Origin of the sequence: Actinoplanes sp. NPDC049316 (assembly GCF_040677315.1) — a bacterium.
Lineage (GTDB): Bacteria > Actinomycetota > Actinomycetes > Mycobacteriales > Micromonosporaceae > Actinoplanes.
In genome coordinates this window covers 55,845-171,187 of record NZ_JBFAQM010000012.1, presented here as the reverse complement: position 1 = coordinate 171,187, position 115,343 = coordinate 55,845, and the positions used below count along the sequence as shown (strand labels likewise).

Below are 115,343 nucleotides of genomic sequence, written 5' to 3'. Positions count from 1 at the left end.
CGGGAAGCCGTCCCAGCGGGCGCTGTCCTCATCGGGGGAGCGGTAGCGCATTCCGCCGAACCTAGGTCAGCTCGCCACGCCGCGCGACCCATTTCGGTCCGCGCCGCCGATGTCGGCGGTTGGGCGCCGTCTCAACCGGCGGTTGGCTGCCGGATCATGCTTCGCTTGGGCTGTTTGCTTTCGCGGCGCTGGCCGCCGCGGGGTGCTTGGCTGTCGGCTTATGTGGTGGCTGGCCGCCACGCGGCGCTTGTGCGCCGCGGGGTGCTTGGCTGTCGGCTTACGCGGTGGCTGGCCGCCACGCGGCGCTTGTGCGCCGCGGGGTGCTTGGCTGTCAGCTCACCCGGTGCTTTGACGTCGCGCATTGCGCCATCTTCGCTTCGCGGAGAGGGGCGGGCACGACCGGGCGTTCGCCACGGGTACGGGTTTTCGTTCGCGCTCGCGTGCCTCTCCGTTCGCGCGGGCTTCGCCTCATCGTGAGTAGCCTTCACTCGTGAGTGGACGGAAACGAGCCGCGGCGATCATCGTGCGGGACGGGCGAGTGCTGATGGTGCACGAGCGGAGCCGGCGCGACGGCGGCCGCGAATGGTGGACGCTGCCGGGCGGCGGGATCGACCCGGGCGAGACCCCGGAGGACGCCGTACGGCGCGAGGTGCTGGAAGAGGTCGGCCTGGTCGTCAAGGAGGCGCGGTACCTGCAGGACGTGCCGTACCCGTCGGGCATGACGTCGGTGTTCGCCTGCACGGTGGGGGACGGGGAGCCTGAGCTGGGTCCGCACCTGGGCGGGCCGGAGCCGATCGGGCTGGCATGGGTGCCGCTGCCGGACGTGGAGCCGGGCGCGGGCGGGCTCGTCCCGATCCCGCCGATGATCATCGCCTTGCGGCTGGAGTAGGGCGCGGTGGACCCGGTTGCGGTGCACGCCGAGCCGGTCAGCGCGGCGGATCTGCGCACCTCACCACACCGGGACTCAGGAGGCCAGGGCAAGCCAGTCGTGCTCGCGGGACCTCCTTGAGCTGCGGTTGCTATGCACATATTGCGGCGCAATCCGACGCGCCTGCTACGGCGTTCGTGAGTCGGGTCGCGCTGCGCCCTTGGCGGGCGTCGCGGCCGACCGCTGCGGGAAGGCCGGGGTACGGCTGATGCTGCGGCGGCGCTGTGTGACGAAGTATGCGCTGCTGAGGGCGTACCCGAAGGTCAGAAGAAGGCCGACGGCCCGGACCCTCGGAGGTGCGACGGCCGCGAGCGCGACGCCGAGCGCGGCCACCGACCAGACGGCGAGCAGGGTCGCGTTGGCGGTGTCCTGGACCGTCCACCGCGCGGTGCGGCGGCGTGCCTGGCGATGAATTTCGGTCAGGAGAGCATGGCCCATGCCCAGCGCGAGGAAGCCGAGCAACACGGTGGCGAAGACCGAATGAGCGCCGCCGGCGACGGCTGCGATGGCCGTGCCGCCGGTGAGCAGGGCGAGACCGCTGACGGTACCGACCCGTGCGCTACGTCTCTCCTCCATACCAAATGACAGTCGGCAGGATCAGGCTCGGACTGAGCGGGGGATCGGTCTGACGATGTTGTATTGGGCTCCTGGTGCCGCTGTGGGCTCTCCCGTGCCTTGCGGGAGGACGAGGCGGAGACGCCGCGGTTCTCCGGGCTTCGCGTGCCGCGGTTCTCCGGGCCTCGCGTGCCGCGCTGGGCGGGGTTCGCGTGCCGCGCTGGGCGGGGTTCGCGTGCCGCGCTGGGCGGGGTTCGCGTGCCGCGCTGGGCGGGGTTCGGGTGCCGCGCTGGGCGGGGTTCGCGTGCCGCGCCGGGCTCTCCGGGCGCGGCTTTGGGGACTCCGGGCACCGCCGTCGGACCATCTCAATGCGCTTCGGGCTCTCCCACGCGGCTCAGACTCGGGCGCCGCTCCATGTGTGTTCGGGCGCCGCGCCGCCGGCCGGGGCGCCGCTCGCGTTCTGGGCCCGGCGCGCGAGGGGGACCTGAGTGGCTGGCCGATCGGAATCCGGGCAGGATGACGGGCGTGATGGGATCTCTGAAGCTCGAGCCTGCGATCGCTCGGCTGGACCTGCTGGCCGGGCCGGTCGCAGCGGCTCTCGAGGTGTGGCCGCCGGACGCGCCGATCGACGGCGACCAGGTGCTGGTCGCGCCGATCGACGCCGACCTGGCCGACACCGCGGCCTTCTGCGAGGCGTACGGGGTGGGGCTCGAGCAGTCCGCGAACTGTGTGATCGTGGCCGGTCGCCGCGGCGAAGTGACCCGGTACGCGGCCTGCGTAGTTCTGGCCACCACACGCGCGGACGTCAACGGCGTGGTGCGGCGGCACCTCGAGGTGCGCAAGGCGAGCTTCGCGCCGATGGACGACGCGGTACGGCTGACCGGCATGGAGTACGGGGGCATCACCCCGATCGGGCTGCCGGCGTCGTGGCCGGTGCTGGTCGACGCCCGGGTGGTCGCCATGCCGCACGTGATCATCGGATCGGGCGTACGGCACAGCAAGATCGCTATTGCCGGGCCGGCGTTGGGGGCGCTGCCGGGGGCTGAGGTGATCGAAGGGCTGGCCCGCGAGGTGTAGGCGATCGGCTCTGCCGGCTCCTGCCGGGGCGGCTGGGGGTGCGGAGGTCGCCGGGCGTGTGGAGACCGTGCGGCGTGCCGAGACCGCCGGATGTGTGCGGACGGTCGGGTATTTGGAGACGCCGGGCGTGGAGACAACCGGGGGCCCCGAGACCGTCGGACGGACCGAGACCGTCGGACGGACCGAGACCGTCGGACGGACCGAGACCGCCGGACGGACCGAGACCGCCGGGGGGTGCCGAGGCAGTCGGGGGTGCCGAGGCAGTCGGGGGTGCCGAGGCAGTCGGGGGTGCCGAGGCAGTCGGGGGTGTAGAGATCGCAGGGGGCGGAGAGCCGGCGGGCGTGCGGAGGCGGCTCGGCGTGTAGAGGCGGCCGGGCTTAGTGTCCGGCTCGGCGCCGAGGTGGCCGCCTTGGTTTCACGTGGAACATCATCGAGCGGCGTCGACGGCCTCGCGACGAGCGATCTCGTCAAGGGCCTGCCGGAGCACCGGCACCTCCTGCGCGCCCTGCACCGCGTACTTACGGTCGATCACGAACGTCGGAACGCTGGTGATTCCCAGTTCGCGCGCCTCGAGCAGGTCGGCGTTCACCGCGTCCGTCCCCGCCGGAGACGCCAGGTACGCGAGCGCGGCCTCTTCGTCGAGGCCGATCGACCCGGCGAGCCGGGCGAGCGCGGCATGGTTCCCGATGTCGATGCCGTCCTCGAAGTGCGCCCGCTGCAGCGCCTCGATCATCATCAGCTGAAGGTCCTGCCCGGCCGCCCACGCAACGAGCCGGTGAGCGTCGAACGTGTTCGCGTTGATCGCCCGGTCGAAGTCGAGCGTGATCCCGTCGGCCGCACCGATCGCGGTGACGTGCGCGAACATCTGCTCGGCGCGCTGCGCGCCGCCGAACTTCTCCGCGAGGGCCTGCTTGGTCCTGACCGGCTGCGGGACGGGACTCGGATCCAACTGGTACGCCCGGAAGGTGACAGTCACGTCCCCAGCGAACCCCTCGAGCGCTGCCTCCAGCCGGCGCTTGCCGATGTAGCACCACGGGCACACGACGTCCGACCAGACTTCGATGTTCACGCCCGTGCCTCTTCCTGCTCGCGGATCTGGCGCTTGAGCCGGGCCAGGATCGCCGTCCCGCCACGGATCCGCAACGGGCTGATCGCCGTGGCCAGGCCCATCCTGCTGTACAGGTCATCCGGCACGCTCAAGATTTCGCCGGCCGTGGCACCCTCCAGCCCTTCGGACAAGATCCCCGCGAAGGCGCGCGTGGTCGGCGCCTCCGGCGGGCAGTCGAACCACGTCCTGACCGTCTCGTCCGGCTGCACCTCGGCGCGGAGGAAGAACTGCGTCTGACACTCCGGAACCTGCTCCATGCCCTCGTGGTCCTTGAACTCGTCGGGCAGGGAAGACACCGAGTCGGAGAACTCCAGCAGCATCTCGAGCACGACCTCACGCGGCGCGGAGGAGAACTCGTCGACGATTTCGGCCAGCTTCGGCGGCATGTCGCTCACGGTTGTGACCCTACGTCGCCTGAGCACGGCCCGCCGATCCCGCCGGCCCGCCGACCGCGTGGCGATGAGCACGCCCTGCGCGGCTACGGCAAACACGGCCCGTCGACGCCTGGGCTCCGCGGCGGCCAGAGCGATAGCCGGGCAGCGCCTCACCTCGGGCGTATGCCGAAAGGGCGTAAGCCGGCGGACACTCCGGCTGTCGGCTGTCGGCTGTCGGCTGTCGGCTGTCGGGCGTCAGGCGTCAGGCGTCAGGCGTCGGGTTCGGGCGTCAGGCGTCGGGTTCGGGTCATGGGCGTTAGACCTCGCGCCTCGCCCCTAGCGCCTCGCGCCTCGCGCCTCGCGCCTCGCCCCTAGCGCCTCGCGCCTCGCGCCTCGCCCCTCGGGCCTCGCCCCTAGCCCCTCGCCCCTAGCGCCTCGCCCCTAGCGCCTCGCGCCTCGCCCCTCGCGCCTCGGGTTTCGAGCGAAGAGCGTCGGGCCACGGGCCTCGGACCCCCGGGGGACGTCAGGCCTCGAGCGTCAGGCCGGGGCCGTCGTCGGCACCAGGGCGATGTCGCTCAGGCTCAAAATTCCGACCACCTTGCGGTCGGCGTCGCACACCAGCAGCCGGCGTACGCCGCGCCCGCGCATCGCCTGGACAGCTTCCTCCACCGTGGCCGACTGCTCGACCATGATGAGTTCGACCGTGGCGATGGACGCGAGCGTGGTCGACTGTGGCGGCAGGCCTTCGGCGATGGCGCGGACCACGATGTCGCGGTCGGTGACCATGCCGGACATGGTGGGGCCGTTGGTCACGATGACATCGCCGATGCCCTGGTCGCGCATGGCCTGCGCGGCCTCGTCGAGCATGGTGTCGCCCGGCAGGTAGACGACCTTCCTGGTCATGACCTCCGCCACTGCCGTCCTTGCCATGGCTGTACCTCCCCGCGCTCGTACCCGCCCGTTACGCGAGCGGGTACCCGACCGTCTCATCGACTACACCCTGCACCCTTCCCGCGAGGGACCGCCACGGTTGCCTGCCCGCATGCGCCCGCGAGCGGATGAATCTGCTGCCGCTTCAGCACTCGACCCCGCCGCTGCTTCAGCACCCGGTCCCGGCACCGCTTCAGCGCGAAGCCCGTCAGCCGGCGACAGCATCGATGACCTCCGCGAGCGCGACGTCGCGGCGTTCACCCGTACGGCGATCGCGCAGCTCCGCGTACCCCTCGGACAGGCGGCGGCCGACCACGACGCAGCGTCGGATGCCGATGAGCTCGGCATCGGTGAACTTGACGCCGGCCGACAGTTGCGGGCGGTCGTCCACCAGCGCCCGAAGCCCGGCCGCCTGCAGTTGCGTCGCCAGTTCCAGCGCGGCCGGTATCTGCCCGTCCTTGCCGGCGCCGATGACGTGCACGTCGGCGGGCGCCACCTCGTCGGGCCAGATGATGCCGCGGTCGTCGTGGTGCTGCTCGGCGATCGACGCCACCGCGCGCGAGATGCCGATGCCGTAGGACCCCATGGTCGGGCGTACGGGACGGCCGTCGGCGCCGAGCACGTCGACGTCGAACACGTCGGTGTATCGGCGGCCGAGCTGGAAGATGTGCCCGATCTCGATGCCACGGCGGATGGTGAGCGAACCGTCGCCGCATTGCGGGCAGGGATCGCCCGCTCGGACCTCCGCCGCCTCGATCGCGCCGTCGGGCGTGAAGTCGCGTCCCGCAACCACGGAGGTGGCGTGCTTGCCGGGCTCGTTGGCGCCGGTCAGCCACGCACTGCCGGCGACGACCCGCGGGTCGGCGAGGTAGCGGACCTTGAGACCCTGCGGACCGATGTAGCCGCGGACGAGGTCGGGCCGGGAGGCGAAGTCGTCGAACATCGTGGCGGTGGCGGGGCTGAGCGCCGCCTCCAACCGCTTCATGTCCACCTCACGGTCGCCGGGAACACCGATCACCAGAAGCTTGTCGTCCCTGCCCGGGTGATGAACTGTGACGACCACATTCTTGAGCGTGTCCGCCGCTGTCCAGTCGGTGCGGCCGTCGAGCGCGCGAGCGTTCGCGAGGTCGACCAGCGATGCGATGGTCGGCGTCGCGGGAGTGTCGTGCACGGTGAGCGGTCCGTGCTCGCGGCTGTCGGCGGGCGGCGCGGGCGTCACCACAGCCTCGGTGTTCGCCGCGTAGTCGCATCGGGTGCAGCCGACGAAGGTGTCCTCCCCGACGTCCGCGGTGGCGAGGAACTCTTCGGACGCGGATCCGCCCATGGCACCGGACACCGCCGACACGATGGTGTGGTCGAGCTCGAGCCGCTCGAAGATGCGCTGATAGGCCACCCTGTGCTTCGCGTACGCCTCGCGCAGTCCTTCTTCTGACAGGTCGAAGGAGTAAGAGTCCTTCATCAGGAACTCACGCCCGCGCAGCAGCCCCGCGCGGGGGCGCGCTTCGTCGCGGAACTTCGTCTGCACCTGGAAGAGGATCAAGGGGAAGTCGCGGTAGGAACTCGTCATGTCCTGGACGAGCAGCGCGAACATCTCCTCGTGAGTGGGGGCGAGCAGGTAGTCCGCGCCGCGCCGGTCCTTCAGCCGGAAGATGTCGTCTCCGTACTCCGTCCAGCGTCCGGTGATGTCGTAGGGCTCGCGCGGCAGCAACGCCGGGAAGTGGACCTCCTGGCCGCCGATGGCGGCCATCTCTTCCCGGACGACCGCCGTGACACGGTCGAGGACCAGCTTGCCGAGGGGCAGCCACGTATATCCGCCCGGCGCCGCGCGGCGGACATAACCGGCCCGCAGGAGCAGCCGATGGCTCGGCACCTCTGCTTCCGCCGGCTCCTCGCGCAGGGTCTTGAGCAGCATCGTGGACATCCGCATGAGCATGTCCGAGAGCCTAGGGAGGCCGTCCGACAGAAACACCCCGTTATCCCGGCCGGCTCCGGTGTCGCCATCGTCACTCTGCCGTTCGTGGCCGGCCGGTGGAAAACTCGCCTTGATTCTGCAAGTGAGGAGACGTTCAGGGGGCGGGGGCATGACCTGGAAGAGCTTCGTGGCGATGGGTGACAGCTTCACCGAAGGCATGGATGACGCTTATCCCGATGGCACCTATCGTGGGTGGGCAGACCTGGTGGCGGCGCGTCTGGCCGTCGAGGCCGGCCCCGATTTCGGGTACGCGAACCTGGCCGTCCGCGGCAAACTCCTCGACCAGGTCGTCGCGGATCAGCTGGAGCCGGCCCTGGCGATGCGGCCCGACCTGGTCAGCTTCGCCGCCGGTGGCAACGACGTGCTGCGCCGCAAGGTCGATCCGTGGGGCCTGGTGCACCGGATCGATCCGGTCATCGGCCAGCTGCGGGCGGCCGGCGCCGACGTCGTCCTCTTCCGGTTCGCGGACGTCACCGCCGTCCTGCCGGGCCAGCGCATCGTCGGGCCTCGCGCGGCGGCGCTCAACGACGGCGCCCGTGAGCTGGCGCAGCGACATGGCGCGTACCTCATTGATCTGTTCGCCGACGACGCCTTCCGTAACCCGCTGATGTGGAGTGCGGACCGCCTGCATCTGTCGGCCGCCGGACATCGGCGCGTCGCCGCGCACGTGCTCAACACGCTCGGCGTCGGTGTCGACGAGGACTGGATGCTGGTCCCGCCGATGCCCGCACCGACCCCTTGGCTCCTGGCCCGTGGTGCGGACCTGCGGTGGGCCGGACAACACTTCGCCCCCTGGCTCAAGCGACGGCTCATCGGCGAGTCGTCCGGTGACGAGGTCACCGCGAAGCGGCCTGAACTGGCTCCCATCGACGCGATAGCGTGAGTGACATGTCCGTTGCGAACGACCCGGCGCCGTCCCTGCAGGCGTACGCCCATCCCGAGAAGCTGGTCACCACCGACTGGCTCGCCGCCAACCTCGACACCCCGGGCCTGGTGGTCGTCGAGTCGGACGAGGACGTCCTGCTCTATGACACCGGCCACATCCCGGGCGCCGTGAAGGTCGACTGGCACCTCGAGCTCAACGATCAGCTCACCCGGGACTACCTCGACCCGGCCCAGTTCGCGGCGCTCTGCGAGGCGAAGGGCATCGGCCGCGACGACACGATCGTGTTCTACGGCGACAACTTCAACTGGTGGGCCGCGTACGCGCTGTGGGTCTTCAGCCTCTTCGGTCACCGCGACGTACGGCTTCTGGACGGTGGCCGGCAGAAGTGGGTGGCTGAGGGACGGGAGATGACGCGCGAGAAGACGGTACGCCCACCCGCGACGTACCCGGTGCCCACGCGCGACGACAGCCAGCTCCGCGCCTTCCGGGACCAGGTCATGGCGCACATCTCCAGCGGCCGTCCGCTCGTCGACGTGCGGTCCCCACAGGAATACACGGGTGAGCTGACCCACATGGAGGCCTATCCGCAGGAGGGCGCACTGCGCGGCGGCCACATCCCGGGCGCGGTCAGCAAGCCGTGGAAGTCGGCCGCGAACGAGGACGGCACCTTCAAGCCGGCCGACGAGCTGGCCAAGATCTACCGGGACGAGCTGGGCCTGGAGACGGGCGACGACATCATCGCGTACTGCCGGATCGGCGAGCGGTCCAGCCACACGTGGTTCGTCCTGCAGCACCTGCTCGGCTATCCGCAGGTGCGCAACTACGACGGTTCGTGGACGGAGTGGGGCAACCTCGTCCGCGCGCCCATCGCCAAGGGGAATGAGCCCGGCGGGCTCTCCTGACCCGCTGTTTCTCCGCTGACGCCGTCCGGGTGACCGGGCGGCGTCTTGCTTTGTACCGCGGGCCTGGTGCGAGGGTTTTCCACAGGCCGGCGTCGCCGCGTGAACCAAATTCGGCTCGCTTCGCGATAGTCCAAGTGTGAGGCGCAGAAGGCAGACACCGGCCCGGCCGGTGACCCAGGACAGCAGCGACGCCGAGCTGCTGCGCGCCGTCGCGGCGGAGGACATGGAAGCCCTGCACCTGCTGCACGGCCGCCACGCGCCCTGGCTGAGGCTCCGGCTGACCCGTCGCTGCGCGGACCCCGATGTCGTCGACGCCGCGATCCAGGACACGTTCGTCGCCATCTGGCGTGACGCCCGCAGATACCGCGAGACCCGTGCCGATCCGGCCGCCTGGATCTGGACCATCGCGATCCGGCGGCTCGTCGGCAACCTCCGCGGGCCGGGTCATCGATGGGTGGGCGGCATCCCGGAGCAGGACATCGAGACCGTGCCGTCGGCCGAGGACCTGGTGCTGCTGCGCGTCGAGCACGGCGATCTCGGCGAGGCCCTCGACCGGCTCTCCCCGGAGCTGCGCGCGGTCATCCAGGCCACGGCGATCGACGGCCTGACGGTCAAGGAAGCGGCGCGCTGTCTCGGCGTCGCGGAAGGCACGGCGAAGACCCGGCTCATGCGGGCCCGGGCACGGCTACGGGAGTTGCTGGCATGACCTCGAAGGAAACTGCGGCTGCCTGGCACGTCGACAAGGACCTCTTCGACGCGTACGCGAACGGCCGGCTCACGCCCAGCCGGGTGATGGCGGTGGATGCGCACCTGCAGGCATGTGCGGTCTGCCGGGCGGCTGTGCCGCTCGACGCCTCCTGGCTCGACCGCAGCTGGAGCCGCGTGAACGAGGCGGTTCTCGCAGTCCGGCCGAGCCGGGTGGAACGGGCGCTGGGCAACGTCGGGATTCCGGAGCATCGGGTGCGGCTGCTGGCTGCCACACCCGCACTGCGCTGGTCGTGGCTGCTGGCGACCGCCGCCGTGCTCGCATTCGGCGTCGCTGCTGCGTACACCGGCCAGGCGGGGGCCCGCACGACACTGCTGCTGTTCCTCGTTTTCGCTCCTGTGCTGCCGGTGCTCGCCGTCGCCACCGCGTACGGACCGCCTGCGGATCCGATGCACGAGATCACCTCGGCGACTCCCACGGCCGGTCCGTCTCTCGTGCTGTGGCGGGCGGCGGCCGTTGTGGGGGTCTCGATGGCCATGGGGGCCGTCGCGGCTGTCCTGCTACCCGGGCCTGGTTGGTGGGCGGCCGCGTGGCTGCTGCCCGCCTTCCTGCTGTGCGTCAGCACGCTGGCCCTGGCCACGGTGCTACCCCTCGCCGCGGCCGCGGCCGTCTTCGGCGGGCTGTGGCTCTTCGTGGTCGGCGGGGTGGCGATCGCCGGCTCGCCCGTTCAGCCGTTGTTCGGGCCGGTCACCCAGGTCGGCTATCTCGCGGCGGCCTTCGTCGCCACCACCGTCCTGACCGTGCGCCGCCGCCGCCTCGACCCCGGGGAGACAAGATGACCACCGTCCGCATCGCAGGACTGAGCAAGCGCTACGGATCCACGACCGCCGTGGACGACCTCGACCTGGAGATCGGCACCGGCGTCACCGGCCTCCTCGGTCCCAACGGCGCCGGGAAGACCACGCTGCTGCGCTGCCTGGCGACGGCGCTCGCTCCGGATCGGGGCCGGGTGGAGGCGTACGGGCTCGATCCGGCCGTCGCCGCCCAACGGACCGAGCTGCGCCGTCGCCTCGGCTATCTGCCACAGGACCCAGGCCTCTATCCGAACTTCTCGGCCGCCGCGCTGCTCGACTATGTGGCTGTTCTCAAGGAGATGACGGACGGCCGCCGGCGGCGCGCCGAGGTGCGCCGGGTGCTGGAGGAGGTCGGACTGGCTGACCGGGCCACCGTGAGGGTGCGGAAGCTCTCCGGGGGCATGCGCCAGCGCCTCGGCCTGGCTCAGGCACTGCTCGGAGAGCCCGATCTGTTGATCCTCGACGAGCCGACGGTGGGGCTTGACCCGGAGCAGCGCATGTTGTTCCGCGCCTTGATCTCCCGGCTCGGCGAGACGCGTACGGTGTTGCTCTCCACCCACCAGACGGAGGACGTCGGCGCGCTGTGCGAGCGCGTGGTGGTGATGCGGCAGGGACGAATCGTGTACGACGGCACGCCGCGTGGGCTCGCGCATCAGGCCGAGGGCCAGGTGTGGTTGTCGGCCCAGCCACCGGAGGGCAACCTGCTGTATTGGCGCAACTCGGATGGCGAGTTCCGCACTCTGGGGACCCAGCCACCGGACGGCACACCGGTGAAGCCCTCCATCGAAGACGGCTACCTCATGCTGCTGGGGCCGGAGGTGGCGGTCCGATGACAGCCACTCTGGTCGAGCCCGTACGCGCACCCGCGCGCGTGGCAACGGCCTCGCTGGTGCTCAAGGAAGCCCGCCTGTTGCTCGGCATGTCGACCGTGTGGATCGGCGTCGTCCTGGCCGTGGCCCTGTGTACAGCCTGGGGCTGGACGACCGAGCCGCGCTGGGATGTCTTCACCGCCAACTCCGGCATGGCCTCGTTGGTGCTCGCCGGCTTCCTCGTGCTGATCGGGCATCTGGCGGCGTCCCGGGACCACAGGCACGGCTCGACGGAATTCGCGCGTACGCTGCCGAGCCCGGCGCGCCGCAGGACCGTGGGGCTCCTGGCGCTCGTGCCGGCGGCTGGACTCGTGGCCGCGTCGGCGGTGCTTGCCGAACTGATTCTCCTGCTTCCGTCCTGGCCGGTCGGCGCCTTCGATCCGTGGCTGATCGGGGTCGCCGTCGTGATCCCGATGGTCGGGGCGGCGGTGGGAGTAGCGGTGGGGCGCTGGCTGCCGTCCACGGCCACCGGCCCGCTGACCCTCTTCGGCCTCGCGGCCGTGCTGGCGATCCTTCCCGTTCTCGGTTCCAGCGCGGATGCCCTGCCGTGGCTGCTCTTCCCGGTCGTCCTCGACGAGAACGTGGCACCCACGATGCCCCGGCCGACCGGCGCGCACCTGCTCTACCTGGTCGCCCTGCTCGTGGCTGTGGTCGCCGGCGCCTTGCTTCGGCATCGGCGCCTCCTCACGTCGATCGTGATGGCGGTCGCGCTCGTGCTTGCCGTCGCCGCAGTGCAGCGACAACGGGATGAGCGGGTTCCCACCGGGCCGGAGACGGCGTTGCCCTATCTCGACGAGTCGGCGCAGCACTGCGAGCGGCGAGGACTGGTCACCTACTGCGCGCTGCACGGCTACGGACCCTGGATCTCGCTGTGGAGAGATGCCATCGATCCGGTGGTACGGGCGTTGCCTCCCGGCGTCACCGACCTGCCCCTCGTGCGGCAGGGGACCGGACCGGCCACCAGCGTGATCGCCGATCAGCACTGGGGCCGCCACGGCTCGTGGGCGCGCGACAGCCGTACCGACCTGAGATCTCAGTACATCCGCGTGCTCCTCAGGATGCCGGATCAGCTCGCCGGCCATCCGGGGCCCGGCGGTCTGGCCGAACGCAACCGGGCGGTGCTGCCGCAGGGGTCTCTGGAGCTGAGCACCGGACCGGGATGTTCCGGTTCTGGCCAGCTGCGAACGGTCATGGCGTTGTGGCTGGTGGCCCAGGCCGACCGCGACGGGCGTGCGGTGCTCAGCCATCCCGAAAACCTCCGGTTCGGCCGGGTCGACATCGGCCGGGCCGAGATCGAGGCGGCGAAACGCCTGGTGGAGGCACCGCGCGACCGGGTCGGGGCCTTGTTGGCGGACAACTGGGCCTCCGTTCGGTCCGCGGCGCCGGCCGGTGATGTCCTGGCGCCCTTCGGTGTGGCGAATCTGCCGGTCGCTGACGAGGAAAGCGCATGTCCGTGAGAGTTCGGCAGACGCTGCTGCTCGCGGCGCCGGTCATCCGCATCGTGCCGTGGGTTCCTGTCGCCGCCGCGACAGTCGTGTCCGTGCTGACCCTGCTCCCCGCCCTGACCGGAGCTCCCGCACCCGCGAGCCAGATCTGGGGCGTACGGATCGCGGCCGTCGTCCTCGGCGCCGGCGCAAGCTTCGCCCTGGTGGATCCGATGGCCCCGCTGTCGGTGACTCCGACCCCACGGTGGTTGCGGCAATGGCTGCGCGTGGCAGTCGTCCTCGTGCCGATCACCGCGGTGTGGGCAGGCCTGTATCTCGCCGCTGCCGCGAGCCTCGATTCCGCCCGGCTCCCGTCCCGGGACCTCACAGTCGAGGCAGCCGTGTGCGGTCTGACTGGTCTCGCCGGCGCGGCCGTGGCCGCCAGAAGCGGACATTCGCTGACTCTCGCCGTAGCCGGCCCTGCGGCTCAGGGAGGCCTCATGGTGGCTACGCTTTTCCTGCCAGCCGGATTCTCGGCGTGGCCGCTGCCGGACTCACCGCAGTGGGAGAGGGTGCACGACTGGTGGCTTCCGATGCTGCCCGTCCTCGTCGTCTCACTGGTCCTCGCGAACCGTGAGCTCTGGCCATGGCGCCGTAGGAAACCCGCCCTCGTGGATGCGCGCGATCTCGTGAGAGCCCGATGACGCGATCTCGTGCGGGCCTGGCAACGGGATCCGGTGAAAGCCGTCCCGTGACGGGATCTGCTGACGGCCCCGCGGCGCAACCTCGTACGGGTCTCGTGACGGGGCCGCGCCGCTACGCCGGCCACGCCGCTTGTCCGCGTCGCTACGCCGGCCACGCCGCTTGTCCGCGTCGCTACGCCGGCCACGCCGCTTGTCCGCGTCGCTACGCCGGCCACGCCGCTTGTCCGCGCTGCGTACGGTGCGGCCGTGGGCGAAGCCTGGGCAGCGGTGGGGGCAATAGCAGGAAGAGGCGCAACGGCGGCGGGTGCAGTGGCAGGAGGAGGCGCGACGGCGGCGGGTGCAGTGGCGGGAAGAGGCGCGACGGCGGCGGGTGCGGTGGGCGAGGTTTGGCGAGATTACGGCGCCACGATCGTCGGTGCATTTCTCGTGCTTCCCGCCGTGAGCTTTGTCGCGTACCGGTGGCGTCGCCGCAGGGTGGCTCGCCGGGTCGCGATCGCCGAAGTCGGACTGGTGGCCGGCTCGCTGCCGTGGGCGGTCATGCTTTTCACGCCCCAGCCCGCCCCTCGCTCCGTCGACCTCGTGCCGCTGCACGATCTGCCGTCCTGGGTGACGGGCGACCTGGGCACCGCGGCGGCTCAGATCCTCGGAAACCTGCTCGTGCTCGGTGCGCTGGGCTTCTTCCTGCCGATGCGCTTCGCTTGGTTCGCGTACCTGCCCCGGGTGGCGGCCGGGGCGGTGGTCGTCTCCGGCATGGTCGAAACCTTCCAGTGGGTGTTGGCCATCGGTCGGGTCTCGAGCGTCGACGACGTGATCATCAATACGGTCGGGGCCGTCCTGGCCGCTGTGGCGTCGCGGCGGTGGTGGGTGCGTCGCGCGCCGGCCCAGGGTGGTCGCGTGTCGGCCGGGGACAAGCCGACAGCGGCATAGCCGACAAAGCGTCCGGCCGAGAACTGCCGTCACGACGAAGCGGATTGCCTGAACGCCCGTTAAGTACTCGGCTTGACAGGGGGTTAGAGTGGCCAGGTGACGGTAGATCAGCACCAGCGTCCCGGACCGCCGGCCCCTCGCCGCCGGTCGCGCCGGGACGAGATCCTCGAGATCGCGGTCGGCCTCTTCGCCGCCCGCGGATATCACGGCGTGTCGATGGATGACATCGGTTCGGCCGCCGGGGTGACCGGTCCGGCGCTGTATCACCACTTCGCCGGCAAGGAGGCCATGCTGGTCGCCGCGCTCATCCCGGTGAGCGAGAGCCTGCTGCACGGTGGGCGGGAGCGGGTCGGGCGGCATTCCGGCGATGCGCGGGCCGTCCTGTCCGACCTGATCGAGTTCCACGTCGAGTTCGCGCTGGCCAATCCGGCAGTGATCGCGCTGCACCTGCACGAGCTGGACCGGCTGCCGGAAGAGCCGCGGCGACAGATCCGGCGGCTGCAGCGCCTGTACGTCGAGGAGTGGGTGAGGGTGCTGTCCCTGCTGCGTCCCGAGCTGGACGCCGGCGAGGCTCGAGTGCTGGCGCACTCCGCGTTCGGCCTGATGAACTCGACGCCTTTCCTGGGCGGCGAAGTCGACCGCCAGCGCCGGGCCGCCCTCCTGCGCGAGGCGACAGTGCACGCGCTGATGGGCCGCTGACTCGCCGGCACCCCGAGCCCATGATCGAAGCCGAGCCCGCCGCGAACCCTGCCGGGTGCGCATCGCCGGAGCGCGCGGGATCACCACCGCGCTCCAAGACCAGGCAGGCCATCGACGCGCGGCCTGCCACGAAGGCAGCTCGCCCGCTCCCGCCCCTCCGAGGCGACGCGCAGCGTGCCACGAACGTAGCTCGCCCGCTCCCGCCCCTCCGAGGCGACGCGCAGCGTGCCACGAAGGCAGCTCGCCCGCTCCCGCCCCTCCCAGACGACGCGCGGCCTGCCACGAAGGCCACACCCCTCCGAGGCGACGCGCGGCCTGCCACGAAAGCGGCTCGCCCGCTCCCAGACGACGTGCGGCCTGCCCAGCAAGCAGCTACCCCCGCCCCGCCCCCGCCCAGACAAGGAGCGAAATGATCGAGTCGCTGCTCATCGCCAACCGGGGCGAGATCGCCCGCCGGATCATCCGTACGGCCAGGCGGCTCAATATCCGGGCGGTCGCCGTCCACTCCGAGGCCGATGCCGGCATGCCGTTCGTCCTCGAGGCGGACGAGGCGGTGTGTGTGGGGCCCGCGAACCCCGCTCAGAGTTACCGCAACACCGACGCGATCCTCGCCGCGGCGAAGTCGACCGGGGCTGAGGCGATCCACCCCGGGTACGGCTTCCTGAGCGAGAACGCCGACTTCGCCCGTACGGTCGAAGCGAACGGCCTGGTGTGGGTCGGGCCGTCCGCCGATGCGATCAGCGCGATGGGCGACAAGATCAATGCTCGGAATCTGATGGCGGCCGCGGGCGTGCCCGTGGCGCCGGGCACGCAGGATCCCGCGGTTTCGGTGGAGGAGGCGCTCGAGGCTGCCGCCGCGATCGGGTATCCGGTGATGGTGAAGGCCGCCGCGGGTGGTGGTGGGATGGGCATGGCTGTGGCGAGCGACGAGGCCGGGTTGCGCACCGAGTTCGACAAGATCCGTGCGTTCGCCGAGCGGATGTTCGGTGACGGGTCGGTGCTGATCGAGCGGTTCTTCCCTCGGGTACGGCACGTGGAGGTGCAGATCCTCGGCCTGGCCGACGGCCGGGTGATCGCGCTCAGTGAGCGGGAGTGCTCGGTGCAGCGGCGTAACCAGAAGCTTCTCGAGGAGGCGCCGAGCCCGGCGGTGGACCCGGAGTTGCGGAAGCGCTTCCTCGCCGCCGCCGTGCTGGCCGGTGAGGCCGTGAACTACCGCAACGCCGGCACCGTCGAGTGCCTCCTCGACCCGGCGAGCGGCGAGTTCTTCTTCCTGGAGATGAACACCCGGCTGCAGGTGGAGCATCCGATCACCGAGCTGATCCACGGTATCGACCTGGTGGAGCAGCAGCTGCGGATCGCGTCCGGTGAGGCTCCGACGTTCGACGTCGACGATCTGACCACGCGGGGGCACGCGATCGAGTTGCGCGTCAACGCCGAGGACCCGAAGCGGTTCCTGCCCGGCCCCGGCAAGGTCGCCACCTGGGTGGAGCCGTCCGGCGAGGGGGTCCGGGTCGATTCCGGGTACGGGCCGGACACCACGGTGACTCCTTTCTACGACTCGCTCATGGCGAAGCTGATCGTGGTCGGCGCGGATCGGGCGGAGGCGATCGCGCGGGCGCGGGCCGCCGTGACCGGGTTCGAGATCGCCGGGCCGAAGAACAACCTGCCGTTCTTCACCGAGCTGTTGGAGAACGACGAGTTCCTCAGCGGGGACTACGACACCGGCATCGTGGCGCGGATGAGGTGATGAGCATGACGACGACGGCTGTGTCCATCCGGGAGGTCGCCCCGCGTGACGGGCTGCAGAACGAGGAGCCCATCCCGACCGGCAACAAGGTGCGGCTGATCGACGCGCTGTCGCGTACCGGGGTGAAGCGGATCGAGGCCGTCTCCTTCGTCCACCCGAAGGCGATCCCGCAGATGGCGGACGCCGACGAGGTGTGGGCGCGGGCCTGGCACAACCCGGACGTGCGTTACTCCGCGCTGATCCCCAACACGCGCGGCGCCGAGCGGGCGATCAAGGCCGGCTTCCGGGAGATCGAGGTGGTGGTCTCGGCCAGCGACACCCACAACCGGCGGAACCTGAACCGGTCGACCGAGCACTCGCTCGACGACATCGCCGGTCTCATCCCGCTGGTGCACAAGGCCGGGGCGACGCTCGAGGTCATCGTGGCGACCAGCTTCGGCTGCCCCTTCGAGGGCGACATCGCGCCGGAGCGGGTGGCGTCCATCGTGGAGCGGGTCCGCGCCGACGGCGCGGACCGGGTGGCCTTCGGCGACACCACCGGCATGGCGACCCCCCGCCGGGTCCGTGATCTTCTTTCGGCCGTACGCCCGGAGCTGCTGCACTTCCACAACACCCGGGGTACGGGGCTGGCGAACGTGCTGACCGCCCTGGAGCTGGGGGTGACGGAGTTCGACGCGAGCGTCGGCGGGATCGGCGGGTGCCCGTACGCGCCGGGCGCCTCCGGCAACATCGCGACGGAGGAACTGGTGCACATGCTCGAGGACATGGGCATCGCCACCGGAATCGATCTCGACGAGCTGATCCGGGTGGCCGAACTCGCCGAAGGTCTGCTCGGGCGCACACTCCCGTCGGGAGTTCTTCGAGCCGGACCGCGTACCAGATTGGTCGCCTCCTCCTGACTCATTCTTCCGATCGGTACGGAAAGCAGCCGATCACTTTTCTCCATTCGTCTGCGTGACCCTGACTGTGTCGCTTCGTTACCAATACCGAGCGGCCGATGTGTTCGGCCGCCGGTCACGAGCCGACGACATGAGGGGCGGATCCGATGACGGGATGGGGGGTCGAGCGCGAGTCGCGCCCGGCGTACCGTCCGTCGGTCGTTTCGCCCGCCGGTGGTCCCGCGCTCATGCCGCCTCCCAGCCAGGGGGCGGAGCGGCAGCGGCGCCGGTCCGGGCGTACCCGATCCCCCTGGGGTCTGCGCGTCCTGGTCGTCGGCGGCATCGCCGGCGCGGCGTGGCTGCTCTCCGGGGCCGCCGCACAGGCCGACGACCGTGACCCGGCGACCGGCCTGCTCGGCGCCGTGGTGCACGACATCACGGCGGCGCAGCACAGCACCGGCATCGGAAAGCCGCTCGCCGGCGTCGGAAAGCCGCTCGCCGGAACCGCCAAGCCGCTCGCCGGAACCGCCAAGCCGGAAACCGGCACGGGCACCGCCAAGCCGGAAACCGGCACGGGCACCGGCAAGCACACCACCGGCACCCAAAACGGTGCCGGTGACCAGGGGAAAGACTTGGTCCACCGGATCCTCACGACGGCCGTCCAGCCGTTGGCATCCGGTGAGCGGCACGACCTCGGCGCGGTGACCACGATCCCGAAACGGCTCGTGGGCACGGTCGGCGAGGTAGCCGGCGGCGCCGGGGACGCGGGCTCCCCCCTGGGCGGGGTCGACCGAGTGGTCCGGGATCTGACCGCCCCTGTTCGCCTCACCGGCGAGGCGGTGGACACCGGGCGTACCGCTCCGGCGGTCGAGGTGCCGCGGCAGGACCGGCCGCAGCCGGGACCCGGGACGACAGCGCCCGAGGTCAGTGAGCCGGCCGCGGCCGACATCGACGGCACGCCCGTGCCGCACGGTGGGCCTGTGGCCGACGTGCCGCCGGTCCAGGAGCCCGAGGCAGAGGTGTCGCCGGCCGGGAAGCCGGCGGCGATCATGCCGCTGGGCGGCAAGTTCATGGCCGCTGCGACGCTGGCGGAGAACAAGCCGGCGCGTGACACGGCCCGTGAGGCACCCGATGGTGAGGGACCCGTACAGGTCCACCTCGGGGCAGCGAACGGTGTCCCGGCCTCCGGGCCGGGGACTGCGACGGACGGCGGTCCTTCCGCGGCCGTCCTTCCGTCGGCGATCGCCGACAGCACGGTGGCCTGCCACCGGCTGCCGATCGCCACCGAAGTCGAGGTCCGGCGCCACGACGCCGAGGCACCGACCGTCTCACCTGACTAGTGATGGGTCCCGGGCGTGCTGCGCCCGGACGAGCGCGGCCCGATTCCTGAAACCGTTTGCGAACAAGCGGCGAATCATTTCCGTGGCCGTGGTCATCACGTCACCGCATGCGCACCGCGCCACCACGAGGGCGCACGTCGACAAGCGGGGTCAGGGCATCCGAATTGCGCCAGGGCACCGCTGCGCCCGTGAGCACCATTCAAATTGAATATGCGACTCACCATTCGACGATTGTGAAAGGCACGTTTCTTCTCATGAAGACTTGGGTTCGTAAGACTCTGAGCGCTGGTGTCCTGGCCGCCGGTGCCCTCCTGCTCGCCCCGGGTGCGGCGCACGCCGACGTCACCCAGTCCACGTCCGACAACGTCGGCATCGCCAACGGCACGCAGGTGTTCACCACGGTCGCCGTGCCGCTGAACATCGTCGGCAACTCGATCGGCGTCGCCGGCGAGTCGAACTCCGCGGGCCAGGGCATCAACTGGGTGGAGAGCGGCAAGCAGGGCAAGGGCGGCAAGCAGAACAGCTGGGACAACACCGGCGTGCTCAACGGCACGCAGGTGCTGCTGCCAATCACCGTGCCGGTGAACGTCGTCGGCAACGCGGCGTCCGTGCTGGGCGAGGCCAACGCGGCCGGCTCCGGCGTCAACAAGACCGAGAGCGCCCGTACCGAGGGTGCCAAGGTCGGCCAGGACTCGTCGGGCAACACCGGTGCGCTCAACGGCACGCAGGTGGCGGCGCCGATCAACGTGCCGGTCAACGTCTGCGGCAACTCGCTCTCGATCCTCGGCCTGGCGAACTCGCAGGCGGTGTGCGTCAACGGCGGCGGGCACAAGACCGAGAGCATCAAGCAGGACAGCTCGGACAACACCGGGATCGGCAACGGTACGCAGATCGCCGCGCCGGTCTACGTCCCGCTGAACATCACCGGCAACTCGGCGTCTGTGCTGGGCGAGGCCAACGCGGCCGGTGCCTCGGCGAACGAGTCGGGCCACCAGGGCGGCGTCAAGCAGGACAGCAACGGCAACACCGGGGTGCTGAACGGCACGCAGATCGGCGCGCCGATCACCGTTCCGGTCAACGTCTGCGGCAACGCGCTCGCCGTCCTGGGTGAGGCCGACGCGTCGGCGGCGTGCAGCAACGGCACCGGTGGCGACAACGGCGGTGACAACGGCGGCGACAACGGTGGTGACAACGGCGGCTACGACGACGGTGACGACGTCGACGGCGACGGTGGCTCCCAGGGTGGCGACGACTCGTACGGCGAGAGCCCGCGCACGCACGCCGCGAGCAAGCACGCCGCCAAGACCGAGGCGACCCCGGTCGACGGCCTCACCCAGAACCTGAGCAACGCCGGTGGCCTGAACCTCGGCGGCCTGGACGTCACGGGCCTGCTCAAGTAAGGACCGGCCCCGCCGGGGTGAGACGCGGGTCGGGCCGGTCCCGGGCCTGACCCGTACGGCGCCGCGAGGCGCCGCGCAGTGAAAAGAAAACCGGTGCTCCTCCACAGCACCGGCATCCATCGGACGGGAGTCCTCGCAGCCTGCGGGGGCTCCCGTTCGCGTTGCCCCCGGCCGGCGAAAAGGCCTCCGGCCCGGCGACGCGAAACGGCGGCGGGCCCGGCCGGCGAAAAGGCCTCCGGCCCGGCGACGCGAAACGGCGGCGGGCCTGGCCCGTGAAAGGGCCTCCGGCCCGGCCACGCGAAACGGCGGCGGGCCTGGCCCGTGAAAGGGCCTCCGGCCCGGCCACGCGAAACGGCCGCCGGCCCGACCGGCGAAACGGCCGCGGGCCCGGCCCGCGAAAGGGCAGCCGGCCCCGGTCAGCGCGCGTATGGCCCCTCGGTGCAAGATGCGCTAACCTAACGATCGTTCAGGAGCGCTCGAGGGGGGCACGTGGCAATCGACGAGGAAGCGCTGGCACAGGCACGCAAGCGCGCGGTCGCCGGCGGCGCGGAGAAGTACCACGCCGCGAACGCCGCGAAGGGCAAGCTGTTCGCGCGGGAGCGGATAGCCCTGCTCGTCGACGAGGGTTCGTTCGTGGAGGACGGGCTCTACGCCAACAGCCTCGCCGAAGGGCTCCCGGCGGACGGCGTGATCACCGGCTCGGCCCGCATCGACGGGCGCGAGGTGTGCGTCATGGCCAACGACTCGACCGTGAAGGCGGGGTCGTGGGGCGCCCGTACCGTTGAGAAGATCATCCGCATCATCGAGCGGGCGTACGCGACCGGCGTACCCATGGTCTATCTGGTCGATTCCGCGGGCGCGCGCATCACCGACCAGGTCGACCTGTTCCCGGGCCGGCGCGGAGCCGGCAAGATCTTCCACACGCAGGTACGCGCGTCGGGGTCGATCCCGCAGGTGTGCGCGCTGTTCGGGCCGTCCGCCGCCGGCGGCGCCTACATCCCGGCCTTCTGCGACGTCGTCGCGATGGTCGAGGGCAACGCCAGCATGTACCTCGGATCCGACCGCATGGTCGAGATGGTCACGGGGGAGAAGACCACGCTCGAGGCGATGGGCGGAGCCCGCGTGCACTGCGCGGAGTCCGGCGTCGGGCACTTCCTGTGCAAGACCGAGCAGGAGGCCCTGGACGTCGTCCGCTCGTACCTGTCGTACCTGCCCGCGAACTACACGCAGCAGCCTCCGTCCGCCGAGGCCGGGGAACCGGCCAATGTGGATCTCGGTGCGCTGGTGCCGGAGAGCGAGCGGCAGGCGTTCGACATGCGCCGTTACATCAAGGGCATCGTCGACACGGGATCGTTCCTGGAGATCCAGGCGCTGTGGGCCAAGGAGCTGACGGTCGGCTTCGCGCGGCTGGACGGCCAGGTCATCGGTGTGGTCGGCAACAACTCGATGTTCAAGGGCGGCGTGCTGTTCGTCGACTCCGCCGACAAGGCCAGCCGCTTCGTGCAGCTGTGCGATGCCTTCAACGTGCCGCTGCTCTTCCTCTCCGACGTGCCCGGATTCATGGTCGGCTCGGCGGTGGAGAAGCAGGGCATCATCCGGCACGGCGCCAAGATGATCACCGCGATCTCGGAGGCGACCGTACCCAAGATCTGCGTCGTGGTCCGCAAGGCGTACGGCGCCGGCCTCTACGCCATGGCCGGCCCCGGCTTCGACCCGGACGCGACGATCGCGCTGCCCACCGCCAAGATCGCGGTGATGGGCGCCGAGGCGGCGGTGAACGCCGTCTACGCGAACAAGATCGCGGCGCTGCCCGAGGAGGACCGCGCCGCCTTCATCGCCGAGCGCCGCGCCGAGTACGAACGCGACATCGACATCCTGCGCCTCGCCAGCGAGCTCGTGATCGACGCCGTGGTGGAGCCCGGCGACCTGCGCGGCGAGCTCGTCCGCCGGTTCGCCGCCGCCCGCGGCAAGGACCGCTCGTTCTCCCGCCGCCGGCACGGCGTCACGCCCGTCTAGTACACCGTCTCGAAGGGACACGCCATGGTCGACTTCCGGCTCAGCGAAGAGCAGGAGGCACTGCGGGACAGCGTGCGGGACTTCGCCCGCGAGCAGGTCGCGCCGGTCATCGCCGAGCACTACGAACACAAGACCTTTCCGTACGACCTGATCCGCCAGATGGGCAAGATGGGGCTGTTCGGCCTGCCGTTCCCCGAGGAGCACGGCGGGATGGGTGGCGACTACTTCGCCCTCTGCCTGGCCCTGGAGGAGCTGGCGCGGGTCGACAGCAGCGTCGCGATCACCCTGGAGGCGGCCGTCTCGCTGGGTGCGATGCCGATCCACTTGTTCGGTACGCCGGAACAGAAGAACCGCTGGCTCCCCCAGCTGACCAGCGGCGAGTCCCTGGCGGCCTTCGGTCTCACCGAACCGGGCACGGGCTCCGACGCGGCCGGGACGACGACCCGCGCGGTGCTCGACGAGGCCACGGGGGAGTGGGTCATCAACGGCTCCAAGGCGTTCATCACCAACTCCGGCACGGACATCACCTGCCTGGTGACCGTGATGGCGGTGACCGGCAGGAAGCCGGACGGCTCCAAGGAGCTGTCGACGATCATCGTGCCGTCCGGCACTCCGGGGTTCACCGTCGCGCCGGGCTACTCCAAGGTGGGCTGGTGCGCCTCGGACACGCACGAGCTGGCGTTCGACGACGTACGGGTACCGGCCGCGAACCTGCTCGGTGAGCGTGGCCGCGGCTTCGCCCAGTTCCTGCGCATCCTCGACGAGGGGCGCATCGCGATCGCCGCCCTGTCCACCGGACTCGCCCAGGGCTGTGTCGACGAGTCGGCGAAGTACGCCAAGGAGCGTCAGGCCTTCGGCCGCCCGATCGGGTCCAATCAGGCCGTCCAGTTCATGATCGCGGACATGGAGATGCGGGCGCACACCGCGCGGCTCGCGTACTACGACGCCGCGGCGCGGATGCTCGCCGGCGAGGACTTCAAGCACCAGGCCGCCCTCGCCAAGCTGTACGCCAGCGAGGCCGCGATGGACAACGCCCGGTACGCCACCCAGGTGCACGGCGGCTACGGCTTCATGAACGAGTCGGCGGTGGGCCGGTTCTACCGAGACGCCAAGATCCTCGAGATCGGCGAGGGCACCTCCGAGGTGCAGCGCATGATCATCGCTCGAGGGCTCGGCCTGTAGCGGGGCCGCACCGGGCCTTGCGCCTGTGGCGGGGCCGGCCCGCGCCGGGCCTTGCGCCTGTGGCGGGGCCGGCCCGCGCCGGGCCTTGCGCCTGTGGCGGGGCCGGCCCGCGCCGGGCCTTGCGCCTGTGGCGGGGGCCGCACCGGGCCTTGCGCCTGTGGGGGGGCCGGGCCCGCACCGGGCCACGACCCGTGGCGGGCCCGGCTGTAGATCTTGGACTCGCGGGCAGGTTCCGCGGCAAATCCGGCGGCGGATGCGTCGGTTAGTCGACAATCCGCCGTCTGAACTCGGCATTCATCATCATGTCTGCCTAGGTTCATTGTCATGACGTCCGATCACGGGGCGGACCAGGGGGGTCCGGGATTCGACGCCGTGCTGCGCAGCTACCGGCTGCGCGCGAAACTGACCCAGGACGAGCTCGCGGCGCGGGCGGCGGTCGGCGTCCGCACCGTACGAGACCTGGAACGCGGCCGCGCCTCCCGTCCGCAACGGACCACGGTGGAGCTGCTCGCTGCGGCGCTGGGGCTGGCGGGCGCGGACCGGCTCGCGTTCCTCGCCGCCGCCCGGGGGCAGCCCTCGCAGACCGCGGCGCCGCCACGCTTCGTACGCCTGCCCCCGCCGAGCGATCTGATCGGCCGCGACGGCGACGTCGCCGAGCTCGCCGACCGCCTGCGCGACCGGCCCGCCGAGGGCCGGGGCGTCACCCTGGTGGGCCTGGCCGGAGTGGGCAAGACCAGCCTCGCGCTGACCGTGGCGCACCGGGTCACCGACGCCTACCCCGGCGGGGTCGCGGGCATCGTCATCACCGACGGCTCCACCACCGGCGAGGTGCTCGGCGGCGTCGCCGCCGTCTTCGGCGTGGGCCGCCCCGACGACCTGGCGCCGCGCTTCTCCGGCCGGTCCGCCCTGCTGTTGATCGACGCGGTGGAGCGCGCGCCGGAGGCCGTCGCCGAGGCCCTCGGCCGGCTGCTCGCCCAGCACCCGACCCTGCGGTTCCTCGCCACCGGCCGGCATCCGGTCGGCCTGCCCACCGAACGGGTACGCCCGGTCGCACCGCTGGACGCACCGCCGGCCGACGCGGCGCCCGCGGACGTGGCCCGATACCCGGCGGCCGCACTCTTCATGGACCGGCTCGCCCGCGTCCGCGAGGCCCCCGTCGAACCGGCCGAGGTGACGGCGCTCGCCGCCCTGGTCCGCCGGCTCGGTGGGCTGCCGATCGCGCTGGAGCTGGCGGCCGCTCGCGGCCGGGTGCTCACCATCCCGGAGATCCTCGACCGGTACGGCGACCGCGTCCTCGACCTGTCCGGGCGCCCCGCCGACGGTGGGGTGCTGCCGGTGCGCGACCTGTCCGGCCGGCCCGCGGACACCGGCGTCGTGTCGGTACGCGAAGCCGTCGCAGCCAGCTACCGCCTGCTCAGCACCGACGAGCAGATGGCCCTGCACCGCCTGGCGACCTTCCGCAACCGCTGGTCGCTGGATCTCGCCGAACGGATCGTCGACCCCAGCCCCGACCTCGACGTGGTGCACCTGCTGGACCGCTTCCTCGAGCTCGGCCTGCTCAGCACGCGGGGCGCCCGGGCGTTCCGCTTCCGCCTGCTCGACGTGGTCGGCGACTACGCCCTCGAACAGGCCGCCGTTCAGGGCGACCTCCCGGCCGCCCGGCGACGGCACGCCGAGGTGATGGCCGACCTGGCCATGAGCATCGCGCCCGAGCTGACCGGCGCCCGCCTGGCCGACGCGGCCGCCCGCCTCGACGACGTCGCCGGTGACCTCGGCGCCGCCCTGGCGTACGCCGCCCGCGAGCAACCGCACACGGCGCTGCGCCTCGCCGCCTGCCTGCCCCGATGGTGGCGCTTCCGCGGGCGCGACGTGACGGGCCGGCAGTGGCTGCGCCGGTTGCTGGCCGACCCGCGTACGGCCGACGCGGACCCGGCGACCCGCGCCTGGGCCGAAGTGGGTCTGGCGCAGCTGGCGCTCGAGCACGGCGCGGGCGGCGAAGAGATCGCGTCCGCCGAGTCCGCGCTCGCCGGGTTCACCCGGCTCGGCGACGTGAACGGCCGGCTCACCGCGCACACCCAGCTGGCCGCGCTGCGGATGACGACTCGCGACTACGACCTGGCCCGCCGCCACGCCGAGGCCGCGCGGGAACTCGCCCGCGACAGCGGCCGCATCCGCGACATGGCCGTGGCCGAGAACAACCTCACCTGGCACGACGTACGCGCGGGCAACCTGGCCGCGGCCCGCGGCCGCCTCGCCGAGATCGACCGGCTGGCGAGCCGCTGCGGCGAACACCGGCTGCGCGCCGTGGCGGTCGCCAACCTCGCGGAGATCGAACGCCTGGACGGTCACCTCGGGGAGGCGGCCCGTCTCGGCCGCGACGCGATCGCCGAGCTCGAGGAGGTCGGCGATCCCGGTCACCGCCGGCGCGTCCTCGCCACGGTGGGCCTGGCGGTGGCCGAGGCCGGAGACCTGGCCGAGGCCGAGGCGGTGCTGGAGGAGCTCCGGCCACCCGGGTCGACGCTGCCGATGGACGGCCCGGCCGCCGTCGTGGCAGGCGCGGTCGCACTGCGGCGCGGCGACGTGGACCGCGCGGCGGAGGCGTTCACGGCGGCGATCGAGGCGTACGACGGCGGGCACGATCCCCGCGACACCGTGGAGGCGCTGATCGGGCTGATCCGCAGCACCCGGGACGGGGAGCGGCGGGCGAAGGCGATGCATCGGCTGACGGAGCTGTGCCGTACGGCGGGGATCACGCTGCTGCCCCGGGAGCGGGAGCTCCTCGGTTAGGCCGGCCGGCGCACCCGCTTCGTAGCGGTCGGCCGGCGGTGGGCGCAGCGGTCGGCCGGCGGTGGGCGGCGCAGTGGGGGTGGGCGCAGTGGCCGGCTGGCGGTGTCGGGGTTTGCCGGTGAGCAGCGGCCGGGGCGTGGACGACCGGCGTTTTCCGTGCCCCCCACAACGCCGGCCGTCGCAACGCCCCAGTAACGCGGCGAGAACGATGGCGCCCCCGTTTGCCCCCGCCCCGGCCTCGGCCGCGCCGCGTCCCCCTGCGGAGATCACCCTAGCGGGGGCGATCAGCTGATATGCGTAGATCGGTGGGTTTGGTACGCCGGTATCCGACGGTTCTGCCGGTAGTTCTGCCGGTTCCTCACCCGGCGGAGGTGAGAGTGCCGGGGAAGCGCTTACTCAAGGCCTGCGGGCGCTCACTCAGCGATCGCCCACGGCGACCCGGCGGCCCGGCGCGGTCCGGCGACCCGGCGGTCCGGCGCGGTCCGGCAGCCCGGCGGTCCGGCGCGGTCCGGCAGCCCGGCGGTCCGGCGCGGTCCGGCAACCCGGCGGCCCGGCGGCCCGAACTGGGCACGTCCCGAGGCGAAGGCCGCGTCGCGTGGGTCAGGAGTGGCTCGGCGCCGCCGGCTCCGGGCTCGTCTCCGCGCTCCCCGCGGTCGCGCACGGGTTGACCGCGTCTCTGATCGTTCGCAGCGCGTCGAGGAGCTGATCGAGCTGCGTCGGGCTGAGCTGGCCGATGAACCACTGCTGCATGAGCTCGAGATGGCCCGGCATGACCTCCTCGAGGCGCTGCATGCCGGCCGGGGTGACGACCGCGTACGAGCTGCGGCGGTCGCTAGGGCAGGCCTCGCGGCGGATCAGGCCCTCGCGGTCCATGCGGTCGACGACCCGGGTGACGCCGCTGGTGGACAGCGACGTCTGGCCGGCGAGGTCGGTCATCCGCAGCCGATGCCGTGGCGAGCGGGCGAGGCGGAGCAGCACCTCGAACTCGACGCTGGAGAGGCGGTGCTCCTCGAACTGGGCGGCGAAGCGGTTGGTCAGGCCCGTGTACGCCTCGGCGAACAGGCCGAAGGCGGTGAACCGGGGGTCATCGAAGTTGGTTCCCACGCCATCCATGCTAACAGCACCCTATTGACACGGGGAATATTGCGTGGCGTATAGTTGCTCCGTCAGACAAATACCGAGCCACCTCCGAGAGGACCCGTCATGACCGACACCGCCGCCACTGGTACCCGCGAGTTCCAGGGTCTCCAGATTCCGGCCGCCGGCACCTACGAGCTCGACGCCGCGCACAAGCGGGTCGGCTTCGTGGTCCGTCACCTCATGGTCAGCAAGGTGCGCGGCGACTTCGCCGAGGCCACCGCGACCGTCACCGTCGCCGAGAACCCGCTCGAGTCCTCGGTCGTCGCCTCCATCAAGACCGCCAGCGTCAGCACCGGCCAGGCCGACCGCGACAACCACCTGCGCACCGGCGACTTCTTCGAGGTCGAGAAGTACCCGACGATGGACTTCCGCAGCACCGGCGTGAAGTCCTTCGAGGGCAGCGAGCTCGTCCTCGCGGGCGAGCTCACGATCAAGGGCGTCACCCGCCCGGTCGAGCTCCTCGTCGAGTTCGAGGGCGCGACCGTCAGCCCGTACGGTCAGCAGGTCTTCGGTTTCAGCGCGACCACCGAGATCGACCGCGAGGACTGGGGTCTGACCTGGAACATGGCGCTGGAGTCCGGCGGCGTGATGGTCGGCAAGAAGGTCAAGATCGAGATCGAGGGCGAGGCCATCCGTCAGGCCTGATGCCCCCGTCGCATCACCGTACGTAAGGCGCCGCCCCACCCGGGGTGGCGCCTTCGTCGTCTGAACGCTCATCGACTACCGCTGGCGAACCCCGCCATCGTCTGTCAAGGTGGACCCTGCGCTTCCGCGTGCTCACCCAGAGCTGATGTATGACCGTTTCATCTGGTCTGAGTGAGCGTCGTACGAACGTGCCAGGAGGATCGATGGGTAAGGCCCTGTCCGGTACGACGTTCTCCACCGAGGACCGGGTCCACTATCGGCAGAAAGTCCGGCGGTGCCTGGACGTCCTGGCGCTGATGCTCGACCGCCGCGACCAGTGCGGACCCTCGTTCGACACCGACAGCCGCCGGACCGGCCTCGAGGTCGAGCTCAACCTCATGGACGCCGACGGCGAGCCGGCCATGCGCAACGCCGAGGTGCTCGCCGACCTCGCCGACCCCGCGTTCCAGACCGAGCTCGGCCGCTTCAACCTCGAGCTCAACGCCAGCCCCCGGCTGATCAGCGGTGACGGCTTCGGCGAGTACGAGGAGGACCTGCTCGAGAGCCTAGGCCGGGCCGCGGACCGGGCGGCCAAGTCCGACGCGGCCATCGTGCTCATCGGCAGCCTGCCGACGCTGACGCCGGACCACCTGGTGCTGGCCAACCTGTCGGCGAACGACCGCTACCAGGCCCTCAACGAACAGATCGCCGGCGCCCGCGGCGAACAGTTCAGTGTGGACATCCGCGGCGTCGAACGCCTGCAGACCGCCAACGACTCCATCGCCCCCGAGGCGGCGTGCACGAGTGTCCAGTTCCACCTGCAGGTTCCGCCGGAGCGGTTCGCCGCCCAGTGGAACGCCTCGCAGGCCGTCGCCGCGGTCCAGGTGGCGATCGGGGCGAACTCGCCGTACCTGCACGGGCGGCAGCTCTGGGCGGAGACCCGGATCGCCCTGTTCGAGCAGGCTACGGACACCCGGCCGGACGAGCTCAAGGCGCAGGGCGTACGGCCCCGGGTCTGGTTCGGCGAACGCTGGATCACCTCGGTCTTCGACCTCTTCGAGGAGAACGTCCGATATTTCCCGCCGCTGCTTCCGATCATCGACGACGAGGACCCGATCGCCGTGCTCGAGCAGGGTGGCGTGCCGCACCTGGGCGAGCTGCGCCTGCACAACGGCACGGTCTACCGCTGGAACCGGCCGGTCTACGACGTCATGGCCGGCCGGCCGCACCTCCGCGTCGAGAACCGGGTCCTGCCCGCCGGCCCGACGGTCGTCGACATGCTCGCCAACGCGGCTTTCTACTTCGGACTCACCCACCGGCTCGCGGACGAGGAACGCCCGGTCTGGAGCCGTCTCGCGTTCCCGGTGGCCGAGGACAATTTTCACGTTGCGGCCCGCCGAGGCATGGAAGCGACAATCCTCTGGCCGGGTACGGGGGAAAGCCCCGTCACCGACCTCGTCCGCGACACCCTGCTCCCCAAGGCCGACGAGGGCCTGGCGATGTTCGGGGTGGATCGCCGCCACCGCGACCGGCTCCTCGGCGTCATCGACGACCGCTGCCGGACCGGCCGCAACGGCGCCACCTGGCAGACCGAGGCGGTGTGGTCGGCCGAGCACCACCGCAACCTGGACCGGTCCGCCGCCCTGCACGACATGCTGCTCCGGTACAGCGCCCACCAGCAGACAAACGAGCCGGTCCACACCTGGCCGATCGACTAACCGTCCTGCCGCGGCGCCCCGTCATGCCGCGGCGCCGCCTTCTTCGCCGCACCGGTCCTCTTCGCGGGGGTCGCGCTTCTCGCCGGATCAGCCTTCTTCGCGGCCGCGCTCGCGGAGCCGGTCCTGCCGGGATTGATCTGCGCGACAGTCGGCGCCGCAGGCGGGCGCGCGACCGTCGACCGGGGCTCCGCCGCCTCGGCGGGCTCGTTCGTCTTGGCCGATTGGGGCGTCGTCGCCGGGCCGGCTGACGCGGCCGGCTCGCCAGTTCTCGCCGACCCGGATGCGGCCGGACGGGCCGAATTCATCGGTACGGCCGCCTTGGCCGGTCCGGGCCGGCCGGGACGCGCTGCCGGTGGGCGGGCCTTCGCTCTGCCGGTGGCGAACCCCTGCGGCTCGACCGCGGCCGGCTCGCTCGCGGCGTCGGCGCTTCCGCCTCGCCGCTCGGTCGTGCCCGGATTCGGCGACTCCGTCTGGTTCCCGTTTCGCGGCTTCGTCGACGTTGCGGATGCTGAGGCCGGCGTTGCGGATGTTGAGCCCGGCGTTGCGGATGGTGATCCCGGCGTCGCGGGCGCTGGATCCGGCGTTGCGGATGCTGAGGCCGACTTCGCAGACGCTGGAGCCGGCTTTGCGGAGGCCGGCCGCTGAGCCGGGACTGCGACAACCCCCGCAGGCTCTGACGGGCCGGTCGAGTCGCTGCCGTCGGCTGTGCGGCGCGCTGCCGTGCGTTGCCCGAGCGCCACGGTCGCCGCGGACCCGGCGAGACCGGCCAGGACCGCGTACGGCGCGATCAGGTAGGCCGACTCGAGCGGACCCAGCGACCGGGTGAGTTGCGGGGCGAGCACCAGGAATGCGGCCGCGACCAGCAGCGGTCCCACCGCGCCGGAGGAGGCCGTACCCACGCCGAGGTTTCCGCGGCGGGCCGACGACCAGGCGCCGAGCACGCCGATGACGAAAGCCGCGAGCAGCGTCAGGAGCGCGCTGGGCCAGTAGATCGTTCCGTACGTGCCGCCGTCGCCGGCAGCGAACTGCCAGCTCGACGGGTAGGCCGCCGACGGCCGGTGCCAGAAGACGTCCGCCGCCACGGCCGCCACCGCCAGCGCCCAGAGCCAGCCCGCGGTCACGACCAGGTTCGTCGCCACGGATCGCGAGACCACTGCCCAGTACGCGATGAATAGACCGAGCACGACACCGACGGCTGCGTACCCCGCGGCGATCGACTGCGGTGAGAAAGTGTCCGCGCGCACGGCAGCCCGCGCCGGCAGAGCGACGAGCAGCACCGTGAGCAGGGCGCCGACCGCTGCCGACACCGCCAGCGCAAAGCGCCACGGTCCACCGTGCGCCCGGCCGAACCGTCCGCCGATCACCGCGCCGAAGACCGTCGCGCTCGCGGCGATCCAGGTGGCCCAGCCGAGACTGCCGAGCCAGACGCTGTCGTCGGCCGTGCCCGCGGAGGGCCAGACCACCACGCCGAGCCCGTACCCCATGCCGAGTTGGGCAGCGCCCGTCCCCGCGGCTGCTCCGGCCGCGGCTGCCACCTGCCCTGTCCAGCCCTTCGCGGCCATGCCGGGCACTGTAGCCGGACCCGGCTATGGCTGCGAATCGATGAGCGGATGCTCCAAGATTGGTTAGGTTGACAACGAAGGCCTGAGGCGAGGGAGACGATACGGCGATGTCCGGCGACACCCGCGAGTCGTTCCCTTTCGGCGACGAACCCCCCGGCGAGGGAGGAAATCAGCCGAACGGGGGTACCCGCGCGGGTGACACCGAGGCCGACCGCACCCAGCAGATGCCGCGCCCACAGACCGATCCGGACGGTACGGCGCTCCTGCCGGCGGCCGACGATTCCGCACAAATGCCGCCGGGAGACCGTACGGAGATGATGCCGGCCGTCGAGGATGACGCGGCGGGTGACCGTACGGAGATGATGCCGGCCGTCGAGGATGACGCGGCGGGTGACCGTACGGAGATGATGCCGGCCGTCGAGGATGACCGTACGGAAATGATGCCGGGGGTTGACGAACCGGCGCCGGGCGAACCGACCGCTGTCCTTCCGCCTGCCCGCGGCACCGACGCCACGGCGGTTCATCCGCCGGCCGCGGCCGGCGCGAACTGGGCCGATGAGGACGAGATCTGGGCGGGCCGCGCCGGGGTCCGTGCGCCGAGACCGGCCGATGAGGGTACGGACTGGGCCGCGGTGCCGGCCGAGGAACCGCGCGGCCGCTGGTGGACGCCGATCGTGGTGGGCATCGTCGGCCTGATCCTGCTCGGCCTGCTGGCCTGGGGCATCTATCTGATCGTGCAGTCCACGGATGACGGCGGTACGCCGGCCCCCGCCCCGACGGCGACGCTCTCACCGGCCGCACCGCCGACCACCGAGCCGACGGCCGAGCCGACGACCACGCCGCCGACGACCACCCAGCCGACGACCACGCCGCCCACCTCGCCGAGCGACATCACGATCCCGGCGCTGCGCGGGCTGTCGCTGGAAGAGGCGCGGGCCGCGCTGAACCGCAGCGGCCTGAACTACCGCCTGCGGTACGTGCAGAGCACGGAGGCGCCCCCGGGCACGGTGATCGACAGCGATCCGCCGGAGGGTCAGCAGGTCCCGGACGACACGATCATCAACCTCATCATCGCCGCCGAACGGACGACGACCACGACGACGCCGACGACGACCGCGACGACCGAGCCGGCTGACGCGCCGGAAGGGGACTGACCAGCGGTTTCACGAGCCTGCCAACGCGCGCCGACCGGTCGCGGTGGGCGCAGCGGGCGAGCCCGGCGCGGTGGCGTGGCCGGTGAGTCGGCGCGGTGGCGGATCGTGGTGAGGCGGACGGCGCAGAGCCTGCGCCGGTGGTGCGGCTCGCGGCTCGGTGACGGACGGCCGGGACGTGCTTCCGGCCGTCCGGCTGCGGGCCTGTGCGGTCCGCCGCGGACCTGTGCGGTCCGCCGCAAGGAACCGTCGGCGGTTCGTTCCCCGCCGCAGGAACCGTCAGCGGTTGGTGCGCAGCGCGCGGGCGGGGATGGCGCCCGACGTGAGGCCGGGCTGGCGGGCGTTGCGGGTGCGTGGGTCGGGCGCCTTGCCCACCTGGCGCAGACCACTGACCTGCACGAAGATCGATCGGCGTTCCACGGCGTCGCCGGTGGTGTTGAGCTCGTAGCCGTCCAGCCAGATCCAGCCCTCGTACGTCGGCCAGTCGTGGACGCGGATGACCCGGAAAAGCATCGGCGATGCGAATTGGACGCTCGCCGCCTTCGTCACGTGGATGACATCGCCGGATCGAGGAAGCACGTCAACTCCTGTCCTGAACCCAGTCTCGGGGGGGGCAAACACCGATTTGCCGCACAGTGAACACAGATGCTCCAGTGTGCCCGGCTTAAACGCGTTGGCAAGGTTGCGAAGATGCCAATCATCACAACGGTGCCATAACGTCGCCGTCGGCCCCCGCCAGGACCCCGTGACTTGATCAGTCCACGAAGGACATTCGGTTGGAGCCGACCCCGCATCGGCGTCGCTTTTGTGCGATGGGTCGGGCCGGCCGCGCCGCTCAAGAACAGTAAGTGACGCCTGCCGTACGCAAAGATTGCACCACCCGCAGGATCGATGCAAGTTGCACGTCAGCCGAACGTGACCAAGTGATCACTGTCGACGCTTGAAGGATCAAGAGATCACCAGAGAGACTGGAACCGACAAACGCCGTACGGCGGAGCATCTCGCCGTTTCCGCCGGAGCACCGGAGGTCCGCGTGAATCCCCGCCGCAGTCCCACGATCCGCCGTCGCCGCCTCGGTGCTGAACTGCGCAGACATCGCGACGGAGCCGGCGTGACGATCGACGTGGTCGCCGATCGGCTCGGCTGTTCACCGTCCAAGGTGTCCCGGATCGAGACCGGGCACACCAGCGCGACGCCCCGCGATGTTCAAGACATGTTGGACATTTACGGCGTGCATGGGACAGAAGCTGAAGAATTAGTCCAGATTGCCAAGGAAGCGCGGCAAAAAGGATGGTGGCATCCGTTCAGCACGGTTCTCACCGGGGCCTATGTCGGGCTCGAGGCGGCGGCGAAGTCGATCCGGGCGTACGAGCAGCAGGTGGTGCCCGGACTTCTTCAGACCGACAGGTATGCAATTGCGATGATTCGTGCCGCCCGACTGGGTGACACCGACCAAGAAATAGAGCAACGGGTACGAGTCCGGATGGCTCGCCAAGCGTTATTGATTCAGGACGATCCGATCGATCTTTGGGTGGTGCTCGATGAGGCGGTGGTGAGCCGGCCGGTCGGCGGCGACGAGGTCATGCGGGACCAATTGGTCCATCTGGCCGGGATGAGCGAGCTGCCGAACGTGACCCTTCAGATCCTGCCGTTCGCGGCGGGAGCGCACGCCGGGATGGACGGCACGTTCGCGATCCTCGACTTTCCCGATGCCGAGGACCCGGACGTGGTGTTCGCCGAGAACGCCACCGGCGGGCTGTTTCTGGAGAAGACCGACGAACTCCGCAAGTACAACTCGATCTTCGAGACCATCCGGGCGACGGCCCTCTCACCCGAGGAGTCCAGGAACATGATCGCAATGCTGGCAGAGGAGCCATTGTGGAAGTCGAGACCAAGGGTTTCCGGATCGATTTGAGCCGTGCGCAGTGGTTCAAGAGCACCCGTAGCGGCCCGAACTGCGACAACTGCGTCGAGGTGGCGTTCGTCGACGAGGCGATCGCCGTACGCGACTCGAAGAACCCCACCGGGCCTGCGCTGATCTTCACCGCCGACGAATGGGACGCGTTCGTGGGTGGCGCCAAGGACGGCGAGTTCGACCTGTAGGAACGGATTCCCCGAGCCTGACGGGACCGGCCAGGCAAGCGGGAACTCCCGGCCCGCTCCCCGGCGCACCACCCGACCGACCCGCCCACTGGGCCGGATGGGGCACCCGGGTGGGCGGGTCGATCCATGTGCCGGCCCGGTGTCCTCCCCGAGGGCGGACGGCCGCTCCCGTCATCGACGACGGGCGGCGGCCGTCCCATTTTCGCCGGATTTGTACCGTCGCCCGCCGCGACCCGCATCGTTGAACGCCTTAAGCGCGGACCGGACCGCGCCGGCGAACCGCCGTCGCCCGTACGGCTGACCGTCCCCCTCGTGACGGTGCGGGCAGGGCTGACTCAACGAGCGAGGCAAGGCGAGAAGATGACGATTGGTTCCGACAACCTGAGCAACGGATCACCGAGCGCGCAGGACCGGTTCAGCGGCGGGGTGAGCGCGTACCGGCAGAACCGGCGCGAGGCTGCGCTGGCCGCCGACAACGGGGAGGGCGAGCTGGTGCCCCGCGGCGGCGGACCGAGCCTGTCCTCGTCGGGCCTGCCGACCCGTACGCCCATCGAGCCGACCAGTGCCCTGGACCGCGCGGCGAAGCTGCCGTCGCTGGACCTGCAGGGCCTGACCGAGCCGGTCTTCCCGTCCGGTGGCTGGGTCGACGCCGGCCCCTCGCAGTCCATGGCCGACCACCCGCTGCTGCGCGGCCTGCTGCTGGAACTCCCCGCGCGCGGCACGATGCCCGCGTCGGACTGGCTGGACCGCTGGTTCGAGGCGGCACGGTCGATCCTCGAACTGCTCTACGTCCAGGAAGCCAAGCGCGGGCAGTAGCCGGCAGAGCTGCGAGTTCTGAGCCGGATCAGCCGACGAGGTCGACCTCGTGAGCCGCGGTGGCCACCGGCCGGGCCTCGTCGGGCAGGGCCGCGTACGTCTCGGTGGGTCGCTGGGCCGCCGGCAGTGACCGCAGCCGCCGCCGGCCGATCGGCGCAAGCACCGCCAGGTTGAGCCGGCTGTGCCGGACCGCGTGGCGGATCGCCAGGGTCAGCACCGCGAGCCCGGCCACGGTGAGGACGATGCCGGCGACGTCGGCGCCGGGCACCTCGACGATGCCCGCCGCGATCGGGATGCCGGTCAGCGCGGCCAGGCCGGTCACCTGCAGCGGCGTCGCGACGAGCGGGTGAGCGGCCGCGGCACGCAGCGCCGGCGGCGCGGGGGTGAGTGGCGCAGTGGCGAACGCGCCGGCGCCGCGGCGGATCTGCGTCAGGCGGTGTGCGGTGACGGTCACGGCGAGCACTGCCGGCACGGCCGGGAGGAGGGCGGCCGCCGGCGCCGCCGACTCGCCGGGCAGCAGGCCGGTGATCACGGGTACGGCGATGAACACCGCGGCGCCCGCACCGACCAGCGTGGACAGCACCCCGGCACGCCGCCGGAGCTCCCGGGCCGTACGGGCGCCCGGCAGGGTGTCGGCGAGCAGTCCGGCGGTGAGCCAGACCGCGGTGAGGGCGCCGACGAGAATGAGGTCCGTCGTGGTGTTCACATCGACAGACTTCACCCGTCGCGCAACCCGCAAAACCGGGATATCACCGGAGCCCGGCCCCTAAGGGGTCCTCGCGAAACGGCACGTGACTGCCGTATCACTGTGCGCTCTCATTCCAATGGGCGAAGTGGACATTGGCCCCTGTTGCGACCGTGACCCTTGTCCTAGTGTCGGGTGCCAGACGTCCGCGATGCATCGGTGCTCTGCCCGAGAAGACGGCAGCGTTGCACGCCCGGGCGACGGGCTCGACCTGGGGAGGTCGGCCGGGATCCCCCCGCGTGGCGGCGGGGTCCCGGCGCCGCCCGGGTCCGGGGAGACACTCAGACCGCGAACGACGTGACCGGTTCGTTCGTCGGCGCCGGCGGCTTCGCCTTCCACAGGCCGGCCTTCTGCATGGCCAGCCGCGACACGTACGCCGGGTTCAGCAGCACGTAACGCTTCCACAGCCGCTTGGGCTCGAGACCCAGCCGCCACAGCCACTCGAGGGCGTACTTCTGCATCCACGCCGGCGGGTTCTTCAGCAGTCCGGCGTGGTAGTCGAACGCCGCCCCGACCGCCAGCAGCGGCATGTCCAGCAGCGGGCGCATCGCGTACGCCCAGATCTCCTGCCGGGGGCAGCCCAGGCCGACCAGCACGATGCGCGCACCCGACGCCTTGATCCGGTCGGCGATCTCCACATCCTCGCCGGGGCGGTTGCTGCGGAACTTGGAGGCTTCGACGCCGGCGAGCTTGAGCGCGGGGAACATCTGCTCCAGCGCGGGGACCAGCTTCTCGAGGGTCGGCTCGGTGGACCCGTACAGGTAGACCGGCAGGCCCTCGGCCGCGGCCTGGCGCAGGACGCGCAGGGTGAGCTCGGGGCCGTAGACGCGGTCGGCCAGGCCCGCGTGGTGCACGAGGTTGAGCGCGCCGCGGACCGGCTGGCCGTCGGGGGTCACCAGGTCGAACGAGTTCAGCCGGGCGTTGTGGGCCTTGTCCTGCACGCCGGTCATCACGCCGTGCACGGCGAGGGCGGTCACCGCGTAGTGCCGGCGCTCGCGGGCGGCCTCGATGATCTTCGCGGTGGCGGCGTCGTAGTCCACGGCGTCGACGAGGACGCCGAGCACGTTGCGCTTGCCCTGGTCGATCATGACGCGGGCACCCACTTGTCGACGTTGGCCTCGTAGATCTCCTGGAGGATCATCGGCACGTCGTAGACCTGCTTCCAGTCCGGGTAGTCGGCCTGGAAGGCGGCCATCGAGCCGATCCACCACTGGTGGTCGCCGATGCGGTTGTCGTCGACGTACTCGGTGATCATCTGCGTGCCGCTGATCTGCTCGGCCAGGGCGAACGCCTCGAGGTTCGAGCAGTTGGAGTGCCGGCCGCCGCCGAGGTTGTAGACCTTCGCCGAGCCCGGGTTGCGGAAGAACGCCTCGAACGCGCTCAGCACGTCGTGGCTGTGGATCGCGTCGCGGACCTGCTTGCCCTTGTAGCCGAAGATCCGGTACGTGCGCCGCTCCATGTTGGCGCGCATCACGTACCCGAGGAAGCCGTGCAGCTCCGTCGCGGAGTGCGCCGGTCCGGTGAGCGTGCCGCCGCGGAAGATCGCGGTCTTCATGCCGAAGTAGCGGCCGTACTCCTGAGCCATCACATCCGCGGCCACCTTCGAGGCGCCGAAGATCGAGTGCAGACAGTTGTCGATCGACATGTCCTCGGTGATGCCGTCGTAGTACGGGTGCGACGGGTCGAGCTCCCAGCGCGTGTCCTGCTCGATCAGCGGCAGCCGGTTGGGGGTGTCGCCGTACACCTTGTTGGTGGAGCAGTGGATGAACGGCGCCTCGATGCAGTGGTCACGCGTGTTCTGCAGCATGGTCAGCGTGCCGCCTGCGTTCACATCGAAGTCCGTGTACGGATCCCGCACGGCCCAGTCGTGCGACGGCTGCGCCGCGGTGTGAATCACCACAGCGATGTCCTTGCCGTACTTCTTGAAGATCCGCGCGACCGCATCCCGGTCCCGGATGTCAACGCCATGGTGCTCGTACGCGGAACCCAGATCGGCACTCAGCCGCTGCACGTTCCACGCCGTCGAAGCCTCGGCCCCGAAGAACTCCTGCCGCATGTCGTTGTCGATCCCGACCACGTCAAGACCGAGCCCGGCAAAGTGCCGAACCGCCTCCGACCCGATGAGACCACCTGATCCGGTCACCAGAGCAACGGCCACGAGCGAATCTCCAGACGCCTAGGCACCAAAAAACAGACGCGAGCATAACGCCCCACCGCCCACCCACAGCTGTCACCCGAACGAGACCAGGCCACCGAGACGAGCGAAGCGATGTCGGTCACGCAGCACTACCCGTACCCAAAGGGGGGAAGCCCGACCACCCCCACCCACCGCAACCACCGCACCGTGGGGTTTCCGGGGGCTCGGCCCCCGGAGCAGACAAAAAAGAGCGACCCCTGGTCCGCGCATTCCGCGGACAGGGGCCACCCGGTCGCTCGTGGGGATGGGGGGAGTTGAACCCCCACGTCCTTTCGGACACACGGACCTGAACCGTGCGCGTCTGCCATTCCGCCACATCCCCGTGGCACTGCGTTAGCCGGAACAGACTACGCTGTCCCTCGTTACATCGCGAGCAGGTACTGCCCTCGACGCCAGGGAAGATTAGCACGGCGCCGGGGGCCGTTATACGAGGGTCAGGAGCGACCGGCCGCTCGTCGCAGAGATGCGCAAGCGGCGGCCGGATACCATCATGTCCTCGGAACCCGAGGAGGAGCCGGTGAGCGTGCTGCAGCGCTTTGAGAAGCGGTTGGAAGGCCTGGTCGAGGGGGCCTTCGCGAAGGTGTTCAAGGGTGTCGTGCACCCGGTGGAGATTCTGAATGCCATGCAGCGGGAGGCCGAGGCGCACAAGGCTATCCTCGCTGGTGGCCGGACTCTCGTGCCGAACCGCTACGTGATCGATCTCTCGCCGTACGACCACAGCCGGCTGGCGCCGTACGCCGCCGCACTGGCCCAGGAGCTGGCCCAGTCGCAGGCGGAGTTCATCGGTGAGCAGGCCTGGACGGTGTACGGCGACGTGATCGTCGAGATCGAGCGGGGCGACGGGCTGGACACGGGCATGTTCCGGGTCACGGCCGAGGTCTACACCGGTGGCGAGGTCGCCCCGGTGCAGCAGCCTGCGTATGACGCGCAGCCCGCCTACTCGCCGTACGACCAGCAGCCGGGTGGCTACCAGCAGCACGGGCACAACGGCCGGAACGTGGGCCTGGTGTCCGGTGACGGCCGGACGTACCCGTTGCAGATGGGTTCGACGGTGATCGGCCGGGGTGACCAGGCCAATCTCCGCCTTCCCGACGTCGGTATCTCGCGTCGGCACGCCCGGCTCGACTACGACGGCAGCCAGGTGGTGCTGACCGATCTGGGTTCGACGAACGGCACGATGGTCAACGGCCAGCGCGTGTCGGCCGTGGCGCTCAACCCGGGCGACATGATCCAGCTGGGCACCACCACGTTGACGTTCCGAGTGGACGGCTAGCGACCTTGCCCGAATTCGTCCTCACCGTCGCCCGCTTCGGCTTCCTCATCCTGCTGTGGATCTTCGTGTTCACGGTGGTGGGGGTGATCCGGAAGGATCTCTTCGCCGGCGTCCGGTCCAAGAGCATCGTCGCCACGCCTCGCGGGGTGGGTGGGGTGATGGCTCCTGGCCGGCCGGCGAAGGCGAAGCGCGGCAAGACGGCGCGACAACTGGTCGTGACCGCCGGACAGCTCGCCGGCACCCGGATCACGCTCGGTGAGGCACAGATCACGATCGGGCGCGCCGAGGACTCCACGCTCGTCATCACCGATGACTTCGCGTCGGCCCGGCACGCCCGGCTCGTTCCGCGCGACGGCCAGTGGTTCGTCGAGGATCTCGGCTCGACGAACGGGACCTATCTCGATCGCGGTAAGGTCTCCGGACCTACTCCCGTCCCGCTTGGCGTGCCGATCCGGATCGGCCGCACTTCTCTCGAGTTACGGCCATGACTCTCACCCTGCGCTACGCCGCCCAGAGCGACCGCGGTCTGATCCGAGACGGAAACCAAGACTCCGTCTACGCCGGACCGCGGCTGCTTGCCGTCGCCGACGGCATGGGCGGCATGGCCGCCGGTGACGTCGCCAGCAACATCGTCATCGCCGCCATGGCGCCGCTGGACGAGGACGTGCCCGGTGACGCGCTCGTCGACGCCCTGCGGCACGCGGTCGGCACGGCCAACCAGCAGCTGCGCGACACCGTCGACGCCAACCCGCATCTCGAGGGCATGGGCACGACGCTGACCGCGGTGCTCTTCTCCGGCACGAAGATCGGCATGGTGCACATCGGCGACTCGCGCGCCTACATGCTGCGCCAGGGCGAGTTCTCGCAGATCACCAAGGACGACACGTACGTCCAGATGCTGGTCGACGAGGGCCGGATCAGCCCGGAGGAGGCGAGCAGCCACCCGCAGCGCTCGCTGCTCACGCGCGCCCTCGACGGCCGCGACATCGACCCGGAGTATTCGGTCCGCCAGGTGCTCAAGGGCGACCGCTACCTGATCTGCAGCGACGGGCTCTCGGGTGTGGTGAGCGCGGAGACCATCGGCGACGCCATGCGGGAGATCCCGGATCCGCAGGCCTGTGTGGAGCGTCTCGTGCAGCTCGCGCTGCGCGGCGGCGGTCCCGACAACATCACCGTGGTGATCGCCGACGCGACCGACCTCGACATCATGGAGCAGGCGCCGATCGTGGGGGGCGCCGCCGCCCGCGACCGGGGCAACTCGACCGTGGCCGACAGCTCCAGCGCGGCAGCCCGGGCGGCCGCTCTCCAGGCACCGCCCCGGCAGGCTCAGCCGGAGGGCGCGGCGTACGAGCGCGACGACCCGGAGCAGCCGAAGCGCCACCCCGTACGCACGAGCCTGCTGGTGTTGCTGCTCCTGGCTGTCCTCGGCGGCGGCCTGTGGATGGGCTGGCGGTACACGCAGGATCAGTACTACGTCGGCGCGACGGAGCAGGGTCAGCTGGCGATATTCCAGGGCGTGCCCGGGCAGATCGCCGGCCTGGACCTGTCCAGCGTCGCCGAGACCAGCCCGGCCCGGCTCGACGACCTCACCACCGTCGCCCAGGACCGTGTCAAGCAGGGCATCCACGCGGACAGCAGGCCCGACGCCCAGCGCCGGCTGCTCGAGCTGACCAGCGAGGACGCCTCCAACCCCAACCTGAAGCCGGTGTGCACGCCGAGCAGCGCGCCGCCGTCCGCCACGCCGTCGGTGAAGCCCTCGGGCACGCCGGCCGCCGGGAAGTCCTCGGCTCCCACTCGAAGCACCACCACCTCGGTGCCCGATCTCGCGCCCGCCACCACGCCGGACGCTCTGCCCTCGGAACCGACCCCGCCGGTCAGCAGCGACCCGGTCGGGTGCCGGCCCGTCGACTGAGCGCCGCCCGACCGACGTCTGGGGATCTCCTCTTGACCGCGCCCGCCCTCCCGGCTCCCACACCCGCGTCCACGGGTGAGATGCCGCGTGTCCCGGGCACGAAGACGAGACGCAACTCGGAGCTCGTCCTCCTGCTGCTGGCGATGGCGATCGTGGCCATCTTCGGCGCCACGGCCGAGGCCAACCAGCTCGACAAGATCAGCTCGACCTTCTGGGTGCAGGCGGCCCTGCTCGGCTTCCTCTTCCTGGGACTGCACGTGGTCGTCCGCTTCACCGCGCCGTACGCGGACCCGGTGCTGATCCCCACGGTCGCGCTGATCAACGGCCTGGGTGTGGGTTTCCTGCGGCGCATGGACATCGAACGGGCGATCGCCCGCAAGGAGCCGATTCCCGGGATGTTCGCCGGCACGGGCGGCCGCCAGCTCATGTGGACGTTGTTCGCGCTGATCCTGGCAGCGGTGCTCCTGCTGGTCATCCGGGACCACAAGGTCGTCTCGCGGTACGCGTACACGCTGGGCCTGGTCGGTATCGTGCTCGTGATGATCCCGGCGGTCCTGCCGCCGTCGATCTCCGAGGTCAACGGCGCGCGCCTGTGGATCAAGCTGGGCGCGTTCTCGATCCAGCCGGGTGAGTTCGCGAAGCTGGCGCTGGTGTCCTTCTTCGCGTACTACCTCGTGCGCAAGCGTGAAGTGCTGTCGCTGGCGAGCCGCCGGTTCCTCGGCATCGACTTCCCGCGCGGCCGCGACCTCGGTCCGGTCGTCACGGTGTGGCTGCTCTCGCTGCTCGTTCTCGTCTTCGAGAAGGACCTCGGTACGGCGCTGCTCTACTTCGGCCTGTTCGTCGTGACGCTGTACGTCGCCACCGAGCGGGCCAGCTGGCTGATCATCGGTCTGCTGATGTTCTTCGGCGGCGTCTACGTGGCCTACCTGCTGGGCGCGTCGGTCGGCGGTCCGTTCGCCAACTTCTACGACCGCGCCTCGGTGTGGCTCGACCCGTTCGCGTCGGAGTTCTACAACCGCGAGTTCGGCGGCAGCTACCAGCTCGTGCAGGGGCTGCTCGGCCTGGGCACGGGCGGCCTCTTCGGGTCCGGGGCGGGCGCCGGCTCGCCGTGGCTGGTGCCCGAGGTGCGCACCGACTTCATCTTCGCCGGCCTGGGTGAGGAGATCGGCCTGTTCGGCCTCTCCGCCCTGCTGGTCTGCTACCTGCTCATCGTCGAGCGCGGCTTGCGCGCGGCTCTGGGCGTACGCGACTCCTTCGGCAAGCTGGTCGCGGGCGGCCTGGCGTTCACGCTCGGGTTGCAGGTGTTCGTCATCCTCGGTGGCATCACGGGCCTGATCCCGCTGACCGGTCAGACCACGCCGTTCCTGTCCGCCGGTGGTTCGTCCCTGATGGCCAACTGGTTGCTCATCGCCATGCTGCTGCGCATCTCGGACGCGGCGCGCCGGCCGGTGACGGGTGGACCGGCGGCCCAGCCCGGGCCGAAACAACCACCCGCCCAGCTGCACGGCGCCATGACGGAGGTGATCAAGCCGTGAACGCACCCCTGCGCCGGGCCGGCGTGGTCATCCTCGTCCTGTTCGGCCTGCTCTTCGCCAACCTGAACTGGGTGCAGGCGTACAAGGCCGACGACTACCGCACCAGCGACTACAACGGCCGGGTCCAGGTCGCGGAGTACGAGATCCCCCGCGGCGTCATCGAGGCCGGCGGTCAGCCGCTGGCCGAGAGCAAGGCGACCGACGGCACGCTCAAGTACCTCCGGGTCTACCCCGAGAAGGAGTTGTACGCGCCCGTCATCGGCTACAAGCCCGTGAGCGGCGCCGAGGTGGGCATCGAGCGCAGCGAGAACGAGTTCCTCTCCGGGGCGAGCGACAAGCTCTTCGCCGACCGGATCAGCGCCATGTTCACCGGCGACGAGCCCGGCGGCGGCAATGTCGTGCTGTCGATCATCCCGAAGGCGCAGGAAGCCGCCTGGAAGCAGCTCACGAACAACGAGCGCGGCGCCAAGAAGGGGTCCGCGGTCGCCATCGACCCGCGCACCGGCGCGATCCAGGCGATGGTCTCGATGCCGAGCTACAACCCGAACCCGCTGGTCAGCCACGATCCCAAGGTGGCGGCGGCCGCGTACAAGGAGCTCAACGGCGACAAGGACAAGCCGCTGCTCAACCGGGCGACCTCGGAGACGTACCCGCCCGGCTCGACGATGAAGGTCATCATCTCCGCCGCGGCGCTGAAGAACGGCCTCACCCAGAGCAGCGAGATCCAGGCCGGCTCCGAGTACGTCGCACCCGGCTCCGGCGCGCCCATCCGCAACGCCGAGGCCGAGACCTGCCCGGGCGCCCGGGTCACGCTGAAGGAAGCGCTGACCGACAGCTGCAACACCGGCTTCGCCCGCCTCGGCGTCCAGCTGGGCGGCGACAAGGTCAAGAAGGAAGCTCAGGCCTGGGGCTTCGAGCAGGAAGACCTCACGATCGGCAACCTGAAGGACGGCGGCATCCCGGTCGCGCCGAGCCACACCGGCGACATCCAGAACCCGGACGGCAGCACCGACCAGGCCGGTCTGGCGCAGTCGTCGATCGGGCAGAAGGACGTCCGGATGACCACGGTCCAGGGCGCCCTGATGGCCGCCACCGTCGCGAACGGCGGCCGGCAGATGCGGCCGTACCTGGTGCGGCAGGAGCTCAGCCCGGACCGCCGGCCGATCTACAACGCCAACCCCGAGGTGCTGCGGACGCCGATCAGCAGTCAGGTCGCGGGCGACCTCCGGGAGATGATGGTCAGCGTCGTGGAGAACGGCACGGGCCGGCGCGCGCAGATCAACGGCTTCCAGGTCGGCGGCAAGACGGGTACGGCCCAGAACGCCGAGGGCGCCGACCCGCACGGGTGGTTCATCGGGTTCGCCTTCAACGACAAGGGTGAACCGGTCTCGGCGGTGTGCGTCATGCTGGAGAACGTGTCCGGCGGCCACGCGAGCGCCGAGGCTGCCCGCATCTCCGGGCTCATCATGAAGGCCGCGGCCGGCGGGGGAGGGGACTGAGATGATCAGCCCTGGGGTGACCCTCGGTGGCCGCTACCGCCTGGACGAGCGGATCGCCGGCGGCGGCATGGGCGACGTGTGGCGCGGCACCGACGAGGTGCTCGGCCGTACGGTGGCCGTGAAGATCCTGCTGCCCGCGCTGCTGGACGAGCCGGGCTTCGCCGAGCGGTTCCGCGGCGAGGCGCGGACCATGGCCACCATCAACCACCCCGGGGTCGTCGACGTCTACGACTACGGCAGCGACCAGCAGCTCGCGTTCCTGGTCATGGAGTACGTGGAGGGCGACGCGCTCTCGCGGACCCTCAGCCGGGTCGGCCGGCTCACGCCCGCACGCACGATGGCGCTGGTCGCCCAGGCCGCGGACGCGCTGCAGGCCGCGCACGCGAACGGGATCGTGCACCGCGACGTCAAGCCCGGCAACCTTCTGGTACGCCCGAACGGCACGCTGGTGCTCACCGACTTCGGCATCGCCCGCTCGGCCCTCGTCGGCCAGTTGACGGTCGCCGGCTCGGTGCTCGGCACCGCCTCCTACATCTCGCCCGAGCAGGCGTCCGGCGCGGTGGCCACGGCCGCCTCCGACGTGTACGCGCTGGGCGTGGTCGCGTACCAGTGCCTGTCCGGGCACCGCCCGTTCGACGGCGCCACGCCGATCGAGATCGCGATGAAGCACGTCCGCGACACCCCGCGCCCGCTGCCTGCCGACATCCCCCCGTCGGTGCGCGCGATCGTCGACCGCGCCATGGCCAAGGACCCGAACGCCCGGTGGCCCACCGCCTCCGCGATGGCGTCCGTGGCGCGCCAGGCCGCATCGTCGCTGACCACGCAGGTGCACCAGCCGGCCGTCAACGGCGCCGGCCCGTCGGGTCGCCCGGTGGGCAGCGCCACGCCGAACCGGCCGCACTCCGGCGGACCCGCGGTGGCCAACCACCCGCACTCCGGAGCGCCCACGTCCGGCCCGCCCGGGCACCCCAACGGCGGCCAGGCCCGGCCACCGTATCCGCCGGTGCCGCGGCCGGTCTCCGGCGGGCAGGGTGCGCGGGGCGCGGCCTCGGTGCCGCCGCTGCAGCAGCCGTACCGGCATCCGTCGGCACCGCCGATGCAGCACCCGGCGGTGGCGCCCGGCAAGCAGGCCGACAATTCCGGTGGCCGCCAGGTCCTCATCGTCCTGGCCGTGGTGCTCGCGCTGCTCGTCCTGCTCTGCGCGGGCGTGATCTCGTTCCTGCTCAAGGAGGGGAACACGACAGGCCTGGGTGCGGCTGATCTCCGCGCGGCGGCGGCGTCGTACCTTCTGACGAAACAATCCGGCGCACCGCACAGCCTCATCCCCGCGACCGAAGGACGACAGACGCTATGACGGCGCAGGCCCGCCTGCTGGGTGGCAGGTATCAGGTCGGCGAGCTGCTCGGTTACGGCGGCATGGCCGAGGTGCACCGGGGGCGCGACCTCCGGCTCGGCCGCGACGTGGCCATCAAGATGCTCCGGTCCGACCTCGCCCGCGACGCGACCTTCCAGGAGCGGTTCCGCCGGGAGGCGCAGAACTCCGCGGCCCTCAACCACCCGGCGATCGTGGCCGTCTACGACACCGGCGAGGAGACGTCGTCCACCGGTGAGCGGCAGCCGTTCATCGTCATGGAGTTCGTCAACGGGCGCACCCTCAAGGAGGTGCTCGCGGCTGAGCAGCGCCTGCAGCCGCGGCGCGCGCTCGAAATCATCGCCGACATCTGCGCCGCGCTCGAGTTCAGCCACCGGCACGGCATCATCCACCGCGACATCAAGCCCGGCAACGTGATGATCACGCAGAACGGGCAGGTCAAGGTCATGGACTTCGGCATCGCCCGGGCCCTGGCCAGCGGCGCCACGACGATGACACAGACCAGCGCGGTCATCGGTACGGCCCAGTACCTCTCCCCGGAGCAGGCCCGCGGCGAGTCGGTCGACGCCCGCTCCGACGTGTACGCGGCCGGCTGTGTCCTCTTCGAACTCCTGGTGGGTCACCCGCCCTTCGTCGGCGACAGCCCGGTGAGCGTGGCGTACCAGCACGTCCGCGAGGACCCCAAGGCGCCGAGCGACATCAACCGCGACGTGCCGCCGGACGTCGACGCGATCGTGCTCAAGGCGCTGGCGAAGAACCCGCTCAACCGCTACCAGAGCGCGCAGGAGATGCGCGCCGACGCCCTGCGCGCGGTGGCCGGCCGTCCCGTCATGGCGACCCCGGTGATGACCGAGGCCGAGACGATGGCGATGACCGGCCCGATGCGCCAGGCGCCCACCGCGATGACCCGGCCCATCCCGGCGGCGGGCACCGGCCCGCGCGGCCCGCAGCCGCCGGAGCGCAAGACCTCGTCGTGGGTGATGGCGGTCCTGGCGGCGCTCGGTGTGCTCGCGGTGGTGGCGCTGGGAATCGGCCTTGTGCTGGCCAACAGAGGCGACGACCAGACCAAGGAACCGGCGCAGGCCACGGTCCCCAAGGTGACCGGGCTTACGCAGGATGCCGCCGAGGCCCAGCTGAAGGGACTCGGCTTCACGAAGATCGAATTCGGGACGCCTAAGGAGACCTCCGACTGCCAGGACAAGGTGGAGAGCCAGTCGCCGCCGCCCAACACCACGCAGTCGGTGGACCAGCCGGTAACCCTCACCATGTGCCAGAGTCCGGAGAAGGTTCGCGTTCCGGGCGGTCTGGTCGGCGGCTCGGAGGCCAACGCCCGCCAGGCCCTCGAGAAGCAGAACCTGGTACCTGTCATCGACCGGCAGGACAGCGACAAGCCGGAAGGCCAGGTGCTCGAGGTCGAGGACGAGGGTGAGCAGGTCGAGCCCGGTACCAAGATCACTGTGAAGGTGTCCCGAGGCAACTTGAAGGAGGTGCCCAACGTGGTCGGTCAGTCCCTGGACGCCGCCACGGCGGTCCTCAACGACCGCGGGTTCACCAACGTCGTGACCGTGGACAGCGACCAGGAGGGCACGCCCGGCACGGTCGTCGAGCAGACCCCGGGCGGGAAGACCAAGCGGTCACCGTCCACGAAGATCACGCTGACGGTCATCGCGCAGCCGAACCCCGACCCGTCCACGCCGAACCCGGACGGCTCCACGCCACCCGACGGCACCGGCGGCGGCGAGGGCGACGGCACAGGTACGGGCACCGGCGTCGGCGGCATCCTCGGCAACTAGCGACAGCGAAAAGCCCGGGCCTCCCCATCGGGAGCCCGGGCTTTCGTCATGCCGCCGTTCAGCGGAAGGCCGCCGTTCAGCGGAAGGCCGCCGTTCAGCGGAAGGCCGCCGGTGAGCGGGAAGGTCGCCGGTGAGCGGGAAGGCCGCCGGTCAGCGGAAAGCCGCCGGCCGACCCGAAGAGCCGCCGCCAACGGCGACCCGCCACCGGTGGAGCGAACGGCTGTCAGGCGGTGGCGAAGGCCGACCGTCGCCGGGTCTCCACCTCGGCCGCCAGCTCCGGGGCCCGCTCCAGCGCCGACGGCAGCCCGCACGCCGCGAGCCAGTTCGCCAGCATCGTGTGGCCGCCCTCGGTCAGCACCGACTCCGGGTGGAACTGGACGCCCTCGATCGGCAGCGTACGGTGGCGCATCGCCATGACCACGCCGGACTCGGTCCAGCCGGTCACCTCGATCTCGTCCGGCAGCGTCTCCGGGACTACCGCCAGCGAGTGGTACCGGGTCGCGGTGAACGGGTCCGGCAGGCCGGCCAGCACGCCGGCGCCCTTGTGCTGCACCGACGAGGTCTTGCCGTGCAGCAGCTCGGGGGCCCGGGTGACCGTCGCGCCGAACGCCGCGCCGATCGCCTGGTGACCGAGGCAGACACCGAACATCGGGAGCTTTCCCGCGTACGCGGAGATGACGTCCATCGTGATGCCGGCGCGTTCCGGCGTACCCGGTCCGGGGGAGAGCAGGACCCCGGCGGCGCCGAAGCCGCCGACGTCGGCGACCGAGATCTCGTCGTTGCGCCGCACTTCGCAGTCGGCGCCGAGCTGGCCGAGGTACTGCACCAGGTTGAAGACGAACGAGTCGTAGTTGTCGATCACGAGGATGCGCACGGGGATCACCTGGTGCTCGTGGAGGGTTCGGGGTCGTTCGTGTGCTCGTTGTACGGGATCTCGTCCGGCCCCAGCTGCGCGTCGTCGCCGCCGGGCACCACGGCGTCCGGGTCCTGCTGCGCGGGGCCGCTCTGCTCGGTGCCCGTGCCGACCTGCACGTCGTCGAAGGGCAGCAGCGGCGTCGCCCAGGGGAACACCACGTACCAGAGCAGCGCGCCGACCGCCACGGCCAGCACGATCGAGCTCGTCAGCTTGCCCCACAGGCCGAAGGGCAGTTTGCGCCAGATCCACGCGTACACGGGCCCTCCCTACGCCTTCTTGATCTCGGCGGGGCGGCCGGCGTCGGGCAGCTTCGGGTCCCGCTTGAGGGTGTCCACCAGCTCGGCGTGCACGATGAGCCGCTGGTAGTTGTTGAACTTCGGGTTGCACGTGGTCAGCGTCAGCATCGCCTTCGTGGGCTTCTTGCCGGGCTTGCCGGGCACGGGCGCCACGACCTCCACCTGGTTCGGCCGCACGACCTCGCTGGAGCTGACCTTGTAGACGTACCAGTTGGAGCGTGTCTCCACGCCGACCACGTCACCGGGCTTCAGCTCGTCCAGCCGCCAGAAGATCTTGCGGATGCGGTGGCCTGCGACCGAGAAGTTGCCGACCTTCCCGGGCTGGGCGGTGTCCGGGTAGTGCCCGGGCGCGTACCGGATGTCCTGCGGCCGTACGCCGTTGACCACGACCCATTCCATGCCCAGCTTCGGGATGTAGAGCCGCCCGACGAGGTTCTTGCCCGGCGCGGCGGGCGCGGCCTTCGTCGGCCCGGCGCTGGGCGCGACCGTGGGATCGTTCCACTCCTGGTCGAGCTGGTCGGCCAGGGTGTCCTGCTCGTCCTGGACCTTCGCCGAGTTGCCGAACACCTCGTACCCGGCGAACAGCAGGATGATCAGCCCGAACGTGATCATCACTTCGCCGGAGAACCGGACGCCGGTGCGGATCCGCGAGCCGAGGGTCGGGCGGGTCAACTCGGAATACACGCTCTTGTAGCCCTCGCCGGTCTGCTCGGGCCGCAGCTTGACGACCTTCTCGCCCCGCTTCGGCTTCGGCTCCTCGGCCGGCTCGTCGACCGGCTCCCGCTCCGCCGCCGCGGCGGCAGCGGCCACGGAGGCCGCACCGACCACCCCGTCCTCTTTCCCGCGCGGCCGCGCCGGCTTGGCGGGTGGCTGCGGCGGGGTCTTCTTCCGTACGGCGGGCAGCAGCCCGGTCGGCGCATCGGCGGTACGGATGACAGCGGTGGCGGAGGGATCCTGCGCCTTGGCGAGCTCCGGGGCGACCGGCGCGTTCCGGCGTCCGCGGCGACCCCGGGGCGCCTCGTCGACCCCGGACTGCGGCTCGACCAGCTCCTCCCAGGCGCTGGTGCCGGTGGCCGGCTCGGCGTGGTGTTCGGCCGCGTGCCGCCTGCTCGAGGCGCGGCCGGCCTCCACGCCGGAGTTGCTCATCCACGCGCCGGTCTCCGAGTGGTCCCAGCCGGTGCTCGTCGAGCCGGTGCCGCTCTGCCAGCCGGTCCCCGTCCCGCCCTCCGGTGCCCGGCGACGCCCGCCGCGCCACCGGTCGTCCTCGTTGAGGGTGTCGAAGCCGCTGGTACCCTGCCGGACGGCCGCACCCGGCACGCTCGGCGGGGGCGTACCGACGCTGCGGCCGGTGCTGTCCGCGGGTCCGGAAGCGTGCCGGCTGAGTGGCACCCCGGCGGCGCTTGCCGGGACGCCCGGGCTTTGCGGCACCGCCGAACCGTCGGCGGCCGCCGCGAAGAAGTCGAAGTTGCCGGGGCCGTCGGGCGTCGCACCGGGACTACCCGGAGCGGCATCCGACCGAGCCCGCGCGGCAGCGGCGGCCCGGGCCACCGCCGGGTCCGTTCCGGGCATGCCGGCGGGAGAGGCCGGCCGCGCCGGCGAGCCCGGGGCGGACGGCCGGCCCGGCACGCCCGCGGGAGAGGCCGGCGAGCCCGGGACGGAAGGCTGGCCCGGCACGCCGGCTCCCGAAACCGGAAGCCCGGAAGCCGACGCCGCTGCCCCGCCGGCGACAGGCGCTGACGGCCGCCCCGGCCCTGCCGCAGCCGGCGGCACGACCTGAGACGTCGAAGGCTGGATCGGCGCGGCGGCGCGAGGGGGCGTCGAGGGCTGGATCGGCGCGGCGGCGCGGGGAGGCGTCGAGGGCTGGATGGACGCGGCGGCGCGAGGGGGCGTCGAGGGCTGGATCGGCGCGGCGGCGCGGGGAGACGTCGAAGGCTGAGCCGGCGCGGGCGGGGCCGAGGGCTGTGCGGAGGGCGGGGCCGGGGGCCGCGCGGAAGGCGGGGCCGGGACCGCTGCACCGGTCGCCGAGGGCCAAGCCGGATTGCCCAGCCCGACCGGCGGGTCGAGTGGCCCGCCCGGCACCCCGCCCGGCGTGGCGTCCGTGACGCGGGGGATGAACGCCGTCTGCGCGTCGCTGTCGGGCGCGCGGTGCCGGCCCGAGTTCGGCGTGCCGCCCGGCGTCTCCGGCGTTGCCATTACTTCGTGACCTCGGCGGATCGGAGGTCACTCGACCCGTCGTACGCCCGCACAGTCACGTTCCTCTCGACGGTTTCCGTGTAGCCGAGGCCGAAGTCGGCGACCGCTGCCCGGAATTGCTGGACTCCTTCTGCGGACTCCAACGCTCGGCGCATCGCCATGGGTTCGCCAATCGCCGTGATCTTGAATGGCGGCGAGAAAACCTGGCCGTGCAACAGCAGCGTGTTGCCGACACAGCGTACCGCGCTGGTCGAGATGACGCGGACATCCATGATCGACATTGCCTCGGCCCCACCTGCCCAGAGGGCGTTCACGACCGCCTGGACGTCACCCTGGTGGACGACGAGATCGTCGTTCTGGGGTACGTCCCCGCCGGAGTTCGCGGGCCGCCGCGAGGAGTCGTTGAGGGTGACCGTGATGCCGGGCCCGTGCAGGGCGGTGAAACCGGCCGGTTCGCGCATCGCGTCGGCTCGCTCGCGGGCCTCCTTGACCGGGCCGTCCACGTCGGCGAGGCGCGCGGCGTCCTGGTCGACCGTCGTACGCAGCCCCGCGGCCTGCTTCTCCCGCTGCTCGAGACGCTCGCGTTTGTCGGCGATGAGCTGAGCGAGCTGGGGTCGCCGGTCGTCGCGCAGCGCCGTGCCGTCAGCGGTGGTGGCGGAGGTGGTGAAGAGGAGTCCGGCGGCCAGGGCGATCAGCGGTACGCCCACCGACCAGCCCTGCTGTCGTTGTCCGCGGCGCCGGGGCCGGAGTCCGCCGAGGGCCCGGCGCATGACAAGTCGCCACGAGGGCGTCCCCGTGGTGTACTCCACGTCGGTCTTCCTCCCCGTGCTGTCCGAAAAACCCACCGGCGGGTGCCTGTGCGCGCGCCGTCTTGACTACGCTAGCTATCGAACAGTATTCGCCACGGGCAGCTTTCGGGGTCCCCGGAGCCGCTCAGGGGTGGGTTGTTCACCACTTGTTGCCCTCAGGAGAGCGCCGTGCCGAAGTCACAGGTTCGCAAGAAGAAGGTCTACACGCCGCCGACGGACATCCGTCCGGCCGCGACGGCCGCGTCCAAGAAGCCGAGTCCGGTGTGGCTGCCCGCCACGGCGGTCTTCTTGATCATCTTCGGCATCGCCTGGCTGGTCGTGTACTACCTCTCCGAGCAGCAGTACCCGGTCGAGGCGTGGCACTACTGGAACCTGCTCGTCGGCTTCGGCTGCATGGTCGCCTCGCTGGCGATCCTGTCGCGCTGGCGCTGACGGACGGCTCAGGTCCGCGCCCGGTGCTTCCGGGCGCGACCGTCAGGCCTGTGGCGGGACAGCCCGCTGAGGCTTCGCCGTACCCTTCTGCCCTGCTCGCGGCCGTAACCGATGCCCGTGGGCGCAACCGGCCGTAGAGTCTGATCCGCCGACCGCGCACCCTGCCGGCCTCCCGGCCGCGGGGTGCGCTTTCGGCTGATCGGGCCCGGTCGTCGGTGAGACGAATCCAACCGCGATCTCCCGCACGCGCACTGATTACTCGTGGGTAACATGGTCGCCACCCCGACCGAGGAGGCACAACGCAGATGGGCATCGCGCAGATCGTCGCCACCGTCCTGGCGGGCGCCGTCACGCTCGTAGCGGTCGTCCTCGCGGTGCGTGCCGTCATGACGATGACCGCGGTGATCCGTCAGGGTCAGCCGGCGCCGGAGCGGTTCGAGAACAAGGGCTCCCGGACCAGGACCATGCTGGTCGAGACCCTCGGGCACACCCGGATGCTGAAGTGGAGCACGATCGGCGCCGCGCACTGGTTCGTGATGGTCTCATTCATGATCCTGTTCCTGCTGGTCGTGGAGGCCTACTTCGAGGTCGTCGACCCCGCGGGCGGCCTGCCGATCGTCGGGCACTGGACCGTGTACGGCCTGGTCACCGAGTGGATCGCGGTCCTCGGCCTGCTCGGCATCCTGTACCTGATCTACAAGCGGCAGCGCGACCGGCGGGCGAAGCGGAGCCGGTTCCTGGGTTCGACGATGTGGCAGGGCTACTTCGTCGAGGCGGTCATCCTCGGCGTCCTGATCTGCGGCTTCCTGATCCGCGGGTTCAAGGTCGCCAACGACACGTTCGAGTTCCCGGCGTGGGCCACCCCGGTGAGCCACGGCGTCGGCGCGCTGCTCCCGGCCGCCGAGGACGGCCCGACCTGGGTCGCCCTGGTCAAGCTGCTCATCTCGATGGCCTGGCTGATCACCATCTCGCTGAACGTGACGATGGGCGTGGCCTGGCACCGCTTCCTGGCGTTCTTCAACATCTTCTTCAAGCGCAACCCGGAGAAGCCGGCCGGGTCGGGCCTGGGCCCGCTGCGGCCGATGATGAGCGACGGCAAACCGCTGGACTTCGAGGAGGCCGATCCCGAGAAGGACCAGTTCGGCGTCGCCCAGGTCGAGCAGTTCACCTGGAAGGGCCTGCTGGACTTCTCCACCTGTACGGAGTGCGGCCGCTGCCAGTCGCAGTGCCCGGCCTGGAACACGGCGAAGCCGCTGTCGCCCAAGCTCCTGGTGCTGTCGCTGCGCGATCACGCGTACGCGAAGGCGCCGTACCTGCTGGCCGGCGCTGGCAAGGACCTCACCGGTGAGGAGAAGGCGACCGAGGAGCAGCTGAAGGGCGTCGACGTCCTGGCGCTCGCGGAGGCCGACCGGCCGCTGATCGGCACCGAGGCCGAGAACGGCGTCATCGACCCGGACGTGCTCTGGAGCTGCACCACCTGCGGCGCCTGCGTCGAGCAGTGCCCGGTCGACATCGAGCACGTCGACCACATCGTCGACATGCGCCGATACCAGGTGCTCATCGAGTCGAGCTTCCCCGCCGAGGCCGGCGTCATGCTGCGCAACCTGGAGAACAAAGGCAACCCCTGGGGCGCGCCGCAGAACACCCGCGAGGACTGGACCAAGGGCCTCGACTTCGAGATCAAGCGGGTCGGCGAGGACGACTTCGAGTACCTGTTCTGGGTGGGCTGCGCCGGCGCGTTCGAGGACCGGGCGAAGAAGACCACCCGGGCGGTGGCCACGCTGCTGCACGAGGCCGGCGTCGACTTCGCGATCCTCGGCGAGGGCGAGACCTGCACCGGCGACCCGGCCCGGCGCATCGGCAACGAGTTCGTCTTCCAGATGCTCGCGCAGCAGAACGTCGAGACGCTGACCGAGGCGAACGTCAAGAAGATCGTCGCCACCTGCCCGCACTGCTTCAACACGCTCGGCAACGAGTACGAGCAGCTGGGCCTCAAGGTCGAGGTCGTGCACCACACCCAGCTGCTGCAGCACCTGGTCGCCGAGGGCAAGCTGACCCCGGTGCAGCCGATCGAGGGCGACGTCACCTACCACGACCCCTGCTACCTCGGCCGCCACAACCGGGTCTTCGAGGCCCCGCGAGAGGTGCTCGGCGCGGCCGCGAACGTCGTGGAGATGCCGCGCAACTCCGAGCGCTCCTTCTGCTGCGGCGCCGGCGGCGCGCGCATGTGGATGGAGGAGAAGATCGGCAAGCGGATCAACGTGGAACGCACCGAGGAGGCCCTCGCGACCGGCGCGAAGACCATCGCGGTCGGCTGCCCGTTCTGCTACACGATGATCGGCGACGGCGTCACCGGCAAGGGCGAGCAGGACAACGTCGAGGTCGTCGACGTGGCCAGCGTCCTGCTGCGCAGCATCAAGGGCGACAAGGCGCCGGCCTAGGACGCGGCCGCCACCGACACGGCCGCGACGAGCCGCTGCCGGGCCTCGGTCTCGGCGGCGGGCTCGACGCGCTCCGGGGCGGCGCCGCTCGTCCGCGGCGATGCGGTCTCCACCGCGCGCATGTGCCGGATGCCCGGTTCCGGCACAATGAGGGCCGAGGTGAACCGATCATGGACGGCCTGCTCCTGACCGCGGTGCTCCCGCTGGCGGCCTTCGCGTTGCTCACCGCGGGCAACGCGTTCTTCGTCGCCGCCGAGTTCGGGCTGGTCACCGTCGACCGGGCCGAGATCGACAAGCGGGCCGACGGCGGCGACCGCCGGGCCCGGACGGTGCGGCACGCCCTGCACGAGCTGTCCTTCCAGCTCTCCGGTACGCAGCTCGGCATCACGCTGACCACGCTGCTGACCGGCTACCTGGCCGAGCCTGCGCTGTCCCGGCTGTTCACGCCGATCATCGAGCCCGTCGCCGGCCGGCACACCGAGACGATGACGCATCTGCTCGCGCTCGTGCTGGCCACCGTACTGTCGATGCTGTTCGGTGAGCTCGTACCCAAGAACGCGGCCCTGGCCCGCCCGATGCGGGTCGCCCTCGCGACCGCGGCCCCGCTGCGTACCTTCTCGAAGCTGTTCGGCTGGCTCATCGGCGCGCTGAACGGCTCCGCCAACTGGCTGGTCCGCCGGCTCGGCATCGAGCCGCAGGAGGAGCTCGCCAGCGCGCGTTCCCCCGAGGAGCTGGGCCTGCTCGCCGCGATCAGCGCCCGCGCCGGCGCGCTGCCGGCCGAGACGGCGACGCTGCTGCGCCGCACGATCCGCTTCGGCGAGAAACGCGCGGCCAAGGCGATGACGCCGCGCGTCGACGTGGTCGGGCTCAAGACCACCGCGAGCGTCGCGGACCTGATCACGGTCGCGCGGGAGACCGGACACACCCGCTTCCCCGTGTACGAGTCGACGCTCGACCTCGTCATGGGCGTCGTCGGGGTGCCGGACGCGCTCGGCGTGCCACCGGACCGCCGCGCCTCCACACCGGTGTCCGCGGTGGCCCGTGAACCGATCTACGTCCCGGAGAGCCTGGGCCTCGACAAGGTCCTCGCCGCGCTGCGCGAAGCCGACGCCGACCTGGCCATCGTCGTCGACGAGTACGGCGGCACGGACGGCGTCGTCACCGTCGAGGACCTCATCGAGGAGCTGGTCGGTGAGATCGCCGACGAGTACGACCTGGACGTCACCGAGGCGGGCAGCCAGGAGCTGACGGCCCCCGACGGCGGCCGGACGTTCCTGGTCGACGGGCTGCTGCGCGAGGACGAGGTGGTGGAGCAGACCGGCTTCCGGCTGCCGGAGGGCCCGTACGAGACCCTCGCCGGGTTCCTGCTCGCCCGGCTCGGTCACATCCCGGTGCCGGGCGAGTCCCTCGAGGAGGAAGGCTGGGAGTTCACCGTCATGGAGGTCGACCGGCACCGCGTCGAACAGGTACGCGTCGTGGCACCGCCGGAGCCGGCCGATGACTGAGCTCTTCGTGACCGTGGCGCTGCTGCTCGGCAACGCGGTGTTCGTCGGCGGCGAGTTCGCGCTGATCGCGTCGCGGCGTACGGCCCTGGAACCGCTCGCCGCGACCTCGCGCCGGGCCCGCTGGGCGCTGTCCGCGATGAACCAGATCCCGCTCATGATCGCCGGGGCGCAGCTGGGCATCACGATCTGCTCCCTCGGCCTCGGCGCGATCGCCGAGCCGGCGGTGGCCCACCTGCTCGAGGGCCCGTTCGCCGCGGCCCACCTGCCCCAGGGCGCGGTCCACCCGGTCTCCTTGGTGGTCGCGCTGGGCATCGTCGTCTTCCTGCACACGGTGGTCGGCGAGATGGTCCCGAAGAACATCACGCTGGCCGGGCCCGAACGCTCCGCGCTCATCCTCGGCCCGTTCATGCTGGCTTTCTGCACGGCGACCCGCCCGGTCCTGACGGCTATGCGCTGGGCGGCGCGTACGGTCCTCGGCCTGTGGAAGGTCGAGGCGACGGACGCGGTGAAGACGGTCTTCACGGCGGAGGAACTGGCCGGCATGGTCACCCAGGCCCGCTCGGAGGGCCTGCTCGGCACCGAACAGTACGAACGCATCCACGCCGCCCTCGGCCTCAACGAGAGGACCGCGGCGGACACCCTGCGCCCCTGGTCGGGCGTGACAACCGTCGCGGACGACGCGTCCCCGGCCACCATCGAGGCGCTGTCCACCCGCAGCGGACGGTCCCGGTTCCCGGTCGTGCAACGCGAGTCGCGGCGCGTGCTGGGCTTCGTACACGTCAAAGATGTCCTGGGTTATGAAGGCGCGCAGCGCCGCCTCCCCATCCCGGCGGAGATCATCCGCCCGCTCGCCGTGGTCCCGCCGGACCGCAACCTCGCCGACCTGCTGCTGACCATGCGCCGCGACCGGCGGCACATCGTGCTGGTCAGCGAGGGCCGGCGGCCGCTGGGGGTGATCGCGCTGGACGACGTGCTGCACGCCGTCGTGGGCGAGCCGGCCGCGCGACCCGCGAGCTAGTGGACCCGTTCGACCGACCCCTTTCGGGGTGTTTTACCGCACTTTTGCGCTCTCTCGGAGTTTGAGCGGCGGAAGTCAGCGGCCCGGTCCGGACAATAGCCGCATGTTCGACACCCGCCGGTCCTGGTTCACTCCCGTCGGCGCGCTGGCGGCCACCGCCGTCCTCGGTGCCGGCCTGCTGGTCGCCGCTCACTTCGCCCAGCGCAGCGACGCCGCGCCCCGCCTCACGCCGCTGGTGCTGCCCCGCGCGTCGGGCGGCGTGCTGCCCCCCGCCGACTTCGGCTTCGAAGCGCCTCCCGAGCCCGGCCGCATCGGCGTGGCGGCCGCGCCGGTCACCGTCCGCTACACGTTCGACGGCGGGGTGACCGAGCCGATCACGGACGTCCACGGTGGCTTCGAACTGCGCGCCCTGAGCCAGAACGGCGGAACGCTCAGCCTCGTACCCCAGGGCCCGGGTCTTGCCGTCCAATACCCGGCCCGGTGCACCCTGCCGCGCGAGCGCGACTGCCCGCGGGCGATCCTCGAGGGCACCCGCGACGACAGCCTCAACCCCGGAACCCGCCCCCTGCAGTACGGCGCCTCGATCCTCATGACCCACGGTGACCTGGCGGACGGCGCGAACGTCGTCCAGAAGGGCTATTCGGTCGGCGGCGTCAGCCAGTTCAAACTCCAGGTGGACCATCGCGAGGGCCACCCCAGCTGCGTCATCGCCAGCCGTACGCGCATCTACCGCGCCGAACCCCGGGCCGACGTGGCCGACGGGGCGTGGCACGACCTGCTCTGCACGCGTACGGGCAACCGCCTGACGCTGAGCATCGACGGCACGGAACGCGCCTCCGTACCGGTGCCGGCGAACCTGTCGATCGCCAACGCCGAGCCGCTGCGGGTCGGCGGCAAGGGCGCCAACAACGGCAACGATCAGTACGCGGGCCAGATCGACAACGTCTTCCTGACCATCGGCTGAGGTGACCGGAACGGGGCAGCCGGAAAGCCGGCGCGATGGTAAGAAACGCTCATGTTTCTTCGCGCTCCCCGCGGACTGCTCCGCGGGGCACTGACCCTTGCCCTGGCGGCGTCCGCCACGGTCGTCGGATCCACGGTCGCCCAGGCCGCGGCTCCCCAGCTCGCCCTGTCCGCCCTGTCGTGGGAACAGTCCTCGGTGGACGTCACCACGGACTACGCCGCCAACAAGCTGACCTGGACGGTCACGAACACGGACCCCGATGCCGAGTCCGTGCGCGGCACCGTGACGATGCGCATGCGCAGCTCCGTGACCGGCGCGCTCGTCGGACACGACTGGGTGGCACGCTACGAATACGGCCAGACCTGCTGCAGCGACGCCGGATACGTCTCCGGTACACCGCAGGAGTCGACGTACCAGTTCCACCTCCCGGTCCGGCGGTATTCCGACGCCGCCACGACGACCTGGGAGGTCACCAAGCTGACGATGGACTCCGACGATGCGTCGGCCGCTGTCTCCGGTGCCCGGCTGAAGTCCTTCGGGTACGCGTTCAGCGCCCGTACGCTGATCGACTCGTCCGGCCCGACGGTGGACTCCATCAGCCTCGGCGGTTTGCGGAAGCCGTACCTCTATGTGGGTGACCGCTCGGCCACCGCCCTCTACGACTTCACCGTCCAGGACGGACAGTCGGGCTTCTGGAAGGGCACGATCAAGCTGGCCGGTCCCGGCGGCCAGAGTGTCACGACCCCGTTCACATGGGAGCGTGAGGACTACAGCACCGGATTCCGCTGCGGCTCCGTCAGCGGCGGCGACCGCGACGGCACGTACATGCCCTGCTCGATCGGCGTGACCCTCCCCGCGGGTGCGGCCGCCGGTAGCTGGCGCGTGGCGTCGCTCGTGCTGAAGAACAACGCCGGCGGGCAGACGACGTACAAGAACCCGACCGCGCCGTCGATCACGGTGACGTCGAACGCGGCCGTGCAGGCCGACGACTTCACGATCAGCCCCAACCCGGTGGACAACTGGCGCGACTCCGCGAAGACGGAGCTGTCCATGTCGGTGACGGGAGCTCGCAAGGGCGTCTCGGCCGTCCGCGTCGACTTCGAGTACGGCGGGTGCTACGCCTCCGGCGACCCGATCGTCAAGGACGGCCGTATCGCGGTCGCGGTCACCATGTACCGCCAGATCGAGCGGTGCAGGGTCGAGGGCATCGCGGTCGTCGACGGCGGCGGCGCCGTCGCGCTGTACGGCCCGGCGTACGCCGCGCCCGACCCGGGCCTCACCGTGAACCGCCTGCCGAGCACCACCGCCCCGGTCGTCCTCGGCGCGAGCCTCGACCCGGCGACGCTGACGGCGAGCGAGGCGAGTTATCGGTCGCCGACGCTGACCATCCGGGCCGCGGTGCAGACGGCCCCGGTCGACGGCATCAGCGTCTACCTGTACGACACCGACGGCGAGGTGGCCTCTCAGTCGTTCGGTGGCACCAGCCAGGCCGAGGACGGCACGGTGACGAGCTGGGTGTACCTGCCATGGGACATCAAGCCGGGGCGCTACACCGTGGGCTTCGGCCTGGACGACGCCGCGGGCCTGAGCAGCCACTGGGACATGGCGGACCGCTCCGACAGCCGTTCGCTGCCCGGTGGCCCACTGGTCCTGACGATCACCGAGGACTGAGCGGCTTTCGCCGGTCCGGCGACCACTCGCCGGGGGCTTCGCCGGTCCCGCGGCCACTCGCCGGGGCCTGAGCCGGCGCGCCCGGATGGTCGGTTCACGGGGCGAGTCACCTGCGTGGTGCCTCGCCCCGGCGCCCTAAGCCTTGGCGCGCTGGTTGATGCGTACCTGATTGCCTGCGGGGTCCCGGAACGCACAGTCCCGGGTCCCGTACGGCTGGTCCATCGGCTCCTGCAGCACCTCGGCGCCGGTCGCCCGGATCGACTCGAACGTCTCGTCGACGCTGTCGGTCTCCAGGACGAGCCCGGACAGCGACCCCTTGGCCAGCAGCTCGCGCAGCGCCCGGGCGTCATCGTCGGGCCGGGCCACCCCCGCCGTCTGCAGCACGATGCCGAGCTCGGGCTGCGCCGGCGGCCCGACGGTCAGCCAGCGCGCGCCCTCCATGGAGACGTCCTGGCGTACCTCGAAGCCCAGGGCGTCCCGGTAGAAGGCCAGCGCGGCCTCGTGGTCGTCCACTTCCAGAAACGTGTACTTCAGCGAAAGGTCCATGCCCGGAACGCTACGAGGCGGGGCTGACCTGCGCTTCTCGAAACCTGCTCGGCCGCGTGACGAGTTTCGCCCAGCACCCCGGGATCGGCGCGAGCTCATCGTGGTTCCGCGCCCGGTACGCGCTCGGGCTCTCCCCGACGAGCTCCGTGAACCGCGTACTGAACGACCCGAGCGACGTACAACCCACAGCCATGCACACGTCGGTGACGCTCATGTCACCCCGCCGGAGAAGCGTCTTGGCCCGCTCGATGCGCCGGGTCATGAGATAGCTGTACGGCGACTCCCCGTACGCGGCCCGGAACTGCCGAGAGAAGTGCGCCGGAGACATGTACGCGGCCCGAGCCAGCGCGGGAACGTCGAGCGGTCGCGCGTACTCCCGGTCGATCAGGTCCCGCGCCCGCCGCAGGTGCTTGAGCTCCTCGGGCTTCACCGAACCACCATAAACCCCGGCGACGGGCGCCGACGACCGTAAACGACAGTGCAGACGCCGGCCCAGGCGGCCGGCTGCTACTCGCTCAACTCGGGCAGCAACGGCGCCCTGGCCGCGCACGTCCCGGCGTACACGTAAACGGTGGTGAAGGGCAACCGCGGAGGCCTGCCGGTCCCCCTGACCTTGGGCCCCTCCTGCCTCGCCCGGGTGACCGACGTCGCGCCGGACGTCTTCCATGTCGCCCCCCGGCGACATCGTCCTGGACACGGCGCTGCTCGCCGCGGGCGGCGACGAAATCCTCGTCGGCTGGGTCGGCCTGGGCAGCTCGGGCACCGGCAGCGACCGTACGGACCGCATGCGCACGGTGTGGCGCGACGGCGTCTTCGCGGAGCGCGCGCTATGCGCCAAGGAAACGCTCCCGCCATCAGACGCGTCCACCAGCCTGCTGCCAGCGCCCCCCAGGACGGTCGTCTGCAGGCATCGCCGCCGTCGCTGCTATGGATCAATAGGGCGGCTTTGTGTATTGGTAAACGAGAAACGAGATCCAGGCCGCCTGGAGAGTCAACAGTATGGCGGGTCCGACCCAGCGGACGCGAGGTAGCAGGAGCCACCAGGCGATGCTGGGTACGGCGAGGCACGCCACGACGCATGCACAGAACAGGGCGAACCAGAGCTGCCAAGGATGATCAGAGAAAATGCCGCCGTCGTACTGCCACGACGCTGCGACGCTGGAGGCGGTGGCGAAGAACTCGCCAACCACCATCAGGAGAACTGCGATGATCGCTCGCACCAGCAGCGGTATCCGGGTAAGGCGGTTGCCGGCCGGACCTCCGTTCGTTCTTGGCACTTCAGTCACCGGTCAGTCTGGACGTCGTCCACACCCAGGCGTGACCGCAAGACCCCATGGCTTGTTTCACTCTTGCTCGTCTCTTTCGTTGTTCGGGCGGGGCTTGGATGCGATTAGCGCTTTGCCGGAACCGCCCGTGTGACCTGTCCGGCCGAGTGTCTCCGGGACGCATACCGGCGGTGGTGCACCGGCCCGTGGTGCTGGTGCGCTCGGTGAGCCTGTTCGAGCGCAGTGCCGGTGGGAGCACTAACGCAGGAAGGTGACGAATGGGGCCGCCGCCATGATCGCTATTTCAACACGCGAATGGTGTTGGCACCGATGAACGGACACAGTTGCGGCGCAGCGCGCCGTACAACGACAGGGTGGTGTCGACCCGCGGCGATCGAGGAACAGGCCGCCACGACGTTGGCGCCCGCGCCGACTCGCACCGCCCGCCTCGCGGGTCGACATCGGCCATGGATGGCCCAAGCGCCGGCCGTGGCTTAGAAAGACGAAGGCCCAGGACCGGGATCTCGTCCCTGGCCTGGGCCTTTGCGTGGAGCGGGTGACGGGAATCGAACCCGCACTGTCAGCTTGGGAAGCTGATGTTCTGCCATTGAACTACACCCGCGGGCGGCCCCACTGTACCCGATCGACGGGCGTTGTGGCGGGGCCGCCCCGCAAGTGTGCAACGGTGTCGCCTGCAGCGCGTGGCGATGTCGCCCCGCGGGGCGCGGGCGATCTGGCCCCGCAGCGCGGAGCAGTCAACCCCTCGCGAGATCCGCGGCGGTGATGCCCCGCGAGGGGCCGGCCCCCCGAAGGGGGCGTGGCGAGAAGTAGGCGCCGGCGGACGTGGCGCGGCCCAGCTCCCTCCAGGCCTGGCAGCGCCCCGCGTACGCAGGTTGCGGTGTCCGGCCGGCGCCTACGAACTGGTGGTGGCCGTGGCTAGGTCTTGGAGGCGGATGCCGAGTGGGGCGCTGCGGGGGTTGAGGTCGGCGGTGTGGGGTGGGCGCGGTGGGTTGGGGGCGGCGGTGGGGCGGTCCTGGTCGCGGTCGGGGCGTCGGGTGGGGGTGGTGAGGGTGACCGTGGCCGCTGACTCGCGGAGCGGTGCCGCTGGGGTTGGGGTGGATAAGCCCAGGGTTGGGTCGCGCCACGTGAGGGTGATGGGCGGGTAGCGGAGGCTCATGGCGAGCGGGAGGGCGCCGGCTGGGCCGTGGCGGCGGAGCATGGCCGTTTCGATGGTGAATTCGAAGAGGCGCCAGTCGACTCGGGGGGAGGCGCGGAGGGCGTCGGCGAGCTGGGCGACGACTGTCTGGTCGGTGACGAGGTGGGCGTGGCCGGTTACGTACGCCTCGTCGTCGCTTTCCTCGGGTGGGTAGGAGTGGAGGGCGTAGCGCCCGTCGCGTTCGAGGTCGCGGCGTTTGGCCGAGTCGACCACGAAGCAGTAGAGGCCCTTGTCGGTGATCACCGGCGAGACCGGGTGCACGCGCGGGCCGCCGTCGGCGCGCACGGTGGCGAGGTAGCCCATGCCAGGGCCGTACTGCTGGAGCAGTGCGCGGACGGCCGCGGCCAGGTCGGGCTCGGCGGCGGCGAATTCGGACCAGGAAGCCATGGCGACATCGTATCGAACATATGTACGAGAAGACCACTCGACGCGCCAGAAAGCACGGATCGGGTGACGTGCGGAAGGCCTGGTCACAGCGGGTGCTGAGGTGGCCACTCACTGCGCGGGGGTTCACTGAAAAGGGATTCACCGAGAGCCAGGGGAAGGCAGACGGAGGCACACGGGGCTGCCGACAGCGGGCGTGTCGGGTGGTGACCAGGCCGCAAGCGGAGATGCCCTGATCGGTATGGTGTCCCGATGCTGCTCTCCGACCGTGACCTGGTCTCCGAGATCAAGTCGGCCAACCTCGCGCTCGAGCCGTTCGAGCCCGAGCTGATGCAGCCGTCCAGCATCGATGTGCGGCTGGACCGCTTCTTCCGGGTGTTCAACAACCACCTGTACACCCACATCGACCCGGCCGAGCAGCAGGACGACCTGACCGCGCAGGTCGAGGTCGCCGACGGCGAGCCGTTCGTGCTGCACCCGGGCGAGTTCGTGCTCGCCTCGACGCTCGAGGTGATCACGCTGGGCGACCAGCTGGCCGGCCGGCTCGAAGGCAAGAGCAGCCTCGGGCGTCTCGGACTGCTCACCCACTCGACGGCGGGCTTCATCGACCCCGGGTTCTCGGGGCACGTCACGCTGGAGCTGTCCAACGTGGCCAATCTGCCGATCAAGCTGTGGCCCGGCATGAAGATCGGCCAGCTGTGCATCTTCCGGCTGTCGAGCCCGGCGGAGCACCCGTACGGTTCAGCGGTCTACGGCTCCCGCTACCAGGGCCAGCGCGGCCCCACGCCGAGCCGCAGCTCGCACAACTTCCGCACCTGGCCGACCAGCTGAGAACGCCGACGAAAGCCGGCGAAGACAGCAGGCGCGCCGGCTGAAAGGGGCGGCGAAGTCCGCCAAGGAGAGTGGGCGGGCCCGCGAGGAAAAGCGGACGCGAGCTCAGGACAGGAAGACCTGGGCGGCCGCCCGGATCTCCGCCATCGGCAGCTGCGGCGCCGGATCCGCCGACAGCACCTGCAGCGCCACGTGGTCCGCTCCGGCCGTGAAGTGTTCCTCCACGCGGGCCCGTACCGTCTCGGCGTCGCCCCACGCGACCAGCGTGTCCACCCAGCGGTCGCTGCCCTCGCCGGCGAAGTCCTCGTCCGTGAGGCCGTACCGGCGCAGGTTGTTGGTGTAGTTGGGCAGGTTGAGGTAGATGGCCGTGCCGCGCCGGCCCGCGGTGCGGGCGGTTGCCGGGTCGGTGCCGAGGAAGATCTTCTGCTCGGGGATGAGGAGCTTGTCCGGGCCGAGGATCCGGCGGGCGTCGGCCGTGTGGGCGGCCGGCACGAGGTACGGCAGTGCGCCCGCCGCCGAGGTCGACGCCAGCTCCAGCGCCTTCGGGCCCAGCGCCGCCAGCATGCGTTCGCCGGCCGGGACGTCTTCGAGTTCGGCGAGGAACGAGCGGAGCTTGCTCAGCGGGCGTACGTACTGCTGGCCGGTGGCTTCGACCGCCGGTGCGTGACCCATGCCGAGGCCCAGGTAGAACCGGCCGGGGAAGCCGTCGCGCAGGCGTGCCGTGCTGGCTGACAGGGTCTTCGGATCGCTGCGCCAGATGTCCACGATGCTCGTGCCGACGACGAGCCGCGCGGTCGCCGCGAGGGCCGCGAAGGGCAGGGCCAGGTCGTCCGCCGGGCTGCCACCGATCCAGAGCGACCCGTACCCGAGGTTCTCGATCTCAGCTGCCGCCTCGGCGACGGCCGCGGCGTCGGCCGGCCAGTGCCGGCCGCTGGTCCAGAGTCCGAAGCGCCCGATGTCGTTCATCCTTCGGATCGTACGATTGCCGCGAGCTTCCCGCCTGAGAGGAACACCACGTGTACCTGATGATCTCGACCTACCTGGCGCCGCTCGACGAGGTGGACAAGGCTCGCGACGACCACCTGGCGTTCGTCGCCGGCCTGGAGGAGCAGGGGCTCGTCGTCTCCGCCGGCCGGCAGGAGCCGCCGGTGGGCGGCGTGATCCTGTTCGATGTGGACTCCGAGCAGGAGGCCCGGGATCTGATCGCGCAGGACCCGTACGTGCAGCGCGGCCTCGCCGAGTACGCGGCGACCGGCTGGAAGCCCACCCGCGGCGTGCTGGCCACCTGGAAGCGCCCCGCCTGATCGAGTGAGCCGGTCGCCGGCTTCGGTGCTGTAGCTCCAGTCCCGGCCCTGCGAGATGTAGTCGCCGGGGTCGCCGGAGAGGGTGAAGGTGCCGGACGTGACGGGCTGGGCGTGTGCGGCTCCGGGAGCCGGGAAGGCTCCGGCGGCGGCCGCGAGGGACGCGAACGCGAGCGCGGCGCAGCGGCGTACGTGTGTGGTCCTGGCTTCGCCCCGTATTCATGAGTGCCGATCTGGCGGGACTCACTCTAGGGGAGTGGAATGACACTTTGGACGGTCACTGCAGGCGCTGCGGGCGGAGCTTTCCGGCCTGGCCGACGATCATGTTGATGAGCAGGGTGTTGAGCAGGACGCCCGCCGCCACGCTCAGCCACAGCATCGCGATGGCGAGCCAGCCGTCGCCGAGCAGGAAGACCGGCGCGAAGATCACCGAGACGGGCGCGGTGAGGCCGATCAGGTAGGCCGCCGCGGCGGACGGCTCGTGGTCGCCGGTGGCGAGGTTGCCGCCGAGCAGGATCACCGCGCTGGTCGCGACGGCGAAGGCATAGATGCGCGTTATCCAGTTACCGAAGAGGAATCTGGTCATGCGGACCATCCTTGTGAGGCTCCGCGGCGTGTTCCTGAGTAGCGCTACCTAGGCGGGGCCGGGTACTCAGCTCAGATCGGCTCCGGTGAGCAGGCCCCTGATGCCCAGCTCGGCCGCTACCTCAGCCGGACATTCGTTCACGATCACGGCCGTGCCCACGACAGCCGCGCCGAGCGTGCTCATCAGGGCGTACAGGCCGCGGGCCTGGGCGCCGGTCACGGCCCAATCGTCCACCACCAGGACGCGGTCGGCCGGACCGATCAGGCGGGTGCGTACGCCCAGCCGCTGCGCGTCCCCGCGGTGATCGGCCGGGACGTCGGCCCAGGTCATCGGCTCGGCGATGGGCCGGCGGGCACCCATCCGGTACGCCTCTGCGAACCCCGCCCGGAGCGCCCGGGCCACCAGCGGGCCCACGAGGAACCCGGTGACCTCCGGCGAGACGACGACCGTGGGCGCGGCGTCGGGGAACAGGCCGGCCAGGCCGGGCCCGAGACCGGCGAGGATCCGTGGGTCACGCCACCACCCCGAGCGGTCGCTGACGAGCAGATCGCTGCCCGGCTCCGGCTCGGTCCAGCGGAACTCGGCCCGCAGCAGGTCACGCAGATCTGATGGCACATCGACATCGTGTCACCGGCGCCATAGCACCTCCCGGCCGGCCGGTCAGAACCCGCCCGAGATTAGCGGCCAAGTTGATGCAGCCGCTGGTGTCCATCAGGCATGCTGTTCGGCGTACTCATGCCTAAGTCGCCGTCGGGCCGCGTCCCGCTCAGTCCTGGTTCCCGCGCCGGTCTCGGCGCGGCCCTCGTGCTGCTCGCGGCCGTCGCCGGGCTCGAGCTGTCCGACGGCGCCGAGGCGAACTACGTCGGGCTCTTCGCGGCCGTGCCGTTCCTCGCCGCGGTCTTCGCCTACTGGCCGACCGTGCTCGCCGTCGGGGCCCTCGCGGCCGCCGCGGGCACCGTGTTCGCGACCGGGGACCGCACCTTCGGTTCGGTCGACATGATCAACGTTCTGGGCATCGTGCTGGCCACCGGCATCGCCGCCGCGGTGGCGACGATCCGGGAGCGCCAGGCGCACCGGATCGCCGAGCTGCTGCGGCTCGCCGCGGTGGCCCAGCAGGCGGTGCTGCGCCCGCTGGGCCCGCAGGTCGGCTCGCTCGCGGTGGCCGGTCGCTACATCTCCGCGTCGGCCGCCGCGGACATCGGTGGAGACCTCTACGAGGCCCTGGACACGCCGTACGGGGTCCGCATCATCATCGGCGACGTGCGGGGCAAGGGCCTCGACGCCGTACGCCTGGCCAGCATCGTCCTCGGCTCGTACCGGCATGTCGCGTACGAGCGGTCCGACCTGCGCACGATCGTGGCCGACCTGGACCGGGCGGTGGCCCGCAGCGTGGGCGACGAGGACTTCGTGACCGCCGCTCTCGTGGAGGAGCGCGGCGGCACGCTGACGATCGTCAACTGTGGACATCCGGCCCCGCTGCTGCTGCGCCGCGGCCAGGTGATCGCCCTGGACCCGCCCGCGCCCGCGCCCCCGCTGGGGTTCATGCCGGTCGCCCGGCCCCGGGTGGAGCGGCTGGAGCCGGGGGACCGGCTCCTGCTCTTCACCGACGGGCTGGGCGAGGCCCGCCGCGACGGCGAGTTCTTCCCGACCACCGACCGCGCGTGGCGGCTGCTCGGGCACGGCACGGTCGGCGACGGCCTGGCCTCGCTGGAGACGGCCCTGGTCGACTGGGTGCACGGCCGGCTCGAGGACGACATCGCGCTGGTCCTGCTGGAGTACGCCGGACCCGACGGCGGGCCGGTCGTACCCATGCCGAGCTGGGAAGTCGGCGCGGCCGGCAGCTAGGCCTTCGTCTCGGACCTGGTCGGCTCCGGCCCGGCCGGCGTCGTCGGCGCTTGCGCAGCCGCTGCGGGCTCGGCCGTCTCGGCGTCCGGTCCCGGGGCCGGAACCGGGATCACCGGCACCGCGGCGCGGGCAGCGACGGTCTCCGGCTGCCGGTGCCGGCCTACGTAGTGGCGCGGCTGGTCCGCCTGACGCGGCTCCGGAATCAAACTCTTGATCGTCGCGAACATGAGTGACCTCCCCGGGTCTGCGTACGTCCTGCGCGTACACACGAAGCAACGAGGCGGCGCACACGTCGATACGTGCCCGCGGCGCGGCGGCTTGCAAATGTCCGAACGGCTGTGTGTTTTCCCACCCGATCGGAGGGGTTTGGCCCCCCAGACGCCGCACAAACCGGGTTTCGACTGGTGACTTGTCGGTCCCTACCGATGGGTAATACAGTGGTGGTTACTGACGGGTAACTCGCGTCCGGAGATCGGGGCCAGACTTCATGACTCACTACAAGAGCAACCTGCGCGACCTCGAGTTCAACCTCTTCGAGGTCTTCGGGGCGGATCGCGCCTTCGGCCAGGCGCCGTTCGACGGCATCGACGCCGACACGGCGCGCGACGTGCTCGCCGAGGTGAACCGGCTCGCCCGGGAGGACCTCGCGGCCAGCTACACCGACGCGGATCGCAACCCGCCGCGGTTCGACCCGGCGACGCACACCGCGCCGCTGCCCGATTCCTTCAAGAAGTCGTACGCCGCGTTCATGGCCTCCGAGTTCTGGCGTCTCGACCTGCCTGAGGCCCTCGGCGGCACGCTCGCCCCGCGGGCCATGTGGTGGGCCATCGCGGAGCAGATCCTGGGCGCCAACGCCCCGGTGTGGATGTACTCGTCCGGCCCCTCCTTCGCGCACGTCGTGCACGTCGAGGGCACCCCGGAGCAGAAGAAGTGGGCCAAGCTCTTCGTCGAGAAGCAGTGGGGCTCGACCATGGTCCTCACCGAGCCCGACGCGGGCTCCGACGTCGGCGCCGGCCGCACCCGGGCCATCCCGCAGCCCGACGGCTCCTGGCACATCGAGGGCGTCAAGCGCTTCATCACCTCGGGTGAGCACGACCTCACCGACAACATCATCCACTACGTGCTCGCGCGTCCCGTGGGCGTCGAGGGCGTGGGCGGCCCGGGCACCAAGGGCCTGTCGCTGTTCATCGTGCCGAAGTTCCACTTCGACCCGGAGACCGGCGAGCTGGGCGAGCGCAACGGCGTCTACGCCACGAACGTCGAGCACAAGATGGGCCTCAAGGTCTCCAACACCTGCGAGATGACCTTCGGCGAGCACGGCACCCCGGCCAAGGGCTGGCTGCTCGGCGACGTGCACCAGGGCATCCGGCAGATGTTCATGATCATCGAGTACGCCCGCATGATGGTCGGCACCAAGGCGATCGCCACCCTGTCGACGGGCTACCTCAACGCGCTGGAGTACGCGAAGAACCGCGTTCAGGGCGCCGACCTCGTGCAGAACTCGAACAAGGCGGCCCCGCGCGTCACCATCACCCACCACCCGGACGTACGCCGCTCGCTGATGCTGCAGAAGGCGTACGCGGAGGGTCTGCGGTCCCTGGTCATCTACACCGCCACCTGGCAGGACAAGGTGTACATCGCCGAGGCGGCCGGCGACACCGAGGCCGCGAAGACCGCGAGCAGGGTCAACGACCTCCTGCTTCCCCTGGTCAAGGGCGTCGGCTCGGAGCGGGCGTACGAACTGCTCGGCCACGAGTCGCTGCAGACCTTCGGCGGCTCGGGCTTCCTGCAGGACTACCCGCTCGAGCAGTACGTCCGCGACGCCAAGATCGACACCCTGTACGAGGGCACGACCGCGATCCAGAGCCTGGACCTGATCTTCCGCAAGATCGTGAAGGACCAGGGCGTGGGGCTGGCGACCGTGGCCTCCGAGATGCAGGGCTTCGTCGAGAGCGAGGCCGGCAACGGTCAGCTCAAGGAGGAGCGGCTCGCGCTGGGCAAGGCGCTGACCGAGCTGCAGGCCATCCTCGGCGTGCAGATGGGCTGGCTGCAGGCGGTCCAGGGCGGCGACACCCGTGAGCTGTACCGGGTCGGCCTGACCTCGCGGCGGGTGCTGCTCGCGCTCGGCGACGTCGTCGTCTCCTGGCTGCTGCTGCGCGGCGCCGAGGTGGCCCTCAAGCGGCTCGGTTCCGAGCTGAGCGCCGCCGACAAGGCGTTCTACGAGGGCAAGATCGCCGCGGCCCGGTTCTTCGCCCGCGAGGTGCTGCCCCGCATCGGCGCTGACCGCCGGATCATCGAGAACACCACGCTCGACCTGATGGACCTGCCCGAAGAGGCGTTCTGAGACTTCGTGCTCTCCTGAAGACGGAAAACCGGCGGACAAGGGCGTCCGCCGGTTTTTCGTGTCCTCAGCCGCGGGCCGTGTGCTCCGCGATCAGCGGCATCGAGCCCGGCTCCGTCGCCGACCAGTCGTCGACCTCGTGGACGGCGATGCCCGCCGTCTTCAGGCCCTCGGTCGCCGAAGCGCCCGAGTCCGGGCGCAACAGCAGCGAGACGTCCGAGATGGTCGGGTTGTGCCCGATCACCAGGACGGTCTCGACGGATTCCGGTACGGCCCGCAGCAGGTCGACGACCTCCGTACGGCCACCGTGGTAGAGGCCGTCCTCGTAGCGGACCTCGGGCGCCTCGGCCTCCGGGGCGGCCTGGGGCAGCGCCACCGCCACCCCGTGCCAGGTCTGCCTCGTACGGGTCGCGGACGAGCAGAGCACCAGGTCGGGGCTCAGGTTCTGGGCGGCCAGCCAGGCGCCGGCGGCACCGGCGTCAGCCCGGCCGCGATCGGTCAGCTGCCGCTCGAAGTCGGGCAGCTCACCGGGGGTCTCGGCTTTGGCGTGGCGGAGCAGGACGAGCTTTCGCGCGGTCATGACATGAGCATGCCTGATTGAGGATTCACGCGGCTGGGTAGACACCCTCATCGACGTATTGCCGCGGCTCGGTGCGGCAGCCACGAGCCAGGGAGGTCCTCGATGGGCATCGGCGGAAGCATCTTCCTTCTCGCGTTGGGGGCGATCCTCGCGTTCGCCGTCAACGCCGACATCAGCGGTCTGGACATCAACGTGGTGGGCTACGTGCTGATGCTGGCCGGCCTGGTCGGTCTCATCATCACGGTCTGGTTCTGGAACAGCCGCCGCCGTACCACGGTGGTCGACCAGCGCCCGGTGGTCCACGACGACGGTCAGGTGGTCCAGGAGTACCGCGAGACGACCCGGCGTCAGGCCCCGCCGCCCCCGCCGCCCGGGTACGGCGCGTAAGACACCCGCGGGCGCCGCTCCGGATTCGGAGCGGCGCCCGAGTCGTTTCTCAGGCCAGGGCGGCGCGGACCGACTCGGCCAGCGGGGTCGCGGGACGGCCGAGCAGCTTCTCCAGGTCCTCCGTGCCGGTGAAGAGGGCGCCGTTCGCGGCGGCCCGGTCCGAGTCGGCCAGCACGGCGGCAAACCCCTCGGGTACGCCCACCCCGGCCAGGAACTCCGTGTACTTCTCCGGGGTCAGGTTGGTGTACGTGACGTCGCGGCCGGACTGGCGTCCCACCTCGGCCGCCAGCTCGCTCAGCGTCACGCCTTCGCCGCCCAGCTCGTACACCTGCTGGTCGATGCCGTCCGCGGCGATGGCGGCCGCGGCAGCCTCCGCGAGCTCCGCCCGGGTCGCGATGCTGAGCTTGCCTTCGCCGGCGGCGCCGTAGAGACCGTGCTCGAGGGCGCCCTTGAGGTCGTAGTTCTCCAGGTACCAGCTGTTGCGCAGGAACACCGACGGGATGCCGGACTCGGTCAGCGCGCGCTCGGTGGCGGCGTGCTCGGTCGCCAGGATCATGTCCGAGGTGTCGGCGTGCGGGATGCTCGTGTAGACGATCTTGCCGATGCCGGCGTCCTTGGCGGCCGCTACCACGTTCTGGTGCTGCTGGATGCGCTTGCCGGGCTCGCTGGCGGAGACGAACAGGAGCTTGTCGGCGCCCGCGAACGCCGCGCGCAGCGACTCCGGCTCGTCGTACGAGGCGCGCTTGACGATCACGCCGCGGCCCGCCAGATCCTGGATCTTCTCGACGCTCCGGCCGATCGCCACGATCCGGCCGGCGGGTACCCCGCGGTTGAGCAGCGACTCGACGGCGTGACGGCCGAAGTGCCCGGTGGCGCCGGTGACGACGATGGTCATGACTGAACTCCCTGGTCTCATAGGGCGGCCGGTCGACCGCCGTACGAGCACAACCGGGCAGGTCGGCTGACACTTCCCGATGGAGAGTGAGCACCTTGAAGTGCAGTACTCACCTGAGGGATAGTGTGCAGGTGGAGACCAGTGTGTACGCCAAGAACTGCCCCAGCCGGCAGGTGCTGGACCGCATCGGCGACGCCTGGAGCGTGCTGATCGTCGGATCGCTCAAGGGCGGCCCGCTGCGCTACACCGAGCTCGCCCAGCGCATACCCGGTGTCAGTCCGAAGATGCTCACCCAGACGCTGCGCGGCCTGGAACGCGACGGTCTGGTGACGCGTACGGTGCACCCGGTCGTCCCGCCGCGCGTCGACTACGCGCTCACGACCCTCGGGCGCAGCCTGCTCGGCCTCGTCGACGCCCTGCAGCAGTGGGCGGAGACCCACATCGGCGATGTCATCGAGGCCCGCGAGGCCTACGACGCGCGTGCCACCAGCCAGTCCAGCGCCGCGTCGGCGTGATTCAGGATCGAGATGTGCCCGTCCTCCGGGCCCAGCCGTAGCTCCGCGCCGGGTATGCGGGCGGCGAGCCACTCGCTGTGCGCGCTCGGCACGACCAGGTCGCGGCCGCCGTGCACGAGCAGGGTCGGTGCGGCGATCGCCGCCGGATCACAACCCCAGGACGACACGTACGCGCGGTCGTCGGCGTCCTGTGCCTCCCGGCCACCGGCGACGGCCGGCTCGACCACCTCGGAGAACCACGACCACGGACCGTCGAACATCGCCCAGTCCGCCGGGATGAAGTCCACATCCTCGGCGTCGTACGTGCCTCCCGCCGCGGCCGCGCGCAGCGTCGCCGCCCCGGTCGGTCCCATGCCGGCGAACCAGTCGAGCCCGTCGGCGTCGAACGGGGCCAGCCCGGAGATGCTCACGACGGCGAGGACGCGGCCGGTCAGCCGGGCGGCGCAGGCGAGAGCGTGCGAGCCGCCACCGGAGTGGCCGGCCACAGCGAACCGGTCGACCCCCAAAGCGTCCGCGACCTGCGTCGCATAGCCGGCCGCGTCCCCCACCCCGCGACCCGGGTGCGCGGCTGACCCGCCGTACCCGGGACGGTCGTACGAGATCCACCGGATGCCGGACCGGCGCAGCGGGCCGGGCGGAGTCCCGATGTTGGGGGTGCCGTGATGCCACAGGACCGGAAGCCCGTCCCCGCCCGTGTCGTAGACGTGCAGCGACCCGACCGGGAACTCACGTATAGAGGGCGAAGTAGATCGCGATGTGGTGAGAGAGCGCCGCTACCAGCGTGCAGGCGTGGAAGAACTCGTGGTGGCCGAAGACCTCCGGCCACGGGTTCGGCCGGCGCAGCGCGTAGAACACCGCACCGACGCTGTAGATGACCCCGCCGGTCGCCAGCAGAACCAGGGTGGCGACGCCGCCGGTGTGCAGGACGTCCGGCAGGATCGCGACGGCGCCCCAGCCCAGCGCCAGATACAGCGGCGCACCCGCCCAGCGGGGCAGGTGCGGCCAGATGCTCTTGAGGGCGACCCCGCCCAGCGCGCCACCCCAGATCAAGCTGAGCATCAGCGTGCTCTTGCCGCCGTCGAGCAGCAGCACGCAGAACGGCGTGTACGTCCCCGCGATGAAGATGAAGATCATCGAGTGGTCCATGCGCCGCATGATCTGGTAGCCGCGTTCGCTCCAGATCCGCCGGTGATACAGCGCGCTGATGCCGAACAGCCCGCAGACCGTGAAGCTGTAGATCAGGCAACTGAAGAACGGTGACCAGCCCGGACGCGTCGCCGCGATCGAGCAGAGCACGATGCCGCAAGCGAGGGCGACAAAGAACGCGTACTGGTGCAACCGGCCGCGGAACCGCGGCTTGCCGACATCGGCAGGCTTCATCCGGAACGGGGTCGAGGTCGTCACGCCTCTCAGGTTACGACACCGTAGGTTACTAGCGAGTAGTGATCCTGATCCCTCAGGCGTCCAGCCCGCGAAGAATGAGGGGCAACCGGTTCGGCGCGCTGTCGTCGATCTCGATCGGGACGCCCCAGTCCTGGCGCGTGAGGTGGCAGGCGGCGTGTTCCACGTCCGCGTCGCACGTCGCGGCCTGCGCCACGACCTGCAGGATCCCCTTCGGTACGGCCGGGTTGAGCACAAGCCGCCGGGAGAGGTCGGTGCCGGTGCCCTCGCCCTCCAGCAGCAGCTCGGGAGGCGAGGCGGACACGACCAGGCGGGTGGACGGGCCGTACGTCGTGTCGAGCTTCTGACCCGGCGCGGGAGTGAACACCACGTCCAGCGTGACCTCGCCGGGCGCGAGCTTCGACGGCGGCCGTTCGGTGCGGTGGCGTTCGCCCTCGACGGTCTTCACCGCCCCGGGCGCGAGCCGGACCAGACGATGCGCACCCGACTCCACCACGAACACGTCGCCGCCGCGGGTGACGAGGATGTCACTCGGCTCGGCGAGCCCGGAGTCCACCGTGGACACCTCGCCGGTCGCCGGGTCGTACCGCCGGACGGCGCCGTTGTACGTGTCCGCGACCAGCACCGAACCGTCCGCGAGCGCACCCACACCCAGCGGGTGCTGCAACAGCGCCTCCGTCGCGGCGCCGTCGACGTGGCCGAAGTCGAAGAGCCCTTGGCCGACGGCGGTGTGCAATTCGCCGTCCTCGATCCAGCGGAGGGCGGACGTCTCGCTATCGGCGATCCACAGCTTCGTCCCGTACGCGGACAGGCCCGACGGCTGAGCCATCCACACGTCCGGCAGGGGGCCGTCCCGCAGCGACTCCACGGTCGTGCCCGCGTACACGCCCGTCGTCCCCTGCTCGGGGTCGAACCACCACAGCTGGTGGATGCCGGCCATCGCGATGATGACGCGGCCGTCGTACCAGGCGACGTCCCACGGCGACGACAGCGAGACGCCGTCGTCCTCGGCCGACCGCCACGGCCGGCCGGTGCCGGCGAGCGTGGAGACCTCGCCGGTCTCCAGGTCCAGGCCGCGCAGCAGATGATTGACGGTGTCGGCGACCACCACGGTCCGGCCGTCCGGCAGGAGGCAGAGGCCCTGCGGCTCCGAGAAGCTCGCCCGGTCCGCGGGACCGTCGGCGCGACCCCGCTGCCCGGTGCCGATCCGCCGGACGAGCCGCTCGCCGTCCGGGGTCAGCTCGGCCAGCGAGTGCCGGGCCGAATCGGACACCAGCAGGTTGCCGCCGGGCAGCTCGACGACCTTGCCGGGGAACCGCAGCAGGGTCTCCTCCGCCGCGGGCGCCACGTACGGCCCGTCGCCGCGCCGCAGGGTGCCCTTCGCCTCGTGCGTGGCGATGAGCTCGTCGAGCAGGCGGGAGAGGCCCTCGGCGTGTCCCTCGCCGGCCATCGAGGCGACGACGTAACCCTCGGGATCGATCACGCTGAGGGTCGGCCAGGCCTTGGCGGCGTACTGCTGCCACATGACCATGTCGGCGTCGTCCAGGACGGGGTGGTGTACGCCGTACCGCTCGACGGCGGCGGCCAGGGCCTCCGGGTCCCGCTCGTGCTCGAACTTGGGTGAGTGCACGCCGATGACGACCAGCGCGTCGCCGTACTTGTCCTCGAGCGGGCGCAGCTCGTCCAGCACGTGCAGGCAGTTGATGCAGCAGAACGTCCAGAAGTCGAGGATGACGATCCGGCCCCGGACGTCGGCGAGCTTGAGGTCCTTGCCGCCGGTGTTCAGCCAGCCCCGGCCGCGGAACTCGGGGGCCCGTACGCGCGCGCTCATGCCGCCATCGTGCCCGATCGGCCGGGCGGATCCGGCGTCAGGAGGTGTGCGACGTGGCACAGCTGACACCGGCCGGCCGGTGTCAGCTGTGCGTGCCCGTCAGCCCTCGCGGCTCGCAGCCTTCGCGGCTCGCAGCCTTCGCGGCTCGCAGCCTTCGCGGCTCGCAGCCTTCGCGGCTCGCAGCCTCGCGGGCTCAGCCTCGCGGCTTCAGGCAGAGGACCTGGGTCTTGTTGTCGCCGGTCGGGTTCAGCACGTACGGCTGCCCCGGGTCCGTGCACTGCTCCTTGGTGTCCACGATGGAGGTCACCTCGAACGTGCCCGGATCGCCGCACTTCGCGGTCACCGCCTCGTTGCCCTCACGCTTCACACAGTCGCCCGTGCTCACCGAGAAGCCACCGGAATCCGAGCCGCGCGCGATCAGCCAGGTGATGCCGAACGTCAGGCCGACCAGCAGACCGGCGCCGAGGATGACGCCGAGGAGCACGGGCAGCATCCGTACGTGCGGGGTCTCCGGCTTGGCGGCCTCCGCCGCCGGCTGGATCTCCGGCTGGAACGAGTTGAACCGGTCCTGCTCGTCCTGCCCGCCGGTGCCCGGCCAGCTCGCGGTCCGGTCCGGGTCGGGCGGCGGCGTCACCGTGGCCCGGCTGGCAGCACCGGCCCGCGCACCGAACGGCTGGCCGGCGTCCGAGTGCCCCTGCTCACCGAACTGCTGGGTCGCGTCGGCAGGTGGCCGCTCGCCGAACAGCTGACCGCCGGGCTGCCGGTCGCCGAAGGCCTGGTTACCGGGCCGATCCCCGAAGGGTGGGCGGTCGCCGAAGGACTGGCCGCCGGGCTGACGGTCACCGTACGTCTGGCCGCCGGGGGGCGGGAAGCCGTTCTCCAGCGGCGGCTGGGCGTGCAGGGTCGGCAGGGCGGGCGCGGGCACGTACGGCTGCTCCGCCGCGCCCTGCCCACGGCCGGACACGTCCGTGGTGTGCTCGCTGTAGTCCGGCGGCGTCGTACGGCTCGCCGGATTGCCGGGAACCGGACCGGGGTGCCCCGGCTGCCCGGGTCGTCCACGCCCGGCGAGGTCCGACGTGAACTCGCTGAATGCCGCCGCGTCGGGACCGTCCTGGGATGCCCCGGGCGCCGGCGAACCGGGTGCCGAAGGCGTGAACGGCTGTCCGGGCGGACTGACCCGCGCGCTCGCCGAAGCCCGTCCCGCGACTTTGGGGCCACCGGACGTGGGGGCCGGACCGCCCTCCGCAGAACCCGCACCGGATGACGGGGAGCCGTAGGTGCCGGGACGGTTCGGCGGCGGGGCGAACCGATCCGGCTGATCGTCGAAACCGCCGGCTTCCGAGGCGTCCGAGTCGGTGCGGCCGGAGGCGGGTCCGAAGCCGGGCTCGGATCCCGGGCCGCCGAAGCCGCCGCTGGTCGGACGAGGTCCGCCGGCGTCGATGCCGAAGCCGCCGGGGGCCTGGTCGCTCCCGAAGCCGCCGGGAGGCTGCTCGCTACCGAACCCGGCCTGGTCGCTTCCGAAGCCGCCGCTGGTCGGGCGCGGGCCGGGTGCGAAACCGGTGCCCGCGCCGAACGCGCCGCTCGCCGCCCGGCCGTCGTGGGCGGCCCCGAAGCCGGAGCGGTCGTCGTCGGCGGCCCCGAAGCCGGGGCGGCCGTCGTGGGCGGCCCCGAAGCCGGAGTCGCCGGACCGGTCGTCGGCGGGTGCGTGAGCCGGGCTGCCGGCGGGTGAGCCGGAGGCCGGCCTGGTGCCGAACTGTCCTCCGTCGGCAGGTGCCGCACCGTAGACACCGGCGGACCCCGACGTGGGGCGGGGCCCGAACATGCGGCCCTCGTCGGACGCGTCCGCGCCGGGCCGGGTGCCGAACGGAGCCTCCGAGCCGTCCTCGTCCTGATCGTTCTCGGACGCGGGGGCCGCGCGGCCGTACACCCGGGACTGCGGTGCCGGTGCCGGCGGCGGGATCTCGTCCGCCTCGACCGGCGCGACGCGGCTGGCCACCGGGACGGAGGCGCTGGCCGAGACCGGGCGTGCCGAACCCTTCGCGGGGCCGGACGGCTCGGACTGACCGGCGACGTCGGCCGGGTCGCGGGGCTGCGGCACCGAGGCGGCGTTGCGCGGCTCGGTGATCACGGGATCGGCGACCACGGGAGCGCCGCCCGAAGCGAGAGCCGCACCGGGCACCCGCTGCGGGTAGCCGCTGCCGCCGGCCGGTCCCGGCCGGTCGTCGGCCGGTCCGGGGGGCGCGGAGTCGGGTGCGGAAGGTCGTCCCGCGTCGGGCGCGCCGAAGGATGCGCCCGGCACGCGTTGCGGATAGCCGCCGGGCCGGTCACCCTCGTCGCGAGCCTCTCCGGTACGCCCGAAAGGCGGCTCCGCCGCGTCGCGGGAGTCGTCGGACCCCGGCCCTCCGAAGGGACCGCCGGCCTGCCGCGGGAACGGCTCGCCGGCCGGCCGCGCGAACGCGTCGTCGGCTTGGCGGGCGAAGGGGTCCTCGGCCGGCCGGCTGAACGGGTCGTCGGCCTGCCGGGCGAACGGTGACGGTTCGGCGTCCGGCCGCCGGGACGGCTCGGGCTGACCGAACGGGGTGGACGAGCCCTGATCAGCTCGCGCGAACGGCGAGCCCGGAGCGTCCGCCGCGCTTTCCCGATCCCTGAGGTGGCGGTCCGGTGCGAACGGTGAACCCTCACCCGCCGAGCTGCCACGTAGCGGGAAGCTCGCGCCCTCGGGGGCTCGGCCTCGCACGGGGAAGCCGCCGCTGTCTGACGAACCGCCGCGCCCGGGCAGGGAGGCGCCGTCCTCGGGGGACGCCGGGCCGTCCGGCAGGCCGGTCAGCGTGGCGCCGGGTACGCGTACGCGCTGGTCACCGAAGGCGGAGACGCCCGGCGGCCGGCCCGGCGACGCCTGGTCGCCACCGTCGCGGTCGAACCCGTTGTCCCGGTCCGGCGAGCCGCCGTCCCGGCCGAAGGGGAACGGCGCGCCCTGGTCGGCATTGCCGCTCTCGCGGTCGAACGGGTTGCCGGCGCGACGGGGCCCCTCGGGCTGCGGGGGAGCGGATCGGACGGGGGTGAAGCCGTTGAACTCGCCCACCGGACCCGACAGCGGACCGCCGGCGACGCCCGGGGAGCGCTGCGGAAGCTCACCGCCGCCCTGCGCCTGCCGGACCTGCTGCGGCTGGAAGGGGTTCCGCTCGTCGGCGGAGGAAGACTGTGCCGCGGCGGGCGGCGCCCACATCGAATGGGCCGGCTCGTCCTGGTCGCCGGCGCGCGGCGGCTGGGCGGGCGAGTCCATCGGCGTGGCCTGGCGGCGGGTCAGCGGTGGCTGCGCGCCGTTCCCGCGACCGTCATCCTGCTGAGCGGCGTCCCGGGGCGGCGGGAACGGAGACCCCTGACCTGCGCCGCCGGGCGGCGGGAATGCGGACCCCTGAGCGGAACCGCCGGGCGACTGGCCCTGAGCGGAACCGCCGGGCGACGGGAATGCGGATGCCTGGCCCGAAGTGGCGGGCGGCGGGAAAGGAGAGGCCTGGCCCGCGGAGGCGGGCGGGGGGAAGGCCGGCGGCTGAGCTGCGGCGGCGGGGGGCTCCGGCGGCGTGGCGGCGGCGCGTACGGGCTCGGCCGTGCCGGTCGGGCCCGGGAAGCCCGGCGGGCGGGCTGAGCCCTGCGCCTCCGGAGCCGCCGGGGACGGTACGCGCGCGGAGCCGGCGGACGCGAACTTGGCGGCGCCGGGGCCGAACGCGGGACCCTGCTGCGCGGAGACCTGCCCGGTGGGCGGTACGGCGGGGACCACGAAGGGCGAGCCGCCGTTCGGGGTCGATTGCGGCGGCGGGGCGTACGCGCTGGGGAAGGAGTCGTGCGCGTGCGGGTACGACGGGCCGTGGTCGGACGATGCCGAACCGTCCCCATCGGGCGGAAAGGCGTCCGGCGGAAAGCCGTCGGTGCCGAACGGCTCGGCTCCGCCGCCCGACGTGGCCCCCGGCTGGTGGCCGGACTGCTGGCCCTCGGACGTCATATCCGCCTCCTCCATGACTGTCGGCCGTGCCAGCTTATGCACGGACGCGGCCGACGTAGCAGAGCTGGGCATGACCCTGATCACTTCCCCGACCGGCCGAGCCGGGGCGGGTGACCGTGCCCAACCGTACCGGTCGCCGACGACACTCGGAATCCCGGTGTACGCCCCGCGGAGCGCGGGAGCGGCGCGAAAACCACTCGACGTGATCATGGTTACGCCGGACAAATCACCCGAAGCTTGGATTCGAGATCGCGCAGCGTCATCGAGGTGTTTCGGTGCGGAGTGGACTCCCGCGATCCGGAACGGCTGACGAAACGATCCGGAACGGCTGACGAAAGAAGGGCCGATAGTGCAGACCAAAGAAGCGGCCCGGAGAATGAGGTGACGCCCCGGCGAAGGGAAGGTCGACAAGGGTGGGACGCCCGGCGAGGGAGGCCCGGCAGGGGGGGTGACGCGCCTGGCTAGGGGAGGCCCCGCAGGTAAAGGCGCGCCCGGTGCAGGAAAGCCGACGGGTGGCGGATACGACGAGGTCCAGGCCGGTGAGCCGGCCTGGACCTCGGGGCCGCGTCGATCGGGAGGCGATCGGAAGACGCGGGTGATGAAACGGATTGCTCAGTCGATCCCGGCGCCGCGCGACGATCGATCATGCGCGCGCCGCGACGCAGGACGTCGGCGCGAACGGAATGTCCGTTCGCTGCCCGGATGCGTCAGGCGGGCGTGCCCGGTTGCGGCGGGATCAGAGGACGCGGTGCTGGGCGAAGATGGCGATCTCGTCGCGCATGGCCTGCGTGGGCGCGGCCTTCCAGGCGCGCTCGATGGCGCGGGCCTCGCGCTTGACCTGGCGGCGGTGGCGGATGCGCTCGATGGTGCTCATGGTGGTGCTCACTCCCCTGCGGCCTTGTGGGCCTTCGCTGTGTAGTGCCTGTGTTTCGGCGCTGTATCCATTAAACCGCGCCGAAACACAGGCAGCCAACGTTTCAGGGGGTGATCTCGCTTACCTGCCTAAGAATCGTAGGTCAGGTAAAGGTCTTACCGACGAAAGTCACGTCCAGGAGAGGAGAGTGCCCTCCGGGTCCCCGAGGAAGGTCCCGACGTCGCGCAGGAACTTGGACCCCAGTTCGCCGTCGACGATGCGGTGGTCGAACGAGAGCCCGAGGGTGGTGACCTGGCGGATCTTGATCTTTCCCTTGTGGACCCACGGCATGGGCCGGATGGCCCCGAACGCCAGGATCGCCGACTCGCCGGGCGGCAGGATCGGGGTGCCGGTGTCGACACCGAAGACCCCGACGTTCGTGATGGAGAACGTCCCGCCTGACATGTCCGACGGTGGCGTCTTGCCCGACTTCGCGACCTGGACCAGCGTGTTGAGCGCCTCGGCCAGGTCGCGCAGGCCCAGCCGGCCGGCGTCCTTGACGTTCGGCACGATGAGGCCGCGCTCGGTCGCCGCCGCGATGCCCAGGTTCACGTACTCCTTGACGACGATCTCGTTCGTCGCGCCGGACCACGTGGAGTTGATCATCGGGTGCCGCTTGATGCCGAGCAGGACCGCCTTCGCCACCAGCAGCAGCGGCGAGATGCGGACGTCACGGAACTCCGGCCGCGCCTTGAGCCGCTCCAGCGTCTTCATCGACCGCGTCACGTCGACGGTCAGGAACTCCGTGACGTGCGGGGCGGTGAACGCCGAGGCCACCATGTTCTCGGCGGTGAGCTTCCGGACCCCCTTGATCGGGATCCGCTGCTCGCGCGAGGCGTCGAACACCGCCGGCGCCGGAGCAGCCGCCGGAGCCGCCGCGGCCGGGGCCGAGCTGCCGTTGATCGACGTGGACGGTGCCGCGGCCGGTGCCACGCGAGCCGCCGCGGCCTGCTGCACGTCGTCACGGGTCACCGAACCGAGCGGACCGGTGCCGGTCAGGGACGACAGGTCGATCCCGAGATCCTTCGCCAGCTTGCGCACCGGCGGCTTGGCGAGGACGACGGCGCCGGCCCGGGCGGAAGCACCGGCCGCCGGGACGGACGGTGCCGCCGGGACGGGAGGAGCCGCCACCGCCGCCGCAACCGGGGGAGCCGCAGCGGCCACGGGCGCCGGTGCGGGAGCCGCCGCAGGCGGGGTGGCCGGTGTTGCGGTCGGTGACGCTGTGGGCGTACCGCTGCGGGGCCGGCGTTTGGCGGTGACGGTCCGCGGGCCGTAACCGACCAGCACGGCCGTGCGGCCGCCGGGGGCCGGACCACCGATCAGGCCGGGCTCGACCGCGCCCTCGGCCGGCGCGACCTCGACCGCGGCCAGCGATTCCGCCGACGGCACCGGCCCGGAGAAACCGGCCGGAGCGCCGTCGCCGGGACCGGACGGCGAGGCCGGCGAACCGGGCGGCGAGGAAGAGGACGGCAGCGGGCCCGCCGACGGGTCGGTGTCGATCGCGACGATCGGCGCACCGACCTCCACGGTGCTGCCCGCGTCGTGGAAGATACGGGTCACGACGCCGGCCCACTTCGCCGGGATCTCGACCGCCGCCTTCGCGGTCTCGACCTCGACGATCGGCTGGTTGAGCTCGATGGTGTCGCCCACCTCGACGAGCCATGCGAGGATCTCGCCCTCGGTGAGGCCCTCGCCGAGGTCGGGCAGGGTGAACTCCTTGATCCGCGACATCGGCGTCACCAGCCGAAGGAGCGGTCGACGGCGTCCAGGACCCGGTCCAGGTCCGGGAGGTACTCCTCCTCGACGCGGGCCGCCGGGTACGGGGTGTCGTAGCCCGTCACCCGCAGCACCGGCGCCTCGAGGGAGTAGAAGCACTCCTCGGTGATCCGCGCGGCGATCTCGGAGCCCATGCCCAGGTTGCCCGGCGCCTCGTGGACGATGACGGCGCGGCCGGTACGGCGCACCGAGTCGTACACCGGGCCGAGGTCGAGCGGCGACAGCGTGCGCAGGTCGATGACCTCCAGGTTGCGGCCGTCCTCCTCGGCGGCCGCGGCGGCGTCGAGCGCGACCCGGACCATCGGGCCGTACGCGATCACCGTCGCGTCGGTGCCCTGCCGCACCACCCGGGAGGCGTGCAACGGGTACGCCTCCGCGAGGCCGGCGTCGAGGTCGACCTCGCCCTTCTCCCAGTAGCGGCGCTTGGGCTCGAAGAACACGATCGGGTCGTCGGAGGCGATGGCCTGCTGGATCATGACGTACGCGTCCGCGGGGTTCGAGCACGTCACGACCTTGAGGCCGGGGGTGTGCGCGAAGTACGCCTCGGGCGACTCGGAGTGGTGCTCGACCGCGCCGATGCCGCCGCCGTACGGGATCCGGATGACGATCGGCAGCCGCACGTTGCCCAGCGAGCGGAAGTACATCTTCGCGACCTGAGCGACGATCTGGTTGTACGCCGGGAACACGAAGCCGTCGAACTGGATCTCGCACACCGGCCGGTAGCCGCGGATGGCCAGGCCGACCGCGGTGCCGACGATGCCGGCCTCGGCGAGCGGGGTGTCGATGACCCGGTCCTCGCCGAAGTCCTTCTGCAGCCCGTCGGTGATCCGGAAGACGCCGCCGAGCTTGCCGACGTCCTCGCCCATGATGACGACCTTGGAGTCGCTCTCCAGCGAGCGGCGCAGGCCGTGGTTGAGCGCCTTGCCCAGGGTGATCTTTTCGCTCATCAGTGCCCACTCCCCTCGAACGACGCCTGGTACTCGGCGAACTGCTGACGCTGCGCGTCGACCTCGGGCGAGCCGTTGGGGTAGACGTTGTCGAACATCGTGACCGGCTGCGGGTCCGGCATGGCCAGCACCCGTTCGCGCAGGTCGAGGGCCAGCTTGCGGGCGCTCTCGTCGACCTCGCCGAAGAACGTGTCGTCGGCCAGCTGCTGCTTGGTGAGGAACGCCTTGAGCCGGCTGATCGGGTCCTTGGCCTTCCAGGACTCGACCTCGCTGGCGATGCGGTAGCGGGTCGGGTCGTCGGAGCTGGTGTGCGCGCCCATGCGGTACGTGTACGCCTCGATCAGCGTGGGTCCCTGGCCGTTGCGCGCGTTGTCCAGCGCCGCCCGGGTCACCGCGAACGTGGCGAGCACGTCGTTGCCGTCGATCCGGACGCCCGGGAAGCCGTAGCCGGCGGCGCGCCGGTACAGCGGGATGCGCGTCTGCCGCTCGAGCGGCTCGGAGATCGCGTACTGGTTGTTCTGGCAGAAGAACACGATGGGCGCGTTGAACACGCCGGACCAGACGAACGACTCGTTGACCTCGCCCTGGCTGGTCGCGCCGTCGCCGAAGTACGCGATCACGGCCTCGCCCTCGGGGCTGCCGGTCTTGCCGTCCATGGTGATGCCCATGGCGTAGCCGGTGGCGTGCAGCGTCTGGGAGCCGATGACGATCGTGTACGTGTTGAACTTGAACTCGTTCGGGTCCCAGCCGCCCTGGTCGACGCCGCGGAACAGGCCGAACGGCATGATCGGGTCGATGCCGCGGGTGTAGAGCACGCCGTGCTCGCGGTAGGTGGGGAACGCCATGTCCTGCGGGCGCAGCGCCCGGCCCGAACCGACCTGCGCGGCCTCCTGCCCCAGCAGACTGGCCCAGATGCCCAGCTCACCCTGCCGTTGCAGGGCGGTCGCCTCGGCATCGAGGCGGCGGACCGTCACCAGGTCCTTGTACAGCTCGCGGTACTCGTCGTCGGTGAAGTCGACCGAGTACGTCACGCCCTCCGCCGTGGTGACGCTGTCGACGCGCTCACCGTCCGGGGTCAGCAGTTGAACGAAACCGCCCGCCGGGGCGTCTACCCCGACTTCGTTTTCGCCGTTCGCCATCCGTGTCTCCCTGCTTCATCTCTGCGCCCACGGCGGGTGTTGCCCGTCCGCGCGGCGGACCGCTGGTGCGCCGCGCCTGGCCCGGGTGAGGTTGCCGCGCGGTTGGTCGGCGAGGTCGCAGACCCCGCCGGGGAGTGACGACCCCCACCGCGCCCCGCTGGTGGGCGGAGGGCGACGGCGGCGGTGCCGTCGCCCCCATCCTCGCAGAGAACGTGAGTGTCGCCACAGGTCAGGTCGATCACAGATCCGAAATCTTGCTGAGCCATCGGTAGGCGTGTTTGTCCCAATAAGTGTTTTTCGTACCCTCACTTCCGTCTGAACGGACGATCCACACCGCTCCCCCACGCCGCGTCCGTCGTTCACCCCAGCAGCCGACGGATCCATCTGGATCTTTGACTCTGGGGAGGGTGCCGGCCGTGCCGGAGCAGCCGAACGACGACGGGCTCGTGCCACCGATCAAGGTGTTGCGCAAGCGCCTCAACGGCGTCTACAGCGCGGAGGGCTTCACCGGACCGACCCGCCGCTACGTGCTCCTCGTCGTCATGCTCGTCGGCCTGGCGTCGCTGCCGACCCTCGCGGCCATCACGGCCGGCTCCGACGAGCTCGCCGGCGGCGACACCAAGGTCACGGACGTGCCGTTCATCCCGCCCGCGTCGTCGGGCCCGGTCCGCGTGCCGCTCCCGCCGAGCGGCGCCGGGTCGCCCACCGCCGGGCCCCTGCAGGGTCAGGCCCAGAAACGCAAAATCCGGAAGTACGGGGACAGCGCATCGGACGATTCACGGCGTCCCCGGCGAACCGCCACACCGCCCCGCGCCGCCCCCACGGGCACCGGCGGCCACCCCGGAGGCGACAACCCGGTGAGCCCGACCCGCCCGGCCCGCCCGGCCCACCCGGCCCGCCCGGCTCCCGCTACCGGTGGCTGGACCGGCGTGCTGAAGCCACACCGTCCGCCCCAGCCGGACGAGGAGCCGGCCGGCCCCGGCACGGACCCGGACGAATCCGACGATCCACCCACGCCGACCGACCCGCCCGCTCCCAGCGATCCGAGTGACCCGATTGATCCGGCGGATCCGGGGAACCCCGCCGATCCCGGCAGCCCCGCCGATCCCGGCAGCCCCGCCGATCCCGGCGACCACGGCGGTCCGGGCGACGGCGGCGACCACGACGGCGACGGTGATCACGATGGCGACGGCAGCGACCACGACGGCGACAGCGGGGACCACGACGGCGGAGGCCACGACAGCGGAGGCCACGACAGCGGTGACGGCGGCGACCACGACAGCGGCGACGGCGATCACGGCGACGGCGGGGACCACGACGGCGGCGACGACCACGACGGTGGCGATCACGGCGACGGGCATGGCCACGACGGCGATCACCAGGGCGACGGCGACGGCGGCGACGAGCCCGGCCGGCCCACCGATCCCGGCCGCCCGCCGTGGTGCGCCGACCGCAAGCGCGCCGTCACCGGCCGTTCCGCCATCACGGTCCATATCGCGCGGACCCGCCTCAAGAAGATCGTCATCCATCGGCCGGCCGAGCCGGACCGGTCCGACACCAGCCGGAGGTCAGCCGTGACCGATCGCCCGCACAATCTCGGTTCCGCCGCCGCGGCGGCGCGGACGCACAATAGTCACCGCTACCGCTGGGCGCCGGACGGCGACCACGCCGCGACCCGCCCGTACCGGGGCGGTCACCGCGAGCAGGACCGTACGCCGGCCAGGGATCGCAGCTCCCGGACCGGCGGCCACCACCACCGCGACGGCACCAACCGCTGGTAGGGCGGCTCAGGAGTCGTCGGACAGCCGGTGACGGTTGGTCTCGATCCAGGCGTCGATGGCGTCCGGGTCGTTCGGGTCGACGCCCTCCGAGATCAGCTGGGCCACCGCCGCCGTCGCCGGGCTGCGCTTCTCGCCCGTGGCGTACAGGCGGGCGAACTCGGGGATCATCTCCTCGACGATCTCGTCCGTCTGCTCGGCCGCGGCCTGGGGCAGGCCCTTCTTGCGCATCGCGTACGCCGACCAGGCCCGGGTGACGCGCGGGAGCATCGCCGCGTCGTCCATGTCGAGGACCGCGCGGCGGTGGACCCAGTCGAGCAGGAAGAGGCCGGCGACCGCGGGGCTCCAGCGCAGCGGGTCGGTGTCCGGCATGCTCGCCGCATGGTCGAGCAGCAGGCTGAGGCAGAAGTGCAGGGAGGCCAACTCGTCGTCGGCCGACACGGTGTGCAGGCCGAAGCGGGCCGCCTCGGGCGACGACAGGAAGTCGCGGACGTGCTGCTCGCGGTCGGGGCCGGTCAGCTCCGGCGGCTCGGCGGGCGGCGGGACCGTCGAGCGGGGCAGCAGCGAGAGGCGGGCGACGGCGAGCGCGCGGTCGGTGGCGAAGTTGCCGTCCTGTGGGAGCTCGCCGAGGTCGTCGGTGATCTCGAGGTGCCGGTCGACCTCGGTGCGCAGGCGGGCCGGGTCCTCCTCGCGGAACCACGTCAGCTCGTCGCCGGCGCACATCTCGCGGACCTGGCCGAGGATGCGTTCCGCCGGGCCGCCCACGTACACGTCCTTGGTGATGCCGATGTTGTGGTCGACGAGGGCGACGACCGCGTGGTCCGGCCCGCCCTCCTCGGCGTCGTCGTAGGCGAAGGTGACCAGATAGGACGTCTGGTCGCCGTACACGTCGCCGTACGCGTAGCAGCCGGTCGGGCGGACCCGGCCGAGGTGGGCCGTCCAGGCCGGGGCCTGCGCTCCGGCGCGGACCTCCGCCGCGCCGTCCGCGTCCGGTACGAGCGCGGCGAACACCTCGCGGATCGTCGTGGCGGACGCCGTGCGCCGGCGCGCGGTGGCGTTGAGGAACTGGCCCACGAAGTCGCGGACCGCCGTCGCCCGGTCGGCGGTGGCCACGGCGTAGACGCTGCCGAGCAGCGCCGCGCCCAGCATCTCGGCGTCGAGGGCGCAGTCGAGCTTCGCGACGTCACGCGCCGCGTGCAGGACCGCGTCGTACGGATTCTGAGGTGCGGCCATGTCGCCGAGCCTACCGGCACAGCAGGTGGCAGACCCTATTCCGAACGGACGACAGTGAGCGCCTCACGGGCCTGTGCGTACGCGTGCAGCACCTCGCGGACCGGCGCCACGACGTATTCCCGTCCGACCTCGGTGACCGAGGCGCGCAGCCGTTGCTCGGCGCGGCGTCCGGCTCGGCGGGCTCCCGCGTTGACGATCGGGCGCAGCAGCACCGCCAGCAGCAGCCCGAGTATCAGCCCGCCGAGCAGCAACAACGTGGGCAGCGGCACCTCGCCGACCTTCGGGTTGTCGAACGCCGGCAGGCCGAGGACGCGGACCGCGTACCCGGCGAGGAGCCAGCCGAGGCCGACGACCGCGGCGATGGTCAGCAGCCACTGCAGCAGCCCGACGGCGGTCCACCAGAACGGCTTGCGGTTCATCCCGAGATCGGTCTTCGCCACGGCCCGGTCGAGCGCGTCGGGCAGGTCGCCGAGCCGGGAACGCGCGGCGGTGTTCAGCGCCGGCGCCCACACTTCCGGGATCGGCGCCGCCGCTCGCGCCGCCACCGCCCGTACGGTCAGCCCGACCGCGGACTTCTGCGCGGCGTCGGCTTCCGGCAGCGACGTACGGGAGACCGGCACGAGCTCCTGCGACGGCTCGGTGTCCTTCTTGTCAGTGGACAGATGCAGCCGCTTGAGCGGGTCCGGGCGCAGTTTGCGGACGCCACGGATCAGCGGCCAGCCGGTGCTCGCGATCGCTCGGTGCCGGTACGCGCCCTCGGTGGCGGCGGCCACGGCCGGCACCCCGGCGGAGGCGGCGAGGGCGTCGCTGAGCTGGCGTACGGTCGCGCGGTCGATCTCGTCCTCGGCGGCCGGCGGCCCGATCGTGGCGGCGAGCTGCTCGGCGACCGTGTCGACGTCCCCGGCGAGCCGGCGCAGCGAGGCCTGCCGTTCGGCGACCGTCTTCTCCAGCGCCTCCCGCAGCTCGGTGAGCATGCCGGGCTGCTTCGCCGAGGTGGCCATGGCGGGCACGCCGGTCAGCCCGTCCTCGTCGAGGAGTCGCTTGAGGTCGGTCAGCACGATCTCGGTGTCACCGGGGGAGAGCCGGTCCGCCTGGTTGAGCACCACGATCGTCACGTCGGTGTGCGACCGGAACTGCCGCAGGTACGCGTTGTGCAGGATGCGGTCGCCGTACTTCTGCGGGTCCACGACCCAGACGACCTGGTCGACGAGGCCGAGCAGGCGGTCCACCTCGAGCCGGTGCCCGCGCTCCACCGAGTCGAAGTCGGGCAGGTCGAGCAGGACGAGCCCGCGCAGGGCCGCCTCGTCGTCGCCGTCGAGCGCGCTCTCGCGGATGAAGCGCTGGCGCGGGAGCACGCCGATCCAGTCGAGCAGCCGGTTGGCCGGTTCGAGCGGTCCCCACACGCAGGCGTGCGCGACCCCGGTCGTGGGACGGCGGACGCCGACCGGCGACAGCTTGAGCCGGGCCAGCGCGTTGAACAGGCTGGACTTGCCGCTGCCGGTGCTGCCGGCGAGCGCGACGACGGTGTGGTCCTGCGACAGCGCGAGCCGGCTGCCCGCGCGCTCCACCAGGGTGTGCGCGGCCACCAGGTCGTTGTCCGGCAGGTAGGGGTCGGTGACCCGCAGGAAGCGCTGTAGCGCGTCCAGCCGCTCGACCAGCTGCTGGGCGTCCACCCGGTCGTCACCGCCGAGGGCACGCTTGACCTTCTCGACGAGGCTCATGACGGCGTCCCGGTCAAGGCGAGTTCCTCCCTGGCACGCTCCACGTCGGCCGCGGCCTGCCGCAGCGTAGCGCCCGGCTCCAGCTCGAGGCCCACCGCGGCGGTACGGTCCGTGTACCGGGCCGCCTCCGCGTCGAGCAGCACGTTGACCCGGGTCAGCAGCTCCTCGCGCGAGCGGGCGGCGAGGGTCCGGATGGCCTGGTCGCCGAAGACCGCCTCGAGCACCTTCTGGGCGGCCACGGTGGTGCCCGCGCCGACCGCCACCTCGGCGCCGGTCGGGATGAACGCCGTCGAGGTGAAGACCGCGATCATCACGGCCAGCCCGACGCCGTTCACCGCGTACGCGGCCCCGCGCGCGACGATCCGCTTGTCGGCGGCCTCCTTGCGGACGAGGTCCAGCACCCACTGCTGCCAGTCGCGGACCACCCGCTCGGCCCGTTCGGGCAGGTCGGCCGAGGGCTTCTGCAGCGCGGGCTCGAGCAGCTCGGCCCCGGCCGGATGCGCCTGCCACGCCGAGTACGCCTGCTCGGCCGCGTCGGCGGCGACGCCCCGCAGCAAGGTGACCAGCTGCGACTCCAGGGCCACCTGAAGGTTGCGGCCGGGCGCCGGACGCCCGGTGATCGCCGCGACGACCTTGTCGCGCAGCTGCCCGACGCGGGACTCCAGGGTGCGCAGGAACTCGCCGGTCCCGACGAACTCCTGCCACCGGGCCAGCACCTCACCGCGCAGCAGCCGGCCGTCCTGCAGACCGTTCTCCATGGTCCGGCGGGCCGTCCGGTACGCCGCCGTCACCCGCTCGTCCAGCGACTTGGCCGCCACCGCCTGCTCGTCGGCGGCCGCGGCCAGCCCCTCGACGGCGGGCCCGAGCGCGGACAGGGCGCCGTCGAGCGTCTGGCGCACCACGGCGGCGCGCGCGCCCGCGTCGGCGGCGAGCTGCGCGAACCAGTCGTGCAGCTGCCGCGTCACGTCCTCGGGCAGCAGCCCCTGACGGTCCAGCGTGGTCTCCGGCAGCACGAACAGCGGCGCGGCGCCCATGTTGTGCTCGGTCAGCATCTCGGCCAGGTGCGCGGAGACCTCACCGGCGGCCTCCGCGGGCACGCGGTCCAGCACCAGCGCGATCACGGTGCCGCGCAGCCGGGCCGTCTTCAGGAGCTCCCACGGTACGGCGTCCGCATAGCGCGCCGCGGTCGTGACGAACAGCCACAGATCCGCCGCGGCCAGCAGTTGCGCCGCCAGTTGCCGGTTGCGGTCGACCACCGAGTCGATGTCGGGCGCGTCGAGGAACGCCAGCCCGGGCCCGAGCGCGGGCGCCGCGACGAGCTGCAGCGTCCGCGGGTCGTTGCTGGCCTCCGCCGTACGGGTCATCCCCGGCAGCAGCTCGCCCTTGCGGAACCACGACGAGTCGGAGGGGTGGCTGACCAGCACCGGCGAACGGGTGGTCGGACGCAGCACCCCGGCGGCGCTGACGGGCGCCCGGACCAGGCTGTTGACCAGGGTGGACTTCCCGGCGCCGGTCGAGCCGCCGACGACCACGAGCAGCGGGGCGTCGAGCCGCGCCAGGCGCGGCAGAAGGTAGTCGTCCAGCTGCGAGACGAGCGCGTCGCCGACGCTCTTGGCCTCGTCGGCCGAGGGCATGACCAACGGGTACGTGGTCCCGCCGATCGTCGCCCGCAACCGGGACAGAGCGGTGGCGAGTCGGCCCACCTCAGCCGGCGCCTCCACCGGCGGTACGGCCTCCAGCGCGGCAGCACCGCCCGACGTGGGCGCGGGGCTGGCGGGCAGCGGCGCGAGATCGTCGAGGGTCTCGGGACGCGCCTGCGTGGTCACGACGTTGCCGCTGGTGGACGCGGAGGGCGGCGGCCACTCGGGCCGCGCCGGCGAACCGTCGTCACCGGCCTCGACCTCGGCGGCCGGCTCGGCGTCGGGGGCCGGCTCCGCCTTGACCTCGGCGGCCGGCTCGGCGTCCACTTCGGGCTCCGGCTTGAGCTCGGCGGTCGGTTCGGCGTCGGCCGCGGGCTCGTTCTCCACCTCGGCGTCCGTCTCGAGCTCGGCGGTCGGCTCGGTGTCGGGAACCGGTTCGGCCTGGATCTCGGCGGTCGGTTCGGTGTCGGCGGCGGGCTCGGTCCTGACCTCGGCGTCCGTCTCGGTCTTGACCTCGGCGGTGGGCTCGGCATCGTCCGTCGCCTCAACCGCGGCCTCGGGGTCCGGCTTCTTCGCCGTCCTGGCGGGAGCCTTCGCCGGCCGCTTCTTCTTCGCAGCCGGAGTGCTCGCGGCCGGCGGTTCCGGGTCGGGCGCCGGTGCCGCCTCCGGGGGCTCGGAGGGCGCGGTAGTGCCCCGTTCCTCGGGTTCGCCTGTCTCTGCCATGGAATCCGGCCCGGGTGGTGGTGCGGTCGGGGACGCTGTGGGCGTACCCGTCGATCTGGGTTTCCCGGCAGCAGCCGGACCACCGTTGGTCTGCGGTTTTGTCAGCGGGGTGTCGGCTACGGCGGGCGTGGCCGACGGACCGACCGCGTCACCGTGCGTCGTCACGGGTAAAGCGTGCCCGATCTATGCATCGCAGACAACAGGTACCCCACCCGTCGTGACCGGACAGGAACCTTCGGCCCAGAAGTTGCGCCGGGTCGACTCAAGTTCGACTTGCGGACTGGTGATCCCGTGGCATCATTGAGTCCGGTCCACTCAACTTGAGACCCGAAGACTTGCTACACCCCAGCAAGAAGCGCGTTACACCAGCAAGCAGAGCCCGGTAAGAAGCGAGGAAGCGAACATGGCACGAGCGGTCGGCATCGACCTCGGCACCACGAACTCCTGCGTCAGCGTTCTGGAAGGCGGCGAGCCCACCGTCATCGCCAACGCGGAGGGCTCCCGGACGACTCCGTCCATCGTCGCCTTCGCGCGCAACGGCGAGGTGCTGGTCGGCGAGGTCGCCAAGCGTCAGGCGGTGACCAACCCCGACCGGACGATCCGTTCGGTCAAGCGTGAGGTCGGCACCAACTGGTCCATCGACATCGACGGCAAGAAGTACACCCCGCAGGAGATCTCCGCGCGGGTGCTCATGAAGTTGAAGCGTGACTCCGAGGCCTACCTCGGCGAGACCGTCACCGACGCCGTCATCACCGTCCCGGCGTACTTCAACGACGCGCAGCGCCAGGCCACCAAGGAGGCCGGCGAGATCGCGGGTTTCAACGTCCTGCGCATCGTCAACGAGCCCACCGCCGCCGCCCTGGCGTACGGCCTCGACAAGGGCTCCAAGGAGCAGACCGTCCTGGTCTTCGACCTGGGTGGCGGCACCTTCGACGTGTCCCTGCTCGAGCTGGGTGAGGGTGTCATCGAGGTCAAGTCGACCTCCGGCGACAACCACCTCGGCGGCGACGACTGGGACCAGCGGATCATCGACCACCTGGTCAAGACCTTCCGCGGCGAGCACGGCGTCGACCTGTCCCAGGACAAGATGGCCCTGCAGCGCCTCAAGGAGGCCGCGGAGAAGGCCAAGATCGAGCTGTCCGCGGCGACCACGACCAGCATCAACCTGCCGTACATCACGGCCGGTCCGTCGGGCCCGCTGCACCTGGACATGACCCTGAGCCGCGCCGAGTTCCAGCGCATGACCCAGGACCTGCTGGACCGCTGCAAGGGCCCGTTCGAGCAGGCCATCAAGGACGCCGGCGTCAAGGTCGCCGACGTCGACCACGTCATCCTGGTCGGCGGCTCCACCCGTATGCCCGCCGTCTCCGACCTGGTCAAGTCGCTGACCGGCCGCGAGGCCAACAAGGGCGTGAACCCGGACGAGGTCGTCGCTGTCGGCGCCGCCCTGCAGGCCGGCGTGCTCAAGGGTGAGGTCAAGGACGTCCTGCTGCTCGACGTGACCCCGCTGTCGCTGGGCATCGAGACCAAGGGCGGCATCTTCACCAAGCTCATCGAGCGCAACACCACGATCCCGACGAAGCGCTCCGAGGTCTTCACCACGGCCGACGACAACCAGCCGTCCGTGCTCATCCAGGTGTTCCAGGGCGAGCGGGAGATCGCGGCGTACAACAAGAAGCTCGGCACCTTCGAGCTGACCGGTCTGCCCCCGGCGCCGCGCAACGTGCCGCAGATCGAGGTCACGTTCGACATCGACGCGAACGGCATCGTGAACGTCCACGCGAAGGACCTGGGCACCGGCAAGGAGCAGAAGATGACGATCACCGGCGGCTCCGCGCTGCCGAAGGACGACATCGAGCGCATGATGCGCGACGCCCAGGACCACGCCGACGAGGACAAGAAGCGCAAGGAGGACGCGGAGACGCGCAACCTCGCCGAGCAGCTTCAGTGGCAGACCGAGAAGTTCCTGGCCGAGAGCGGCGACAAGCTTCCCGAGGACGCCCGCAACCAGATCAGTGAGGCGCTGGGCGACCTGCGCGGCGCGCTGGGCGGCAGCGACATCGAGAAGATCAAGACCGCGCACGAGAAGCTGGCCACCGTGTCCCAGCAGGCCGGTTCGCTGCTCTACGCCCAGCAGCAGCAGGACGGCACCCAGGGCACCCCGGGTCCGGACGGCACCGAGGGCCCGGCCGGCGGTCCGGCCGGCGCGGCGGGCGCGAGCGCCGGTCCGCAGCAGGGTGGCGCTGACGACGTCGTGGACGCCGAGATCGTCGAGGACGACAAGAAGTGAGCCGGACGGACGACGGGGACGCTCAGGCGACCGAACGCGTCGTCATCCGGGATCGCCGCAAGATCAACCTGAACGGTGAGGACACCACGGTGACCAAGGAGCCCGAGGAGCAGGCCGGCGAGCAGCCCCGGGAGCCGAAGGAGTCCAAGGGCGGCGCGCACCGCGCCGCCGAGGAACCGGAGGACGAGGGGCACACCACGCCGGGTCTCGGCGCGGAGCTCGAGGCGCTGCGCACCGAGCTGGAGGAACGCACCCGCGACCTGCAGCGGGTGACAGCCGAGTACGCGAACTACCGCAAGCGCGTCGACCGTGACCGCAGCGCGGCGGCCGAGCAGACGACGGGCGCGGTGCTCACCGCGTTGCTGCCGGTGCTGGACGACATCGACCGGGCGCGCGAGCACGGCGACCTGGTCGGCCCGTTCGCCGCGGTCGCGGAGTCGCTGGGCGCCGTGGTCGGCAAGCTGGGCCTGGCGGCCTTCGGCGAGAAGGGCGACCCGTTCGACCCCACCCGCCACGAGGCGGTCGCGCACCTGACGTCTGCCGACGTCACCGAGCCGAGCTGCGTCGAGGTCATGCGCCGCGGTTACACCCTCGGCGAGCGGCTGTTGCGGCCCGCGATGGTCGCGGTCGCCGACCCCGCGTGACAATGTCCCGTCCCGCCCACCATCCGGTGGGCGGGACCATCCGACCGCCCCACCCGCCACCCAAGACAGGATTGAAGACGCTTTATAGGAGGAGGTGGGGTGGATGAGTTCGAAGGACTGGCTGGAGAAGGACTTCTACGCCGTTCTCGGGGTGGGCAAGTCCGCCTCCGCCGATGAGATCAAGAAGGCGTACCGGAAGCTGGCCCGGGAGAACCACCCGGACCGCAACCCGGGCAACAAGGACGCGGAGGAGCGGTTCAAGGCCGCGTCCGAGGCGTACGACGTGCTCTCCGACGACAAGAAGCGCAAAGAGTACGACGAGATGCGCTCGCTGTTCGGCTCGGGCGCGTTCCGCCGGGGCGCCCGCCCGGGCGGTGGGGCGAACTTCGACCCGTCGGACCTGTTCGGCGGGTTCAGCGGCGCGGGAGCGGGCTCGGGCGCCGGTGACCGCCGGTTCGGCGGTGCCGGCTTCTCGGACATCTTCAGCTCGATCTTCTCCGGCGGCGGCGCCGGGGGAGCGGGCCGGCGCGGGCCGCAGCGGGGCCGCGACGTCGAGGCCGAGGTGACGCTCGACTTCGCGCACGCCGTGAAGGGCACGACCCTGCCGCTCACGCTGCGCTCGCCGGGCGTGTGCGACACCTGCCACGGCAACGGGGCGAAGCCCGGCACCCAGCCGCGGACCTGTCCGCAGTGCCACGGCTCGGGCCTGCTGTCGCGCAACCAGGGCTCGTTCAGCTTCTCGGAGCCCTGCCGGGAGTGTCAGGGCGCGGGCACGATCGTCGACGAGAAGTGCCCGGAGTGCCGCGGCACGGGCGGGGTCACCAAGAACCGCACGATCAACGTCCGCTTCCCCGCCGGCGTCGCCGACGGGCAGCGGATCCGGCTCAGCGGCCGGGGCGAGCCGGGCGAGCGCGGCGGTCCCGCCGGTGACCTGTACGTGCAGGTCCGGGTACGCCCCGACGACCTGTTCGGCCGCGTCGGCGACGACATCACGCTGACGGTGCCGATCACGTTCGCGGAGGCGGTGCTCGGCACGGATCTGCGGGTGCCGACGCTGGACGCGCCGGTGACCCTGCGGGTGCCGCCGGGTACGCCCAGCGGACGCAAGCTGCGGGCCCGGGGCAAGGGCGTGCAGCGGCGCGACGGCCGGGCCGGCGATCTGCTGGTCACCGTCGAGGTCCAGGTCCCGGCCGGCGTCTCCGGCGAGGCGCGGGACGCCCTCGAGCAGTTCGCCAAGCTGACGCCGCAGGCGGAACGCGGACGTCTCGAGGCCCGGCTGCGCCGGGGATAATCGGATGGGCAGGGCGCCTTCGGGAGGTGGCACATGTACGAGGAGATCAACATCTCGCTGGAGCGGGCCTCCGACGCGAAGGTCCTGATCATCTCTGTCGCGGCGAAGCTGGCCGGCATGCACCCGCAGACGCTGCGCCAGTACGACCGGCTCGGCCTAGTGCAGGCCGGCCGGGCCGGTGGCGGCGGCCGGCGCTACAGCGAACGCGATGTCGCCCTGCTGCGCGAGGTGCAGAAGCTGAGCCAGGAGGAGGGCGTCAACCTCGCCGGGATCAAGCGGATCATCGGCCTCGAACAGCTCGTGGGTGAGTTGCAGGAGCGGGTGGCCCAGCTGGAGTCGCAGCTCGAGGACGCGTACCAGCGGATCGCCCAGCTCGAGGCGGTGGGGCCGTACCCGCGCCGCGACCTGGTCCGGCAGGAGCGTCCGTCGACCGCCCTCGTGGTGTGGCGACCCCGCCGTTCAGGAGACAAGTAAAAGCCGCCGGTGCTCGCAAGCACCGGCGGCTTTTCCGTTCCAGGGTTCAGCGGCGGCCGAAGAGCGCCAGGCGCCGCGGGTGCCGGACGAGGCCGCCCTCGATCCAGTCCTCGTAGTCGAACAGCTCCGGCCGGGTCATCAGCACCCGGCAGTTGTGCGCCCAGATGGACATGGGCTCGTCGCCGACCTCCTCGGCGCGCTCCACGTACTTCTTCAGGCGGCGCTTGCGCTGCGAGGACGCGTTGGGGCGTACGCCGTCCGCCGCGTAGATGTACATGCAGTGCTGTGCGAACCGGCGGGCCGGGCACTGCCGGTCCATGGCCAGCTCGAACAGGGTGGGAGCCAGCACGTCACCCGAGATCAGCAGATCCCAGTCGGACGGCATGCTGTCCAGCGGCACGGCCTCCGGGTGGTACGCCCAGGCCTGCAGCTCCTCCGGCCTCGGGTCGACCGGGTTGGCGAATCCGAAGAACGTCGACTCGCGCACGGTCACGATGCCGCCTCGTCACGCTGATTCATCCGCCGTCCTCCTCCGGCAGCGGGCCCGCGCCTGCGGTGGAGAGCCCCTCGTTCCGCCGCGTCGCTGGTCGCCCTGATAACACGATGTTGTCGCGGCGACACGTTAGCGCGATACCGCGGTCGGCGGAAGTGATGGTGTATCACTTTCAGATACCGGTCAGTAACCTTGAGCAGCTTGGAAGTTCGCAGGTCAGTCGGTTGCGGGCAGCGGCTCGGGCGGACGGCCGACCGCCATCCGGCGCCGGACGAACTTCTTGAACCAGGCGTAGTCGGGCAGCCGGGCCAGGAGCGGCCCGCTGACCACCGTGATCAGCACGTACGCGGTCGCGAGCGGGGCCAGCCGGGGCTCGACGCCGCTCGCCACGGCCAGGCCCGCGATGACGATCGAGAACTCACCGCGGGGCATCAGCGCGAGACCGGCGCGGACCTGACCGGGCAGCGCGATGCCCACCCGCCGCGCGGCGAGGATGCCGGTGCCCACCTTGGCGAGCATCGTCAGCACCGCGAGCCCGAGGGCGGGCAGCAGCACCGGCGGCATCGCGGCCGGATCGGTGGAGAGCCCGAAGAACACGAAGAACACGGCGGCGAACAGGTCGCGCAGCGGCGACAGCATCTGCACCGACGTGTGCGCCAGCTCGCCGGAGAGGGCGATGCCCACCAGGAACGCGCCCACCGCGGCGGAGACCTGCAGCTCGGCCGCCACGCCGGCGACGAACAGGGTGAGGCCGAGAACGCTGAGCAGCAGCGACTCGGCGTTCTTGACCGACATGAAGCTGGAGATGGCGTGGCCGTACCGGATCGCCGCGACGAGGACGGCGATCACCGTGAGCACCGCGACCGCCAGGGCCTTCGCGCCCCCGAGCAGGCCCGCGCCGGCCAGGACGGCCGTGACGAGCGGCAGGTAGAACGCCATCGCCAGGTCCTCGATGACCAGCACGGACAGGATCACCGGCGTCTCCCGGTTACCGAGCCGGCCCAGATCGGCGAGGACCTTGGCGATCACGCCCGACGACGAGACCCAGGTGATGCCGGCCAGCACCAGCGCCGCCTGCCAGCCCCAGCCCAGCAGCAGCGCGAAGGCGGCCCCCGGCAACGCGTTGAGCAGCGCGTCGATGAGGCCGGCGGGCGCCGCAGAGCGCAGGTTGCCGACGAGCTCGGTGGCGGAGTACTCCAGCCCGAGCATCACCAGCAGCAGGATCACGCCGATCTCGGCGCCGATCTCGATGAACTCCTCGCTCGCCGAGAGCGGGATCAGGCCGCCGTGCCCGAAGGCCAGGCCGGCGAGCAGGTAGAGCGGGATCGGGGAGAGCCCGATGCGCCGGCCCAGGCGGCCGAGCATGCCCAGCGCGAAGAGTAGCGCGCCGACCTCGATGAGCAGGATCGTCGTGCCGTGCACAGGCGCCCCTCTTGTATGTGCTTGGGTTGTCGGCCGCGGTGGAGGTCAGTCGCCGTGGTCGCCGGCGAGGATGGCGGTGACGCCGTCCAGGCCGTGCCGGGTGCCGACGGCCACCACCACGTCGTTCGCCTCGAAGACGAACGACGGGCCCGGCGACGCGATCACCTCGCGGTCGCGCAGGATCGCGACGATGGACGCGCTCGTGCGGGTGCGGGCTCGCGTGTCGCCCAGTTGGCGGCCGACGAACGGCGAGCCGGCGGGCAGCGCGATCTGCTCGGTGAGCAGCCCGGCGGCCTGCTGACGCAGGCCGGAGAGCTGGCCCAGCATCAGCGACGCGCCGAGGACGTCGGCCAGGGCCTCCGCCTCGTCGTCGGTGAGCGGGATCGAGGCGAGGCAGGCGTCGGGGTCGTCCACGTCGTAGAGCACCAGGTCGCGGCGGCCGGTGCGGTGCGAGACCACGCCGACCGTACGGCCCGAGGACGTCACCAGGTCATGGCGGACGCCGATGCCAGGAAGTGGGGTCTGCTCTACCCGTACGCGCACTGTTCCACGGTAACTGATCTACTCAGCCGTGCTCGGCACCGGTCGTTGCCGGACGAGGGCGAGGACCAGCAGCCCGGCCGCGCAGAGGCCGGTGCAGATCCAGTACGCGAGGCGGTAGCCGAAGTGCTGGGCGAGCCCGAACAGCGGCCCGGCGAGCATGGCCCCGAGCGGGAACGAGTTGGTGAACAGCGTCGTCGCGCGCCCGGGATGCCGCGGCAGCATGTTCTGCATGTACGAGATCCCGAGCCCGGACACCGCCGCGATGAACAGCGCGTTGAGCACCTGCGCCCCGAGCAGCACCCACACGCTCGTGCTCACCGCCACCGTCGCGTAGTACGCGATCCCGCACGCCGCCCCCACGAAGAGCAGCATCCGCAGGGGCAGCCGGGTGGAGAGCGCCCCGAGCCCGAGCATCAGCGGGATCTCCAGCGCCGCGCACAGGCCGAGGACCAGTCCCGCGTCCCCCACGTCGCCGCGCAGGTCGGTGCTGATGAACAGCGGCAGCGCCTGGACTGCCAGGGTGAGCGGCGTCTGCATGAGGGTGAACGCGCCGGCGGTGAGCAGCAGAATCCACCGCGGCGCCTCGAGGGCGTCCAGCGCCGCCCGGTCCTCGGGTGACTCCGTGACCGCGGCGGGCGCGCCCACCTCGCCGAGCCAGAAGACGCCGACCGCGGCCGCGAGCGCGTACATGACGGCGGCGCCGCCGTACACCCAGGTGAATCCTCCGGCTTCGAGCAAAAATGCGGCCAGCGGCGGGCCGGCCACCCAGGCCAGGGAGAAGACCGTACGCAGCGCGCTGATGCCCATCGCCGCCCGCTCCGGCGCGTCGCGTTCGAGCACCTGACGGGCGTACGCGAAGGATTGCGGGAAGAGTGAGTTGGCGACGGCGATGGCCGTGACGGTGAGCCCGAGCAGCACCCAGTAGTCCCGGACCACCGCGGTGAACGCGCAGCCGACCATGCCGGCCACCGCGCCGCCGATGAGCAGCGCGCGCCGGATCGGCCGCCGGTCGGACAGCCGCCCGATCAGCGTGGAGCCGAGGACGCCGGACAGCGGCGCGACGACGAGGAAGACGGTCACCTGCAGCGGGCCGGCGTCGACGTCCGTGCTGAGGAAGAGCGACAGGAACGGGCCGATCAGCGCGGTGGAGATTCCGACGGCGAGGAAGACGAGGCCCAGCGGAAGGAGCGCACGAGCGAGCTGCGGCGTACGCCGCGGGGTGTCCAGGGCCATGGCCGCGACGCTACGGGCCCCGCGGGCGCTTCGCCCACGGTGATACCGGTTACGGAGGTCTCTTTCCCGGCGGTGGACTCGCCGACCTAGAGTTGAGTGGAATACGCTCAAGTCTGAGAGTGCTGAACCACTCGGATGCTGTGGCAGTAGATCCGACCAGGGGAGCTCATGAACGCCGAACGCCTGACCACCAAGAGCCGCGAGGTCATCACCGGCGCGGTCGCCAACGCCAGCCAGCGCGGGCACGCCACCGTCGAGCCGTGGCACCTGCTCCTGTCGCTGCTCGACACCGGTGGCTCCACGGCGCCGGCGCTGCTGCGGGCGGTCGGCGCCAATCCTGCCGACGTACGCCGCGCCGCCGTCCGCGCCGTCGAGCAGCAGCCCTCCGCCCGGGGTTCCTCCACCGCCGAGCCGAGCCTCTCCCGCGAGTTCGTCAACGCGATCGGCGAGGCGGAGCTGATCGCCAAGCCGCTCGGTGACGAGTACGTCTCCACCGAGCACCTCCTCGCCGGTCTCGCCCGCGTCGGCGGCGCGGTCGGCAAGGTCCTGCACGACGTCGGCGCCACCGAGGAGGCGCTGGTCGCGGCGTTCCCGTCGGTGCGCGGCGGCGAGCGCCGGGTCACCAACCAGGACCCCGAGCAGACCTACAAGGCGCTGGAGAAGTACAGCGTCGACCTCACCGCCCAGGCGCGCGAGGGCAAGATCGACCCGGTGATCGGCCGGGACGCCGAGATCCGCCGCGTCGTGCAGGTGCTCTCCCGGCGTACGAAGAACAACCCGGTGCTGATCGGCGAGCCCGGCGTCGGCAAGACCGCGATCGTCGAGGGGCTCGCCCAGCGCATCGTGGCCGGCGACGTCCCGGAGACGCTGCGCGACAAGAAACTGGTCTCGCTCGACCTCGGCGCGATGGTCGCCGGCGCGCAGTACCGCGGCCAGTTCGAGGAGCGCCTCAAGAGCGTCCTCGAGGAGATCCGCAACTCCAACGGCCAGGTCGTCACGTTCCTCGACGAGCTGCACACCGTCGTCGGCGCCGGCAAGGGCGAGGGCTCGATGGACGCCGGCAACATGCTCAAGCCGATGCTGGCCCGCGGCGAGCTGCGGATGGTCGGCGCGACCACGCTCGACGAGTACCGCGAGCACATCGAGAAGGACCCCGCGCTCGAGCGCCGGTTCCAGCCCGTCGTCGTCGGCGAGCCCACGGTCGAGGACACCATCGGCATCCTGCGCGGCCTCAAGGGCCGGTACGAGGCCCATCACCGGGTCCAGATCACCGACGCCGCGCTCGTCGCCGCCGCGGCGCTGTCGGACCGCTACATCAGCGACCGGTTCCTGCCGGACAAGGCCATCGACCTCATCGACGAGGCCGCCTCGCGGCTGCGCATGGAGATCGACTCCCGGCCGGTGGAGCTGGACCAGCTGCAGCGGCAGGTCGACCGGATGCGCGTGGAGAAGCTGGCGCTGGAGAAGGAGACCGACCCCGCGTCGATCGCCCGCCTGGAGCGGCTCGAGCGCGACCTCGCCGACCGCGAGGAGGAGCTGACCGCCCTCAACGCCCGGTGGGAGCGCGAGCGCGGCGGCCTCAACCGCGTCGGCGAGCTGAAGAAGAAGCTCGACGAGACCCGCGCCGAGCTCGAGCGCGCCCAGCGCGACGCCGAGTGGGAGAAGGCCTCCCGCCTGCAGTACCAGGAGATCCCCGCCCTCGAGCGCGAGATCGAGAGCGCGGCCGAGGCGGAGGACGAGAAGACCGAGCCGCCGATGGTCAAGGAGGAGGTCGGCGCGGACGACATCGCCGAGGTCATCGCGTCCTGGACCGGCATCCCGGCCGGCCGGATGCTCGAGGGCGAGACCGCCAAGCTGCTGCGCATGGAGGAGTCGCTGCAGGCCAAGGTGGTCGGCCAGGCCGAGGCCGTCGCGGCCGTGTCGGGAGCCGTACGCCGGGCCCGCGCGGGCGTCGCCGACCCGGACCGCCCCACCGGCAGCTTCCTGTTCCTCGGTCCCACCGGCGTCGGCAAGACCGAGCTGGCCAAGGCGCTGGCCGGCTTCCTCTTCGACGACGAGCGCGCCATGGTGCGCATCGACATGAGCGAGTACGGCGAGAAGCACTCCGTCGCCCGCCTCGTCGGCGCTCCGCCCGGATACGTGGGCTACGAGGAGGGCGGCCAGCTGACCGAGGCGGTACGCCGGCGCCCGTACAGCGTGGTGCTGCTGGACGAGGTCGAGAAGGCCCACCCGGACGTCTTCGACGTGCTGCTGCAGGTCCTCGACGACGGGCGGCTCACCGACGGGCAGGGCCGTACGGTCGACTTCCGCAACGCCATCCTGGTGCTCACCTCGAACCTGGGCTCGTCGGTCATCTCCGACTTCACCCTCGGCGAGGAGGAGCGGCGCGAGGAGGTCATGGCGGTCGTCCGGTCGCACTTCAAGCCGGAGTTCCTCAACCGGCTCGACGACATCGTGGTGTTCCACGCGCTCACGCCGCAGGACCTCGCGGCGATCGTGGACATCCAGCTCGGCCGGCTGCGGGCCCGTCTCGCCGACCGCCGGCTCAGCCTGGACGTCACCGACGCGGCGGTGGCGTGGCTGGGCGAGCACGGGTACGACCCGATCTACGGCGCGCGGCCGCTGCGCCGGCTCGTGCAGTCGGCGATCGGCGACTCGCTCGCCAAGGCGCTGCTCGCCGGCGAGATCGTCGACGGCGACACGGTGGTGGTCGACCTGAGCGAGCACAAGGACGGCCTGCGCGTCGCGCGCGCCTGACCGTACCCATGAAGAAGGGCCCCGAGGTTCTGCCTCGGGGCCCTTCCTGCTCAGCTCGCCTTCGCCTCCCGCTGCCGGTAGGCGTGGGTCATGAGGATGTCCGTGAAGGCGTGTTCGCCCTCCTCGGACCAGATCCTGATCCCGTCGCGGTGGAGCTGGTACCGCACGTCCTCGTAGCTGGTTCGCGAGTCGTCATGGTGAACGACGGTCAGGGTGTCTGCATGGGGCATGGGACTCACCGGTCCTTAACTGGTCTGGGGCGGCCGCGGCGTGGTCACGCGGCTCGCGCAATCGAGAGGGCGCCCGGATCCGGTCTGCCTCGGCCCCTGCCATGGGTGGGCGGGGGCGGCGACTCGGATGGGCACAGGGCGGCGCCGTCAGACTCCGATGCCTGCGGCGCGCCACGAGATGGAAGTGTATGGGTCGGGCGCGAGGTCTGTCGCCCCCTGAACGAGCGACCAATTTCATCCGATTTCGTCCTACGTCGGGCGATGTTGCCACAAGGCCGGCCAGGGTGTCCTCCGGTCCGCGCTTCTGGCAGCCGCCCGATACCGTGAGTGGATCTAGGAGGGAGCGCCGATGTATCCCGGAGCACCAGCACCGCGTTCACGCCCCACGGTCGTCACCGTCTCGTCGTACCTGCTCTATCTGAGCGCCGCCCTCATCGTGCTGGACGCGGTGCTGACGGTGACCACGATCTCGAAGCTCTCGGAGGTCTACACCGACCTGTACGCCGACACGTCCAACAGCGGGCTGGAAAGCGTCATGGTCGGCGTCAGCGTGATCAGCGTGGTCATCAACTTCCTGCTCGCGGCGGGCCTCGCGATCCTCGCGGTCTTCAACAACCGCGGCCGGCAGGGCTCCCGGATCACCACCTGGGTGATCGGCGGCATCTCGTTCTGCTGCTTCGGCTCCGCCCTCGCCGGGAACGCGCTCACCAGCGCCATGAATCTCGACACGGGAAGCACGAGCGGACCCAGCGCCCGTGAGCTCGAAGAGCGGCTCTCCGAGGCGCTGCCCTCCTGGTACCCGCCCGTCACGATGACCCTGTCCGTCGTGCTCGCGCTGGCCATCCTGACCGCGCTCATCCTGCTGATGCTCCCGGCGGCGAACGCGTACTTCCGCAAGCCGCAGCCGACCTGGGACCCGTCGATGCCGTACCCGGCGTACCCGGGTCAGCCCGGCTACCCGCAGGCGGGCCAGCCGCAGCAGCCGTCGTACCCCGCGCCGGGGTCTTTCCCGCCCTATCCCGGCACGACCCCTCCCGCCGCGCCGCCGGCGGCGGGCGCTCCACACACCGGCAGCGTGCCGGCGACGGACCCGTGGAGCGCGCCGACCCCGCCGACCCCGCCGGCTTCTCCGCCTTCGTCCTCCGACACGCCGCCGGCTTCTCCGCCTTCGTCCTCCGACACGCCGCCGGCTTCGTCGTCCTCGTCCTCCGACGCGCCGCCTTCGCCGGGGCCGGACGCGTCGTCGTCGCCGGAGCAGCCGGGCCGGCCGCCGACCGACCCCGCCTGACATCGGCCTCGTCACGCGCCGCCGGGTAAGCCCGGCGGCGCGTCGCGCGTCCAGGTAGGTTCGTCCGCAACGGATCACCCGGGAGACGGTCATGACGTACGCAGTTCAGCCGCCGGTCGCCGCCGCGCCCCCGCCGGTCGCCGCGCCCCGCCGCCCCGCCTCGGTAGCGCTCGCGTCGGTGCTGCTGATCGTCATGGCCGTGGCCGGCCTCGCGTACGCGGTGGCCACGCTCGCGACCGCACCCGGCACGGTGGACCGCTTCCGTACGGCGGCCGGCTCCGGCGACGACGTCGACGGCTACGTGACCGTCGTGTGGATCGGTGCCGCCCTCGCCGCCGTCCTGGCCGTGCTCCTCTTCGCCCTGTACGTGGTGCTCGCCCTGGGCCTGCGCCGCGGCAGCAACGGCTTCCGCATCGCCACGCTGGTGGTGTGCACGCTGGGCCTGCTGGCCGGCTGCGCCTCGGCTACGACCATGGGAGTCCAGCGCAGCGGGGAGTCCGTGCCGGGTTCGCTGGGGTCGGCGCTCTCGGACGCGTACCCGGGGGCCTGGATCCCGCTCAACGTCGGTCTCGCGATCGCGCAGATCGCCGGGTACGTGCTGGTCGGGGCGCTGCTGCTCGCGGCTCCGCGGGAGTTCTTCGGCCGGCCCGCGAAGCCGCTGCCGCCCGATCCCTTCGCCGCGAACTCCCAGCTGCCGCCTGCGGGGTACGGCACGGGTGGCACGGGCCCGCTGCCGCCCGGCGGGTATGCGCAGGCGGGTTACTACGGCCCGCCGCAACCGGTGTACGGCGCGCCCTACCCGTCCGCGCCACCGTCGGTAGCGACGGGGTCCCCGTCGGCTGAGCACCCCGGGGAGCCGAGCCCGTGGGCGCCACCTCGACCGGTCGGCCCGGCCGCACCCGCGCCGATCGCACCCGCGCCGGCCGCACCCGCGCCGGCCGCGTCCACGCCCCCGGCGGCGGAAGCGCCCGCGCCGAGTGCGCTCGCGCCGAGTGCGCCCGCGTCGGGCGTGCCCGCCCCGGCCGTGCCCGCGCCCGCGGAAGTGTCCGTGCCGGCCGTCGGGGGAGACTCCGTGCCGGCCGGGCCGCCGGCAACGGGAGCGCCCGCCCCGGCCTCGCCGCCGGGCGGGGAAGGGCCGTCGCAGCCTTCGGTCGCGCATCGGACACCCCCGGAGGGTCACCCGGAAGGGTCTCCGGCGGGTGACACGGACGGGGGTTCTTCTGCCTGTCCGTCCAGCTGACGGGGGACAGGGCATCGATGGTCGTACGTCATCCGAACGGGTAGCGTTGATGTCCGAGGGTCTGCCCGCCTTCGCTTTCCGGATCGGCTTTTCCGGAAGACGGCCAGATGTGTCGCGATGACATCGGTGTCAGTGCGTACGCGTTTGCTGACCGTCCCTGAGTCGCAGACCCGTGCCCGCGCTCGGGAGAAGTGGTTTGAGCTGCGTCTATGTGTCCCCGAAAGGGGTTGCGAGGTGTGCTTCAGTTAACAATATTTCCTGTTGCTCTCACGTTTAGGCGAGGGTCAATAGTTCCTTTCCGCCCCGGCAGGGCAGAAGGTTCCGGTTTTCGTCCAGCCAGTACTCTCGATGTCATGGAAGCCCACCACGACCTGCGTAAATTCATCACTGAATTGCCCGTCGCGCAGCGTTGTGCCGTGCTTTCATCGGGTCGTGAAGCTGACTGTGACGCCGCCCTACGCCGTGTGACGGTGCAGGACACGGCGGTTCCGGCGACCGGGCGGGTGCCGGGCGGTCGCCGTACTGATCGCGACATGGAAATGTGGGACGGCTCACTCCGGGGGCGGGGATCGAGGAGCTCGACCGCGTTGGGCAGCGACCAGACGGCGGCTGAGGCGTTGCAGGAGGCAGAGACCGAAGTCGGTGTGGCGGGAATGGTCGATCGGGGTGCGGACGCTGCCGTGCGGGGTGCCGGACAGACGTACCGATCGGCCTACCGTTCGATCGACTTCGGCCTTACGGCCTGAAAGTCAGCCGGTTCGTTCCTGCGCACATGCAGGAGAATCGATGCAGTTGGTGGAAGGATGGAGATCGTGGGAACTGCGTTGGCGGAAATGACAATGCCTCAGATCTCGCCGCTGGCCGGCGAGCCAATTGAACGTGCCGACGCCGAGCGGCTGGCCGGGGTGCTGAAGGCACTCGCGGACCCGGCCCGGCTCCGGCTGCTCAGCCTGATCCAGTCCGCGACGGACGGCGAGGCGTGTGTCTGCGACCTCACCGCACCGCTCGGGCTGTCGCAACCGACGGTGAGCCACCACCTGCGGATCCTCACGGAGGCCGGGCTGCTGGAGCGGGAGAAGCGGGGCGTGTGGGCGTACTACCGCCTGGTCCCGACGGCGATCGCGACGATCGCGGACCTGCTCACCCCGCCGCGCAAGCGCGCGACCAAGAAGGCGCGCTGAGACAGGCGTACGTCTGGAGTAACGGCACCCGGCCCGGCCGGGCGCCGCAGCACCGTTTCGGTCCTCGGACCGGGTGCACAAAGAAGCCCGCTGGAGACCGGGCGGGCCACGGGCAGGCCCGCCCCAACCGGTCGGCGAAGCAGGCACCCGCGCGACGAGCGCGGGTGACATGCAGGACCCGCGCGAGGTGCGCGGTCAGCAGCAGAGCTTGCGCGACGAGCGCGGGTGGCAAGCAGGACCCGCGCGAGGTGCGCGGTCAGCAGCAGAGCTTGCGCGACGAGCGCGGGTGGCAAGCAGGACCCGCGAGACGAGCGTAGGCGGCGAACAGAGCCTGCGCGGCGAAGCGTGGGTGGCAGGCAGAGCCGCGCGACGAGCGTGGACGTGGAGCAGGGCCCCGCGCGGCGAGCGCGGGGGACGGGACACCCGCCACGGCGGGAAGGTGCCTGGCGTCACCGAGGCTGACGTGACGCCAGGCGGGACACCTCCATCAGGATCCACCCCGGGACCCGAGGAGTGACTGTTGAACTACGTGTCCGGAGATCTGCGCGACCAGCTCGCGCACGTGGGTTACGACGTGGTCCAGGCCGGTCTGGTCTGCGGCTCGGGCGGGAACCTCTCCGCCCGCATCCCGGACGAGGACGCGTGCTGGGTCACCGCGAGCGGCGCGTGGCTGGAGCGGCTGAGCCGCAGCTCCTTCGCCGCCGTACGGATCTTCGACGGCGCGCCGGCCTCGCCGGGTGGCAGTGGCGTGCCGACGAGGCCGGCCTCGCCGGGTGGCAGTGGCCTGCCGGCGCCGCGGGTCGAGCCCACCAGCGAGATCGCCCTGCACCTGGCGATCTACCGGACCAGGCCGGACGTCAGGGCGATCGTCCACCTGCATCCGCAGACCGCGCTGCTGCTCGACGCGCTGGGTGAGCACATTCGCATCGTGACGACGGACCACGCTTACTACCTGCGCCGGGTCTCCACCGTGCCGTTCCGGCTGCCCGGCAGCACGGAGGTGGCGGCGCTGACGGCGGCCATGGCGGCGGACGGCACGAACTGTCTGGTGCTCAGCCAGCACGGCTGCGTGGTGCTCGCCGACAGCGTGGAGCTGGCGCACAAACGCGCGCGGAACCTCGAGGAGGCCGCGCAGCTGACCTACCGGGCGCTCACGCTGGGCCGCCTCGACAATCTGCGCGAGGTGCCGGAGGAATTCCTGGACCGCCTGGCCGGGCCGGCACCGGTCTCCGTGTAGCAGCCGGGACAGCACTCGGCAGGCCGGGGCGCTCGGCAGGCCAGGGCGCTCGGCAGGCCGGGGCATTCGGCAGGCCGGGGCATTCGGCAGGCCGCGGTGGCGGCGGCCGGACGGACGGCGCCGGGCTGTCAGGCCGAGTGGCGCGGGCGGTGGTGGCGGTGGTCGTCCTCGTCGTCGCGGTCGGCGAACTCCTCGGCGATGCCCGCCACCGTCGCGGCGGCGACCACGCCGATCGCCGTGGCCGGGCCCGGGTCCTCCATCGGCGCGCCGGGGCCCTTGCCGAGAGTGATGCCACGCTTCTTGGCCCGGCGCTCGCGGAGCATCTCGATGCCGATCGGCAGCACCGAGATCAGCACGATGAGCGCGACCACCGGCAGGATGTAGTGGTCGATCTTGTCGCCGATCGCGTCGTAGATCTGCTGGGCGAGCAGGTAGCCGAGCAGGATGACGCCGTCGCACCACAGGATCGCGCCGACCACGTTCCAGAGCAGGAACTTGCGGGCGGGCATGCCGAGGGTGCCCGCGACCGGGTTGAGGAAGGTCCGGACGATCGGGATGAACCGGGCCAGGACCACCGCCTTCGCGGGGCCGAACTTCTCGAAGTAGTACTCGGCCTTGTCGACGTACTCCCGCTTGAACAGCTTGCTGTCCGGGCGTTCGAACATGCGGCGGCCGTACTTGGCGCCGAGGAGGTGGCCCAGCTGCGCGCCGAGGATCGCGCACAGCGGCGCACCGATGAGCAGGCCCACGATCGACATGCGGGTGCCGTCACCGAAGATCGAGTCGGCGACCGGGGACGCGGCCACGCCGGCCAGGAACAGCAGGGAGTCCCCGGGGAAGAAGAACCCGACCAGCAGGCCGGTCTCCGCGAAGAGGATCGCCCAGACCCCGATCAACCCGAAGGTCTGCAACAGGTCCTTCGGGTCCATCGGGTTCAGGGCGAGCTGCTCGGTGAGCGCACGGTAGGTCACGACATGGAAGGGTACCGGCCCTTGCTCAAGGCGAGCCTGTACGGATGCTGTGGATCGAGCCTTCCCCAACGAGGCGAGGCCGGCGCCGGACCGGTCCGGTCCGGCGCCAGGTGGAAGGAGGTTCGTTACAGGCGCGGATCGACCGGTTCCGATTCGGCGGCGAGGATGGCGAAGACCAGCTCGTGGATCCGCCACAGCGGCGCACCCTCGGCCAGCCGATCCAGCGCGGCCAGGCCCAGCCCGTGCTCACGCAGCGCCAGGCTCCGCTTGCGGCCCAGCTGCCGCTGCCGGAGCCGGTCGAGCTGCTCGGGGCGGGTGTACTCCGGGCCATAGATGATCCGCAAATACTCCCTTCCGCGGCATTTCACGCCCGGCTGCACGAGTCGCCCCTTGGCGTCGGTCGCGCCGAGACCGGCGTACGGCTTGACGACCATGCCCTCGCCCCCGGCGGCGGTGAGGTCGAGCCACCACTGCGTCGCCGCCTGCTCCGACGCGGCGTCACCGAGTTCGACGACGATCCGCCGCGTACGCGTGAACAGCTGCGGATCCGCGGCGACGAGCCGGTCCGCGACGTCGAGGTGCCAGCCGTGGTCCTTGTCCTTGAAGCTCACGCCCGGAGCGGCGAGCACGGCGAACGGCGCGAGGGTCACGCCGGTGAGCCCGTCGACCGGCCGCACGTACGCACGGTAGGCCGTCGAGTACGCGTCGATCTCGGCCGCCCGGAGCTCGATCCGCTCCCGCAGCGAAGCCACCTCCAGCCCTCGCCCGGCAACTCGGTCCAGCACCGACAGGGCAGCCGGCAGCGCGGCGCGTCCGGCGGCGCCGACACCGGCGTACCGCTCGCGGATGAGCCCGCCCGCCTTGGCCGACCAGGGCAGGAGCTCGGCGTCGAGCAGCAGCCAGCCGTCGTCGAGCACGCCGGCTCGCACGGCTGCCGCCCGTACGTCGTCCAGCAGTGCCGTGTTGCGGGCGGCGTCGAAGAACGGCCGGCCCGTACGCGTCCAGATGGCGTCCCCGTCCCCGTCCCGCGAGACGCGGACGACCGCACGGGAGCCCATGTGCTTCTCCTCGCACACGACCGTGCCGACGCCGGCCGCGCGCAGGTCCGCGAACGCCGTCGACGGGTGCTCGAGATAGCCGTCGACGGTGGCCGTCGAGCACGGCGCCATGGTCGGGGGCAGCCAGACCAGCGTCTCCGGGGCCAGCGCGAAGCGGCTCATCACCTCCAGCGCCGCGGCGGCGTTCTCCGCGGCGACCGTCGTGCGGCCGTACCCGTAGTCGATGTGTCGCCGGCCGGTCACATCCGCGAGGTCCAGGCCCTCGTCGGGTTTCGCGGTGGCGGCCACCAGCGGGCGGGCCGGGGCGTAGTACTCGCGGGCCGCGGGGACGGACACGAGCTCGCGGGACGGCCAGCGCAGGGCGGTCAGCTTGCCGCCGAACACGCAACCGGTGTCGAGGCAGATCGTGTTGTTGATCCACTCCGGCTCCGGCGTGGGGGTGTGCCCGTACACGACCGCTGCCGAGCCTCGGTAGTCGCGGGCCCAGGGGTAACGGACCGGGAGGCCGTACTCGTCGGTCTCGCCCGTGGTCTCGCCGTAGAGCGCGAAGGAGCGCACCCGGCCGGACGCCCGCCCGTGGTACGCCTCCTTGAGCCCGGCGTGCGCGACCACGAGCCGGCCGCCGTCGAGCACGTAGTGGCTGACCAGGCCCTCGATGAAGGCGCGGACGTCCGCCACGAACTCCGGCGGCTCGGCGTCGAGCTGCGCGAGGGTCTCCGGCAGGCCGTGGGTGAGCTGCACGTTGCGGCCGTTCAGCTTGCGGGCCAGCTTCTGCTCGTGGTTTCCCGGCACACACAGCGCCGTGCCGGCGGCCACCATGCCCATGACCAGGCGCAGGACGGCGGGGGAATCCGGGCCGCGGTCGACCAGGTCGCCCACGAAGACCGCCGTACGCCCCTCCGGATGCACGGCGTTGTCGCTGGTCACGGCGTACCCGAGCGTGGTGAGCAGCGCGACCAGCTCGGCATGGCAGCCGTGCACGTCGCCGATGATGTCGAACGGCCCGGTGAGCTCGCGCTTGTCGTTGAAGAGCTTCTCGTAGCGGATCGTCGCGGCGGCGATCTCGTCCACGCCGCGCAGGACGTGCACCTTGCGGAAGCCCTCCCGGGTCAGCTGCCCCAGGGAACGGCGCAGGTCGCGCTGCATCCGGGTCAGGACCTGCCGGCCGAACGTACGGTCCTCGCGGGCCTGCGTACGCTCCCAGGCCAGCGCCTCCGGCACGTCCAGGACCACCGCGACCGGCAGCACGTCGTGTTCCCGGGCGACCTTGACCAGCCCGGCCCGCGCATGCGGCTGCAGGTTGGTGGCGTCGACGACGGTCAGCCGTCCGGCCTTGAGCCGCTTGGCGGCCACGTAGTGCAGCACGTCGAAGGCGTCCCCGGACGCCGACTGGTCGTTCTCGTCGTCGGCCACCAGGCCGCGGAAGTAGTCGGAGGAGAGCACCTGCGTCGGCGCGAAGTGCGTACGCGCGAAGGTGGACTTTCCGGACCCCGAGACGCCGACCAGCGCGACGAGGGCCAGCTCCGGGATGTCGATCTCGGTCACGCCGCGTCCTTCCTCGTGAAGACGGCCATCTGGGTGGGGTTTCCGTGGGTCTCGTCGGCCTCCCCGACGCCGGAGAGAGCCACGTCGTAGCCGTGCGCCTCGGCGGTCCGCTGCGCCCAGCCGGCGAACTCGGCGCGCGTCCACTCGAAGCGGTGGTCGCTGTGCCGCATGCCGGTCAGTCCCTCGTACAGCACGTTGTACTCGGCGTTCGGCGTGGTGACGATGACGGTCGCCGGGCGTGCGTGCCCGAAGACCGAGGCCTCCAGCGCGGGCAGCCGCGGCGGGTCCAGGTGCTCGATCACCTCCATCAGCACGGCGGCGTCGTACCCCTTCAGCCGGTCGTCGCGGTAGGTGAGGGCCGACTGCCACAGCGTCACGCGGCCGCGCTGGCGTTCCGGGAGCCGGTCCAGGCGCAGGCGCTTGTGGGCCAGGTCGAGGGCGCGGGCGGAGACGTCCGTACCGACGATCTCGGTGTGACGCTTGTCCTTGATCAACGCGCTGAGCAGCGCGCCGCCGCCGCAGCCGAGGTCGAGGACCCGCGCGGCGCCGGAGTCTGCCAGCGCGGCGAGCACCGCGTCCCGTCGCTGCTCGGCGAGTGACTGCTTGCGCGCGACGGGCAGCTCGGCGTCCTCGTCGGCGGCCGTGTCGGTGGGTGCGTCGACCGTGTCCGGATCGTCCCGGTCCAGCAGCTCGAGCGCGCTCGCGGCCAGCGACCGGCGGTGCGCCAGATAGCGGCGGGTGATCAGCACCTTCTCCGGGTGGCCGGCCAGCCAGCCCTCGCCCGCGCGCAACAGCTTGTCGATCTCGTCGGGCGCCACCCAGTAGTGCTTGGCGTCGTCGAGGACGGGCAGCAGCACGTACAGGTGGTTGAGCGCGTCGGCGAGGCGCAGCGTGCCGGTCAGGGTGAGGTCCGCGTACGGGCTGTCGCCGGCCAGCGGATGGCCCTCGGGCACGTCGTCGAGCGGGATCGGCTCGACCGTGACGTGCCAGCCCAGCGGCTCGAACAGCGCTGCGGCGTCACCCTTGCAGCGCAGGACCGGCACGCGGATCTCGAGCGGGATCGTCGCGCCGGCCAGGTCGGGCCGGTCCCTCGACTCGCCGCGCAGGGCGCTGCGGAAAACCTTGGCGAGCGCGCCGGCCAGCAGGCTGGACGCCGCGTACGGGCGGTCGTTGACGTACTGCCCGAGCGCGAACGACTCGGGCGCCGCCTGCTGCCGGCGACCACCCCGGCCGGCGGCCAGCCGCTGCGGATCCACGTCCAGCAGCAGCGCCGCCGTGCACCGGTCGTCCGCTGCCTCGGGGAAGAGGACGTACGCCGTACCCGTGGGCACGTCGAAGGCGTGCACCTTCCCAGGGTGCTTGACCAGCAGGTAACCGAGGTCGGTCGCCGGCCGGTGGGTGGTCGTCACGGTGAGCAGCACCGACCGATGATCGCAGCGGCGCGCACGCCAGCGCGACGCAAATTACCGGTAGTCGTCCTCCATCTCGACGATGCGGCTCTGCTCCTGCCTGTCCCACTCCGAGACCTCGATCGCCTCCGGCGCCTCGGCCTCCTCGGCCTCGTCCTCCAGCCAGCCCGGCGCGGCCTCCTTGGCCTGCTCCGCCGCGTCCACCTCGGGGGTCTCCAGGTCGACATCGTTCTCGGGGTACGTCATAACGGACTCCCTTCACCGTCAGGGGCGTGCCTCAATGGTGCCCGGTCCCCCGCCGTGACGGTACGTAAACCGGGGCGATTTCCATCGGCATCCCCGGCTGCGGAATACTGCCTGGTGGAGGACAGCGCGGTCCTGCCCTCTTCACGCCAGAGAATCAAGGCCAGAGAAACAAGGAGCGCACCGATGCCCATCGCTTCCCCAGAGGTCTACGCCGAGATGCTCGACCGCGCCAAGGCCGGCGCGTTCGCGTACCCCGCGATCAACGTCACGTCCTCGCAGACCCTGAACGCGGCGCTGCAGGGCTTCGCCGAGGCGGGCAGCGACGGCATCATCCAGATCTCCACCGGCGGCGCCGAGTACGTGTCCGGCCCGACGGTCAAGAACATGATCACCGGTGCGGTCGCGCTCGCCGAGTTCGCCACCGAGGTCGCCAAGAACTACCCGATCAACATCGCGCTGCACACCGACCACTGCCCGAAGAACAAGCTCGACGGGTACGTGCGCCCGCTGCTGGCCATCAGCAAGGAGCGCGTCGCCAACGGCAAGGCCCCGCTGTTCCAGTCGCACATGTGGGACGGCTCCGCCGTGCCGGTCGAGGAGAACCTGCAGATCGCCGAGGAGCTGCTGGCGCAGGCGGCGGCCGCGCACATCATCCTCGAGATCGAGGTCGGCGTGGTCGGCGGCGAGGAGGACGGCGTCTCCGCCGCGATCGACGACAAGCTGTACTCGACCGTCGAGGACGGCCTGGCCACGGCCGCCGCGCTCGGCCTGGGCGAGAAGGGCCGCTACATGACGGCCCTGACCTTCGGCAACGTGCACGGCGTCTACAAGCCGGGCAACGTCAAGCTGCGCCCGGAGATCCTCAAGGAGATCCAGGAGGCGGTCGGCGCCAAGTACGGCAAGGAGAAGCCGTTCGACCTGGTCTTCCACGGCGGCTCGGGCTCGCTGCTCTCGGAGATCCACGGCGCCCTGGACTACGGCGTGGTGAAGATGAACATCGACACCGACACCCAGTACGCGTTCACCCGCCCGGTCGTCGACCACATGATGAAGAACTACGACGGCGTGCTCAAGATCGACGGCGAGGTCGGCAACAAGAAGGCGTACGACCCGCGCGCCTGGGGCAAGCTGGCCGAGAACGGCCTGGCGAAGCGCGTCGTCGAGGCGTGCGAGCACCTGCGCTCGACGGGCACCACGCTGTCCAAGTGACCCTTCCGTAACGGACTGCGAATGCGGCCGGTCCCCGTCCGGGGGCCGGCCGCTCTCGTGTTGCGGGGTTCCGCTCGGCCGTGGGTACCATCGTCGTCTGCCTGTCCACAGAGGTGGTGATCTTGCTCGGCATCGAGGGCTACGACCCGGAATGGCACCACGATGCCGTCGCGCTCGCCGCCGTCCACAGAGCACGGTTCACGCGGCTCATCGGCCGCAAACTGCTGCACGGCTGGCTCATGTGGGACATGTCGGAGCGCGGCTGGTTCGCCGACGGGCCGGTGATCCTGGGCTTCGGCGGCACCAACGTCGAGATCACCCACCGCAAGTTCGACGAGTGCGCCATCACCTGGGACCAGGTGGACATGACCGCGCCCATCGACTGGTACGCGACCGGCATCCAGCTGGACTGGCGCGCCGACCCGCACGCCGCGCTGCGCAACGCCCGCGGCCGCGTCCTGCGCGAGGTCAACATCATCGAGCGGACGACGCCGGCCAAGTGGCACTCGGGCTTCCTGCACGCGGTCGAGTTCCTGTTCGACGGCGCCCGCCTTGCGATCTACAACGCCATGGACGAGAACGGCCTGACCGACGTGCCGGAGATGGAGCTCCCGGTCACCAGCTGGCGCCGCGTCCACGTCGCCTGACCGGCTCAGTCGCCTCCGCCGCCGCCTCCGCTGTCGCCACCCCACCCGCCGCCGTCGCCCCACCCGCCGCCGTCGCTGTGGCCGTGGTGGTGGCCGTGGTGCCCGTGATCGGCCGGCCCCGCGTCGTAGGAGGTGTCGCCCGCGGTCTGGATGCTGGTTGCGCCCCATCCGCCGCCGCGCCGGACGGACCG

The 115,343-nt window shown here is 71.4% G+C and carries 102 protein-coding genes, 2 tRNA genes and 1 pseudogene (2 of these 105 cut by a window edge); 56 read left to right on the top strand and 49 right to left on the bottom strand.

The annotated features are described in order from the left end of the window. Positions 1-51: the beginning of a sulfotransferase domain-containing protein gene (locus AB0K03_RS20425; protein ID WP_364687077.1), read on the bottom strand. Its footprint begins 840 nt before the window's first position; 51 of the gene's 891 nt are visible here — the first part of the coding sequence; its start codon is at positions 49-51; its stop codon lies beyond the left edge, outside the window. Positions 52-490: 439 nt separating this feature from the next. On the opposite strand from AB0K03_RS20425, the gene AB0K03_RS20420 reads away from it, so the two are divergent. Further along, positions 491-889 carry an NUDIX hydrolase gene (locus AB0K03_RS20420; RefSeq protein ID WP_364687075.1) on the top strand — a complete coding sequence of 133 codons (399 nt, stop codon included), beginning with the start codon at positions 491-493 and terminating at the stop codon, positions 887-889. A 165-nt stretch (positions 890-1,054) separates the two neighbouring features. Here AB0K03_RS20420 and AB0K03_RS20415 read toward each other — a convergent pair whose 3' ends face one another. Next, a complete protein-coding gene (locus AB0K03_RS20415) occupies positions 1,055-1,504 on the bottom strand; it encodes a hypothetical protein (RefSeq protein WP_364687073.1) in 450 nt (149 codons plus the stop codon). A gap of 507 nt (positions 1,505-2,011) precedes the next feature. Between AB0K03_RS20415 and AB0K03_RS20410 the strand changes: the two genes are divergently transcribed. Beyond that, a complete protein-coding gene (locus AB0K03_RS20410) occupies positions 2,012-2,560 on the top strand; it encodes a YbaK/EbsC family protein (protein WP_364687145.1) in 549 nt (182 codons plus the stop codon). Between the two features lie 427 nt (positions 2,561-2,987). Here the strand turns inward: AB0K03_RS20410 and AB0K03_RS20405 are convergent, their stop codons facing one another. From AB0K03_RS20405 to AB0K03_RS20390, 4 genes are all read right to left on the bottom strand, one after another. Beyond that, positions 2,988-3,629 carry a DsbA family oxidoreductase gene (locus AB0K03_RS20405; RefSeq protein WP_364687071.1) on the bottom strand — a complete coding sequence of 214 codons (642 nt, stop codon included), beginning with the start codon at positions 3,627-3,629 and terminating at the stop codon, positions 2,988-2,990. Continuing rightward, on the bottom strand, positions 3,626-4,063 hold the full coding sequence (locus tag AB0K03_RS20400) for a SufE family protein (protein WP_364687069.1): 438 nt from the start codon (positions 4,061-4,063) through the stop codon (positions 3,626-3,628). Before AB0K03_RS20400 ends, AB0K03_RS20405 begins: the two co-directional genes overlap by 4 nt. Positions 4,064-4,579: 516 nt before the next feature. Next, on the bottom strand, positions 4,580-4,972 hold the full coding sequence (locus AB0K03_RS20395) for a CBS domain-containing protein (RefSeq protein WP_364687067.1): 393 nt from the start codon (positions 4,970-4,972) through the stop codon (positions 4,580-4,582). A gap of 208 nt (positions 4,973-5,180) precedes the next feature. Next, positions 5,181-6,905: a proline--tRNA ligase gene (locus tag AB0K03_RS20390; RefSeq protein WP_364687065.1), complete on the bottom strand. Its 1,725-nt coding sequence runs from the start codon at positions 6,903-6,905 to the stop codon at positions 5,181-5,183. Between the two features lie 148 nt (positions 6,906-7,053). Between AB0K03_RS20390 and AB0K03_RS20385 the strand changes: the two genes are divergently transcribed. The 16 genes from AB0K03_RS20385 (at position 7,054) to AB0K03_RS20310 (ending at position 26,265) form a co-directional block, all read left to right on the top strand. Beyond that, positions 7,054-7,827: an SGNH/GDSL hydrolase family protein gene (locus AB0K03_RS20385; RefSeq protein ID WP_364687063.1), complete on the top strand. Its 774-nt coding sequence runs from the start codon at positions 7,054-7,056 to the stop codon at positions 7,825-7,827. A gap of 5 nt (positions 7,828-7,832) precedes the next feature. Then, a complete protein-coding gene (locus AB0K03_RS20380) occupies positions 7,833-8,732 on the top strand; it encodes a sulfurtransferase (RefSeq protein WP_364687061.1) in 900 nt (299 codons plus the stop codon). A gap of 136 nt (positions 8,733-8,868) precedes the next feature. Continuing rightward, complete coding sequence (locus tag AB0K03_RS20375; protein WP_364687059.1) at positions 8,869-9,438, top strand: RNA polymerase sigma factor; 570 nt, start codon at positions 8,869-8,871, stop codon at positions 9,436-9,438. Then, the gene (locus tag AB0K03_RS20370; RefSeq protein ID WP_364687057.1) at positions 9,435-10,277 is read left to right on the top strand and encodes a zf-HC2 domain-containing protein; all 843 of its coding nucleotides are present in this window, start codon (positions 9,435-9,437) and stop codon (positions 10,275-10,277) included. The genes AB0K03_RS20375 and AB0K03_RS20370 overlap by 4 nt, the downstream gene beginning before the upstream one ends. Positions 10,278-10,327: 50 nt before the next feature. Continuing rightward, positions 10,328-11,125: an ATP-binding cassette domain-containing protein gene (locus AB0K03_RS20365; RefSeq protein ID WP_364687055.1), complete on the top strand. Its 798-nt coding sequence runs from the start codon at positions 10,328-10,330 to the stop codon at positions 11,123-11,125. After that, positions 11,122-12,618, top strand: coding sequence for a hypothetical protein (locus AB0K03_RS20360; RefSeq protein ID WP_364687053.1), 1,497 nt, complete (start codon positions 11,122-11,124; stop codon positions 12,616-12,618). Before AB0K03_RS20365 ends, AB0K03_RS20360 begins: the two co-directional genes overlap by 4 nt. After that, the gene (locus tag AB0K03_RS20355) at positions 12,609-13,289 is read left to right on the top strand and encodes a hypothetical protein (protein ID WP_364687051.1); all 681 of its coding nucleotides are present in this window, start codon (positions 12,609-12,611) and stop codon (positions 13,287-13,289) included. The genes AB0K03_RS20360 and AB0K03_RS20355 overlap by 10 nt, the downstream gene beginning before the upstream one ends. Before the next feature lie 375 nt (positions 13,290-13,664). Then, on the top strand, positions 13,665-14,216 hold the full coding sequence (locus tag AB0K03_RS20350) for a VanZ family protein (protein WP_364687049.1): 552 nt from the start codon (positions 13,665-13,667) through the stop codon (positions 14,214-14,216). A 96-nt stretch (positions 14,217-14,312) separates the two neighbouring features. Continuing rightward, positions 14,313-14,915, top strand: a complete 603-nt coding sequence (locus AB0K03_RS20345; RefSeq protein ID WP_364687047.1) for a helix-turn-helix domain-containing protein — start codon at positions 14,313-14,315, stop codon at positions 14,913-14,915. A gap of 409 nt (positions 14,916-15,324) precedes the next feature. After that, positions 15,325-16,662: a biotin carboxylase N-terminal domain-containing protein gene (locus AB0K03_RS20340; RefSeq protein WP_364687045.1), complete on the top strand. Its 1,338-nt coding sequence runs from the start codon at positions 15,325-15,327 to the stop codon at positions 16,660-16,662. A gap of 5 nt (positions 16,663-16,667) precedes the next feature. After that, entirely contained in the window at positions 16,668-17,561 is an 894-nt protein-coding gene (locus AB0K03_RS20335) for a hydroxymethylglutaryl-CoA lyase (RefSeq protein ID WP_364687043.1), read from the top strand. Between the two features lie 146 nt (positions 17,562-17,707). Next, complete coding sequence (locus AB0K03_RS20330) at positions 17,708-18,880, top strand: hypothetical protein (protein WP_364687042.1); 1,173 nt, start codon at positions 17,708-17,710, stop codon at positions 18,878-18,880. A gap of 254 nt (positions 18,881-19,134) precedes the next feature. Then, the gene (locus tag AB0K03_RS20325; protein ID WP_364687040.1) at positions 19,135-20,280 is read left to right on the top strand and encodes a chaplin family protein; all 1,146 of its coding nucleotides are present in this window, start codon (positions 19,135-19,137) and stop codon (positions 20,278-20,280) included. Between the two features lie 489 nt (positions 20,281-20,769). Then, on the top strand, positions 20,770-22,296 hold the full coding sequence (locus AB0K03_RS20320; protein ID WP_364687038.1) for an acyl-CoA carboxylase subunit beta: 1,527 nt from the start codon (positions 20,770-20,772) through the stop codon (positions 22,294-22,296). 24 nt (positions 22,297-22,320) lie between these two features. Then, the gene (locus AB0K03_RS20315) at positions 22,321-23,478 is read left to right on the top strand and encodes an acyl-CoA dehydrogenase family protein (RefSeq protein WP_364687036.1); all 1,158 of its coding nucleotides are present in this window, start codon (positions 22,321-22,323) and stop codon (positions 23,476-23,478) included. 324 nt (positions 23,479-23,802) lie between these two features. Next, complete coding sequence (locus AB0K03_RS20310; RefSeq protein WP_364687034.1) at positions 23,803-26,265, top strand: helix-turn-helix domain-containing protein; 2,463 nt, start codon at positions 23,803-23,805, stop codon at positions 26,263-26,265. A gap of 600 nt (positions 26,266-26,865) precedes the next feature. Here the strand turns inward: AB0K03_RS20310 and AB0K03_RS20305 are convergent. Continuing rightward, complete coding sequence (locus AB0K03_RS20305; protein WP_364687032.1) at positions 26,866-27,378, bottom strand: MarR family transcriptional regulator; 513 nt, start codon at positions 27,376-27,378, stop codon at positions 26,866-26,868. Between the two features lie 90 nt (positions 27,379-27,468). Between AB0K03_RS20305 and AB0K03_RS20300 the strand changes: the two genes are divergently transcribed. Both AB0K03_RS20300 and AB0K03_RS20295 read left to right on the top strand, forming a co-directional pair. Next, on the top strand, positions 27,469-28,050 hold the full coding sequence (locus AB0K03_RS20300) for a YceI family protein (RefSeq protein WP_364687030.1): 582 nt from the start codon (positions 27,469-27,471) through the stop codon (positions 28,048-28,050). Between the two features lie 203 nt (positions 28,051-28,253). After that, positions 28,254-29,747 (top strand): glutamate-cysteine ligase family protein, encoded by a 1,494-nt coding sequence (locus AB0K03_RS20295; protein ID WP_364687028.1) that lies wholly within the window; start codon positions 28,254-28,256, stop codon positions 29,745-29,747. On the opposite strand, the gene AB0K03_RS20290 is transcribed toward AB0K03_RS20295, so the two are convergent. After that, positions 29,744-31,309 (bottom strand): Hansenula MRAKII killer toxin-resistant protein 1, encoded by a 1,566-nt coding sequence (locus tag AB0K03_RS20290; RefSeq protein ID WP_364687026.1) that lies wholly within the window; start codon positions 31,307-31,309, stop codon positions 29,744-29,746. The two genes, AB0K03_RS20295 and AB0K03_RS20290, sit on opposite strands and share 4 nt — an antisense overlap. Before the next feature lie 107 nt (positions 31,310-31,416). Between AB0K03_RS20290 and AB0K03_RS20285 the strand changes: the two genes are divergently transcribed. Further along, entirely contained in the window at positions 31,417-32,463 is a 1,047-nt protein-coding gene (locus tag AB0K03_RS20285) for a PASTA domain-containing protein (RefSeq protein ID WP_364687024.1), read from the top strand. Positions 32,464-32,739: 276 nt separating this feature from the next. On the opposite strand, the gene AB0K03_RS20280 is transcribed toward AB0K03_RS20285, so the two are convergent. Continuing rightward, positions 32,740-33,039: a hypothetical protein gene (locus AB0K03_RS20280; protein WP_364687022.1), complete on the bottom strand. Its 300-nt coding sequence runs from the start codon at positions 33,037-33,039 to the stop codon at positions 32,740-32,742. 454 nt (positions 33,040-33,493) lie between these two features. Between AB0K03_RS20280 and AB0K03_RS20275 the strand changes: the two genes are divergently transcribed. From AB0K03_RS20275 to AB0K03_RS20265, 3 genes are all read left to right on the top strand, one after another. After that, complete coding sequence (locus AB0K03_RS20275; RefSeq protein WP_364687143.1) at positions 33,494-34,375, top strand: helix-turn-helix transcriptional regulator; 882 nt, start codon at positions 33,494-33,496, stop codon at positions 34,373-34,375. After that, positions 34,339-34,563 carry a DUF397 domain-containing protein gene (locus AB0K03_RS20270; protein WP_199513290.1) on the top strand — a complete coding sequence of 75 codons (225 nt, stop codon included), beginning with the start codon at positions 34,339-34,341 and terminating at the stop codon, positions 34,561-34,563. The genes AB0K03_RS20275 and AB0K03_RS20270 overlap by 37 nt, the downstream gene beginning before the upstream one ends. A 360-nt stretch (positions 34,564-34,923) precedes the next feature. Then, the gene (locus AB0K03_RS20265) at positions 34,924-35,379 is read left to right on the top strand and encodes a hypothetical protein (protein WP_364687020.1); all 456 of its coding nucleotides are present in this window, start codon (positions 34,924-34,926) and stop codon (positions 35,377-35,379) included. A gap of 28 nt (positions 35,380-35,407) precedes the next feature. On the opposite strand, the gene AB0K03_RS20260 is transcribed toward AB0K03_RS20265, so the two are convergent. From AB0K03_RS20260 to AB0K03_RS20245, 4 genes are all read right to left on the bottom strand, one after another. Next, the gene (locus AB0K03_RS20260; RefSeq protein ID WP_364687018.1) at positions 35,408-36,085 is read right to left on the bottom strand and encodes a hypothetical protein; all 678 of its coding nucleotides are present in this window, start codon (positions 36,083-36,085) and stop codon (positions 35,408-35,410) included. Between the two features lie 320 nt (positions 36,086-36,405). Next, a complete protein-coding gene (locus tag AB0K03_RS20255) occupies positions 36,406-37,227 on the bottom strand; it encodes a WecB/TagA/CpsF family glycosyltransferase (RefSeq protein WP_364687016.1) in 822 nt (273 codons plus the stop codon). Then, positions 37,209-38,282: an NAD-dependent epimerase/dehydratase family protein gene (locus AB0K03_RS20250; protein ID WP_364687014.1), complete on the bottom strand. Its 1,074-nt coding sequence runs from the start codon at positions 38,280-38,282 to the stop codon at positions 37,209-37,211. Before AB0K03_RS20250 ends, AB0K03_RS20255 begins: the two co-directional genes overlap by 19 nt. 278 nt (positions 38,283-38,560) lie before the next feature. Next, positions 38,561-38,643, bottom strand: a tRNA-Leu gene (locus AB0K03_RS20245). Positions 38,644-38,811: 168 nt separating this feature from the next. Here AB0K03_RS20245 and AB0K03_RS20240 point away from each other — a divergent pair. The 7 genes from AB0K03_RS20240 (at position 38,812) to pknB (ending at position 47,705) form a co-directional block, all read left to right on the top strand. Next, positions 38,812-39,594, top strand: coding sequence for an FhaA domain-containing protein (locus tag AB0K03_RS20240; protein WP_106128832.1), 783 nt, complete (start codon positions 38,812-38,814; stop codon positions 39,592-39,594). A 5-nt stretch (positions 39,595-39,599) separates the two neighbouring features. Beyond that, positions 39,600-40,082, top strand: a complete 483-nt coding sequence (locus AB0K03_RS20235; protein WP_199513294.1) for an FHA domain-containing protein FhaB/FipA — start codon at positions 39,600-39,602, stop codon at positions 40,080-40,082. Next, positions 40,079-41,506 (top strand): protein phosphatase 2C domain-containing protein, encoded by a 1,428-nt coding sequence (locus tag AB0K03_RS20230; RefSeq protein WP_364687011.1) that lies wholly within the window; start codon positions 40,079-40,081, stop codon positions 41,504-41,506. The genes AB0K03_RS20235 and AB0K03_RS20230 overlap by 4 nt, the downstream gene beginning before the upstream one ends. 80 nt (positions 41,507-41,586) lie before the next feature. Then, positions 41,587-43,041, top strand: coding sequence for an FtsW/RodA/SpoVE family cell cycle protein (locus AB0K03_RS20225; protein WP_364687009.1), 1,455 nt, complete (start codon positions 41,587-41,589; stop codon positions 43,039-43,041). Next, entirely contained in the window at positions 43,038-44,540 is a 1,503-nt protein-coding gene (locus AB0K03_RS20220) for a penicillin-binding protein 2 (RefSeq protein ID WP_364687007.1), read from the top strand. The genes AB0K03_RS20225 and AB0K03_RS20220 overlap by 4 nt, the downstream gene beginning before the upstream one ends. Before the next feature lies 1 nt (position 44,541). Continuing rightward, positions 44,542-45,894 carry a protein kinase domain-containing protein gene (locus AB0K03_RS20215; protein ID WP_364687005.1) on the top strand — a complete coding sequence of 451 codons (1,353 nt, stop codon included), beginning with the start codon at positions 44,542-44,544 and terminating at the stop codon, positions 45,892-45,894. Further along, positions 45,891-47,705 carry a Stk1 family PASTA domain-containing Ser/Thr kinase gene (gene pknB / locus AB0K03_RS20210; RefSeq protein ID WP_364687003.1) on the top strand — a complete coding sequence of 605 codons (1,815 nt, stop codon included), beginning with the start codon at positions 45,891-45,893 and terminating at the stop codon, positions 47,703-47,705. The genes AB0K03_RS20215 and pknB overlap by 4 nt, the downstream gene beginning before the upstream one ends. A 223-nt stretch (positions 47,706-47,928) precedes the next feature. Here pknB and AB0K03_RS20205 read toward each other — a convergent pair whose 3' ends face one another. From AB0K03_RS20205 to AB0K03_RS20190, 4 genes are all read right to left on the bottom strand, one after another. Then, entirely contained in the window at positions 47,929-48,579 is a 651-nt protein-coding gene (locus AB0K03_RS20205) for an aminodeoxychorismate/anthranilate synthase component II (protein ID WP_364687001.1), read from the bottom strand. Between the two features lie 5 nt (positions 48,580-48,584). Continuing rightward, positions 48,585-48,878, bottom strand: a complete 294-nt coding sequence (locus tag AB0K03_RS20200; protein ID WP_364686999.1) for a hypothetical protein — start codon at positions 48,876-48,878, stop codon at positions 48,585-48,587. 9 nt (positions 48,879-48,887) lie between these two features. Beyond that, entirely contained in the window at positions 48,888-50,486 is a 1,599-nt protein-coding gene (locus tag AB0K03_RS20195) for a class E sortase (protein ID WP_364686997.1), read from the bottom strand. Between the two features lie 623 nt (positions 50,487-51,109). Then, positions 51,110-51,919: a DUF881 domain-containing protein gene (locus tag AB0K03_RS20190; RefSeq protein WP_364686995.1), complete on the bottom strand. Its 810-nt coding sequence runs from the start codon at positions 51,917-51,919 to the stop codon at positions 51,110-51,112. A 168-nt stretch (positions 51,920-52,087) separates the two neighbouring features. On the opposite strand from AB0K03_RS20190, the gene AB0K03_RS20185 reads away from it, so the two are divergent. Both AB0K03_RS20185 and AB0K03_RS20180 read left to right on the top strand, forming a co-directional pair. Next, positions 52,088-52,351, top strand: coding sequence for a cell division protein CrgA (locus AB0K03_RS20185; protein WP_249610185.1), 264 nt, complete (start codon positions 52,088-52,090; stop codon positions 52,349-52,351). A 305-nt stretch (positions 52,352-52,656) separates the two neighbouring features. Continuing rightward, positions 52,657-54,792, top strand: a complete 2,136-nt coding sequence (locus tag AB0K03_RS20180) for a (Fe-S)-binding protein (RefSeq protein WP_364686993.1) — start codon at positions 52,657-52,659, stop codon at positions 54,790-54,792. On the opposite strand, the gene AB0K03_RS20175 is transcribed toward AB0K03_RS20180, so the two are convergent. Further along, a complete protein-coding gene (locus AB0K03_RS20175; RefSeq protein ID WP_364686991.1) occupies positions 54,789-54,914 on the bottom strand; it encodes a hypothetical protein in 126 nt (41 codons plus the stop codon). The two genes, AB0K03_RS20180 and AB0K03_RS20175, sit on opposite strands and share 4 nt — an antisense overlap. Positions 54,915-54,962: 48 nt before the next feature. Here AB0K03_RS20175 and AB0K03_RS20170 point away from each other — a divergent pair, with 48 nt between their 5' ends. The 4 genes from AB0K03_RS20170 to AB0K03_RS20155 all read left to right on the top strand — a co-directional run bounded on the left by AB0K03_RS20170 (position 54,963) and on the right by AB0K03_RS20155 (position 59,950). Further along, a complete protein-coding gene (locus tag AB0K03_RS20170; protein WP_364686989.1) occupies positions 54,963-56,297 on the top strand; it encodes a hemolysin family protein in 1,335 nt (444 codons plus the stop codon). Further along, complete coding sequence (locus tag AB0K03_RS20165; RefSeq protein ID WP_364686987.1) at positions 56,290-57,315, top strand: hemolysin family protein; 1,026 nt, start codon at positions 56,290-56,292, stop codon at positions 57,313-57,315. Before AB0K03_RS20170 ends, AB0K03_RS20165 begins: the two co-directional genes overlap by 8 nt. A gap of 103 nt (positions 57,316-57,418) precedes the next feature. After that, on the top strand, positions 57,419-58,279 hold the full coding sequence (locus AB0K03_RS20160; protein ID WP_364686985.1) for a LamG-like jellyroll fold domain-containing protein: 861 nt from the start codon (positions 57,419-57,421) through the stop codon (positions 58,277-58,279). Positions 58,280-58,330: 51 nt separating this feature from the next. Further along, complete coding sequence (locus tag AB0K03_RS20155; protein WP_364686983.1) at positions 58,331-59,950, top strand: hypothetical protein; 1,620 nt, start codon at positions 58,331-58,333, stop codon at positions 59,948-59,950. A 135-nt stretch (positions 59,951-60,085) separates the two neighbouring features. On the opposite strand, the gene AB0K03_RS20150 is transcribed toward AB0K03_RS20155, so the two are convergent. From AB0K03_RS20150 to AB0K03_RS20130, 5 genes and pseudogenes are all read right to left on the bottom strand, one after another. Then, entirely contained in the window at positions 60,086-60,496 is a 411-nt protein-coding gene (locus AB0K03_RS20150) for a VOC family protein (RefSeq protein WP_364686981.1), read from the bottom strand. A 10-nt stretch (positions 60,497-60,506) separates the two neighbouring features. Then, entirely contained in the window at positions 60,507-60,926 is a 420-nt protein-coding gene (locus AB0K03_RS20145; protein WP_364686979.1) for a helix-turn-helix transcriptional regulator, read from the bottom strand. A gap of 502 nt (positions 60,927-61,428) precedes the next feature. Continuing rightward, positions 61,429-61,782, bottom strand: coding sequence for a hypothetical protein (locus AB0K03_RS20140; RefSeq protein ID WP_364686977.1), 354 nt, complete (start codon positions 61,780-61,782; stop codon positions 61,429-61,431). 527 nt (positions 61,783-62,309) lie between these two features. Further along, positions 62,310-62,383: transfer RNA gene (locus AB0K03_RS20135), tRNA-Gly, on the bottom strand. A gap of 585 nt (positions 62,384-62,968) precedes the next feature. Beyond that, positions 62,969-63,364, bottom strand: a pseudogene (locus AB0K03_RS20130) (pyridoxamine 5'-phosphate oxidase family protein); the annotation flags it as partial. A 249-nt stretch (positions 63,365-63,613) separates the two neighbouring features. Between AB0K03_RS20130 and dcd the strand changes: the two are divergent. Beyond that, positions 63,614-64,192, top strand: coding sequence for a dCTP deaminase (gene dcd, locus AB0K03_RS20125; protein ID WP_364686975.1), 579 nt, complete (start codon positions 63,614-63,616; stop codon positions 64,190-64,192). Between the two features lie 105 nt (positions 64,193-64,297). Here the strand turns inward: dcd and AB0K03_RS20120 are convergent, their stop codons facing one another. After that, positions 64,298-65,158, bottom strand: coding sequence for a TIGR03620 family F420-dependent LLM class oxidoreductase (locus AB0K03_RS20120; protein WP_364686973.1), 861 nt, complete (start codon positions 65,156-65,158; stop codon positions 64,298-64,300). Between the two features lie 59 nt (positions 65,159-65,217). Here AB0K03_RS20120 and AB0K03_RS20115 point away from each other — a divergent pair, with 59 nt between their 5' ends. Further along, positions 65,218-65,496 (top strand): YciI family protein, encoded by a 279-nt coding sequence (locus tag AB0K03_RS20115; protein WP_364687141.1) that lies wholly within the window; start codon positions 65,218-65,220, stop codon positions 65,494-65,496. Between the two features lie 274 nt (positions 65,497-65,770). Here the strand turns inward: AB0K03_RS20115 and AB0K03_RS20110 are convergent, their stop codons facing one another. Then, entirely contained in the window at positions 65,771-66,079 is a 309-nt protein-coding gene (locus tag AB0K03_RS20110; protein ID WP_364686971.1) for an SCO4225 family membrane protein, read from the bottom strand. 66 nt (positions 66,080-66,145) lie between these two features. Continuing rightward, a complete protein-coding gene (locus AB0K03_RS20105; protein ID WP_364686969.1) occupies positions 66,146-66,694 on the bottom strand; it encodes a phosphoribosyltransferase in 549 nt (182 codons plus the stop codon). A 102-nt stretch (positions 66,695-66,796) separates the two neighbouring features. Here AB0K03_RS20105 and AB0K03_RS20100 point away from each other — a divergent pair, with 102 nt between their 5' ends. Further along, entirely contained in the window at positions 66,797-67,924 is a 1,128-nt protein-coding gene (locus AB0K03_RS20100) for a PP2C family protein-serine/threonine phosphatase (protein WP_364686967.1), read from the top strand. Between the two features lie 487 nt (positions 67,925-68,411). Next, positions 68,412-70,268 carry an acyl-CoA dehydrogenase gene (locus AB0K03_RS20095; protein WP_364686965.1) on the top strand — a complete coding sequence of 619 codons (1,857 nt, stop codon included), beginning with the start codon at positions 68,412-68,414 and terminating at the stop codon, positions 70,266-70,268. A gap of 64 nt (positions 70,269-70,332) precedes the next feature. Here the strand turns inward: AB0K03_RS20095 and AB0K03_RS20090 are convergent, their stop codons facing one another. Further along, positions 70,333-70,845, bottom strand: coding sequence for a histidine phosphatase family protein (locus AB0K03_RS20090; protein ID WP_364686963.1), 513 nt, complete (start codon positions 70,843-70,845; stop codon positions 70,333-70,335). A gap of 102 nt (positions 70,846-70,947) precedes the next feature. Here AB0K03_RS20090 and AB0K03_RS20085 point away from each other — a divergent pair, with 102 nt between their 5' ends. Next, positions 70,948-71,232, top strand: a complete 285-nt coding sequence (locus AB0K03_RS20085; RefSeq protein ID WP_364686961.1) for a DUF6458 family protein — start codon at positions 70,948-70,950, stop codon at positions 71,230-71,232. 49 nt (positions 71,233-71,281) lie between these two features. Here the strand turns inward: AB0K03_RS20085 and AB0K03_RS20080 are convergent, their stop codons facing one another. After that, positions 71,282-72,127, bottom strand: coding sequence for an SDR family oxidoreductase (locus tag AB0K03_RS20080; RefSeq protein ID WP_364686959.1), 846 nt, complete (start codon positions 72,125-72,127; stop codon positions 71,282-71,284). A gap of 125 nt (positions 72,128-72,252) precedes the next feature. Between AB0K03_RS20080 and AB0K03_RS20075 the strand changes: the two genes are divergently transcribed. Next, positions 72,253-72,642 (top strand): helix-turn-helix domain-containing protein, encoded by a 390-nt coding sequence (locus AB0K03_RS20075; RefSeq protein WP_364686957.1) that lies wholly within the window; start codon positions 72,253-72,255, stop codon positions 72,640-72,642. Here AB0K03_RS20075 and AB0K03_RS20070 read toward each other — a convergent pair. From AB0K03_RS20070 to pdhA, 8 genes are all read right to left on the bottom strand, one after another. Next, complete coding sequence (locus AB0K03_RS20070) at positions 72,597-73,268, bottom strand: alpha/beta hydrolase (RefSeq protein ID WP_364687139.1); 672 nt, start codon at positions 73,266-73,268, stop codon at positions 72,597-72,599. The genes AB0K03_RS20075 and AB0K03_RS20070 overlap by 46 nt on opposite strands. A gap of 100 nt (positions 73,269-73,368) precedes the next feature. After that, positions 73,369-74,046: a PAQR family membrane homeostasis protein TrhA gene (locus tag AB0K03_RS20065; protein ID WP_364686955.1), complete on the bottom strand. Its 678-nt coding sequence runs from the start codon at positions 74,044-74,046 to the stop codon at positions 73,369-73,371. 52 nt (positions 74,047-74,098) lie between these two features. Further along, entirely contained in the window at positions 74,099-75,874 is a 1,776-nt protein-coding gene (locus AB0K03_RS20060; RefSeq protein WP_364686953.1) for an NHL domain-containing thioredoxin family protein, read from the bottom strand. A 193-nt stretch (positions 75,875-76,067) separates the two neighbouring features. Continuing rightward, positions 76,068-79,874: an LppU/SCO3897 family protein gene (locus AB0K03_RS20055; RefSeq protein ID WP_364686951.1), complete on the bottom strand. Its 3,807-nt coding sequence runs from the start codon at positions 79,872-79,874 to the stop codon at positions 76,068-76,070. Positions 79,875-80,610: 736 nt separating this feature from the next. After that, positions 80,611-80,748 carry a hypothetical protein gene (locus AB0K03_RS20050; protein WP_199513346.1) on the bottom strand — a complete coding sequence of 46 codons (138 nt, stop codon included), beginning with the start codon at positions 80,746-80,748 and terminating at the stop codon, positions 80,611-80,613. Between the two features lie 168 nt (positions 80,749-80,916). Continuing rightward, on the bottom strand, positions 80,917-82,518 hold the full coding sequence (locus tag AB0K03_RS20045; protein ID WP_364686949.1) for a dihydrolipoamide acetyltransferase family protein: 1,602 nt from the start codon (positions 82,516-82,518) through the stop codon (positions 80,917-80,919). A gap of 5 nt (positions 82,519-82,523) precedes the next feature. Beyond that, positions 82,524-83,513: an alpha-ketoacid dehydrogenase subunit beta gene (locus tag AB0K03_RS20040; RefSeq protein WP_364687137.1), complete on the bottom strand. Its 990-nt coding sequence runs from the start codon at positions 83,511-83,513 to the stop codon at positions 82,524-82,526. Then, positions 83,510-84,649 carry a pyruvate dehydrogenase (acetyl-transferring) E1 component subunit alpha gene (pdhA, locus tag AB0K03_RS20035; RefSeq protein ID WP_364686947.1) on the bottom strand — a complete coding sequence of 380 codons (1,140 nt, stop codon included), beginning with the start codon at positions 84,647-84,649 and terminating at the stop codon, positions 83,510-83,512. Before pdhA ends, AB0K03_RS20040 begins: the two co-directional genes overlap by 4 nt. A gap of 416 nt (positions 84,650-85,065) precedes the next feature. On the opposite strand from pdhA, the gene AB0K03_RS20030 reads away from it, so the two are divergent. Continuing rightward, positions 85,066-86,430: a hypothetical protein gene (locus AB0K03_RS20030; protein ID WP_364686945.1), complete on the top strand. Its 1,365-nt coding sequence runs from the start codon at positions 85,066-85,068 to the stop codon at positions 86,428-86,430. Positions 86,431-86,436: 6 nt separating this feature from the next. Here AB0K03_RS20030 and AB0K03_RS20025 read toward each other — a convergent pair whose 3' ends face one another. Genes AB0K03_RS20025 through AB0K03_RS20015 form a run of 3 tightly spaced genes read right to left on the bottom strand, consistent with a single transcriptional unit; the run spans position 86,437 to position 91,120 of the window. Beyond that, on the bottom strand, positions 86,437-87,660 hold the full coding sequence (locus AB0K03_RS20025) for a hypothetical protein (protein ID WP_364686943.1): 1,224 nt from the start codon (positions 87,658-87,660) through the stop codon (positions 86,437-86,439). A gap of 35 nt (positions 87,661-87,695) precedes the next feature. Then, the gene (locus AB0K03_RS20020; RefSeq protein ID WP_364686941.1) at positions 87,696-89,381 is read right to left on the bottom strand and encodes a GTPase; all 1,686 of its coding nucleotides are present in this window, start codon (positions 89,379-89,381) and stop codon (positions 87,696-87,698) included. Beyond that, entirely contained in the window at positions 89,378-91,120 is a 1,743-nt protein-coding gene (locus AB0K03_RS20015) for a dynamin family protein (RefSeq protein WP_364687135.1), read from the bottom strand. Before AB0K03_RS20015 ends, AB0K03_RS20020 begins: the two co-directional genes overlap by 4 nt. A gap of 1,027 nt (positions 91,121-92,147) precedes the next feature. Here AB0K03_RS20015 and dnaK point away from each other — a divergent pair. The 4 genes from dnaK (at position 92,148) to AB0K03_RS19995 (ending at position 96,443) form a co-directional block, all read left to right on the top strand. After that, complete coding sequence (dnaK, locus tag AB0K03_RS20010) at positions 92,148-94,034, top strand: molecular chaperone DnaK (RefSeq protein WP_364686939.1); 1,887 nt, start codon at positions 92,148-92,150, stop codon at positions 94,032-94,034. Further along, a complete protein-coding gene (gene grpE / locus AB0K03_RS20005; protein WP_364686937.1) occupies positions 94,031-94,678 on the top strand; it encodes a nucleotide exchange factor GrpE in 648 nt (215 codons plus the stop codon). The genes dnaK and grpE overlap by 4 nt, the downstream gene beginning before the upstream one ends. Positions 94,679-94,781: 103 nt before the next feature. Beyond that, positions 94,782-95,969 (top strand): molecular chaperone DnaJ, encoded by a 1,188-nt coding sequence (dnaJ, locus tag AB0K03_RS20000; RefSeq protein WP_364686935.1) that lies wholly within the window; start codon positions 94,782-94,784, stop codon positions 95,967-95,969. Between the two features lie 33 nt (positions 95,970-96,002). Next, the gene (locus AB0K03_RS19995) at positions 96,003-96,443 is read left to right on the top strand and encodes a heat shock protein transcriptional repressor HspR (protein WP_364686933.1); all 441 of its coding nucleotides are present in this window, start codon (positions 96,003-96,005) and stop codon (positions 96,441-96,443) included. A gap of 46 nt (positions 96,444-96,489) precedes the next feature. On the opposite strand, the gene AB0K03_RS19990 is transcribed toward AB0K03_RS19995, so the two are convergent. The 4 genes from AB0K03_RS19990 to AB0K03_RS19975 form a co-directional block, all read right to left on the bottom strand. After that, complete coding sequence (locus AB0K03_RS19990) at positions 96,490-96,936, bottom strand: hypothetical protein (RefSeq protein WP_364686931.1); 447 nt, start codon at positions 96,934-96,936, stop codon at positions 96,490-96,492. A gap of 216 nt (positions 96,937-97,152) precedes the next feature. Then, the gene (locus tag AB0K03_RS19985; RefSeq protein ID WP_364686929.1) at positions 97,153-98,358 is read right to left on the bottom strand and encodes a cation:proton antiporter; all 1,206 of its coding nucleotides are present in this window, start codon (positions 98,356-98,358) and stop codon (positions 97,153-97,155) included. Positions 98,359-98,403: 45 nt separating this feature from the next. After that, complete coding sequence (locus AB0K03_RS19980) at positions 98,404-98,901, bottom strand: cation:proton antiporter regulatory subunit (RefSeq protein WP_364686927.1); 498 nt, start codon at positions 98,899-98,901, stop codon at positions 98,404-98,406. An 18-nt stretch (positions 98,902-98,919) separates the two neighbouring features. Then, complete coding sequence (locus tag AB0K03_RS19975; protein ID WP_364686925.1) at positions 98,920-100,134, bottom strand: sugar efflux transporter; 1,215 nt, start codon at positions 100,132-100,134, stop codon at positions 98,920-98,922. Positions 100,135-100,302: 168 nt separating this feature from the next. Here AB0K03_RS19975 and clpB point away from each other — a divergent pair, with 168 nt between their 5' ends. Beyond that, positions 100,303-102,891 carry an ATP-dependent chaperone ClpB gene (gene clpB / locus AB0K03_RS19970; RefSeq protein ID WP_364686923.1) on the top strand — a complete coding sequence of 863 codons (2,589 nt, stop codon included), beginning with the start codon at positions 100,303-100,305 and terminating at the stop codon, positions 102,889-102,891. A 50-nt stretch (positions 102,892-102,941) separates the two neighbouring features. On the opposite strand, the gene AB0K03_RS19965 is transcribed toward clpB, so the two are convergent. Next, positions 102,942-103,121, bottom strand: coding sequence for a hypothetical protein (locus AB0K03_RS19965; RefSeq protein ID WP_199513361.1), 180 nt, complete (start codon positions 103,119-103,121; stop codon positions 102,942-102,944). 349 nt (positions 103,122-103,470) lie between these two features. Here AB0K03_RS19965 and AB0K03_RS19960 point away from each other — a divergent pair, with 349 nt between their 5' ends. From AB0K03_RS19960 to AB0K03_RS19940, 5 genes are all read left to right on the top strand, one after another. Further along, a complete protein-coding gene (locus AB0K03_RS19960) occupies positions 103,471-104,409 on the top strand; it encodes a hypothetical protein (protein ID WP_364686921.1) in 939 nt (312 codons plus the stop codon). A gap of 91 nt (positions 104,410-104,500) precedes the next feature. Beyond that, complete coding sequence (locus AB0K03_RS19955) at positions 104,501-105,649, top strand: hypothetical protein (RefSeq protein ID WP_364686919.1); 1,149 nt, start codon at positions 104,501-104,503, stop codon at positions 105,647-105,649. A 353-nt stretch (positions 105,650-106,002) separates the two neighbouring features. Beyond that, on the top strand, positions 106,003-106,395 hold the full coding sequence (locus AB0K03_RS19950) for a hypothetical protein (RefSeq protein WP_364686917.1): 393 nt from the start codon (positions 106,003-106,005) through the stop codon (positions 106,393-106,395). A 57-nt stretch (positions 106,396-106,452) separates the two neighbouring features. After that, positions 106,453-106,830 carry an ArsR/SmtB family transcription factor gene (locus AB0K03_RS19945; protein ID WP_014440216.1) on the top strand — a complete coding sequence of 126 codons (378 nt, stop codon included), beginning with the start codon at positions 106,453-106,455 and terminating at the stop codon, positions 106,828-106,830. A gap of 529 nt (positions 106,831-107,359) precedes the next feature. Further along, positions 107,360-108,067 (top strand): class II aldolase/adducin family protein, encoded by a 708-nt coding sequence (locus AB0K03_RS19940; protein ID WP_364687133.1) that lies wholly within the window; start codon positions 107,360-107,362, stop codon positions 108,065-108,067. Positions 108,068-108,195: 128 nt separating this feature from the next. Here the strand turns inward: AB0K03_RS19940 and AB0K03_RS19935 are convergent, their stop codons facing one another. From AB0K03_RS19935 to AB0K03_RS19920, 4 genes are all read right to left on the bottom strand, one after another. Next, complete coding sequence (locus AB0K03_RS19935) at positions 108,196-109,038, bottom strand: DedA family protein (protein WP_364686915.1); 843 nt, start codon at positions 109,036-109,038, stop codon at positions 108,196-108,198. 125 nt (positions 109,039-109,163) lie between these two features. Next, entirely contained in the window at positions 109,164-111,641 is a 2,478-nt protein-coding gene (locus tag AB0K03_RS19930) for a polynucleotide kinase-phosphatase (protein WP_364686913.1), read from the bottom strand. Beyond that, a complete protein-coding gene (locus AB0K03_RS19925) occupies positions 111,638-113,062 on the bottom strand; it encodes a 3' terminal RNA ribose 2'-O-methyltransferase Hen1 (protein WP_364686911.1) in 1,425 nt (474 codons plus the stop codon). Before AB0K03_RS19925 ends, AB0K03_RS19930 begins: the two co-directional genes overlap by 4 nt. 42 nt (positions 113,063-113,104) lie before the next feature. Then, a complete protein-coding gene (locus AB0K03_RS19920; RefSeq protein WP_364686909.1) occupies positions 113,105-113,296 on the bottom strand; it encodes a hypothetical protein in 192 nt (63 codons plus the stop codon). 183 nt (positions 113,297-113,479) lie between these two features. Here AB0K03_RS19920 and fbaA point away from each other — a divergent pair, with 183 nt between their 5' ends. Then, entirely contained in the window at positions 113,480-114,505 is a 1,026-nt protein-coding gene (gene fbaA / locus AB0K03_RS19915; protein ID WP_364686907.1) for a class II fructose-bisphosphate aldolase, read from the top strand. Between the two features lie 80 nt (positions 114,506-114,585). After that, on the top strand, positions 114,586-115,152 hold the full coding sequence (locus AB0K03_RS19910; RefSeq protein ID WP_364686905.1) for a hypothetical protein: 567 nt from the start codon (positions 114,586-114,588) through the stop codon (positions 115,150-115,152). Positions 115,153-115,157: 5 nt separating this feature from the next. Here AB0K03_RS19910 and AB0K03_RS19905 read toward each other — a convergent pair whose 3' ends face one another. Continuing rightward, on the bottom strand, positions 115,158-115,343 hold the 3' portion of the coding sequence (locus AB0K03_RS19905) for a hypothetical protein (protein WP_364686903.1). The gene runs 78 nt beyond the window's last position; the window shows 186 of its 264 coding nt (coding positions 79-264); the start codon falls outside the window, past its right edge; it ends in the stop codon at positions 115,158-115,160.

Bases quoted from the DNA above. Each gene is read 5' to 3' on its own strand.
- AB0K03_RS20115 (WP_364687141.1), top strand. From the start codon at position 65,218: ATGATCTCGACCTACCTGGCGCCGCTCGACGAGGTGGACAAGGCTCGC.
- clpB (WP_364686923.1), top strand. From the start codon at position 100,303: ATGAACGCCGAACGCCTGACCACCAAGAGCCGCGAGGTCATCACCGGC.
- AB0K03_RS20390 (WP_364687065.1), bottom strand. From the start codon at position 6,905: ATGCTCATGCGGATGTCCACGATGCTGCTCAAGACCCTGCGCGAGGAG.
- AB0K03_RS19920 (WP_364686909.1), bottom strand. From the start codon at position 113,296: ATGACGTACCCCGAGAACGATGTCGACCTGGAGACCCCCGAGGTGGAC.
- AB0K03_RS20225 (WP_364687009.1), top strand. From the start codon at position 41,587: ATGCCGCGTGTCCCGGGCACGAAGACGAGACGCAACTCGGAGCTCGTC.
- AB0K03_RS19955 (WP_364686919.1), top strand. From the start codon at position 104,501: ATGACGTACGCAGTTCAGCCGCCGGTCGCCGCCGCGCCCCCGCCGGTC.
- AB0K03_RS19965 (WP_199513361.1), bottom strand. From the start codon at position 103,121: ATGCCCCATGCAGACACCCTGACCGTCGTTCACCATGACGACTCGCGA.
- AB0K03_RS20150 (WP_364686981.1), bottom strand. From the start codon at position 60,496: ATGGACCTTTCGCTGAAGTACACGTTTCTGGAAGTGGACGACCACGAG.
- AB0K03_RS20045 (WP_364686949.1), bottom strand. From the start codon at position 82,518: ATGTCGCGGATCAAGGAGTTCACCCTGCCCGACCTCGGCGAGGGCCTC.
- AB0K03_RS20180 (WP_364686993.1), top strand. From the start codon at position 52,657: ATGGGCATCGCGCAGATCGTCGCCACCGTCCTGGCGGGCGCCGTCACG.
- AB0K03_RS20170 (WP_364686989.1), top strand. From the start codon at position 54,963: ATGGACGGCCTGCTCCTGACCGCGGTGCTCCCGCTGGCGGCCTTCGCG.
- AB0K03_RS20090 (WP_364686963.1), bottom strand. From the start codon at position 70,845: ATGACCGCGCGAAAGCTCGTCCTGCTCCGCCACGCCAAAGCCGAGACC.
- AB0K03_RS20355 (WP_364687051.1), top strand. From the start codon at position 12,609: ATGTCCGTGAGAGTTCGGCAGACGCTGCTGCTCGCGGCGCCGGTCATC.
- AB0K03_RS20415 (WP_364687073.1), bottom strand. From the start codon at position 1,504: ATGGAGGAGAGACGTAGCGCACGGGTCGGTACCGTCAGCGGTCTCGCC.
- pknB (WP_364687003.1), top strand. From the start codon at position 45,891: ATGACGGCGCAGGCCCGCCTGCTGGGTGGCAGGTATCAGGTCGGCGAG.
- AB0K03_RS20315 (WP_364687036.1), top strand. From the start codon at position 22,321: ATGGTCGACTTCCGGCTCAGCGAAGAGCAGGAGGCACTGCGGGACAGC.
- AB0K03_RS20265 (WP_364687020.1), top strand. From the start codon at position 34,924: ATGACGATTGGTTCCGACAACCTGAGCAACGGATCACCGAGCGCGCAG.
- fbaA (WP_364686907.1), top strand. From the start codon at position 113,480: ATGCCCATCGCTTCCCCAGAGGTCTACGCCGAGATGCTCGACCGCGCC.
- AB0K03_RS19945 (WP_014440216.1), top strand. From the start codon at position 106,453: ATGGAGATCGTGGGAACTGCGTTGGCGGAAATGACAATGCCTCAGATC.
- AB0K03_RS20050 (WP_199513346.1), bottom strand. From the start codon at position 80,748: ATGAGCACCATCGAGCGCATCCGCCACCGCCGCCAGGTCAAGCGCGAG.
- AB0K03_RS20410 (WP_364687145.1), top strand. From the start codon at position 2,012: ATGGGATCTCTGAAGCTCGAGCCTGCGATCGCTCGGCTGGACCTGCTG.
- AB0K03_RS20285 (WP_364687024.1), top strand. From the start codon at position 31,417: ATGTCCGGCGACACCCGCGAGTCGTTCCCTTTCGGCGACGAACCCCCC.
- AB0K03_RS20020 (WP_364686941.1), bottom strand. From the start codon at position 89,381: ATGAGCCTCGTCGAGAAGGTCAAGCGTGCCCTCGGCGGTGACGACCGG.
- AB0K03_RS20305 (WP_364687032.1), bottom strand. From the start codon at position 27,378: ATGGATGGCGTGGGAACCAACTTCGATGACCCCCGGTTCACCGCCTTC.
- AB0K03_RS20025 (WP_364686943.1), bottom strand. From the start codon at position 87,660: ATGGCCGCACCTCAGAATCCGTACGACGCGGTCCTGCACGCGGCGCGT.
- AB0K03_RS20110 (WP_364686971.1), bottom strand. From the start codon at position 66,079: ATGACCAGATTCCTCTTCGGTAACTGGATAACGCGCATCTATGCCTTC.
- dnaJ (WP_364686935.1), top strand. From the start codon at position 94,782: ATGAGTTCGAAGGACTGGCTGGAGAAGGACTTCTACGCCGTTCTCGGG.
- AB0K03_RS20300 (WP_364687030.1), top strand. From the start codon at position 27,469: ATGACCGACACCGCCGCCACTGGTACCCGCGAGTTCCAGGGTCTCCAG.
- AB0K03_RS20195 (WP_364686997.1), bottom strand. From the start codon at position 50,486: ATGCCCGGAACGGACCCGGCGGTGGCCCGGGCCGCCGCTGCCGCGCGG.
- AB0K03_RS20370 (WP_364687057.1), top strand. From the start codon at position 9,435: ATGACCTCGAAGGAAACTGCGGCTGCCTGGCACGTCGACAAGGACCTC.
- AB0K03_RS20295 (WP_364687028.1), top strand. From the start codon at position 28,254: ATGGGTAAGGCCCTGTCCGGTACGACGTTCTCCACCGAGGACCGGGTC.
- AB0K03_RS19995 (WP_364686933.1), top strand. From the start codon at position 96,003: ATGTACGAGGAGATCAACATCTCGCTGGAGCGGGCCTCCGACGCGAAG.
- AB0K03_RS20380 (WP_364687061.1), top strand. From the start codon at position 7,833: ATGTCCGTTGCGAACGACCCGGCGCCGTCCCTGCAGGCGTACGCCCAT.
- AB0K03_RS20160 (WP_364686985.1), top strand. From the start codon at position 57,419: ATGTTCGACACCCGCCGGTCCTGGTTCACTCCCGTCGGCGCGCTGGCG.
- AB0K03_RS20095 (WP_364686965.1), top strand. From the start codon at position 68,412: ATGACTCACTACAAGAGCAACCTGCGCGACCTCGAGTTCAACCTCTTC.
- AB0K03_RS20340 (WP_364687045.1), top strand. From the start codon at position 15,325: ATGATCGAGTCGCTGCTCATCGCCAACCGGGGCGAGATCGCCCGCCGG.
- dcd (WP_364686975.1), top strand. From the start codon at position 63,614: ATGCTGCTCTCCGACCGTGACCTGGTCTCCGAGATCAAGTCGGCCAAC.
- AB0K03_RS20175 (WP_364686991.1), bottom strand. From the start codon at position 54,914: ATGCGCGCGGTGGAGACCGCATCGCCGCGGACGAGCGGCGCCGCCCCG.
- AB0K03_RS20360 (WP_364687053.1), top strand. From the start codon at position 11,122: ATGACAGCCACTCTGGTCGAGCCCGTACGCGCACCCGCGCGCGTGGCA.
- AB0K03_RS20230 (WP_364687011.1), top strand. From the start codon at position 40,079: ATGACTCTCACCCTGCGCTACGCCGCCCAGAGCGACCGCGGTCTGATC.
- AB0K03_RS20385 (WP_364687063.1), top strand. From the start codon at position 7,054: ATGACCTGGAAGAGCTTCGTGGCGATGGGTGACAGCTTCACCGAAGGC.
- AB0K03_RS20215 (WP_364687005.1), top strand. From the start codon at position 44,542: ATGATCAGCCCTGGGGTGACCCTCGGTGGCCGCTACCGCCTGGACGAG.
- AB0K03_RS20325 (WP_364687040.1), top strand. From the start codon at position 19,135: ATGAAGACTTGGGTTCGTAAGACTCTGAGCGCTGGTGTCCTGGCCGCC.
- AB0K03_RS19950 (WP_364686917.1), top strand. From the start codon at position 106,003: ATGGAAGCCCACCACGACCTGCGTAAATTCATCACTGAATTGCCCGTC.
- AB0K03_RS20310 (WP_364687034.1), top strand. From the start codon at position 23,803: ATGACGTCCGATCACGGGGCGGACCAGGGGGGTCCGGGATTCGACGCC.
- AB0K03_RS20100 (WP_364686967.1), top strand. From the start codon at position 66,797: ATGCTGTTCGGCGTACTCATGCCTAAGTCGCCGTCGGGCCGCGTCCCG.
- AB0K03_RS20120 (WP_364686973.1), bottom strand. From the start codon at position 65,158: ATGAACGACATCGGGCGCTTCGGACTCTGGACCAGCGGCCGGCACTGG.
- AB0K03_RS20335 (WP_364687043.1), top strand. From the start codon at position 16,668: ATGACGACGACGGCTGTGTCCATCCGGGAGGTCGCCCCGCGTGACGGG.
- AB0K03_RS19975 (WP_364686925.1), bottom strand. From the start codon at position 100,134: ATGGCCCTGGACACCCCGCGGCGTACGCCGCAGCTCGCTCGTGCGCTC.
- AB0K03_RS20085 (WP_364686961.1), top strand. From the start codon at position 70,948: ATGGGCATCGGCGGAAGCATCTTCCTTCTCGCGTTGGGGGCGATCCTC.
- AB0K03_RS20055 (WP_364686951.1), bottom strand. From the start codon at position 79,874: ATGACGTCCGAGGGCCAGCAGTCCGGCCACCAGCCGGGGGCCACGTCG.
- AB0K03_RS20240 (WP_106128832.1), top strand. From the start codon at position 38,812: ATGTCCTCGGAACCCGAGGAGGAGCCGGTGAGCGTGCTGCAGCGCTTT.
- pdhA (WP_364686947.1), bottom strand. From the start codon at position 84,649: ATGGCGAACGGCGAAAACGAAGTCGGGGTAGACGCCCCGGCGGGCGGT.
- AB0K03_RS20395 (WP_364687067.1), bottom strand. From the start codon at position 4,972: ATGGCAAGGACGGCAGTGGCGGAGGTCATGACCAGGAAGGTCGTCTAC.
- AB0K03_RS20330 (WP_364687042.1), top strand. From the start codon at position 17,708: ATGACGGGATGGGGGGTCGAGCGCGAGTCGCGCCCGGCGTACCGTCCG.
- AB0K03_RS20290 (WP_364687026.1), bottom strand. From the start codon at position 31,309: ATGGCCGCGAAGGGCTGGACAGGGCAGGTGGCAGCCGCGGCCGGAGCA.
- AB0K03_RS20155 (WP_364686983.1), top strand. From the start codon at position 58,331: ATGTTTCTTCGCGCTCCCCGCGGACTGCTCCGCGGGGCACTGACCCTT.
- dnaK (WP_364686939.1), top strand. From the start codon at position 92,148: ATGGCACGAGCGGTCGGCATCGACCTCGGCACCACGAACTCCTGCGTC.
- AB0K03_RS20080 (WP_364686959.1), bottom strand. From the start codon at position 72,127: ATGACCATCGTCGTCACCGGCGCCACCGGGCACTTCGGCCGTCACGCC.
- AB0K03_RS20060 (WP_364686953.1), bottom strand. From the start codon at position 75,874: ATGAGCGCGCGCGTACGGGCCCCCGAGTTCCGCGGCCGGGGCTGGCTG.
- AB0K03_RS20165 (WP_364686987.1), top strand. From the start codon at position 56,290: ATGACTGAGCTCTTCGTGACCGTGGCGCTGCTGCTCGGCAACGCGGTG.
- AB0K03_RS19960 (WP_364686921.1), top strand. From the start codon at position 103,471: ATGTATCCCGGAGCACCAGCACCGCGTTCACGCCCCACGGTCGTCACC.